The 86,721-nt window shown below is 66.0% G+C and carries 74 protein-coding genes and 1 tRNA gene (1 of these 75 only partly in view); 28 read left to right on the top strand and 47 right to left on the bottom strand.

Translation table 11 applies throughout. From position 1 onward, the window contains the following. The coding region (locus tag BM397_RS09465; RefSeq protein WP_143187059.1) for an IS5 family transposase at positions 1-328 on the top strand (328 nt) is incomplete at its 5' end. 502 nt (positions 329-830) lie between these two features. Here the strand turns inward: BM397_RS09465 and BM397_RS09460 are convergent. Next, positions 831-2,351: a M20 family peptidase gene (locus BM397_RS09460; protein ID WP_092423242.1), complete on the bottom strand. Its 1,521-nt coding sequence runs from the start codon at positions 2,349-2,351 to the stop codon at positions 831-833. A 105-nt stretch (positions 2,352-2,456) separates the two neighbouring features. Further along, on the bottom strand, positions 2,457-3,296 hold the full coding sequence (locus BM397_RS09455; protein WP_092423240.1) for a hypothetical protein: 840 nt from the start codon (positions 3,294-3,296) through the stop codon (positions 2,457-2,459). Between BM397_RS09455 and cls the strand changes: the two genes are divergently transcribed. Continuing rightward, positions 3,272-4,942, top strand: a complete 1,671-nt coding sequence (cls, locus tag BM397_RS09450; RefSeq protein ID WP_245696032.1) for a cardiolipin synthase — start codon at positions 3,272-3,274, stop codon at positions 4,940-4,942. The genes BM397_RS09455 and cls overlap by 25 nt on opposite strands. A 50-nt stretch (positions 4,943-4,992) precedes the next feature. Here the strand turns inward: cls and BM397_RS09445 are convergent, their stop codons facing one another. From BM397_RS09445 to BM397_RS09390, 12 genes are all read right to left on the bottom strand, one after another. After that, a complete protein-coding gene (locus BM397_RS09445; protein ID WP_092423236.1) occupies positions 4,993-6,048 on the bottom strand; it encodes an AI-2E family transporter in 1,056 nt (351 codons plus the stop codon). 80 nt (positions 6,049-6,128) lie between these two features. Beyond that, complete coding sequence (locus tag BM397_RS09440) at positions 6,129-6,479, bottom strand: potassium channel family protein (RefSeq protein WP_092423234.1); 351 nt, start codon at positions 6,477-6,479, stop codon at positions 6,129-6,131. A gap of 82 nt (positions 6,480-6,561) precedes the next feature. After that, entirely contained in the window at positions 6,562-7,905 is a 1,344-nt protein-coding gene (locus tag BM397_RS09435; RefSeq protein ID WP_176806574.1) for a metal-dependent hydrolase family protein, read from the bottom strand. Positions 7,906-7,949: 44 nt separating this feature from the next. Next, a complete protein-coding gene (locus tag BM397_RS09430) occupies positions 7,950-8,846 on the bottom strand; it encodes an efflux RND transporter periplasmic adaptor subunit (RefSeq protein ID WP_176806572.1) in 897 nt (298 codons plus the stop codon). A 72-nt stretch (positions 8,847-8,918) separates the two neighbouring features. Then, complete coding sequence (locus BM397_RS09425; protein ID WP_218124862.1) at positions 8,919-10,283, bottom strand: serine hydrolase domain-containing protein; 1,365 nt, start codon at positions 10,281-10,283, stop codon at positions 8,919-8,921. A 179-nt stretch (positions 10,284-10,462) separates the two neighbouring features. Continuing rightward, complete coding sequence (locus BM397_RS09420) at positions 10,463-12,136, bottom strand: amidohydrolase family protein (RefSeq protein WP_092423228.1); 1,674 nt, start codon at positions 12,134-12,136, stop codon at positions 10,463-10,465. 184 nt (positions 12,137-12,320) lie between these two features. Next, positions 12,321-13,622 carry a dipeptidase gene (locus tag BM397_RS09415; protein ID WP_218124861.1) on the bottom strand — a complete coding sequence of 434 codons (1,302 nt, stop codon included), beginning with the start codon at positions 13,620-13,622 and terminating at the stop codon, positions 12,321-12,323. A gap of 13 nt (positions 13,623-13,635) precedes the next feature. After that, positions 13,636-14,997 carry a metal-dependent hydrolase family protein gene (locus BM397_RS09410; protein WP_092423226.1) on the bottom strand — a complete coding sequence of 454 codons (1,362 nt, stop codon included), beginning with the start codon at positions 14,995-14,997 and terminating at the stop codon, positions 13,636-13,638. A gap of 114 nt (positions 14,998-15,111) precedes the next feature. Beyond that, the gene (locus tag BM397_RS09405) at positions 15,112-16,413 is read right to left on the bottom strand and encodes a serine hydrolase domain-containing protein (protein WP_092423224.1); all 1,302 of its coding nucleotides are present in this window, start codon (positions 16,411-16,413) and stop codon (positions 15,112-15,114) included. 543 nt (positions 16,414-16,956) lie between these two features. Further along, positions 16,957-17,850, bottom strand: a complete 894-nt coding sequence (locus BM397_RS09400) for a helix-turn-helix transcriptional regulator (RefSeq protein ID WP_176806571.1) — start codon at positions 17,848-17,850, stop codon at positions 16,957-16,959. 452 nt (positions 17,851-18,302) lie between these two features. Next, positions 18,303-19,283: a helix-turn-helix domain-containing protein gene (locus BM397_RS09395; protein WP_092423220.1), complete on the bottom strand. Its 981-nt coding sequence runs from the start codon at positions 19,281-19,283 to the stop codon at positions 18,303-18,305. Positions 19,284-19,339: 56 nt separating this feature from the next. Next, on the bottom strand, positions 19,340-20,680 hold the full coding sequence (locus BM397_RS09390; protein WP_092423218.1) for a metal-dependent hydrolase family protein: 1,341 nt from the start codon (positions 20,678-20,680) through the stop codon (positions 19,340-19,342). 541 nt (positions 20,681-21,221) lie between these two features. On the opposite strand from BM397_RS09390, the gene BM397_RS09385 reads away from it, so the two are divergent. Both BM397_RS09385 and BM397_RS09380 read left to right on the top strand, forming a co-directional pair. Continuing rightward, complete coding sequence (locus tag BM397_RS09385; RefSeq protein ID WP_092423216.1) at positions 21,222-21,641, top strand: hypothetical protein; 420 nt, start codon at positions 21,222-21,224, stop codon at positions 21,639-21,641. A 383-nt stretch (positions 21,642-22,024) separates the two neighbouring features. Then, entirely contained in the window at positions 22,025-22,372 is a 348-nt protein-coding gene (locus tag BM397_RS09380; protein WP_092423214.1) for a hypothetical protein, read from the top strand. Positions 22,373-23,249: 877 nt separating this feature from the next. On the opposite strand, the gene BM397_RS09375 is transcribed toward BM397_RS09380, so the two are convergent. Further along, positions 23,250-25,538: an adenosylcobalamin-dependent ribonucleoside-diphosphate reductase gene (locus BM397_RS09375; protein WP_092423212.1), complete on the bottom strand. Its 2,289-nt coding sequence runs from the start codon at positions 25,536-25,538 to the stop codon at positions 23,250-23,252. 222 nt (positions 25,539-25,760) lie between these two features. Here BM397_RS09375 and BM397_RS09370 point away from each other — a divergent pair, with 222 nt between their 5' ends. Then, positions 25,761-26,192, top strand: a complete 432-nt coding sequence (locus BM397_RS09370; protein ID WP_092423210.1) for a DUF1489 family protein — start codon at positions 25,761-25,763, stop codon at positions 26,190-26,192. Positions 26,193-26,213: 21 nt separating this feature from the next. On the opposite strand, the gene BM397_RS09365 is transcribed toward BM397_RS09370, so the two are convergent. From BM397_RS09365 to BM397_RS09325, 10 genes are all read right to left on the bottom strand, one after another. Continuing rightward, positions 26,214-26,717: a YdcF family protein gene (locus BM397_RS09365; protein WP_092423208.1), complete on the bottom strand. Its 504-nt coding sequence runs from the start codon at positions 26,715-26,717 to the stop codon at positions 26,214-26,216. A gap of 162 nt (positions 26,718-26,879) precedes the next feature. Next, the gene (locus BM397_RS09360; protein ID WP_092423206.1) at positions 26,880-27,953 is read right to left on the bottom strand and encodes a BMP family ABC transporter substrate-binding protein; all 1,074 of its coding nucleotides are present in this window, start codon (positions 27,951-27,953) and stop codon (positions 26,880-26,882) included. A gap of 93 nt (positions 27,954-28,046) precedes the next feature. Continuing rightward, complete coding sequence (locus BM397_RS09355; protein WP_092423205.1) at positions 28,047-28,955, bottom strand: ABC transporter permease; 909 nt, start codon at positions 28,953-28,955, stop codon at positions 28,047-28,049. Then, entirely contained in the window at positions 28,955-30,040 is a 1,086-nt protein-coding gene (locus tag BM397_RS09350; RefSeq protein WP_092423203.1) for an ABC transporter permease, read from the bottom strand. The genes BM397_RS09355 and BM397_RS09350 overlap by 1 nt, the downstream gene beginning before the upstream one ends. Beyond that, complete coding sequence (locus tag BM397_RS29280) at positions 30,037-30,204, bottom strand: hypothetical protein (RefSeq protein WP_176806570.1); 168 nt, start codon at positions 30,202-30,204, stop codon at positions 30,037-30,039. The genes BM397_RS09350 and BM397_RS29280 overlap by 4 nt, the downstream gene beginning before the upstream one ends. Then, complete coding sequence (locus BM397_RS09345) at positions 30,191-31,711, bottom strand: ABC transporter ATP-binding protein (RefSeq protein WP_092423201.1); 1,521 nt, start codon at positions 31,709-31,711, stop codon at positions 30,191-30,193. The genes BM397_RS29280 and BM397_RS09345 overlap by 14 nt, the downstream gene beginning before the upstream one ends. Beyond that, positions 31,681-32,628, bottom strand: coding sequence for a xanthine dehydrogenase accessory protein XdhC (gene xdhC, locus BM397_RS09340; protein ID WP_092423199.1), 948 nt, complete (start codon positions 32,626-32,628; stop codon positions 31,681-31,683). Before xdhC ends, BM397_RS09345 begins: the two co-directional genes overlap by 31 nt. Continuing rightward, positions 32,618-34,984 (bottom strand): xanthine dehydrogenase molybdopterin binding subunit, encoded by a 2,367-nt coding sequence (gene xdhB, locus BM397_RS09335; RefSeq protein WP_092423197.1) that lies wholly within the window; start codon positions 34,982-34,984, stop codon positions 32,618-32,620. The genes xdhC and xdhB overlap by 11 nt, the downstream gene beginning before the upstream one ends. Continuing rightward, positions 34,981-36,357 (bottom strand): xanthine dehydrogenase small subunit, encoded by a 1,377-nt coding sequence (xdhA, locus tag BM397_RS09330; protein WP_092423295.1) that lies wholly within the window; start codon positions 36,355-36,357, stop codon positions 34,981-34,983. The genes xdhB and xdhA overlap by 4 nt, the downstream gene beginning before the upstream one ends. A gap of 208 nt (positions 36,358-36,565) precedes the next feature. Continuing rightward, positions 36,566-37,411, bottom strand: coding sequence for an alpha/beta hydrolase (locus BM397_RS09325; RefSeq protein WP_176806569.1), 846 nt, complete (start codon positions 37,409-37,411; stop codon positions 36,566-36,568). 226 nt (positions 37,412-37,637) lie between these two features. Between BM397_RS09325 and dnaE the strand changes: the two genes are divergently transcribed. Together dnaE and BM397_RS09315 are read left to right on the top strand one after the other, a co-directional pair. Continuing rightward, positions 37,638-41,135 (top strand): DNA polymerase III subunit alpha, encoded by a 3,498-nt coding sequence (dnaE, locus tag BM397_RS09320; RefSeq protein ID WP_092423193.1) that lies wholly within the window; start codon positions 37,638-37,640, stop codon positions 41,133-41,135. Positions 41,136-41,280: 145 nt separating this feature from the next. Beyond that, positions 41,281-42,057: a hypothetical protein gene (locus BM397_RS09315; protein WP_143015359.1), complete on the top strand. Its 777-nt coding sequence runs from the start codon at positions 41,281-41,283 to the stop codon at positions 42,055-42,057. A gap of 40 nt (positions 42,058-42,097) precedes the next feature. Here BM397_RS09315 and BM397_RS09310 read toward each other — a convergent pair whose 3' ends face one another. From BM397_RS09310 to BM397_RS09300, 3 genes are all read right to left on the bottom strand, one after another. Next, complete coding sequence (locus BM397_RS09310; RefSeq protein ID WP_092423189.1) at positions 42,098-42,304, bottom strand: SlyX family protein; 207 nt, start codon at positions 42,302-42,304, stop codon at positions 42,098-42,100. A gap of 139 nt (positions 42,305-42,443) precedes the next feature. Next, positions 42,444-44,363, bottom strand: coding sequence for a GMC family oxidoreductase (locus tag BM397_RS09305; RefSeq protein ID WP_143015358.1), 1,920 nt, complete (start codon positions 44,361-44,363; stop codon positions 42,444-42,446). A gap of 61 nt (positions 44,364-44,424) precedes the next feature. After that, the gene (locus BM397_RS09300; RefSeq protein WP_092423185.1) at positions 44,425-44,877 is read right to left on the bottom strand and encodes an Lrp/AsnC family transcriptional regulator; all 453 of its coding nucleotides are present in this window, start codon (positions 44,875-44,877) and stop codon (positions 44,425-44,427) included. A gap of 72 nt (positions 44,878-44,949) precedes the next feature. Between BM397_RS09300 and BM397_RS09295 the strand changes: the two genes are divergently transcribed. Together BM397_RS09295 and BM397_RS09290 are read left to right on the top strand one after the other, a co-directional pair. Continuing rightward, positions 44,950-45,543 carry a LysE family translocator gene (locus BM397_RS09295; RefSeq protein ID WP_092423183.1) on the top strand — a complete coding sequence of 198 codons (594 nt, stop codon included), beginning with the start codon at positions 44,950-44,952 and terminating at the stop codon, positions 45,541-45,543. A gap of 110 nt (positions 45,544-45,653) precedes the next feature. Further along, positions 45,654-46,616 carry an acetyl-CoA carboxylase carboxyltransferase subunit alpha gene (locus BM397_RS09290; protein ID WP_092423181.1) on the top strand — a complete coding sequence of 321 codons (963 nt, stop codon included), beginning with the start codon at positions 45,654-45,656 and terminating at the stop codon, positions 46,614-46,616. Between the two features lie 893 nt (positions 46,617-47,509). Here the strand turns inward: BM397_RS09290 and BM397_RS09285 are convergent. The 3 genes from BM397_RS09285 to BM397_RS09275 form a co-directional block, all read right to left on the bottom strand. Next, positions 47,510-48,412, bottom strand: coding sequence for a DUF1206 domain-containing protein (locus BM397_RS09285; protein ID WP_092423179.1), 903 nt, complete (start codon positions 48,410-48,412; stop codon positions 47,510-47,512). Positions 48,413-48,486: 74 nt separating this feature from the next. Continuing rightward, positions 48,487-49,140 (bottom strand): GntR family transcriptional regulator, encoded by a 654-nt coding sequence (locus tag BM397_RS09280; protein ID WP_092423177.1) that lies wholly within the window; start codon positions 49,138-49,140, stop codon positions 48,487-48,489. Positions 49,141-49,174: 34 nt separating this feature from the next. Continuing rightward, on the bottom strand, positions 49,175-49,867 hold the full coding sequence (locus BM397_RS09275; protein WP_092423175.1) for a M48 family metallopeptidase: 693 nt from the start codon (positions 49,865-49,867) through the stop codon (positions 49,175-49,177). Positions 49,868-49,972: 105 nt separating this feature from the next. On the opposite strand from BM397_RS09275, the gene BM397_RS09270 reads away from it, so the two are divergent. The 3 genes from BM397_RS09270 to BM397_RS29675 all read left to right on the top strand — a co-directional run bounded on the left by BM397_RS09270 (position 49,973) and on the right by BM397_RS29675 (position 51,040). After that, the gene (locus BM397_RS09270; protein ID WP_092423173.1) at positions 49,973-50,290 is read left to right on the top strand and encodes a TIGR02300 family protein; all 318 of its coding nucleotides are present in this window, start codon (positions 49,973-49,975) and stop codon (positions 50,288-50,290) included. A 164-nt stretch (positions 50,291-50,454) separates the two neighbouring features. After that, positions 50,455-50,530 (top strand) — tRNA-Ala (locus BM397_RS09265). 162 nt (positions 50,531-50,692) lie between these two features. Continuing rightward, the gene (locus BM397_RS29675; protein WP_245696031.1) at positions 50,693-51,040 is read left to right on the top strand and encodes an AAA family ATPase; all 348 of its coding nucleotides are present in this window, start codon (positions 50,693-50,695) and stop codon (positions 51,038-51,040) included. 93 nt (positions 51,041-51,133) lie between these two features. Here the strand turns inward: BM397_RS29675 and BM397_RS09255 are convergent, their stop codons facing one another. Continuing rightward, positions 51,134-52,318: an MFS transporter gene (locus tag BM397_RS09255; RefSeq protein ID WP_092423171.1), complete on the bottom strand. Its 1,185-nt coding sequence runs from the start codon at positions 52,316-52,318 to the stop codon at positions 51,134-51,136. Positions 52,319-52,418: 100 nt separating this feature from the next. Between BM397_RS09255 and BM397_RS09250 the strand changes: the two genes are divergently transcribed. After that, the gene (locus BM397_RS09250) at positions 52,419-53,015 is read left to right on the top strand and encodes a TetR/AcrR family transcriptional regulator (RefSeq protein WP_092423169.1); all 597 of its coding nucleotides are present in this window, start codon (positions 52,419-52,421) and stop codon (positions 53,013-53,015) included. 207 nt (positions 53,016-53,222) lie between these two features. Here BM397_RS09250 and BM397_RS09245 read toward each other — a convergent pair whose 3' ends face one another. Continuing rightward, positions 53,223-54,494: an NAD(P)/FAD-dependent oxidoreductase gene (locus BM397_RS09245; protein WP_092423167.1), complete on the bottom strand. Its 1,272-nt coding sequence runs from the start codon at positions 54,492-54,494 to the stop codon at positions 53,223-53,225. A 277-nt stretch (positions 54,495-54,771) separates the two neighbouring features. Between BM397_RS09245 and BM397_RS09240 the strand changes: the two genes are divergently transcribed. The 10 genes from BM397_RS09240 (at position 54,772) to argE (ending at position 67,559) form a co-directional block, all read left to right on the top strand. Beyond that, positions 54,772-56,040 (top strand): flavin-containing monooxygenase, encoded by a 1,269-nt coding sequence (locus tag BM397_RS09240; RefSeq protein ID WP_092423165.1) that lies wholly within the window; start codon positions 54,772-54,774, stop codon positions 56,038-56,040. 111 nt (positions 56,041-56,151) lie between these two features. Continuing rightward, a complete protein-coding gene (locus tag BM397_RS09235) occupies positions 56,152-57,633 on the top strand; it encodes an aldehyde dehydrogenase (protein WP_092423163.1) in 1,482 nt (493 codons plus the stop codon). 66 nt (positions 57,634-57,699) lie between these two features. Then, positions 57,700-58,641, top strand: coding sequence for a LysR family transcriptional regulator (locus BM397_RS09230; RefSeq protein WP_092423161.1), 942 nt, complete (start codon positions 57,700-57,702; stop codon positions 58,639-58,641). 171 nt (positions 58,642-58,812) lie between these two features. Further along, entirely contained in the window at positions 58,813-60,876 is a 2,064-nt protein-coding gene (locus tag BM397_RS09225; RefSeq protein WP_092423159.1) for an oxidoreductase, read from the top strand. A 58-nt stretch (positions 60,877-60,934) separates the two neighbouring features. Further along, complete coding sequence (locus BM397_RS09220; RefSeq protein WP_092423157.1) at positions 60,935-62,008, top strand: ABC transporter ATP-binding protein; 1,074 nt, start codon at positions 60,935-60,937, stop codon at positions 62,006-62,008. Further along, a complete protein-coding gene (locus tag BM397_RS09215; RefSeq protein WP_092423155.1) occupies positions 62,005-62,868 on the top strand; it encodes an ABC transporter permease in 864 nt (287 codons plus the stop codon). Before BM397_RS09220 ends, BM397_RS09215 begins: the two co-directional genes overlap by 4 nt. Further along, positions 62,865-63,665, top strand: coding sequence for an ABC transporter permease (locus BM397_RS09210; RefSeq protein ID WP_092423153.1), 801 nt, complete (start codon positions 62,865-62,867; stop codon positions 63,663-63,665). Before BM397_RS09215 ends, BM397_RS09210 begins: the two co-directional genes overlap by 4 nt. A 35-nt stretch (positions 63,666-63,700) precedes the next feature. Then, positions 63,701-64,720: an extracellular solute-binding protein gene (locus BM397_RS09205; protein WP_245696030.1), complete on the top strand. Its 1,020-nt coding sequence runs from the start codon at positions 63,701-63,703 to the stop codon at positions 64,718-64,720. A 77-nt stretch (positions 64,721-64,797) separates the two neighbouring features. Beyond that, positions 64,798-66,456 carry an amidohydrolase gene (locus BM397_RS09200; protein ID WP_092423151.1) on the top strand — a complete coding sequence of 553 codons (1,659 nt, stop codon included), beginning with the start codon at positions 64,798-64,800 and terminating at the stop codon, positions 66,454-66,456. Further along, entirely contained in the window at positions 66,453-67,559 is a 1,107-nt protein-coding gene (gene argE, locus BM397_RS09195; protein ID WP_218124859.1) for an acetylornithine deacetylase, read from the top strand. The genes BM397_RS09200 and argE overlap by 4 nt, the downstream gene beginning before the upstream one ends. Before the next feature lie 117 nt (positions 67,560-67,676). Here the strand turns inward: argE and proS are convergent, their stop codons facing one another. Further along, positions 67,677-69,023, bottom strand: coding sequence for a proline--tRNA ligase (proS, locus tag BM397_RS09190; protein WP_092423148.1), 1,347 nt, complete (start codon positions 69,021-69,023; stop codon positions 67,677-67,679). Positions 69,024-69,200: 177 nt separating this feature from the next. Then, a complete protein-coding gene (locus BM397_RS29670; protein ID WP_256218748.1) occupies positions 69,201-69,323 on the bottom strand; it encodes a hypothetical protein in 123 nt (40 codons plus the stop codon). Between the two features lie 133 nt (positions 69,324-69,456). On the opposite strand from BM397_RS29670, the gene BM397_RS09185 reads away from it, so the two are divergent. From BM397_RS09185 to BM397_RS09175, 3 genes are all read left to right on the top strand, one after another. Beyond that, positions 69,457-70,572, top strand: coding sequence for an AI-2E family transporter (locus BM397_RS09185; RefSeq protein WP_092423146.1), 1,116 nt, complete (start codon positions 69,457-69,459; stop codon positions 70,570-70,572). A 2-nt stretch (positions 70,573-70,574) separates the two neighbouring features. Continuing rightward, complete coding sequence (locus BM397_RS09180; protein ID WP_092423291.1) at positions 70,575-71,255, top strand: AAA family ATPase; 681 nt, start codon at positions 70,575-70,577, stop codon at positions 71,253-71,255. An 80-nt stretch (positions 71,256-71,335) separates the two neighbouring features. Continuing rightward, entirely contained in the window at positions 71,336-73,510 is a 2,175-nt protein-coding gene (locus BM397_RS09175) for an RNA degradosome polyphosphate kinase (RefSeq protein ID WP_092423144.1), read from the top strand. A gap of 171 nt (positions 73,511-73,681) precedes the next feature. On the opposite strand, the gene aac(6') is transcribed toward BM397_RS09175, so the two are convergent. Continuing rightward, positions 73,682-74,128: an aminoglycoside 6'-N-acetyltransferase gene (gene aac(6') / locus BM397_RS09170; RefSeq protein WP_092423289.1), complete on the bottom strand. Its 447-nt coding sequence runs from the start codon at positions 74,126-74,128 to the stop codon at positions 73,682-73,684. Between the two features lie 324 nt (positions 74,129-74,452). Between aac(6') and BM397_RS09165 the strand changes: the two genes are divergently transcribed. Further along, positions 74,453-76,027, top strand: a complete 1,575-nt coding sequence (locus BM397_RS09165) for a Ppx/GppA family phosphatase (protein WP_092423287.1) — start codon at positions 74,453-74,455, stop codon at positions 76,025-76,027. 1 nt (position 76,028) lies between these two features. On the opposite strand, the gene BM397_RS09160 is transcribed toward BM397_RS09165, so the two are convergent. From BM397_RS09160 to scpA, 6 genes are all read right to left on the bottom strand, one after another. Continuing rightward, positions 76,029-76,478, bottom strand: coding sequence for a hypothetical protein (locus tag BM397_RS09160; protein ID WP_092423142.1), 450 nt, complete (start codon positions 76,476-76,478; stop codon positions 76,029-76,031). 55 nt (positions 76,479-76,533) lie between these two features. Beyond that, positions 76,534-77,535, bottom strand: a complete 1,002-nt coding sequence (locus BM397_RS09155; protein ID WP_092423140.1) for an endonuclease/exonuclease/phosphatase family protein — start codon at positions 77,533-77,535, stop codon at positions 76,534-76,536. A 4-nt stretch (positions 77,536-77,539) separates the two neighbouring features. After that, positions 77,540-78,223: a molecular chaperone DjiA gene (locus BM397_RS09150; protein ID WP_092423138.1), complete on the bottom strand. Its 684-nt coding sequence runs from the start codon at positions 78,221-78,223 to the stop codon at positions 77,540-77,542. 121 nt (positions 78,224-78,344) lie between these two features. Further along, positions 78,345-78,824 carry a GNAT family N-acetyltransferase gene (locus BM397_RS09145; RefSeq protein ID WP_092423136.1) on the bottom strand — a complete coding sequence of 160 codons (480 nt, stop codon included), beginning with the start codon at positions 78,822-78,824 and terminating at the stop codon, positions 78,345-78,347. After that, positions 78,821-79,435: a VOC family protein gene (locus tag BM397_RS09140; protein WP_092423134.1), complete on the bottom strand. Its 615-nt coding sequence runs from the start codon at positions 79,433-79,435 to the stop codon at positions 78,821-78,823. Before BM397_RS09140 ends, BM397_RS09145 begins: the two co-directional genes overlap by 4 nt. A 319-nt stretch (positions 79,436-79,754) precedes the next feature. Next, positions 79,755-81,887: a methylmalonyl-CoA mutase gene (gene scpA / locus BM397_RS09135; protein ID WP_092423132.1), complete on the bottom strand. Its 2,133-nt coding sequence runs from the start codon at positions 81,885-81,887 to the stop codon at positions 79,755-79,757. A gap of 386 nt (positions 81,888-82,273) precedes the next feature. On the opposite strand from scpA, the gene BM397_RS09130 reads away from it, so the two are divergent. Beyond that, positions 82,274-82,738, top strand: a complete 465-nt coding sequence (locus tag BM397_RS09130) for a DUF4174 domain-containing protein (protein WP_092423130.1) — start codon at positions 82,274-82,276, stop codon at positions 82,736-82,738. An 87-nt stretch (positions 82,739-82,825) separates the two neighbouring features. Here BM397_RS09130 and BM397_RS09125 read toward each other — a convergent pair whose 3' ends face one another. The 5 genes from BM397_RS09125 to BM397_RS09110 form a co-directional block, all read right to left on the bottom strand. Next, positions 82,826-84,826, bottom strand: a complete 2,001-nt coding sequence (locus tag BM397_RS09125) for an acetyl-CoA carboxylase biotin carboxylase subunit (RefSeq protein WP_092423128.1) — start codon at positions 84,824-84,826, stop codon at positions 82,826-82,828. 163 nt (positions 84,827-84,989) lie between these two features. Beyond that, positions 84,990-85,196 (bottom strand): hypothetical protein, encoded by a 207-nt coding sequence (locus tag BM397_RS09120; protein WP_092423126.1) that lies wholly within the window; start codon positions 85,194-85,196, stop codon positions 84,990-84,992. Between the two features lie 430 nt (positions 85,197-85,626). After that, positions 85,627-85,989, bottom strand: a complete 363-nt coding sequence (locus BM397_RS09115) for a hypothetical protein (RefSeq protein ID WP_092423124.1) — start codon at positions 85,987-85,989, stop codon at positions 85,627-85,629. Between the two features lie 102 nt (positions 85,990-86,091). Further along, positions 86,092-86,235, bottom strand: coding sequence for a hypothetical protein (locus tag BM397_RS29275; RefSeq protein ID WP_176806568.1), 144 nt, complete (start codon positions 86,233-86,235; stop codon positions 86,092-86,094). A gap of 214 nt (positions 86,236-86,449) precedes the next feature. Further along, on the bottom strand, positions 86,450-86,721 hold the 3' portion of the coding sequence (locus BM397_RS09110; RefSeq protein ID WP_245696028.1) for a DUF6497 family protein. Its footprint extends 145 nt past the window's final position; only the last 272 of its 417 coding nucleotides appear in the window; its start codon lies off the right edge, out of view; its stop codon occupies positions 86,450-86,452.

Genomic DNA, 86,721 nt, shown 5'->3' with positions numbered 1-86,721 from the left:
AGCAGGCCAGGTGAGCGACTACGTCGGCGCGCGGGCCCTTTGCGACAGTCTGCCGGATGTCGACTGGCTGCTTGGGGATCGCGGCTACGACGCCGACTGGTTTCGGGAAGCGTTGAAAGACAAAGGGATACGCGCCTGCATCCCCGGACGAAAACAGCGCAAGGCGCCGGTGAAGTATGACAAGCGCCGCTACAAACGCCGAAACCGGATCGAGATCATGTTCGGCAGGCTCAAGGACTGGCGTCGCGTTGCCACTCGCTATGATCGATGCCCGAAGGTCTTCCTGTCAGTCATCGCCCTCGCCGCTACTGTGATCTACTGGCTATGAGTCCTGAGCCTAAGCGACAATCTCCTCGCTTTGGAAATTCAGCGCGAGAAATTGCAACAGCTCGTGCGGATGACGCTCGCGGACCGCGGCCATACGTATTGGCCGGGATCAGGCGGTTCCCGTCCAGAGGTCGCGGACGAGATTGCACCGGCTCACTCGACGGGCTCGATGTCGGTCAACATCCTGCTTTGCTCGAAGAACGGGTCCTCGCCTCGGTCAGCCAGAGGTTTGCAAAGGCCACGATCCGGCCCGCGTGGCGCACAATGGCGTTCGGGGCCTGCGACAGGACGTCGGGGTCAACTGTCGCGCTGTTCAATCAGTCGCGCAGTGAAGGTGCCCTGTCGAAAGCGCCGGTGCAGTCGGCAGGGCCCACTTGAAGGGCGAGAGTTCCCATCTCGGACTTCAGACCGCGACTGTTGGTCTGAAACCCCGCGCTTCCGTCTCCCACGGGTGCCCAAGCGAGGGAGGTGGCGGACTATGCCGCCACCTCTTCTGAACCCCTCTACAGCCCGTCGAGATTGCTCATGATCTGATAGAAGAACGCGATTGTCTTGGCGTACTCATCCACCAGAAGGCGCTCGTTGACGCCATGGAAGCCTTCGAATTCCTTCATGTTCTCCAGCTGGATCGCGGTGAAGGTATAGACGTCCGGGGCGAACGACCGAGCTTGGAAATGCTTGGAGTCCGACCCGCCGATCACGAAGAACGGCGCGACGACCAGATCATTCCCCCAGATCTGGCGGATGGTCTTTTCCATCGCCTTGTAGCCCGGCCCCTCGGGGTCGGCGATCGCGGTCGCGGGGGTTGAGGCGGAGATGTCGCGCAGGGTGATGCGGTCATCCTGAATCGCGTCCTTGACGTGCTGGATGATCACATCGGGCGTGTCGCCGGGCATCGGGCGGAAGTTCACCACCGCCGTGGCCGAGGGCGGCAGCACGTTGTCCTTGATGCCCGCGTTGAACATGGTCACCGCGATGGTGGTGCGCATCATCGCCCGGGTGACCGGGTTTCCTGCCATGACCTCGATGAACTTCTTCTCGTCCTCCGTCATCTCGCCTTCCTTGCCGAAAGCGACCGCAGAGTAGAGCGGCTGAAGCTCCTCATCCAGCTCCGGCCCGAGGTAGCGGTACTGGGCCCGCAGCGCCGGGTGGATGCGGTAGGGGAACTGCGCGTCTTCGAGCTTGGTGATCGCTTCGGCGAGAATGCCGATGTTCGACTCTTCGGGCGGCTGCGAAGAGTGGCCCCCGACGGCGTTGATCGCCAGTTCGAGGCTGAGATAGCCCTTCTGCGCGATGCCGATCAGCGCGGTGTTGTCGGGAAGACCGGGGAAGATGCCGGGAATGAGCGGCGCGGATTCATCCATGACGAAGGCAAAGCGCTCGATCCCGCGGTCTTCCAGCACCTGGGCGATATGGGCAGCACCCTCCGGTCCGCCAACCTCTTCGTCCTGACCGAAGACGAAATAGAGCGTGCGCTCCGGCTGCCAGCCTTCGGCGAGCCGCATCTCGGCGGCCTCGAGGATGCCGTGGATCTGGTTCTTGTCGTCCATGGCACCGCGCCCCCAGAGGTAGCCATCGGCCACCGTGCCCGCGAAGGGTTCCTGCTCCCACTCGTCACGGGAATCCGGCGGCACCGGCACCACATCCTGATGCGCATAGAACAGCGCGGGCGGCAGATCAGGGTTCTTGCCCTCCCACGTGTAGAGCAAGCTGTAGGGGCGCGGATCGCCGAGGATTTCCCGCTTCAGCGTCTCGTGGACCAGCGGATAGGCCTGTTCGATAAAGGCGTGGTAATCATCGAAGGCCTGAGTGTCGAAATCCTCGCGATCCTGGTTCGAGATCGTGGGAAAGGTGATCGCCTTCGACAGGCGCTCGATGGCCCCGTCGAGATCGACGTCGATCGAAATCTGCTCGACATCCTGCATCTGCAGCGACGGAAAGTCGCCATCCTGCGCGATGGCCTGGGTCGATATCGCGGACAGGGCGAAGAGCGGGCCTGCAAAGGTCAAATATCTGAATTTCATTTCAATGTTCCTCACGGAAGTGACGCGGACACAAAACACATGGGACACAATCGTTGCGCTCGACGCCCCGCGGACTCGAGCCGATTGGAACTATAGACCTTCTCTTCAGAAATTCAGAACCTTGAAGCCGACCTGCACCGACCAGTCGGCGGGAGCATCGGCTCCGAAAAGCACCCCGGGCTTGATGAAGATCTGACTGTCACCACCAAACGCCCGCCCGGTCAGCATGCCGGCCGTCACCTGCAAGCTGCCGAAGGTTCGATCCGCTTCCCAATCGTGGATCACCGCCGGATCGAAGGTCAGATAGTATTTTGGGTTGGGGAGCTTCGGCACGTAATAGAAATCGACCGTGGTGGTATTCAGCTCTGCACCCGCATCGTTCCCACCCTCCAGGCCAAAGGTCTGAACCCAGGCGGGCGCGAAGATCGCCCCGCTGTCGAGGAACCAGGCGTAGAAGAGTGACGTCTCCATGGCATATTGCCCGTAGCCGGTATCCTCCCGCGAGGCGGTGTCGAGAAAGAATTCAGCCGTGAAAGCCGCGCCGGTCTTCTCGGTCAGGTGGAACACGTCGATATAGGTCACGCTGAAGTCGCCGAAGTCGTAGGCGGAGTCGAGCGGGCTGTTCGTATAGGGAAGCGTGAAGCGGAACGCCTTCGAGCCATCGCCGAAAGGCTGGGTGTAGAAGGCTTCCCACAGACCGGCGTCCAGGTCATCGGTGATCTGGCTGAACTGGTACTGGATGCCGGCCTGCGTTGTGAGCAGCGTCGGGTTGGTGCCGTTGTTAATCTCTTCAAACTCGCGCTGAACCTGATCGAGATAGCCACCGTCTTGCGCATGTGCTTGCGGCGCAGTGCAGACAAGCGCGGCGGTCAGAGCAATTGCCGTCATGCTGATCGTGCAGGCCTTTGCACGAATGCCCGGTGGCTGAATGTCTTCTGGGGTCATTTGGTGATCTCCTCGCAGACGTTCCGGTGAGCACGTCGCGTCCCTGCGCGCCTCGCCTGCAAGCAGCCTACACCGCGGATTTCGCGACAAAGGCGGATTTCGATATGCAGATCTTGCCAAGTTTCGGCAGGCCTCCTTTTCAGTCACGAGCCAAGAACCACGTGGCGTCATCGAAGGCCCTGCCGCTACACTTCGGGGCCAAAGCCGTAGCCGAGGGGCCACCGATGATCTGGATCCTGCTTCACTATGCGATCGTGTTGGCCTGCGTGATGCGCATCCTGCTGCGCCCCCATCGGGACCCGGCTGCTCGCGCGGCATGGGTGCTGACAACGCTGCCGGTCCCTGTCGTCGGTGTTCTCGCCTATCTGCTCTTCGGTGAGACGAGCATCGGCAGACGCCGCATCGAACGGCTCCGGCGGATCGAGGAGCTGCTCCCGGATGCCGCGCGCTTTCCCGCAGAGGAGGCTGGCGCTGGCGCGTCGCCGCGGGTTGATGCCCTGTTCCGCGTAGGCGCCTCGATCAGCGGCTTCGAGCCCTGCCCGGGGAACAGTGCCGAGCTCATGGCCGACAGTGATGCGGCGGTGGACGCGATCGTCGCCGACATTGATGCCGCGACCGACCACGTGCATCTCATGTTCTACATCTGGGTCGCGGACACCAACGGGCGCAAGGTCGCGGAGGCGCTCATGCGCGCCGCGCAACGAGGGGTGGCGTGCCGGGCGATGGCCGACGACATCGGATCGCGCCGCCTGATCCGGTCGGCGCTGTGGACCGAGATGAAGAGCGCTGGCGTGCATCTGGCCTCGGCCTATCGCGTCGGCAACCCGCTGCTGCGGATTTTCGATGGCCGGATCGATCTGAGGAACCACCGCAAGATCGTCGTCATAGACGGCCGGGTGACCTACTGCGGCAGCCAGAACTGCGCCGATCCGGCCTTTGTGCAGAAGGCGAAATATGCCCCCTGGGTCGATATCATGCTGCGCATCGAGGGCCCCGTCGTACAGCAGGCCCAGCGGGTCTTTGCCGCCGACTGGATGGAGGCCGTCGACGAGGACTTGTCAGGCGCTGTCGCCACCGAGACGGCGCCCATTCCGAACGGCTGGCCCGCGCAGGTGGTCGCGACCGGGCCGAGCGTTCGGGCCTCGGCGATGCCGGAAATGTTCACCAGCCTGATCTTTGCCGCCCGCGAAGAACTGGTGGTCACGACGCCCTACTACGTCCCCACCGAAGGGATACAGTCCGCGCTTTGCGCCGCGGCCTATCGGGGCGTGAAGGTGACGGTGGTCTTCCCGGCCCGCAACGACTCCCTCTTCGTCGGCGCAACCAGCCGCAGCTACTATGCGGGCCTGCTCGCATCGGGCGTCGAGATCCGGGAGTATCTGCCGGGACTGCTGCACAGCAAGACGCTCGTGGTAGACAGCAAGATCGCCCTGATCGGCTCGGCCAACATGGATCGGCGCAGCTTTGATCTGAACTACGAGAACAACATCCTTCTGGTGCACAGGCAGACCTGCAGGGATATCCGCCAGAGACAGGACACCTACATGGCAGAGACCCGCGTGGTCACGCCCGAAGAAGTGGCCTCCTGGTCCCTGCCGCGGCGCCTCTGGCAGAACGCGGTGGCGATGATCGGACCGATCCTCTGAAGGCAACGGGCCCGATGTCGGGGCGACCAACATAGGGGAACGTCGAAACCCTATTCGAGATGGTCGATCTGACCATCCTTCGAGAGCAGCACGGCCAGCCAGCGCAGGCTGGGCACCTCGGAGGCGACCACCATGACGATGACGGTGAGGGGCACGGCCAGAAACGCTCCGAGCCCGCCCCAGAGCAGGGACCAGAACACCAGCGACACGGTGATCATGAAGATGCTCATGTTCAGCGACTTGCCCTGCATCATGGGCGTTATCACGTTGCTGATCACCTGATCGGCGCCGCCATAGATGACGATCACCGCCACCAGCGGCCACAGGCTGTCGAACTGCGCCAGCGCCACGAACGAGGGCAGCAGGATGCCGATGAACGCCCCGATGTTCGGGATGAACCCCACGAAGAAGATCATGATCGCGAGAAACGACGCGAAATCGAGACCGATCAGACGGAAGACCACGTAGGCGACGGCCCCGCTCATGGCGCTGGTCACCGCGTTGACCCACATGAAGTTCTTGATGCCGATCGCCGCCCGCCGGACGATGACGGCAAAGTCCGCGCCATGCGGGTCGGGCGAGGACAGCATCGCGACCTTCTTCTGCCAGTCGGACCGCTCAAGGACGAGAAACACGAAGTAGATCGTAAGCAGCGAGACCTGCGCGATGCTGCCGACGAGACCTCCTGCGAGAAACACCACGAGATCGCCGACCTGCAAGCCATCAAGCGCCTGATGAAGGGCCTCGACGAGCCTCGGCCCCAAGAGGCTTTCGAGCTTGACCGCGATGCCACCCAGCCGCTCCTGATATCTCGGCAAGGCCTCCACGATCTCGCCTGCGGCGGTCGAGGAAATGGCGGCGAACACCCAGATGACCGAGATGAAGATGGCGAGGGCAAGCGCATGGGACTGCCATCCGGAAAATCGGTGCCCGAGAATGGAGACCCGGGAGAGCCTGTCAGTGAAGGCCGTCGCGAGAATGAAGATCAGGAAGGCGACGGCAAGCAGCTTGAAGAGGTCCTGACCCAGCCAGAGCAGCAGGATGACAAACGGCAGACCTACGATGATCTTGAACCAGTCAGGGGCAATAACCTGTGCCGACTTCATATCACTGCTCCTGCACGCCTTACCGCCGGTCAGTGACGGGCACCGTCCGTGCTAATGTTCACCCCGAATTGAGACCGGGGTCAGTCCTGCAAACTGTCACCCTCTTCGTCCTTGCCCTTCTGCAGAAGCGCACGCGCCAGTTGGGAGAAGAGCGTCACGAAGACGCCGACACCCACGAAGATATAGATGACCGTGAAAACCTTACCCAAATCCGTGGCCGGTGCGATGTCGCCAAGGCCGACGGTCGAGATCGTCGTCGCACTGAAATAGAACGCATCGACCCAGCTCCATCCCTCCACGCTTCGGTAAAACACCGTCCCAGAGATCAGAATGACGAGAGACAGGACGAAGGCGGCGCGGAATTCCGGCAATTCCCACGACCGGAAGATCGCCTTCACGAGCCGCAGAATGGTCAGCCAGAGGCTCAGCATTGCAATTTCCTCCACCCGCTTGCGGACACTGCCCTTTCAGCGACCGGCCCACCTGGCGCGCGCCCAAACAGGAGAGACGCTCTCACTCCATGTCATCCTTGTAGATCTTACCGGCTTTCATGATCAAATCCAGAGATCCCTCATAGTCCCGGAGGATCGAGATATCCTCGAGCGGATTGCCGTCGATGAGCAGCAGATCGGCGTGGGCCCCGGCCTCGATCACACCAATCTTCCCGGGATACGGGTTTCTGTCGCCCGAAAGCTGCAACAACTCTCCAGAAAGCGAGGTGGCCTGAGCCAAGACCTCGGCTGGCGTGAACCACTTTGTGCGCTCGACGAATTCGCGGTTCTGGTCGGCGCAGGCTTCGGGGTTCACCACCACATCGGTGCCAAAGGCAATCTTGAGATCGTATTTCTTGGCAAGCTCGAACATCGTGTCGAGCCCTTCGGAAACCATTCGGCCCTTTTCGAGACGGACCGGGCCGAGGTCCGGTGAGAAGGTGAGATAGACCACCACCTGCGGGCTCAGCCAGACGTCGTTTTCGGCCATCATCTGCGCGATTTCCTCATTGATGAGATTGCCGTGCTCGATGGCCTTCACACCATTTTCGATCGCCTGCTTGACCCCGTCCACGGTGTAGACATGCGCCGTGACATAGGTTCCGAAACCTTCGGCCACTTCGACCGCCGCGCGGATCTCGTCGGCGGTGAACTGGCGGCCGTCGATCGGGTCGAACTCGGTCCCGACACCGCCCGCGAGATGCATCTTGATCTGGCTGGCCCCGCGCTTGAGCTGTTCGCGGACGGCCGTCAGAACCTCGGCCCGGCCATTCACGATGCGGCTATAGCCCAGCCGTTCAAGGTTGTTTTCGGGTCCGCCGAATTCACGCGGATCCATGAAACGCGGATTGGCATCACCATGCCCCCCGAACTGCGAGATTGCGCGCAGCGACGGCCACACTCGGGGCCCAGCAATCTCATCCCGATCGGCGGCCAGCTTGGCGCCCCAGGATGCGCCCCCGACGTCGCGCAAGCTGGTGTAGCCGCGCATCAACGCTTCTTCGGCAGCCTGCGCCGCCTTGATCCCGATGTAATCGAGATTCGGCGCGTTGGACCCCGCCATATCGGCCACCGGCACGTTGCACAGGCTGAGATGGTAATGCACGTCGATGAAGCCGGGCGTCATCACCCGGCCCCCCGCGTCGATGACCACCGCGCCCTCCGGAGCAGACAGACCCGCCCCCACAGCCGCGATCATGCCATCCTGCACCAGCACATCCTGCCCCTCGACCAGCTCGGGACCGACCCCGTCGAAGATCTGCGCGCCGGCGATGAGGATGGGGGGCTCGGCACCGACCTGGGCAAGACCGGGCCCCGCGAAGGCAAGCAAGGCGAAAGCCGCCGCGAACCGGAAATCCTTGAACATGGAAGTCTCTCCCTGTGTTGACTGAAGTGGCCGCCCCCGGCGCGTCATGGCTTGACCCTCGACTGGATGGCCACCTTGAGCCCCGGGCGCAGAAGCAACTCCGGGTTGGGAAATTCCACCCAGACGGTCATCTTCTGACTCTCCGCCTCGAACTTGTACCCGCCGGAGACGAGCCTGCCTTCGTGGGGGTACACCTCTCCTCCGGGCAGGATCAGCGACAAGGCGATGCCGTCGATCAGCTCCTGATCCGAGCCGAACATCTTCTGCCGTGCGGCATAGACATCGTAGGGCACCTCGCCCACGACCTGGATCGGGTCCAGCTGGGTGATGATGGCCATGGTGATGTCGCCGTCACCGACGTCCTGCCAGCCGTTCTCACGGACCATCGGCGCGCTCATCATGCCAGCGAAGGGGGCCTTCTGGGTCATCTGCATGACCCCGAGCCCGGCCAGTCCGACATTGGCTTCGGCCGCGGCAAGGTTCGCGGCGGCGATATCTCGCAACGCTATGGTCTTCTCCAGCTCGACCTCCGAGACGACATCCCGGTCCTTGAGGAGCTCGGCCCGCTTCACCTCCGCGATGGCCTCCTGCAATTGCGCCTGCGCCGCATCTTGCTGCGCCTTTGCCAGGTCGAGGCGGTATTGCGCGGGGGGCATGGCGAACTCAAAGAGGACGTCGCCTTCATCAACGATCTGCCCCGGCACGAAGGCGATGTGCCGAAGCCACCCGCTGACGATCGGCGTGATGTCGGCCTCGCGCGCGGGAACGACGGTGCCTTCGAATTGGACCACCTCATAGGCCCTGTCCTGGGCCGCTGCCGGTGTCTGCGACAGCCCCAGCAGCAAGCCGAAAAGCGCGGCGGTGCAGGTCGAGCCAATGCGCCACGTCCCCCTCAGGAACCGGTCCGGTATCGATTTTGGCGTCTCTCTTGTGAAGGTCACGACATATCTCTCCGTTTTCGCAGGTCCGGCCGCACCGGCCGCATTCAGCTCCCCATTCCCATCGCGCCAGTGCTACTCTCCGCTCAGATACTTCGCGGCCTGCCGCAGGAAGCCCTGGGCCCGGTCTTCGCCGTAGGGCGGGATGTAGCCGTTGGTCGAGAAGTAGACGCCCACGAAATCCCGGGCCGGATCGACGTAGAGCCCCTGCCCCACATTGCCGTGCTTGTAGAGCGCGCCGTCCTCGAAGACCGCATCCCATTGCATGGAATTTGCCTTCGGTTCTTCGCCGAATTCGTCGGTCAGCCCTGCGAACTTCGACCCGCGCCGGAAGGCTTCCGGGTTGCCCGCGTTCTGCATCCGCTCGAGCGCTGCGTCGGAGACGATGTCCTCATGGGCGGTGGCGGCCCAGCTGGGGGTGAAGATCAGGCCGAAGCGGGCGAAGTCCTCCAGCGTGGTGGAGATCAGCCCATGGGTCACGGCGGTGCCATCCGGCATCAGGTGGAACATGATGTCCTCGCGCGCGCCGACCTTGCCCCAGACCCTTTCCTGGAACAGGTCGGCCCAGGTCTTGTCGTCGAGGTTCTCGGCCAGCAGCACGCTGACCTGCGTCACCGCCGAGGAGTAGCGGAAGACCTCGCCGGGTTCTTCGCCCTCGATCTTCTCGGCGGTCTTCAGGATGTCGAGCCAGTTCTCCATTTCCCCCGTCAGCGGGTTGGGCGAGCCGAACTCGGCCGAGAAGAAGCGCACGATGATGGAGGCAGGGTCGATGATGGCATCGAGGGTTTCCTCAAGCGCCAGCCCTGTCTCCATGTTGGCGGCATCGAGGACGGAGATGCCGTCCCAGTTCGAGCCCGCCAGTTCCGGGACGTAGTCGACCACGTCCTTCGACATGTCGAGTTTCCCCTCCTCCTCGAGCAGCGCGAGGATCAGCCCGACCGTCGCCTTGCCCGGCGACATCCAGGCGTGGCGGTCCATCTGGTTCATGCCCGGGTACTGCTCGTAGACGACCTTGCCCTTGTGGATCATCATCATGCCCTGCAGCCGGTGGTTCGGATGCACGATATACTCCGACAGCGGCATCTCACCCTCGGAGGTCGTCCAGCGCACCCTCTCGCCGATACTGTCGTCGATGGCGCGCTCCAGCGGGATGTACTCGGGATGCGGCGAGGAATAGGCCGTGGGGAGCATCTCGCTGAGGTTCTGATTGTAGTAGAGGGCGTGATCCCCACCCATCTGGTAGTGGAAGTTCTCGAAGGCCGCCCGGGCATCCCGCGAGAATTGCAGGGACCAGGGCTCCTTTGCGGCTTCGACCGGCAGCGTCGTCATGGCCCCCGGCACGTCGAGGTATTTCTGCAGCGGGTTGTCCTGCGCAAGCGCGGGCAGCGCGAGCGTTCCGAGGACAAGTACGGAGGTAAGGGGCAACTTGATCATCTGCATAAGTCGGTTTCCTTGGCCGGTGCATCCGAAGGATGCTTCTGAGAGACTGCACTGACCGGGGTACCGTGCTGGCAGTCCGGGGAGCACCTGCGTGCGATCGCCATATCGAGGCGCGCTCCCCCATTGCGATAGATGAGGAGGCACCGGTCAACCGGAACCGCCCGCTTTCGGTCAGTTTGTCAGTCGCAGCAATTGATGATGCGGTGATCATACTGCGGCTGGGTGCCGGGCACGCCGCCTCCGAAATCCTGCGGCACTTCGTAGAAGGTCTGCGTCCAGGTGCTGACCTCCAGCGGCTCCAGCTTGCTCTCCTGCGGCTCGAACCGGATCGGCTGGCCCGGGTTGACGTCCTTCAGCACCTCGGAGTCGTCCACCACCACCGTGCCGTTCACGATGACATAGGGGATCCCGGTCGAGGGCAGCGTGCCCTGCTCGTAGGTCGCGTTGTCGGTGACGGTCTCGGGATTGAAGACCGTGATGTCGGCGATCATGCCTTCCTGCATCCGGCCGCGTTCCTGCATCGCCTTGAGCCCCATTTCGCTGAACGGGCGGGCCGAGTTCCAGCTGGTCTGGGCCACCGATTGCATCAGCGAAATGCCGTTCTCGCGACCCAGCCGCAGGGCCTTTGCAAAGCTGCCGGCGCCGCGCGGGTGGCTGTTGGGCAGGTCCTCGTAGGGCGTGTCCCAGGGAATATCGCCGAGGATCGGCACGGTGTCCGAGGCGATCGCCACACCCGGCATCTTCAGCCAATCGACGATGGCTTCCGGGGGCATCTTGTAGACAAGGACAAGACGTGCGGGCTCCTTCGCGACCATCTCGGCCCGGCTTTCCGCGGTGTACCACTCGCCGGTCAGAACATCCTGGATCGTGTCCTCGTAGCGGTAGCCAAGCTGGTCGACCCAGACCTCCGGCTCCAGGAAAACCGCGTTCAGCGCCGTCGAGCCCGCGGCATAGGGGTAGAGCTCGCCCCAGACGTTCATCCCCTGCCCGCGCATCCGGGTCAGGAGCTCATGAACAAGGTTGTAGCCGGGGTTGTTGAAGTGGCAGGCGATGGCGGGTGCGCCAAGGGCCGCGGCATTCGCGAGCATCTCCTGGATACCGTTCGATTCCGTCGTGTCGGTGCCCGGCGTGTAGCGGAAGTGGAAGGCGGAGGGACGGCCATAGTTCCCGGCGGTCTTCTGCAGCTCGAACACCTCGCGCGCGCTTGCACCGTCGCGCATGTAGCCCAGCGTCGAGCCCATCGCGATCGCACCGGCCGCCAGACCTTCGTCGATGACGCGCAGGATTTCGTTGCCCTGATCGATGTCCGGACGGGTCAGGGCCCAGCCGGTCTTCTCCGACCCGCGGTGGTTCAGTGCCTCGGGGCAGTCGAGGGTGGTGATCCCATCAAGGACGTAGGCGCGGGCCATCTCATGCGAGGAGGAACAGCCATAGTTGATCTGGGTGGTCCCCTCCCGCATGGCGTACCAGTCGCCCACCAGCGTGCCGAGCGTGCCCATCTCGAGGTCCATCACCGTGGTGCGGCCATCGCGCAGCGCCAGCTTGTGGCCCATGGGTCGGACCCAGTGGAAATGGGTGTCGATAAAGCCCGGGGCGACCACGTGACCGGTGGCGTCGATCTGGCGGGTGCCTTCCAGCGCGTCGGCGGTGACGGCGGTGATCCGACCGTCCTTCACGCCCACGTTCGCGACCTCGTCGAACCCGGTTTCGGGGTCCATGACCCGGCCGTTCAGTATTACCAGATCGAAGGGGGCCGAGGCCTGGGCCATGGCCTTGCCGGCCAGGCTGGCGACGGCGACGGTGGCGGTTGCGCCGACATTGAAGTCGCGGCGGGAAATCGGGGTATCGGTCATTGGCTTGGTCTCCGGAGATTTGAGTGCTCGCCTATGTCTTGATCGTCAGATTGGTCTCGGCGCCGGGACGACGGTGAAAACGGAGCCTGCGCGGGCGCAGGGGGCCGGTTTCACCGCCGCGTTTACAAGGAAGGTCGTCCGCGCCGTCATCGCGCCGCGGGCAGGCCTCGACTTTTGGGGCGCGTTACCGCCAGACCTCCCCGATCACGCGGTACATGTTGCCGCCCAAGAACTTGCTGCAATCCTCGTCCGAGTAGCCGTGTTCGAGCATCTTATCGACCAGGGCTGCCGCGATCTGATACGGGGCCGGCGTCGGCACGCCCTTGGCCCCCATTTCCGCGCTGTACCCCCCGTCAGGGAAGACCGCCGCGCCCATGGGCGTCTGGATCAGCGACGCGGTGAAATTGATATTGGGGATGTAGTCGGAGCCGAAGCCAACATAATCGATGCCCACCAGTTCGGCCATGTAGTCGATGTGACGGAAGACGGCGTCGGCGGTGAGAATGTCCGGGTTGGACTTGTCGAGAAAGGCCCCGACCAGGTTCAGGCTGCAGACGCCGCCACTCTCCGCGACGGCCTTGATCACCGCGTCGGAGATGCTGCGCTGATAGTCCGCGATGGCCAGGGCACCGGAATGGGACGAAATCACCGGCTGGCTGCTGCGCTCGATGGCGTCGAGCGAGGTTTGTTCGCCGGTGTGGCTGACATCCACCAGCATCCCGTGGCGGTTGTAGGCATCGATCAGTTGCTTGCCATAGGCGGTCAGGCCGCCGTTGGCAGTCTCGAAGCAGCCGTCCCCGACGGAATTGCGCTGGTTGTAGGCCAGCAGGCAGTAGCCGTAGCCCAGTTGCCGCCACAGCCCGACCATATCCACATCGTTCTCGAACAATGCGGTCCCCTGGTGGGTGAAGTAGATGCCGAGCTTGTCCTCCTGGATCGCGGCATCGATGTCGCTGGCATTGCGGACGATCTTGTAGAGGTCAGGCCGCTCGCTGATCTTGTTGAGGTAGAAGATCAACGCGCCTGCGACACCGCGGATCGACGCGTCCAGTGAATCCGCCGAAGGACAGATCGCCAGCACCTTGAAGCCAGCCGCCTTGCACCGTGCCATTTCATCCGCAAATTCCGGCGCTTCGGGGCCGGACCACTGGTCAGGCCAGATAGCAGAGAAAAGCGTGTCCATGGTTTTTGAGCTCTGCACGATCGCTTCCGCCTCAGAGGAGGCGGGATAGACATGAGAGCGCTGCGGAATGTCCGAGTAGTCCTTGATCTCGAACTCCGGCATGCTGACCGACGCGTTCGTGGCGGGAATGTCCGCCGCCGAGGCCTTGCTGGGCCCGAGCGCCATGGCCGCCGCCGCGGCCCCGCCCATGGCGGTGAACGCCTCGATGAACTCGCGCCGGGTTGTGCCCGCCGGTGCCGCAAAGTCCACGACGTCCTGGAGTGCGGCGGCTTCGGTTGTCGTCTTGGGAGCGTTGCGTTTCATTGGTCAGTCCTCCTCAATTCTCGAGCGTATTCTTGTAGATGACGCCGTCCTTCATGATCACCACGAAGTTGGTCTCGGGATCGGCGATCAGGTTGATGTCTTCGAGCGGATTGCCGTCCACCAGCAGCATGTCGGCCAGAGCGCCCTCTTCGATCACGCCGTTCTTGCCGGGATAGGGATCGCGGGGGCCGACCTTCTTGAAGAGTTCGTAGTTCCGGCTGGTGGCCATGCGAAGCACTTCCCAGGGCTCGAACCAGCGGGCCAGTTTCGCCAGCTGTGCACCCTGACGGTCCTGCAGCTCGGGCCAGTTCTGAGTGTCGGTGCCGAAGCCGACGTTCAGCTCATACTCCTTGGCCAGCTCGTAGGCCGTCGGAACACCCGAGACCAACTGGAAGAACTTCTGCTGCTCGAAGGAGCCGTCCGGGAAGGGGATCGAGTCCTCATCGTCGAGGATCGGCTGCATGCAGATCCAGGCGTCTGCCTCCTTGACCATCTGCGCGGTTTCCTCATCCATCATTAGCCCGTGCTCGATGCTCAGGACGCCGGCGCGCAGGGCGTGCTGCATCGCCTTGGCCGAGTAGGCATGCACGGAGACGTAGGTGTTCCAGTTCTCGGCCACCTCGACGATGGCGTGCAGCTCTTCCTGCGTGAACTGCGCCACGTCGAGCGGGTCCGCTGGCGACGCCACGCCCCCGCCCGCCATGGCCTTGAGCTGTGTCGCGCCCTTCATCAGGTTCTCGCGCGCCCGCTGCATGACCTGCGCCTTGCCGTCGGCGATGATCAGCATGCCGCGCTGCTCCTGCGCGGTCAGGTCACGCGCGTAGTCCCGCGGCACGTCCAGCATCGACCGGAAATCGGCGTGTCCGGAGGTCTGCGAGATGTAGGAGCCCGACGGATAGATGCGCGGCCCCAGATAGGTGCCCTCGTCGATCAGCTTCTTCAGGCCGAAGACCGGCCCGCCCATGTCGCGCAGGGTGGTGAAGCCGCGCATCAGCACTTTTTCAGCGCCGACCGCGGCCTCGAGCGCGATGTAGTCGAGATCCTGGGTCAGGAAGAGCGCATTGGTCGTGTTGGCCTGCATCGTGTGCCAGTGGCAATCCGTCAGGCCCGGCATCAGTGTGTCGCCGCCTGCGTCGATCACGGTGGCCCCCTCCGGTGCGGCGATCTCTGCCGCGATGGTGCTGATCGTATTGCCCTCGATCAGCACGCTCATCGGGCCGGAGAGGTCAGGCGAGGTGCCGTTAAAGATCTGGGCGTTGGTGATCAGGATGGGCGCGGAGCCCTCCTGCGCTGTCACCGCGCTGCTGGCAACGGCAAGGGCGAGGGCAGTGGCGGCTGCGCCCTTGAGGTAGCGGCGTTGGGTTCTGGCCTTCATGATCTTGATCTCCCTGTTTGCTTTGTGCGCCCCCCCGTGGGGCGGGGGCTGCGCCGGGTGGGCCTGCCTCCGCGGAGACGCAGGACAGGCCGGGGTCCGGCGCAGCCTCTCGGGTCAGTCGAAATGCAGCGCGATGGCCCGGGCCATCGCCTCGTTCCATTCAGAGCCGTCGCCGGTGGTGAACCAGACCGCGACCAAGTCTTTGGACGGCGAGACATAGAGCCCCTGCCCACCGACACCGCCCTTGAAGAGGTCGCCATCGGGCAGGATCGCGTCCCACATGTAGGCGTTGGACAGCTGGCCCTCGGCATCCGCGAATTTCGGCGACATGACGTGGCCCACGTAGCCATCGGAATAGGCGTCTGGATTGCCCGAGGTCTGGATGCGTTCGAGCACAGCATCGCTGATCACCTTGGAGCCGGTGACCGTCTCAGCGCTCGGCGTGAACATCGCGCCGAAACGGGCGAAGTCGCGCAGGGTGACGCTCGTCATCCCGAAGGCCAATGCGTAGCCGTTGGGCGACATGATGAAGTCGCCGTCGTGGTCGGCGCCGATCTTGCTCCAGACCCGGTCGGTGAAGATCTCGGCGAAGGGCCGGTCCTCGACCTCCTCGGCGACGCGCGCCAGCAGCCAGGTGTTGATCGAGTTGTACTCGAAGACCTCGCCGCCGGGCATGTTGCGCTCCATCGCGCGCAGCACGGCGAAGGTGTCGCTCTCGCCCTGGTTCGGGAAGATGCCGAGCGTCGCCGCCCAGCGATACCAGATCTGCTGCGGATTGGTCCGGCTGTCGGGGTTCGGCTCGTCATGCTCGGTGCCGTTGAGACCTGTCTGCATATCGGCGACCTCGCGCAGGGTGACCGTGTCCCAGACCGAGCCCTTCAGCTGATCGACATACTCGGTCACCGGCTTCGACAGGTCGACCTTGCCCTCTTCCTCGAGCAGCGCAAGGATGGTGGAACTAAAGACCTTGCTCGCTGAGAAGGTGATGTGGGACATGTCCGGCCCCATGGTCTTGTAGCGCTCGTAGACGATCTTGCCGTCCTTCATCACCAGCATCGCGTCCAGCGGCATCGCCTCGAAATGCTCGGCAACGGTGCGAACCGCGCCGTCCTTGCCCGAAAAGGAGATGTCGCCGATCGCGTCGTCTGGGGCGGCCTCCAGCACCGTCGGCATGCCGGAACGCGTGAAGCGCGCGGTTGGGAAAATTTGCGACACGTGCTGCCAGATGTAGTGCGTTTCCGGGCTCGCGAACTGAAAGCTCACCGCGTTGGCGGGATCGGCGAAGTATTCCTGGATTTCCTTGACGCGCCCGAGCGGCGTGTCGGCGGTCGAGGTACCTTCCTGCGCCGGTGCGACCTGCGGCAGCGCCAGAGCGATCGCAGTGGGAATGGCGATCTTCAAGGACGTGTAGCGCATGAGACGTGCTCCATTGTTTGGCTGTTTTCGGCGGGATCGCCGCAAGCGGCGGGAGGTGCTACATGTCGAACTGTCCCAACCTCGCGATCGCGCGGGCGCAAAAATGCGCGGAGTGGTCGTCGCTGTTTAAGTGTCTTACGCTGCAGCATTCATTCACCTTCCGTCGGTTTCGGAGATCCTGAATTCCCGCCACGCCTAATCAACCGCGCGATCGCCGCGCTGTGCTCGACAAAGCTCTGAGGTCTCTGAGCGGGTGCGTTCCCGACATCCCGTTCCAAATCTTTCAACAATCACCACGAGCATTGTCATTGCCTTGATGTTGGCGCTGGAGCTGGAGTTGGACCTCTTATGGTCCGGTAATTCTGGAGTTTTGGCAGTGTCTTATAATCTTACTCGGACGATCTGGCTCTGCGTTTCGAGCGCCGGGGCGTCCTCATGCCTGCTGTTCTATCAGGTCGGCGCTTCAATACGGCACCGAGTTCGTATGCAGATATTCTCAAATTGCGCTTCCGGCGGATGATCCCGGCCCGTAAGCACCAACAACTATAGTCCTTTTGGCCGATTTCGGGGAGAGACATCCCTGAGGGTCGCTGATGGAGACTCTCCGAATAGTCGCCGATACTCGACGGAAAAGCGCCCCATTTCTGTAAAGCCAACTGAGAGGGCCGCATTGCGTACTGCGCCGCGTGCCGCCTCGGTGGCGACGAGGTATCGCCTTGCGTCCGTCAGGCGCCTCTTCTGGAAGTAGGCAAGCGGGGCCTCGCCGCACACCGAGTGAAACGCACGGTAGAGCGAGGATTGGCTGACCCCGGCGGCTGCGCAGATATCCGCCAGAGAAATCGGACCGGCTTCTGCCTCGAAAAAGCGCTCTTCGGCCTTTCGCACGATCCTCTCCGGCGCTTCGCGGCGAGCTTGTCGTGTGTTTTCAGGCGTTGCGAAGAGATAGGCGTCGAGCAGGAGACCGAAGAACGCGTCGCTCAGGTCGGTGTCCCGCGCGCCGCTCGCCAGCGGCGGACCAGCGCCTGCCGCCGCGCGCATCAGCACGGAGAAGTCCCTGCGGTAGTCTGTTGCAACAGCATCGGTCAGCTTGAGCGCAGATGGGTCGAGATGCACATCTTCAGGCCCAACCCCTCTGAGGGCTGCAAGCGCAGCGACAAGGTGGTCACGGCGCACAACGATGCCGCCCGTCCGGCGCGCTCCGCCTGCTGCATGGAACCCATCCTGTTTGCCCTGCGCGTAGAGCACCGACCGTTCAGCCGCGGTCCCATTGATCCGGTATTCTTCCGAGCCGTCCCACCACATGAAGCCGAAGCACTCCGGCTTGACGATGACAACGCCGACCGATGCCGTGTGATGGTTCACCCCAAGGACCGACACCTTGTCCGAGGCGAAGATCGCAAGGTGCGACGGTCCCGGTCCGGGCTTGAGATGGGTCACGGACGCCTCCGCGACAGGGAGCAGAGGTTCTGCCATGCCGCGATAATCGACGACCCTCTCGGCGAACACCGTGGCAACGCGACCCGATGGCCGGTTCCCCATGGCGTTGTTCGTGGCGTCCTCCTCCACCGCAGTCCCTCCCATTTCTCTGGATGATGACCCCGGACGGCTCCCCTCACCTGTTCCAGCGCCCTGCCCGCACATTTGCGGGTCACGCGATCTCGGCCCCGAGCATGCAATCTCCCGCCGGAACCTGTCGACCGGCTGTGACGCGTCCATGGTCCAACAGGCCGGAACACCCCTGCCGAGCGATACATTGGCCTAACGGTCGAAAAGACCCTGAGGCCATGACCGCGCTACGATCGGCCGACGTGAGGAAGGCTACATGCTAAAGCGACGGTCTCTGAAATTTTCCATATGCGAATTCTTCCAAAATAACGCCGCTATCCGCCCTATCTCCCATACATGGACAAGGTCGCAGAGGGGGACTTTCCGAAAAGACTGCGGTATTCGAGCGAAAAACGCCCCATCTCGGTCAGCCCGGCGGAAAGCGCAGCGTTCTTTACCGCGCCGCGATATCGCTCCGATGTCATCAGCACTCTTCGGGCTTCATTCAGGCGCCTCTTGTGAAAATAGGCCAGCGGCGCGTCATCGCAGACCGAGTGAAAGGCGCGGTAGAGCACGGATTGGCTGACCCCCGCCGCGGCGCAGAGGTCGGCAAGCGAGACCGGGCCTCCGTCGGCCTCGAAATAGCGCTCCTCTGCTCGTCGCACGATCTGCTCTGCAGGGCGCCTGGTCGAGCGGAGATTCTGCTCGGGAGTCGCGCCAAGATAGGCCTCCAGCAGTACTCCGAACAGCCCGTCCCCCAGATTGCCCGTCCGCGCGCCGTCTTCGAGGGCGGCCCCCATGAACGCCTTGATATCGCGCCGGTAGCGCTGAGCCGCAGCATCGCTGAGTCTCAGGGCCGAGCGACCGAGATGTACGTCCTCCGGGCCAACCCCTCTCAGAGCGGCAAGCGCGCTGATCAGATCGTCGCGACGCACCGTCAGGCCAGCGGTCCGGCGCTTGCCGCCCACGGCGTGAAAGCCGTCCTGCTCGCCCTGGGTATGGAGCAGAGAGCGCTCGGTGTGGACGCCGTTGATCCGACACTCCTCCGGCCCGTCCCACCACATGAAGCCGAAGCACTCAGGCTTGATGATCACCGTTCCCACCGAGGGCGCGTTGAAGTGAACTGCGAGGATGTTGACCTTGTCGGAAGCGAAGATGCCGACATTCGAAGGCGGCGGCCCCGGTGCAAGTTGCGTGGCGGAGACCTCGAGAACGGGGAGCAAGGGCTCGGCCGTTCCGCTGTAGTCTTCCACCTTTTCCGAATGCACCGCCGAATAGGTGCCTTCCGGTCGCCCGTCCTCCCGGTGTTCTGCGGAATCCTTCATGCGCGTTGCCTCCTCCCCTGCCTGAAATTCCTGCACGGACAGCGCCCGCGGCGCGATCAGTCGCCGAGCGTGTTCTTGAAGACCTTGCCATCCTTCATGATCAGGTCGAAATTCGCGTCCGGATCCGCCACGAGATCGATATTCTCGAGCGGGTTGCCATCGACAAGGATCAGGTCGGCATAGGCGCCTGGCTCCAGAACACCCAGCGGACCCTGCTGGTAGGGGTGGCGCGGGCCGGCCAGCTCAAGCAGTTCGGCATTGGTCGAGGTCGCCATCTTCAGGACCTCGTAAGGCGTGTACCAGCGGCTCATCTTAGCGAGGAACGCGCCCTGCTTCTCCGCCAGGTCCGCGTCGAAGAGCATATCGGTGCCGAAGGCCACCTTGACGCCGATCTCCTTCGCCATCTGGATCGAGTTCGAGGTGCCGTCGGTCACCTCGATGAATTTCTGCGTGCTGACCGGGTCGTTAAAGCTGAAGGCATCCTCGTCGTTCAGGATCGGCTGCACCGAGAGCCAGACGTCGTTGTCCTTCATCATCTGGATAGTCTCGCGACTCAGCAGATTGCCGTGCTCGATGGACTTCACACCGGCCTCGATGGCCATCTGCGCCGCCTCGTCGGTGAAGATGTGCGAGGCGACATAGGTGTTGTAGCTCTCGGCGACCTCAACGAAGGCCCTGAGTTCGGCCATGGTGTACTGGCTCACGTCCAGCGGGTCGTAGACCGAGGACACCCCGCCACCGCCCGAAATCTTCAGCTGGCTCGCGCCCATACGCATCACTTCGCGCGAGCGCAGAGTGACATCATCCACGCCATCGGCGATCAGCATCAGGCCGACGCGGTTCCAATACCAAAGGGAGTCGCCCGGGTTCGATGGCACGTCCTGATAGGCGCCATAGTCAAAGTGCCCGCCGGTCTGGCTCATCGGCGGCCCCGAGGGCAGGATGCGCGGGCCCGAAATCTCGCCAGCATCGATCATCTTCTTGGTGGCGAACGGGTTGCCGCCGACGTCGCGCACCGTGGTGAAGCCGCGCATCAGGGTGCGCTCCGAGCCCATGGCGCCGCGGATCGCAATCTCGAGGATGTCGCCGGTGACCACGGTGCTCTGCGAGGCGCAGCAATAGGAGGTGTGCCAGTGAACATCGATCAGACCGGGGATCATGGTGCGCCCGCCGCCGTCGATCACCGTGCCCCCTGCAACGGCGAGGTCTTCAGTCGAGATCTCCGAAATGAGATTGCCGGTCACCACGACATTGGCGTTCTCGATCAGCGCCTCGTTGACCCCATCGAAGACGTTGACGTTGGTGATGAGGATCGGAGACTGATCCTGAGCCAGGCCGGGCGACGAAGCAAAGGCAGCCAGCAGCGCCACCAAGGAAATGCGAATAGGCGACTTCATTTAAGCGCGTTCCTCCAGAAACATTCAATTCGCACATAGCAATAATTTCAGATTTCGATCTTGATGCAGGTCAACCTATCCAGGCAACCGAAAGTACAGACGCCGGTGCCCGGCGTTTTCCGAAATTGGCTGTATCCGGATGCCGATCCATCGGCGAAGCCGCCTTGCTGCAGGTAGCGCACGAGTGGTTGATGCGGAGAATTCTGCATGGCAGCGAACGGCTGAAAGGTCCCGCAGATCGGACCGACACGGTTTCCCAAACCCCAAGAATTTTCGCGTTCTCTACCACTTTTTTCTTCGTCTCCGGAGAAGTGACCAATCTTCTTTTCGAAGCCTACGAACAGTGACCCAGCGCTGGCTCAACGCGCCAACATGAACCAAGCAAGGAGCACTCACCTGATTGACTGGCCGCTCCCTGATCTGTTCTCCCGCGCACTCGGGCGAGCGCGGGTGGCCAGATCAAGAAGCAACCTAAGGAATGCCTTGGCGGACCGGCAAGCTTGATGCCGCACGAACGCGGCGCGCCAAGGAGAAGACTTTCATGAGGACTACACTTCGGACTGCGGCCCATTCCGGCGACCCGCAACTCACTGCGGCACAACTCCACCTCGCAGAGCATGGTGACGCTCTCATTTCCGCGGCAGAACTTGTTGGAGGAGCGGAGCGCGGACGGCGTGTGCTTCGCCTGATCGGCGACCTCCGTAAGGCCAGGCGCCTGACAAACGGAGCCAAGGTCGAGCTCGTGGCCCTTCACCGTCTCCTCTCTCTCGATCCCCTGGGAGCGGCCGAAGACGACGATCTCGATTTTGACTTCTCCCTCATGCTCGATCCCGACGGCGTTGAAGTCGAGGAAATCTGCCTGCAAACCGACGCCCTGTTCGACTTGCTCCAGGCACTGGCCTCTATGGAAGAAGACCGAGGCATCATGGCCGAAGTACTGGCCAGGCAGGACGCCGCCTGAGTTCCCCATACCGCTGGCCTTCAAGGCCAGCGGCTTGAAATCCCCAGCCTGTAACAAGCGTCAAGACGAAGACGATTTGCAGCTCCAGATACCGACCGACGCATCCGGAGCAACGTGCAACGTTATCCAACCCGGTAGTTCGAGAATTGAGCCGGCGACAACGCCGCAGGGCAGACCCTCGCCGAAAAAAATCGATTGAGCCGGAAGTTTTTCGTTCGTCTTCGCACTGCAAGACCAATGTTCACTTCACCAGCACCAACCGACGACGAAACTGCAAATACAGGGGGCCGAAACCACGCTCAAACACCTCCAGATGCTTCACTCATGACGCCGCAGAAAAGGCATTAACCAGCTGAGTTTTCGCATGAAACGGAGGTTCCATCATGTTCAACACCCTCACTCCCAACACAGGACAAGCCGCCCACGACAGGATCGCGGACACGGAAAGGCACCTTCGCCGTCATGGCCGCAGCTTGTGCGACCTTCTCGACGCTCTCGATATGCCGACCGCGTTCGACGCGTTCTGCGATCTTCATGGCGCCTTCGGGACCCAGCAACCGAATGCGCGGATGATCGAGGATGCGCTTGCCGAGATCGAACAGGGCCTGGCGCGTCAGACGGCGTCGGCTATCGACACCATTGCCCGCAAACGGAAGTTCGATACGGCGGCGATCCGTTGGCATGGAGCGAGGATCAGCGAGCTTCTCGAGAGGTTCCGTTCCGTCCATTGATAGAGAGCCGAGCAGCCGAATGCGGAACGCCCGAGAGGCAATTGGGCGTCCGCCTCGACCTCGCATTGCCCAGAGAATAGGGCCGCGACGTTGCTGTCTGGCGCGGCCCTATGGGATGCGCCGTCTCCGGAGGCATGTGTTGATCGCAATCTCATCCACTGCGCCTGCGCGGTTCCGGCAGTGAACGCCACCTTGTAGGGCAAGAGCATGCGTCCGCTCTGGCCTGGGACACACGCAGTCCTTCCTGATCTCGGCTAAGGGGTCGAGCGTGGTAGCGAGGATATCCGCACGTCACTCCTCAGTTGTGAGACATTCGCACCAGGCAAGCTCAAAGCTTCTGCTTACATCGCGAATGCAATCGGGAACTCAACCGCTACCCGGAAGAGCGTCATAAATTCGGAACTTGAAAGGGGCGACCAGCGGTCGCCCCTTTTTTCCGTGTTTTTGGCGCCCTGGGCCTGGGGAGCTGGCACCGGTAAGGGGAGCGTAGATGGCAGGCCGAGTTTTTCCAGAGACCGAGCAAGCCTTTGATGGGTTGCCCAACCCTACACGCAGTATCGAACCACCAACCGCACGACCTTCCGAACTCTTCAAGTGAGCGCCGCGCCGGGGACCTCTTGTGCCTACGCCACTATGGCTCGACACCATGGCTTTCACCGAAATAAGGAATCCGGATATCCATTTTGAATGTCGCTACCGGAGCGCCATATTCCCTGAAGAGGTTTCGAACCTCCAACCGCTTTAGTTCAACCCCAAATTTTCGGAAATCGGGCGTTTCCGCCCGATGCACTTATTATGATTGCACAATGGCCATTTCAGCCCCGCCGGTGGCCAATAATTGGTAGTAGGAACAAATACTGACAACTGGCTACTCACTTCACCCGCATTTCGAGTGACCGCAACTCGAGCAGGTCATGCAGCCCTCGACCATCATCATCGAGAACTGGCCGCAGGAGGGGCAGGCCTTGCCGCGGGGGGCGTCGAGGCCGACGACCTTGGCGGTCGGGTCCGCCTTCAGCCCCTTGCCTTCGCCCTCCAGGAATCCGGTCGCCACCAGATGCTTCTCGATCACGCCGCCGATCGCAGCCAGGATCGAGGGGATGTATTTGCCTTGCACCCAGGCGCCGCCGCGCGGATCGAAGACCGCCTTCAGTTCCTCCACCACGAAGGAGACGTCCCCGCCACGGCGGAAGACAGCCGAGATCATCCGCGTCAGCGCCACCGTCCAGGCGTAATGCTCCATGTTCTTGGAGTTGATGAACACCTCGAACGGACGGCGGTGCCCGCCGACGATGATGTCGTTGATCGTCAGGTAGATGGCGTGCTCGCTGTCCGGCCATTTGAGCTTGTAGGTGTGCCCTTCAAGCGACTGCGGCCGGTCGAGGGGCTCGGACATGTAGACCACCTCGGCGCCGCCATCGGCGGTTTCGGTGACCACTGCCGGGCTCTCGGCCGGGGTCTTCTCCTCCTTCTCCGAGACCGACAGGACCGAGCCCGTCACGTCGTTCGGACGGTAGGTGGTGCAGCCCTTGCAGCCGGTCTCGTAGGCTTCCATGTAGACGTCCTTGAAGCCTTCGAAGGAGATGTCCTCGGGGCAGTTGATCGTCTTGGAAATCGAGCTGTCGATCCACTTCTGCGCCGCCGCCTGCATGCGCACGTGCTCGAGCGGGGCGAGGGTCTGGGCGTTGACGAAATAATCGGGCAGCTCGGCATCGCCGAACTTGTCACGCCACATCTGCACAGCGTAATCGACCACCTCTTCCTCGGTCCGGGTGCCGTCCTTCTGCAGAACCTTGCGGGTGTAGGCATAGGCAAACACCGGCTCGATGCCCGACGACACGTTGCCCGCGTAGAGCGAGATGGTGCCGGTGGGCGCGATCGAGGTCAGCAGCGCGTTGCGGATGCCATGGGTGCGGATCGCCTCGCGCACGTCGTCGTCCATCTGCATCATGTTGCCCGAGGCGAGAAACTTCTCGGCGTCGAACAGCGGGAAGGCGCCCTTCTCCTTGGCCAGTTCGACCGAGGCGAGGTAGGAGGCGCGGGCGATGCGCTTGAGCCAGGTCTCGGTCTGCGCCGCCGCTTCTTCCGAGCCGTAGCGCAGGCCCATCATCAGCAGCGCATCGGCAAGACCGGTGACGCCGAGGCCGATGCGACGCTTGTTCTGCGCTTCCTCGGCCTGCTGCGGCAGCGGGAAGTTCGATGCATCCACCACGTTGTCCATCATGCGGATCGCCAGCGCGACCAGCTCGTCGAGCTTGGCCTCGGGGATATCCGCGCCCTTCTCGAAGGGCGTGTCCACCAGACGTGCAAGGTTGATCGAGCCCAGCAGGCAGGCGCCATAGGGCGGCAACGGCTGCTCACCGCAGGGGTTGGTCGCGGCGATCTGTTCGATGTAGCTGAGGTTGTTGGCCTTGTTGATGCGGTCGATGAAGATCACGCCCGGCTCGGCATAATCGTAGGTGGCCTTCATGATCTTGTTCCACAGGTCGCGCGCCTTGACCGTGTGGTAGACCTTGCCATCGAACTGCAGATCCCAGGAACCGTCCGCCTTCACCGCTTCCATGAAGGGGTCGGTGACCAGCACGCTGAGGTTGAACATGCGCAGCCGCGCGCTGTCCGCCTTGGCCGAGATGAACTGCTCCACGTCCGGGTGGTCGCAGCGCATGGTGGCCATCATCGCGCCACGGCGCGAGCCCGCCGACATGATGGTGCGGCACATGGCATCCCAGACGTCCATGAACGACAGCGGCCCCGAGGCGTCGGCGGCGACGCCCGCCACATGCGCGCCCTTGGGCCGGATGGTCGAGAAGTCATAGCCGATCCCCCCACCCTGCTGCATGGTCAGCGCGGCTTCCTTGAGCATGTCGAAGATGCCGGACATGCTGTCGGGGATGGTGCCCATGACGAAGCAGTTGAACAGGGTGACCGAGCGCGCGGTCCCGGCGCCGGCGGTGATCCGGCCGGCGGGCAGGTACTGGAAATCCTCGAGCGCGCCGTAGAATTTCTCTTCCCAGACCGCGGGCTTCTTCTCCACCGAGGCGAGCGCACGCGCGATGCGGCGCCAGCTGTCCTCGACACTCTGGTCGATCGGGGTGCCGTCCGCCTCCTTGAACCGGTATTTCATGTCCCAGATCTGTTCGGCGATGGGGGCGGCAAAGCGAGTCATGGCAGCAGACTTCCTTGTTGGCTCGTCAATTCGAGGGCGCGGCGGCAGTGTCGCGCGGTAGGTGGCAGGGCGGTGTCCCTACTCGCGACCGCTGCCCGATGCAAGAACGCGCGGTACGTAAGAGTACACGTTTTTGAGGCACAGGCCTACCACTGCTTGAAGCTCCTGACGCATAGCCTACAATATATATCTCTGCCTGTTGAGGACTCTGTGGAAGAATCCGTGGATAAATACACCCATCTGATCAAGCTCAGCGTCGGCACCGAGAGCGTCAAGACGCTGGCCGCCTGGCAAACAGGCCGCGCCGCGCAGACTGCTGACGGGCTGCCCTGCCACGTCACCCGGATGTGGCCGAAACGCGAGGCCGAGCTGCTCAACGGCGGATCGATCTACTGGGTTTTCAAGGGCATGATCCAGTGCCGCCAGCGGGTCCTCCGGCTCGACGAGGTCACCGGTCACGACGGCACGCGGCATTGCGCGCTGGTGCTCGACCCGGAGATCCACCGCGTCGCCGTCTCGCCGCGCCGTCCCTTTCAGGGCTGGCGCTACCTCTCGCCCGCGGATGCGCCCCCGGATCTTTCGGCCGCCCGCGAAGATGACGACGAGTTGCCGCCCGAGCTCGCAGGAGCGCTGGCCGAGATCGGGATTCTCTGACGCCGCACAGCGCACCGCGGCTCAGCCACGCAGCCGCAAGGCGTACCAGAGGTAGGCAGGCACCTCGCGCAGCCCCGCCTTCACACGGTTGACCGACAGCGGCACCCGGGGCGAGTCGCTGCGCACTGACCCCAGCGCGCCCACGAGCCCGAGTCGCCGCGCCACCAGACGCGCCCGCGGGGCGTGAAATCCGTCCGTGACAACCACCACCTCCCCGGCCCCGATCCGCCGCAGCAACGGCAGCGAGAGCCGCAGGTTCTCCTCGGTGCTGGTCGAGCGCTCCTCCAGCATGAGCGCCGCCTCCGGCACGCCCGCCTCACGGCAAAGCCCCGCGATCACCGCCGCCTCCGAGGGGCCGTGCCGCCCGACGCCCCCCGAGGCAAGGATGACCGAGACCTCCCCTGCCCGCCAGAGCGCCGCCGCGTGCAGCGCCCGGCGCCGCAGTGTCGGCGAGGGCCGCCCGCCGCTCCAGACCGCCGCCCCCAGCACCAGCGCCACTCGTGGTCCGCCTTGCTGCGCCACCATTCCGCCCCTTCTTCTCTTTCCAAATACGCCCGCCGGAGGCAGACACGTGCGCTGCGCCCGGCGAATTCGTGGAACACTGAAGACCCTAACGCGGGCAAGCACTAAGAAAACGCCGCCGGGAGCCGGTCCCGGCGGCGCCTCGTTCGATACCCCGAATGGGGATCAGTTCGGGATCTCTGCCGTCAGACCTTCGACATAGAAGTCCATACCCGCCAGCACGCCGTCGTCGGCCACCTCGCCCTCGGCGAGCCAGGCCGAGCCGTCCTGCTTGTTGATCGGGCCGGTGAACGGGTGATAGGCGCCCGAGGCGATGTCGGCCTTCATCTGCTCGGCGGTTGCTTTCACGTCCTCCGGCACCGGGCCGGTGATCTCACCGATCCCGACCATGCCGTCACCGATGCCCTGCCAGCTGTTGTGGCTCTCCCAGGTGCCGTCGATGACCGCCTGGACGCGGTCGATGTAATAGGGGGCCCATTCGTCGATGATCGACGACAGCCGCGGCTCGGGCGCGTAGTCGTACATGTCCGCCGCCTGGCCGAAGCCATAGGCGCCGGCCTTCTCCAGCACCGACAGCGGCGCGGTGGAGTCGGTGTGGGCCAGAACCACGTCGACGCCCTGATCAAGCAGCGCCTGAGTGGCGTCCGCCTCTTTCGCCGGGTCGAACCAGGTCGACAGCCAGACCACCGACATCTCGACGTCCGGATTGGCCTTCTTGGCGTGCAGGAAGGACGAGTTGATGCCGCGGATCACTTCCGGGATCGGGAAGGAGCCGATGTAGCCGATCTTGTTCGACTTGGTCATCGCGCCGGCGAGGTAGCCGGTGATCGCCCGGCCCTCGTAGAAGCGCGCCGAATAGGCCGAGACGTTCTCGGCGGTTTTGTAGCCGGTGGCGTGCTCGAACTTCACGTCCGGGAACTTGGCGGCGACGTTGATCGTCGGGTCCATGTAACCAAAGGAGGTGGTGAAGATGAGGTCGGCCCCCGACAGCGCCATCTGGGTCAGCACGCGCTCGGCGTCGGCGCCCTCGGGCACGCTCTCCTGCTCGATCATCTCGATGGCGTCGCCGAAGTGCTCCTTCATCTTCACCGCCGCCTCGTGGTGGTGTTGCGACCATCCGCCGTCGTTCACCGGGCCGACGTAGACGAAGCCGATCTTCGGCACGTCCTGGGCGAAAGCCGGCGCGCCGGCGAGCGCCAGGCCCAGTGCGGCGGAGGCGAGAAGCGTTCTGCGTTTCATTGTTTTAAGTCTCCCTGTCTTCAAACTGTAGTCATACTGTTTTCGAGAATGTCCGGCAGGCGCCGGATGCGGTCAGCGCCCGGCCCGCGCGTGTCAGGCCGAGGCGTGGAACGACCGGCCCAGCGATCCGGGCGCGCCATGCACCCCGCGGGCCGAGATGATCACCAGCACGAGGATGGTGATCAGGTAGGGCGACATCGACAGCAATTCGACCGGCACATTGGCCCCGGCCGCCTGCAGGTTCAGCTGCAGCACCGTCACGCCGCCGAAGAGATAGGCGCCAATCAACACGCCGAGCGGCCGCCAGCTGGCAAAGACGACGATGGCCAGCGCGATCCAGCCCGCGCCCGCGGTCATCCCCTCGGTCCATTGCGGCACCCTCACGAGGCTGACGTAGGCGCCGCCGAGCCCCGCGCAGGCCCCGCCGAAGAAGATCGCCGCCATGCGCACGCGCACCACCTTGTAACCGAGCGCATGGGCGCTCTCGTGGTCCTCTCCCACCGCGCGCAGGATCAGCCCGGCGCGGGTGTATTTCAGGAAGGCCCAGACCGCCGCGACCAGCAGCAGGCTCACGTAGACCATGAAGTCATGGCGGAAGAACATCGGCCCGATCATCGGGATCTCGGCGAGGCCAGGGATCCACAGCTTGCCCAGACCCGGTGCCCGCACCCCCTCGAAGGAGGCGCCGACAAGGGCCGAGAGGCCCAGCCCCACCAGCGTCAGGCCAAGGCCCGTCGCCACCTGGTTCGACAGCAGGTACTGGGTCAGAAAGCCGAAGCTGAGCGACAGCACCGCCGCCCCCAGCGCCGCGGCAAGGAATCCGATCACCGGCGAGCCGCTGCTCACCGCCGCGGCAAAGCCAATCACCGCGCCGGTGATCATCATGCCCTCGACCCCGAGGTTCAGCACCCCGGCCTTTTCCACCACCATCTCGCCGATGGCCGCCAGCAGGATCGGCGTCGCCGAGACCATGATCGAGGCGACAAGAAGTACGGGATCCATCAGGCCAGCTCCCCCTTGGCAAAGCGGATGCGGTAATTGGTGAAGACGTCGGTGGCCAGCAGGAAGAACAGCAGCATCCCCTGGAACAACTGGATCGACGCGCCCGGCAGGCCGAGCATCAGCTGCGCCAGCTCGCCGCCGATATAGGTCAGCGCCATGAGCAGCCCCGCCAGCAGGATACCCACGGGGTGCAGCCGCCCGAGGAAGGCGACGATGATCGCGGTGAACCCGTAGCCGGAGTTGAAGTCGATGGTGATCTGCCCGGCCGGGCCGGTGACTTCGAAAAGCCCCGCCATGCCCGCCAGCGCCCCCGAGATGCCGAGACAGAGGATCACGATCCGCGCCGGGCTGACACCCGAGAAGCGCGCCGCCCGCGGCGCCTCGCCGGTGAGCCGGATATTGAAGCCCTGGATGTGCCGCGCCATCAGCACGTAGGCAGCGATCACCGCGATGAAGGCCGCGACCACGCCCCAGTGCATGCCGGTGTTTGCGACCAGCTCGTCGTTGAACACCGCCGGCCATTGCTTGAAGTTGCGCGAGCCGGGAAAGCCCATGCCCTCGGGGTTGCGCAGCCAGCTCGAGGAGGCCGAAGCGAGGATGTTTTCGGCGACATAGACCAGCATCAGCGACACGAGGATCTCGTTGGTGCCGAGCCTTGTCTTCAGCACCGCGGGGATCATTGCCCAGGCCCAGCCGCCAAGCGCGCCGGCGACCACCATCAGCGGGAACAGCAGCACGCTGTCAGAGGGGTAGAAGGCCAGCCCCACCGCGGCGCCGGTGACGGCCCCCATGATGTACTGCCCCTCGGCCCCGATGTTCCAGATGCCCGCCTTGAAGCCGATAGACAGGCCGATGGCGATGAGGATCAGCGGCCCCGCCTTCACCAGCAGCTGCGGCCGTGAATAGCCAGCGAACTGCGGGTGGAACAACGGGTCCCAAAAGATCGTGCGGATCGCCTCCAGCGGCGGCTTGCCGAGCAGCGCGAACATGATGCCCCCCACAACCATGGTCAGCACCACGGCCAGAAGCGGTGTCACGATGGTCCAGAGCCGCGACGGCTGCGGACGTTTCTCGAGGCGGATCATGCGGGGCCTCCCACCAGCGCCGCGCGGCCTGCGCCGTCACGCTGTGCGTATTTGAAAAGAGAAGAAGCGCAGGCGAAGGAGAGGCCTGTCGGCTTCTTCTCTTCGAAAATACGCATATCCGACATCTGCCAGGCGGCGCCGCGCCGGGGGTCAGCCATCGACATGGGCCACCTCCATGTCGTGCGCGCCGCCCATCATCAGGCCGATCTTCTCGATGTCGAGCTCGGCGACGGCGCGGGCGGGCGAGAGCCGGCCCTCGTTCAGCGCCGCGAAGCGGTCCGAGATCTCCATCAACTCATCGAGGTCCTGGGAGATGACGATGATCGCCGCGCCCTTGGCAGCCAGATCAAGCAGGGCCTGCCGGATCGCCGCGGCGGCGGCGGCATCGACGCCCCAGGTCGGCTGGTTGACGATGAAGACGTCGGGGCTTTGCAGGATCTCCCGCCCGACGACGAATTTCTGCAGGTTGCCGCCCGAAAGCGCCCGCGCCGCCGTGCCCGGGCCGGGCGTGCGCACGTCGAAGCGTTCGATGACCTTCTCCGCAAAGCTCTTCGATTTGCCCCAGTCGATGAAACCGCCTTGCACCAGCCCCTCGCGGCGCGCGGCGGTCAGCACGGCGTTCTCGGTCAGGCTCATGTTCGGCGCGGCGGCATGGCCGAGCCGTTCCTCGGGACCCGAGAGCAGCCCGGCGTCCCGGCGGCCGATGGGACCGATGCGGCTGACGTCCTGTCCCTTGAAGAAGATGGTGCCCGCAGGGGCCAGCCGCTCGCCCGAGAGCGCCATGAGCAGCTCGTCCTGGCCGTTGCCCGCGACCCCGCCGATGCCCAGCACCTCGCCGGCGCGGACCTCGAGCGAGACCTCGCGCAGCGGCGTGCCGAAGGCGCCCGGCGCGGGCAGCGACAACGTGTCGGTGCGCAGCAGTACCTCGCCCTTCTCCCCGGCGCGCGCCTCGGGAGTGCTGAAGCTCGATCCGACCATCAGCTCGGCCATCTGCCGGGCGGTGACCTCGCGCGGGGTGCAGGTGCCGACGTTCTTGCCCAGCCGCAGGATCGTCGCCTCGTCGCAGAGCGTGCGGATCTCCTCGAGCTTGTGCGATATGTAGAGGATCGAGGTGCCCTCGGAGCGCAGCTTGTTCAGCGTCTGAAAGAGGATCTCCACCTCCTGCGGGGTCAGCACCGAGGTCGGCTCGTCCATGATCAGCAGCCGCGGGTTCTGCAGCAGGCAGCGGATGATCTCGACCCGCTGGCGCTCGCCCGCCGAGAGCGTGCCGACGGTGCGCGTGGGGTCGAGCGGCAGGCCGTAGGTTTCCGAGACCTCGCGGATCTGCCGGGCGAGGTCGCGGGGTTTCGGCGGGTTCTCCATGCCGAGCGCCACGTTCTCGGCGACGTCCAGCGCCTCGAAGAGCGAGAAGTGCTGGAACACCATGGCGACGCCGGAGCGGCGCGCGTCCGACGGCTTGCCGGGCGCATAGGCCGCGCCGTCCAGCACCATCTCGCCGGCGTCGGGCTTCACCAGCCCGAAGATCATCTTCACCAGCGTCGACTTGCCCGCGCCGTTCTCGCCGAGCAGCGCGTGGATCTCGCCCTTGCCGATGTCGAAGGAGACATCGTCATTGGCCACGACACCGGGATAGGCCTTTGTCAGGCCCCTGATGCTGAGGAGTGTATCCACGCCGTCCCGTCCCCTTTTTTTTGCCCCAATAGCTGCCCAGCCACGCCGATGGCAATCGCCTGAGGGTGCCGTCCGTATGTTTTTTGACCAATTGGACAAGAAATGCGAGATATTTGAGCATCCGCATGCCCCAACGTCCGCAACCGGCTGCGGAAGCGTGCCCATTTGGTGTCTGACCCGATCAGCCCGGCAAAGGCGAAGCCGTGGCGCAAAAGCGCGTGGCACAGCGCGAGGTCGATTTCGTGGCTGTAGGTGAGGATGAGGTGCTCGGCCTCCTGCGGCGCGTGCGGCACCGCCCGCGCCGGATCGGCGGCGGGCAGCACGGTGACGCCCGGTGGCACCTCGTCTGGGAACCGCTCGGGCGCGGTGTCGACCCAGGTGATCGCCAGATCGGGCAGCGGTGCCATGACCTGCACCATGGCGCGGCCGACGTGGCCCGCGCCCCAGATCCAAAGCTGTCGCGCGGGGCGCGCCAGCGGCTCGACCATCCAGCCCTGCACCAGCTGCGGCTCTGGCAGACGACCCTGCCCCCGCGCCCGGTCGATCAGCCGTTGCACGGCGAGCGGGCGCTCGCCGGACCCGCGCGCGACGATCTCCTGCCCCTCCAGCGCCGCAACGCCCGCGGCGTCGAAAACCTCGGTCCAGAGCACCACGGCGCCGCCGCAGCATTGCCCGAGCCCCGGCCCCAGCGGGTGGCGGGTAAGGCCGGGTGCACTCAGCGCCTGCTCCACGGCCATGAGCTCCAGCGCGCCGCCGCCGATGGTGCCGCTCTGGCGCAGCCTGCCCGCCTCTTCCCAGACCAGCATGGCGCAGCCGACCTCTCGCGGGGCCGAACCCGAGACCTCGGCGATCACCACGCGGGCGACCCGTCCCTGCGCCGCCACCGCGGCCTTCAGCCCGGCGAGGTCAAACCCCATGGCGCAGCCTCCGCACGGCGGCGAGCACATTCTCGGGCGTCGCGGGGGCGACGAGGTCGGGATAGGCGTCGCCGCAGGAGGCCACCGCATCCGACAGCGCGAGAAAGGCAGAGATGCCCAGCATGAAGGGCGGCTCGCCGACCGCCTTGGAGCGGTAGATGGTCTCCTCGACATTGCGCCCGTCCCAGAGCGCCACGTTGAACACCTCGGGCCGGTCCGAGCAGGCGGGGATCTTGTAGGTCGAGGGCGCATGGGTGCGCAAAGCGCCCTTGTCGTCCCAGACCAGTTCCTCGGTAGTCAGCCAGCCTGCGCCCTGCACGTAGCCGCCCTCGATCTGTCCGATGTCCAGCGCCGGGTTCAGCGAGGCGCCGCAGTCGTGCAGGATGTCGGTGCGCAGGATCCGGTACTCGCCGGTCAGCGTGTCGACGACGACCTCGCTGACCGAGGCACCGTAGGCAAAGTAGAAGAACGGCCGCCCCTGCCCGCGGATACGGTCCCAGTCGACCTTGGGCGTCTTGTAATAGCCCGTCGACGACAGCGACACGCGGCCCTGGTAGCAGAGCACCGCCGCCTCCTCGAAGGGAATGTCGGTGCCGCCCACATGCACCCTGCCGCCCTCGAAACGGACGCTCTCGGGCAGATCCTGGTGCAGCTCGGCGAGGTGCGCGGCCATACGGTCGCGGATGGTGTCGCAGGCGGCCTTGACCGCCATGCCGTTGAGGTCGGAGCCGGAGGAGGCCGCGGTGGCAGAGGTGTTGGGCACCTTGCCGGTGTCTGTGGCGGTGATCTTCACCATCTCCAGCGGCACGCCGAAGCGCGCGGCGGCCACCTGCGCCACCTTCTGGAACAGACCCTGCCCCATCTCCGTGCCGCCATGGTTGAGCTGGATCGAGCCGTCCTGGTAGACGTGCACCAGCGCCCCGGCCTGGTTGAGGTGGGTCAGCGTGAAGGAGATGCCGAACTTCACCGGCGAGATCGCGAGACCCTTCTTCAGCGCCGGGTTCCTCTCGTTCCACGCGTCCACCGCCTTGCGACGCGCCGCGTAGTCGCTGGTCTCTTCCAGCTTCGCGGTCATCGCACCGAGGATGAAATCCTCGACCGGCTGGCCGTAGTGGGTCATCTGCGGGGCAGTGCCGCCCTCGATCTCCGCCATCGCGCCGCGCGAGGCCTGATCCTCCGCGTCGTCCTGCGCAAGACGTGTCCCCGCGGGGACAAGATCGGCGTAGTAGTTGCGGCGGCGCAGCGCCAGCGGATCGACCTTCAGGTGATGCGCCACATGATCCATCACCCGCTCGATGCCGAAGAGGCCCTGCGGCCCGCCGAAGCCGCGGTAGGCGGTGGCGCTCTGCATGTTGGTCTTCAGCCGGTGGCTCTCGACCCGCAGCGCCGGGATGTCATAGGCGTTGTCGGCGTGCAGCATGGCGCGGTCAGCCACGGCCAGAGACAGGTCCTGCGCCCAACCACAGCGGGTGTACTGCCGAAAGTCCACCGCCAGAAGGCGACCGCCCTTATCGAAACCCACGGTGTAGTCGATCCGGAAGTCGTGCCGCTTGCCGGTGATCATCATGTCGTCGTCGCGGTCGTAGCGCATCTTTGCCGGACGCCCGGTCGCGCTCGCCGCAACGGCGCAGGCGATGGCCAGCGCATTGCCCTGGCTCTCCTTGCCACCAAAGCCGCCACCCATGCGCCGCGTCTCGACCCGCACCGCGTGCATCGGCAGGTGCAGCGCATGGGCCACCTTGTGCTGAATCTCGGTGGGGTGCTGGGTGGAGCTGGCGACCACCAGATCGCCGTTCTCCTGCGGCATCACCAATGCCGCCTGCCCCTCGAGGTAGAAATGCTCCTGCCCGCCCATCTCGAGACTGCCCTCGAGCGTCATCGGCGCAGCCTTCAGCGCCTCGGCGGCATCGCCCTTCTCCCAGATGCGGGGGCCTTCCTCGAAGCGGCTGTCCGCTGCCAGCGCCTGCTCGATGGTGAGGATCGGCTCACGCTGCTCGTAGGTGATCTTCGCCAGCCGCGCCGCCTTGCGCGCGGCGAGATGACTGGTCGCGGCAACAAGGAAAATCTGCTGGCCGAGGTAGTGGATGGTGCCGTCCGAAAGCAGCGGCTCGTCGTGCAGCGAGGCCGAGCAGTCGCAATCCGAGGGCAGGTCCTTGGCCTCCCAGACCTTCACCACGCCGGGCGCGGCACGAACGGCCGAGAGGTCGATCGCGGTGATCTTGCCGGCGGCGATGGTCGACAGGCCGAAGGCGAGGTGCAGGCAGTCCGCCGGCACGGGGATGTCGTCAATGTAGCGGGCCTTGCCCGAGACATGCAGCGGGGCCGCGTCATGCGGCAGGGGCTTGGAGACGCTCATGCGCGCACCCCGCGCACGTCGGTGGCCACGCCGAGGTCGGCGATCAGGTAGCGGATCAGCATGTTGCGCGCAGCCTCGAGCCGGTAGCCGGCGCTGGCACGCATGTCGCTCATCGGCTGATAGTCCTTGTCGAACTCCCCCGAGGCCGCCATCACCGTGTCCTCGATCCAGGGCTTGCCGATCAGCGCCTGCTCCACATGGGTGGCGCGCTTGGGTGTTCCGGCCATACCACCAAAGGCGATGCGGGCCTCGGTCACCCGGTTGTTCTGGGTCACGATCCAGAAGGCGCCGCAGGCGGCGGAGATGTCCTGATCGAAGCGCTTGGAGAGCTTGTAGACCCGCAACCGGTCCGCCTTGCGCGGAATGGTCACCGCCTCGACGAACTCGCCGGGCTGCCGGTCCTGCTTGCCGTATTCGAGGAAGAAGTCCTCGATCGGCATCTCGCGCCGCGTGTCGCCCTTGCGCAGGTGCAGCGTCGCGCCCAGCGCGATGAGCGCCGGCGGGTTGTCCCCGATGGGCGAGCCGTTGGCGATATTGCCGCCAATGGTGGCCGCCGCCCGCACCTGCGCCGAGCCGTAGCGGCGCAGCATCTCGGCGTAGCTGGGGTAGTGTTCCTTCATTTGCGTCAGAACGCGGTCCATCGTGACACCTGCACCGATGCGGAGCGCATCCTCGGTGACCTCGATTTCCTGCAGGTCGGCGCAGCGGTTGAGGAAAATCACCTTGTCCAGTTCGCGCAGCTGCTTGGTCACCCAGAGGCCGACGTCGGTGGCCCCCGCCACAAGCGTGGCCTCGGGGGTTTCCTCGAAGAGACGCGCCAGCTCGTCGGCGGTCTCGGGGGCCGCGAGCTTGCCTGCGTCCGCGGAGATCCGCGACAACAGATCCTTCTCGGCGCTCATCCACTTTGGCACGGGCGCGCCCGTCGCAGCCTCGGCGGCGCGGACGATGGGCGCGTAGCCGGTGCAACGGCAGAGGTTGCCCGCCAGCGCGTCGTCGTGGCCGGTGTCGCCGTTGAGATGGGCCGTGGCCATGGAGACCACGAAGCCCGGCGTGCAGAAGCCGCATTGCGATCCATGGTGATCGACCATCGCCTGCTGCACCGGATGCGGCGTGCCGTCCGGGCCGGCGATACCCTCGACCGTGCGCAGCGCCTTGCCGTGCAGCTGAGGCAGGAAGAGGATGCAGGCGTTGACCGCCCGGCTGCCGCGCGCATCGGTGACCATCACCGTGCAGGCGCCGCAGTCGCCCTCGTTGCAGCCTTCCTTGGTGCCCCTGAGCCCGCGCTCCTCGCGCAGCCAGTCGAGCGCCGTGCGCGTGGGAGACACGTCGCGCAGCACCACACTTTCCCCGTTCAGAAGAAAGGAGATGTCCATGTTGATGACCCGCCGCCTTACCATTGAAGTTTCCCCGCTGCGCGCCCTCGATGCGGCGTAGAAGGCGCGCGGATTCTTATCTCTTTGCCCCAAGGCTAGGCGGGGGCTTTCGGCCTTGGCAAGAAGAATTTGCCCGTTTGTCAGGCACGCGCTGCCGAAGCGGCGCGAATTTGCGCATCAAATCGCGGGTGGCAGGCGGCTCGCCGGGTCATCGTGCCGCGAGAAAGCGCGCGAGCGCCTGCATCGCCGGGGCGATGTTCAGAAGGCCATTGTGGTCGCCCTGCTCAACGATCTCGAGCCGGGCGCTCGGCATCGCCTCGGCAAGGGCGCGGGCATCTTCGACCGGCACGGCAAAATCGTGACGGGCATGCACCACCAGCGTGTCGCCATGCCGGGCCGTCGCCACCTCTCGCCAGGGCGCCTCCGGACCATAGGGCGCGCAGAGACGGATCACGGTGGCCTCGAAAACGCTGCGGCAGCGCCCGGAGAGTCCGTATTGCGTCGCCCCGAGCCGCAGCAGCTTTGGCAGATCGATCGGCGTGGAGATGAAGGCGAGGCGCGGACAATCGAAGCCCTCGGCCAGCGCAAAGAGCAATCCACTGGCAGAGACGCAGTGCGCCGCCACGGCGTCATAGGGGCCATGTTCCGCACCGCAACGGTGGATCGCGGGCACGATCTCGGCCAGCCCGCAGCGCATTCGGCGCCGGCTCAAATGTCCGGGCAGGATCAGCAGGTCGACCGCCGCGCCCAGCCGGCGCAGCTCGCGCACCAGTCGGGCGAACTGCCGGACGTGGCCGTCATGCCCCGGCACCAGCAGCACCCGCGGGGCATCTGCCTGCTGCCCCGGGTGGCGCAGCACCGCCATGCCCGGCGCCAGCGGCAGCAGTTCGGCACCGCCGCGGGTCGCCTGCGCCGGATCGAGATGCGAGGCGGGGCTGAGGTAGCGATGCGCCAGCAGCCGGCCGGTCGTGCCCGGCAGCAGCCGCGCGGCGAGATGCAGGATGCGGCGGCGCACACCCGGCGCGCCGCTTCCGGCCGACAAAACTTCTGCCATGCGCTCGCCCTGCCACTCGTTCCGCATCCACATCACCATCGTTCGTTCACGCACAGCCCCCTCGGGCGTGAGGTTTGCGTTATCAGTACTCCGACGACAAATCACATTCGGCCAGAATGCGCGCTTCTTCGCGGCACAACGGCAGCGAGGCCACACCCCGCGCAGCCCCAGGGCACGACCGACGCGGGGGCTTTCGCCCCCCGGCGCGCCGCAATACTCTGGCGCCATGAGCGATCCCCGATTCATCCACCTCCGCGTCCATACCGAATATTCCCTGCTCGAAGGCGCCGTGCGGCTGAAAAAGCTGCCCGGGCTCTGCGAGGCCATGGAAATGCCCGCCGTCGCGGTGACGGACACCAACAACCTCTTCGCGGCGCTGGAATTTTCGGTGTCCGCCAGCGGTGCCGGGGTACAGCCGATCATTGGCTGCCAAGTCGACCTGCTCTACGTCGAGCCGGTGCCGGGCGAAAAGCCCAAGGCGCCTGCCCCGATCGTGCTGCTGGCGCAGAACGAGCAGGGCTACGAGAACCTGATGAAGCTCAACTCCTGCCTCTACCTGCGCGGTGACGGGCAGGAGGCGCATGTTACGCTCGAGGAGCTCGAGACCTACGGCGCGGGGCTGATCTGCCTGTCGGGCGGTCCGGACGGGCCGGTGGGGCGGCACCTGCGCGAAAACCACCGCGCCGCGGCGCAGACCCTGCTGACCCGGCTGCACCAGATCTACGACGACCGGCTCTACGTCGAGCTGCAGCGCCACCCGGGCGAGAACGGGCTGCCGCCCGAGGAACGCATTGCCGAGCGCGGCCATGTGGAGATGGCCTATGAGATGGGCCTGCCGCTGGTCGCCACCAACGACGTCTATTTCCCCAAGGCCGAGATGTACGAGGCGCATGACGCGCTGATCTGTATTTCCGAGGGGGCCTATGTCGACCAGCAGGAGCCGCGCCGCCGGCTGACGGCGCAGCACTACCTCAAGAGCCCGCAGGAGATGGCGACGCTCTTCGCCGACCTGCCCGAGGCCATCGAGAACACCGTCGAGATCGCCCGGCGCTGCGCCTTCATGGCCTATCGCCGCGATCCGATCCTGCCAAAATTCGCCGACGACGAGGTCGAGGAACTACGGCGGCAGGCCAACGAGGGGCTTCAGGCGCGGCTTGCGGTGATCCCGCATGCGGTCTCGGTCGAGGAGTACCAGAAGCGGCTCGATTTCGAGCTTGGCATCATCGAGGGCATGGGCTTTCCCGGCTACTTCCTGATCGTTGCCGACTTCATCAAGTGGTCGAAGGACAACGACATTCCCATCGGTCCGGGCCGGGGCTCGGGCGCGGGCTCGCTGGTCGCCTATGCGCTGACCATCACCGACCTCGACCCCCTGCGCTACTCGCTGCTGTTTGAGCGCTTCCTCAACCCCGAACGTGTGTCGATGCCCGACTTCGACATCGACTTCTGCATGGACCGGCGCGAGGAAACGATCCGCTACGTGCAGGAGAAGTACGGGCGCGACAAGGTCGGCCAGATCATCACCTTCGGCGCGCTGCTGTCCAAGGCTGCCGTGCGCGACGTCGGCCGGGTGCTGCAGATGCCTTATGGCCAGGTCGACCGGCTGTCGAAGATGATCCCGGTCGAGGGGGTCAAACCCGTCTCCATCGAGAAGGCGCTTCAGGACGAGCCGCGGCTGCGCGAGGAAGCCCGCAATGAGGAGGTCGTCGACCGGCTGCTGACCTACGGACAGCAGGTCGAGGGGCTGCTGCGGAACGCCTCGACCCACGCCGCGGGCGTGGTGATCGGCGACCGGCCGCTGGATCAGCTGGTGCCGCTCTACCAGGATCCGCGCTCGGACATGCCCGCCACCCAGTTCAACATGAAATGGGTGGAGCAGGCGGGGCTGGTGAAGTTCGACTTCCTCGGCCTGAAGACGCTGACGGTGATCCAGAACGCGGTGAACCTGATCCTGAAGTCGGGCCGCCCGATCCATGTCGCCGCCGATGGCACCCAGCTCTATGACCCGCCGGAGGGCGCCGAGAACCAGATGAACCTCATCCCGCTGGATGACGGCAAGACCTACGAGCTCTACTCCGCTGCCAAGACGGTGGCGGTGTTCCAGGTGGAAAGCTCGGGCATGATGGATGCCCTGAAGCGAATGAAACCCACCTGCATCGAGGACATCGTGGCGCTGGTGGCGCTCTACCGTCCCGGCCCGATGGAGAACATCCCGGTCTATTGCGAGGTCAAGAACGGCCTGCGCGAGATCACCTCGGTGCACCCGTCGATCGACCACATCCTTGCCGAGACGCAGGGCATCATCGTCTACCAGGAACAGGTGATGCAGATCGCGCAGGAGATGGCGGGCTACTCGCTCGGCGGCGCCGACCTGCTGCGCCGCGCCATGGGCAAGAAGATCAAGGAGGCGATGGACGCCGAGCGTCCGAAGTTCGAGAAGGGCGCGGCCGAGAACGGCGTCGACAAGAAGAAGGCCACAGAGGTCTTCGACCTTCTGGAGAAATTCGCCAACTACGGCTTCAACAAATCGCACGCGGCGGCCTATGCGGTGGTGTCCTACCAGACCGCCTGGCTGAAGGCGAACCATCCGGTGGAGTTCATGGCGGGCGTCATGAACTGCGATATCCACCTCACCGACAAGCTCGCCGTCTATTTCGACGAGATGAAGAACGGGCTGAAGCTGCCCTATGTACCGCCCTGCATCAACCGCTCGCAGGCCACATTCGACGTGGTGGAGGGCGAGCTGGTCTACGCGCTTGGCGCCTTGAAGAACGTCGGTCTCGACGCCATGCGGCTGGTGGTCGAGGGGCGCGGCGACACGCCCTTCACCACGCTCTTCGACGTGGCGCGGCGGGTGGACCTCAAGCGCGTCGGCAAGCGCCCGATGGAGATGATGGCACGCGCGGGGGTCTTCGACCAGCTCGACAAGAACCGCCGCCGGGTGTTCGACAGCCTCGATGCGCTGGTCGCCTATTCCGCCGCGATCCACGAGCAGAAGGCCAGCGCTCAGGTCTCGCTCTTCGGCGAGGCCGGGGACGACCTGCCCGAGCCGCGCCTTTCGCCGGTGCCCGACTGGCTGCCCGCCGAACGGCTGTCGGAAGAGTTCAAGGCCATCGGCTTCTACCTCTCTGGCCACCCGCTCGACGATTACATGCCCGCGTTGAAGCGGCGCGACGTGATGACCCTCGAGGAAGCAACCAACAAGGCGCGCGGCGGCCCCTGCATCGCCAAGCTGGCAGGCGTCGTCGCCGGGCGGCAGGAGCGCAAGTCGGCCAAGGGCAACCGCTTTGCCTTCGCTCAGCTCTCGGACCCCACCGGCGCCTACGAGGTCACGCTCTTCTCCGAGACGCTGGAGAAAAGCCGCGAGTTCCTCGAGACCGGCTCGAAGGTGGTGATCACTGTCGAAGCCACCATGGAAAGCGACCAGCTCAAGCTGCTGGCGCGCTCGATGGGGCCGGTCGAGCAGGTGGTCGCGGGCGCCGGAGCGACCGGGCTGAAGATCTGGATCGAGGGGGCGAGCGCGATCAACCAGATCGCCTCGGTGCTCAGCCGCGCCGCCGAGCAGATGCCCAAGGCCGGGCGCGGGCCGGTGCGGCTCTGCCTTGCCGACCACGGGCTGCCCGGCGAGGTCGAGATGGACCTGCAGCAGGAATTCCCGGTGACGCCGGAGATCAAGGGCGCGGTGAAATCGCTGGGCGGGGTTCTGGCGGTCGAGGACTTCTGAGCGGCCCTCCGCCGGAAGTCCCCGCCCTGACAAGGGCTTGTGGATTCGGGTCGGGCAAAAGGTTACACGAAGATTACAGTTTTTGACCCGCGCGGGGGATCGCGCGGGCGCAGCCCCTCGACGGTCCCTTTCCCGGAGCGCCTTCGTGTCACGACCTCAGACCAGACGCCCGCCCGTGGCGCAGTCGTTGCTCATCTGCCTTGCCCTGCTGGCGCTTGCCGCCTGCGAGACACCGGGCGAGGTGCCGCGCCTGTCGGACGTCGATCTCGATGAAAGCGCCGGGCAGAGCGCGGCGCTGCCCTCCGAAACGGAGTTGTCCGACGCAGGTGGATTTCTCGACAGCCGCGAAACTCCGGCACCCCGTGCAAAGGTACAACCAAAAGGCGGGCTGCTGGGTTGGCTCGGCGGGCAGGCGGCAGCGGTCAAGGGCAACGGTCCCGACGCTCGCGAAGTTACCTTCGGCACCTCCCTTCCCTATGGCGAAATCGCCCGCGTCTGCGGCGTGTCGACGCGCAGGCTCGGCGCGCCCGTGGCGCAATATCCCGAGACCCGCCGGGGTTACGTGCTCTACGACAGCCACCCGGGCAGCAGCAGCGCGCGCGCACTCTACATCACCGGCTTCGACGATGGCTGCGCCCGGCAGGTGACCGGCGCATTGGCGCTCTTCGGCGACCCCGAGTTGCACGAGCAGCTGCGCTACGGGCTGGCCGGGCGCAGCCTGCCGAGGGGCCGGGTCGCAGGCGCCTACGAGGAGGTGAAGGCCGAGGTCTGCGGCGTCTCGGCGGGGCGCCCCTGCGGCCGGGCGATGACGCGGCTCGCCCGCGACACGGCTTTCGTCAGCGTCTACCCGGCCTTCGGCAGCACGTCCTACGTGAACATGCTGCTGCACGGCGGGCAGGTCATCGCCATCGAGCAGCACTGAGGCCGGCCGCCCCTTTCGGGACCCGCCCGACGCCGCCGGTTCAGTAGTGCGGCGGCCTCTCGTCGCCGAGGATCACCCCGCCGCCGCCATCGCTCTCGCGCGCGGCCTCGCGCTCCATCAACATCTGCACCCGGTGCTGCAGCAGGGCGATATCCCGGTCCTGCCTGGCAACGGTCTCGGAGAGATCGTCCACCGCACGCTGCAGATGGGCGATGCGTTCCTGCAGGTCTTCGAGCTGTTCGGGCATGCGGGACTCCTTGCCTCGGGACGAGGAATGGTGGCGAGGTCTGCCCTGCAGATAGGCGGCGCGGCGCGGCTTGTCCATGCCACGGGCCCGGGCCGCCGATCTGAACTGCGGGACATACCAGCGGAACGGAAAGAACAGATCAGCCGGCCCCGGCGGGTTTCACCTCGCGCTCTGGCTCTTCCTGCGGCAGCGCTGCGGGTCGGTCTTCCGTCCCGTCCTCCAGTTCGGTCTCTTCGGCGCCTTCGGGCAGCACGTCCTCGGCGGCCCCCGCCCCGGCGTCGTCAGCAGCCTCGCCGTCAGCAAGCTGCGCCTCATTGACCTCAGCCTGTTCCTCCGCCGCTGTTACTTCGTCTGCCGCTTCGCCTTGATCTGCCTCAGCGGCTTCTGCCGCCTCTGCCGCCTCTGCCGCTTCGATCTCCTCGTCGGTGCGACCGGCATCAGCGAGAATGAACTCCGCTGCACGCAGCGCCGCCGCCATCACCGGTGCCAGCGTGCCTCCGGCCGGCATCTCGGGAAAGATCGAAGCATCGCAGACCCTCAGTCGCTTCACCCCGCGCAGACGCAGCCGCGCGTCCAGCGGGTCAAGCTCGTCGGGGCCCATCGCGCAGGTGCCCACCGCGTGGCAGGCAGAGCGGCTGTAGCGGCGATAGAGGTCGAGGATGTCCTCGTCGCTCTTGGCCCAGGCCGAGATCACCGTCTCGCCTTCGATGAACTCGGCCAGCGCCGGCCGCCGGGCCAGCCCGCGCAGCTTGCGCAGGGTGGCAATGGCGCGCAGGCGGTCGCGCTCGGTGCAGAGGTAGTTGGCCTCGATCCGTGGCGGCATGTCGGGGTCCGGCCCCGCGGCGAAGACGTAGCCGGTGCTTTCGGGCCGCAGAACGTGGCCGGTCAGCCGCATGCCCGGTTCGGTTTCCGGCCGGCCCACGCCCTGTGCCACCTCCAGCGAATAGGCGGCGGCAGTGATCATGATGTCGGGCCGGGCGACGGTTTTCTGCGACTCGACAAAGCCGATCAGTTCCGCACCGCCCCGGCCCAGCGCGCCCTCGCCGGACAGCAGGTAGCGCAGCGCGTTCACCGCGAGCCGCGCGCCGCTGAAGGCCCGGTTGTCGCTGTCGCGCCAATGGCGCAGCCGCCAGTTGGTCGCCAGCATCAGGTGATCGCGCAGACCGCGGCCGATGTTGGGACTGTGATGCTTCGTCTCGATCCCGGCGCGGCGCAGGGCCATACCGTCGCCGATGCCCGAGAGCATCAGGATCTTGGGGGTGATCACCGCACCGGCGCAGAGGATCACCTCGCCGCGGGTACGGAACAGCAGCTGTGCGGTGCCGCGCCGTCCCTCGACGCCATAGGCGCGGCCCTCGTCGGTCAGCACCCGGTCGACGCGCACGCCGGTCTCGATCTGCAGGTTCGGCCGGGTCTTTGCCCCACGCACGAAGGCGGTCCAGGCGGTGACACGTCTGCCCTTGTCGTCGATGGTCCAGGCGGCGGGGCCGAGCCCGTCGGGATCGGCCTCGTTGGGATCGGCGCGCTGGCGCCAGCCGGATTCCGCCCCAGCCTTCATCACAGCCTGCATGAGCGGCCGCAGCGGCTCGGACAGACGCAGGGACACCGGCCCGCCACGGCCGCGCAGTTCGCTACCACCGAAGGCATGGTGTTCAAGTTCGCGCAGCGCGCGCGACATTTCCGGCCAATCCCATTCGGCGCTGCCGGTGGCGCGGGCCATGTGCGCCCAGTCCGCCTCGCCGCCGCGCAGCCAGAGCATCGCGCCGACGGCGCTGGTGCCGCCGGGCATGCGCCCGCGCAGCCAGCGCTCCGCCGGGCCGCGCGGCCCGGGTTCGACGTGGTAGCCATAGACGCGGGTCGGGTCTCGCAACAACCAGGATCGCGCCCCCGGCACGGCGCTCGCCCAATGCCCTCCGGCACCCTTGCCCTCTTCGAGCAGCAGCACCCGGGTGTCGGGATCCGCCGAGAGCCGTTCGGCCAGCACGCTGCCTGCCGCCCCTGCCCCGACGATGATGTAGTCGAACTCGTCCGCCTGCGCCTCGGTCATAATCCGGTCCAAGTCTTCCGTCTTTCCCGGTGCGCCCTGCGGGGCGACCGGTGCCTGCTCGAATCGAACCCGCTCAGGCTCTTTCGTCCTTGGGCGAGCCCATCACCACGTAGGAGGTTATGGCGCTTACCTGCGGCAAGGTGCCGAGAACCTCGGTGTGGAACTCCTTGTAGGCGGCCAGGTCGGTCACCTCTATCCGCAGAAGGTATTCCACGTTCCCGGTAATATTGTGGCACTCCCTGACCTCGGGGGCGCGGGTGATCACCCGCTCGAAGGCAAGCTGCGCCTCCTTGGTGTGCACGCCAAGCCCGACGGTGACATAGGCGACAAATCCGATGCCGGTCTTCTCGGGGCTGAGCACGGCGCGGTAGCCGCGGATCACCCCGGCCTTTTCCAAAGCCGCCACCCGTCGCAGGCAGGCCGAGGCAGACAGCCCCACCCGCTCGGCCAGCGCGAGGTTGCTGATACGCCCGTCCGTCGCAAGAACACGCAATATCCGGTCGTCGATGTAATCAAGGTCGCTCATAAATTGCGATGAGAGCCAAATTACGCCGCAGATTGCAATCTTTCTCCGCGCGAAACCGGCAAGTCTTGCGCCATGACACAGGACCTTCTCCTCGCGCTCGCGACCTTTGCCTTCGTCACGGTGATCTCGCCGGGGCCGAACAACCTCATGCTGCTCGCTTCGGGTGCCAATTTCGGCTTCGGTCGCAGCGTGCCGCATATGCTGGGCGTGGCACTGGGGTTTCCGGCGATGGTGCTGCTGGTAGGGCTCGGTGCCATGCGCGTCTTCGAGGCCTTCCCGATGGTGCGCGGCGCGCTGACGGTCCTGTCGGTGCTGTACATGCTGTGGCTCGCGTGGAAGATCGCCCATGCCGCCGCGCCGGGCGAGGCGAAGGCCGGCGCGCGGCCTATGAGCTTTTTGCAGGCGGCCGCCTTCCAATGGGTCAACCCCAAGGCCTGGTCGATGGCGCTGGGGGCGATCACCCTCTACGCGGTCAGCCGCGATCTGCCCGCGGTACTGCTGGTGGCGGGCACCTATGTCGCCATGGGCGCGATCTCGACCACCACCTGGACGGTGCTCGGCGGCAGCCTGCGGCGGGTGCTGACCAATCCAGCCCGGCTGCGCCTGTTCAACTGGAGCATGGCGGCCCTGCTGATCGCCTCGATGCTGCCGGTGCTGCTGGCCTGACGCCGCTTCCATCTCGCCAGAAGGCCCGCAGATGTGGCAATCGAGCTTGCTTTGTTGCATCCGCGCGCCTTCGAGGCCATATAGGCCGCGACCAACAAGAGTGCCCGAGCATGACGCATTATCTCGACTTTGAAAAACCCCTCGCCGAGATCGAAGGCAAGGCGGAAGAACTGCGCGCCATGGCGCGGAAGAACGAAGAGATGCATGTGGAGGACGAGGCGGCCGCGCTCGACCGCAAGGCCGACGATCTGCTCAAGGATCTGTACAAGAAGCTGACGCCCTGGCGGAAATGCCAGGTGGCGCGGCATCCCGACCGTCCCCATTGCAAAGACTACATCGACGCCCTGTTCACCGAGTACACGCCGCTCGCCGGCGACCGCGGCTTTGCCGATGACCACGCGGTGATGGGCGGGCTTGCCCGTTTCAACGACCGCCCGGTGGTGGTGATCGGCCACGAGAAGGGCAATGACACCCAGTCGCGCATCGAGCGCAACTTCGGCATGGCCCGCCCCGAGGGCTACCGCAAGGCGATCCGCCTGATGGAAATGGCCGACAAGTTCGGCCTGCCGGTGATCACCCTCGTCGACACCCCCGGCGCCTACCCGGGCAAGGGCGCCGAAGAGCGCGGCCAGTCCGAGGCGATCGCCCGCTCGACCGAGAAGTGCCTGCAGATCGGCGTGCCGCTGGTGACCGTGATCATCGGCGAAGGCGGCTCCGGCGGAGCCGTGGCCTTCGCCACCGCCAACCGCGTGGCGATGCTCGAGCATTCGGTCTACTCGGTGATCTCGCCCGAGGGCTGCGCCTCGATCCTGTGGAAGGACGCCGAGAAGATGCGCGAGGCCGCCGAGGCGCTGCGCCTGACCGCGCAGGACCTGCTCAAGCTGGGCGTCGCCGACAAGGTGATCCCCGAGCCGCTGGGCGGCGCGCACCGTGCGCCGCTGGATGCAATCGAGGCAGTTGGCAAGAATATCTCCGCCCTGCTCGAGGAGATGGACGGCATGAAACCGGCCGAGCTGGTCAAGGCACGCCGCCAGAAGTTCCTGTCGATGGGCTCGAAGGGGCTCGCCGCCTAAGACGCTCTTCCTTAGCCAACACTCGAAGCCTCGGAGCGCGGTTCCCGCCGCATTCCGGGGCTTCTTCATGTAAAGGCGGAAGTTGAAGGACGCGGCACAGGATTTTGGAATAGCTCGGATTACTCAGGCCTGCGCCGAACTGATTGAAGGTATTCTTCGAAAACCAAGGTATTTTCTTCTCGCCGCGTTATAGTCAAATTTCAACACCACCTCGATAGCGAACACCCGCCCGCACCCCGAATGTTTAACCTGCTCGTAATTCTTTGACCACCTCATGGCATATTCACAATGGCGGGTCCCCTGAATGAGGATCTTCTATCAATCCTGTATCGCCTACCCACCACACTACACGGAAAAATCTCGCCGAACTTCCTCGGCCGCCGCCTGATCTTCCCCCCATAAGAAACACGTAAATTCGCGCGAAACTTGGAGTTTTCCTAGATTTATCGCGCCTTTTCAAGAGATCAGGGGGACACTCTCCTCCGGCGTCTGCACTTGACGCTCTCATCGGAATATCCCGATATGGCCGAAATTTGACTTATATCCACGCTCAACCATCTCTCGACAACTGACTGATTGGCAAAAACCTTTGGCGCATATGGATATAAACAGCGCCCGAAATTTTCCATAAAGACCTCGATAGGCCCTAAAATCCTCACCCCCGCCCCCCAAACAAGCCAGATTTCAAATTTCCGACCCAAATTGCTTGGCGATCCCGTTCCGGAATTGCGCCATGCTGGCTTACCCGGGCCCGCAAAGGCACCGACTCTCGCCACATGAACTCCGACGCAACCTGCTGGCAGGGAGTCTTTTTTCGGCGCAGTTCATGCGATGCGTGACCGCATGAACGACCGGGGATCATCGCGGATGCGCGGGCGGGATGCGCCTTGCCCTCAGGACGCCGCATTCTCAGCCGCGGCGCGCAGACGCGCGCCGACCGACTCGATGCCACGGTCAGCAGCCTTCGGAATGATCCGGTAGCCCGCATTGACGAAGCAGAAGAGCGCGAAGCCCAGCAGGCCGAGGCACAGCAGCCCCACCAGAACCCGGCCGTAGACCTGACCCTGCAGCCAGTCGAAGGCACTCCCCAGTCCACCTGCCTCGGAGGCATTGGCTTGCAGCGCGGCATAGCAGATCAGCATACCGATGATGCCGATCACCACGCCCTGCGCCGCGAGACCGGCCTTCAGCGCCCCGTTCATATGGGTGGTGAAACGGTTGGCACGCAGATGGTTGCGATACTCTTCCTTATAGGCCTTATGCAGGTAATAGCCCCCTGCCCCGACGGTGAGCAGCCCCGCGACGCCCACAGCGAGTTGGCCGCCGGGGCTCTGGAGCACCGTGTCGAGCATCTGCCTCCCGCTGCTGCCGCCGCTACGCCCCACGAGCAGGGTCACCGCGAGGCCGCCGATGCCGAGATGCGCCGCGCCGGTGACCAGCATGCCCGCGCGGGCGATCAGTCCCTTGGCGCCGCGCCCGTAGGCCTCGAGGTCCCAGATGCAGTCGACCAGACGCCAGACCGCATAGGCGAACATGCCAAGCGCAATGAGCACGATCACCGCCGTGCCCCAGCCGCCCTGCAGGCTCTGCATCGCTTCCGAGGTGCCCTCGGCCTGCCCACCGTGCAGGATCGACCAGAGCGAGACACCCGCCACCACGAGGTAGACCAGCCCGCGCCCCGCGTAGCCGGCGCGCATCACCGGAATCGACCAGGCGAAATCCTCGGGGTTCACATCCTCGAGCCGGCGGGCGCGGCGCGAGTCAGGCTGCAGCGAAAGCGAGTCGGCGAGGGTCATGGCGGGCTCCGGGGCTGGCTGAGAGATATCCCCTCAATGCCCCTGCCCCCCTCCCGGTTCCCCGCCGGTCTGTGTCAGGTGGCAAGCATCCGCAGCCCCTGCGTGACGTCCGAGCGCACCGCCAGCCGCAGTCCCGGCTCGTCCCCGGCCTTCAGCGCCGCGATCATCAGCCTGTGATACTGCGGTGCCTCGGTGCGACGGAGACGGCCGTAGAGCTTGCGCATGGTGGGCCCGAGCTGCAGCCAGACGGTTTCGGTCATCGCCAGCATCGCGGGCGCCTGCGCGCGCAGATAGAGCGTGCGGTGGAACTCGAGGTTGGTGCGGATGTAGCCCACCGCGTCGCGCGCCTGGATCATCTCGGAGATCGTGCCGTTGATCGTCTGCAGCCGGTCGATCAGCGCCATATGCGCCCGCGGCAGCGCGCGCGAGGCCAGTTCGACCTCGATCAGCGCCCGCAGCGCCGCAAGCTCCTCGATCCGCTCGTTCGACAGTTCCGGCGTCGAGACCCGGCCGGAGGAGGACATCGACAGCGCGCCCTCGGCGACCAGCCGGTTGATCGCTTCGCGCGCGGGGGTCATCGAGACGTCGAACTCGCGGCCGATGCCGCGCAGGGTGAGCGACTCTCCCGGCGCGATCTGCCCCAGCATGATGCGCTGGCGCAGCCCGCGGTAGACGCGCTCGTGGGCGGAAAGGACGATGTCGGACGTACGGGGCTGGGGCTGGATCATGATCCGCGCAATCTCCGCTGTGGCGCGCGCCGCGTCAATCGCCGAAACGGTAGCGGTGCAGCGAAGCGCCCTCGTCGCGCAGCCAGCGCCGCGCCGGTCGCCAGTCACCGTAGAGCTGCTCCACCACCGCCCAGAAGGCCGGGGAGTGGTTCATCTGCGCCAGATGCGCCACCTCGTGCGCCGCCACGTAATCGAGCACCTCGGGCGGTGCCATGACCAGCCGCCACGAATACATCAGGCCGCCCTCGGCGGTGCAGGAGCCCCAACGCGAGCGCGTGTCGCGCAGCGTCAGCCGGCTGTAGGGTAGCCCCAGCGCGGCGGAATGGCGGTCCGAGGCCTCGGCCAGCCGATCGCGCGCCTCGGCGCGCAGCCAGCCCATGAGCCGTGCGGGCACCTGCTCGGCTGCTCCTGGCACTTCCAGCGCGTCACCGTGGCAGCGGACGCTGCGCCCCTGACCCGCGCGAATTTCATGCGCCCGTCCCTCGAAGGGCAACCGCGCGCCGAGCCCCACCGCCACATCCGCGCCGCGGCTTTCGAGGTGGCCGCGCAGCCAGCCTTCCTTCTCGCGCAGGAAGCCGATCGCCTCCGCCTCGGGCAGCCGCCGCGGCAGCGTCAGCGTCACCCTGCCGTCGAGCTGCGACAGCCGCAGCGACAACCGTCGCGCCTGCGCCGAGCGGCGCAGGGTGATCGAGATCGGCGGATTGCCTGGAAGGGTTATCTGCCCCATTTCTGCGCCTCTGGACTGCATTGGCCAAAAGTTTTGACACTGCCCCTGTGTTATGGCAGAGGCTGCAGATTGTCGACCGTACAAGCCAGCTGAAGGGGACCACCCATGCCCAAAGAAGAATGGGGCACGAAGCGCGTCTGCCCGACCACCGGGAAGCGTTTCTACGACCTGAACAAGGATCCGATCGTCTCGCCGTACACCGGTGAGGTGCTGACACTCGATACCGGCAAGCGCACCATGCTGTCGGCAGACCAGCCCGATGGCGCCCCGCGTCGTGCCCAGACCGAGGAGTCGGAAGACGTCGATCTGCTGGAAGATGATGTCGAAGTCGAACTCGACGACGATGATGTTCTCGACGACGACGAGGACGACAACGTGTCGCTCGACGAGATCACCGACGTCCCCGGGGATGACGACGAGTAAGCTTTCGAGTTTTTTCTGCGGGCGGTGATTTTTTCGCTTGAACCCGCCCGCAGCATCCCATAGATCACGCCGCACAGCGCCGGAGACGGCGCGGCGGACACCGCTCCGGACCAAAGCCGAAAGGCCCCGCAGGGCAGACGGACAAGGCGACGAGCACCGCGATTGGGGCCTTAGCTCAGCTGGGAGAGCGCCTGATTTGCATTCAGGAGGTCAGGAGTTCGATCCTCCTAGGCTCCACCAATCCTCCTTTGAAAAGCACCAGATAGTTCTGCCTTTTTGGTCACAGGACTTGCCTCTGCCGCGCAGACTGGTGCTGTTTTCCCTGTGAAAATCCATGCTGCTTTGATCCGCGCCTTTCGGAGCGTCGATCGCTGCGCAGCCCTTCCCCTGGCAAACCCAAGGATGGCCCATGAGCGACCATTTCTTCGTCCTGAGGGGCGGTCTTGGGTCGCGGGCAAGACCAGCCTGATCACCGAACTCGCCCGACGCGGCCTTCACACAATCCCCGAATCCGGCCGCGCGATCATTCGCGAGGGGACGCAGAGCGGCGGAGACGCCCTCCCCTCGGCGGGTCGCATGGCCAAGCCAACAAGGACCACACTGCGCAGGTGTCGTTTTCCGACGGCCGAAGCATGGGCCTCTCCTGAAATTGGAGGGACCGGAGCCCGGCGCCGGGCAAACGCCACATTTTCAGAGCCGTCGCCCTTTCGCCGCGCCAATCGGGATTTCTCTGCGCCCGGGGTCCGATAGCCAGAGCCGCCCCCCCGCCTGTCCCGGATGCGGGTCACAAAAAAAAGGCCGGAGCGGATGCCCCGGCCCTCGCTGTGCACACCTCTGCAACGCTCAGGCGCGGGCAAAGCCTCCGTTGCGCTCGCGGAAGATCGCCACAGCAAGCACCGCCCCCAGCAGCGCGGCCGCCGCGAAGACAAGGAAGGCCAGATGGAACCCGCCTGCGGCGATCAGCGGCTGTGTCAGGATCGGCGAGATGAACTGACCAATGAAGAGGCTGAAGGTCAGCGCGCCCGAGGCCATGCCGTGGTGCCGCATCGGCACCGCATCCAGCGTGGAGTTCAGCAGCGTCGGCACGATCAGACCCGGCCCCATGCCCACCAGGAGCGAGGCCGCGGCAATCATCGGCACCAGTTGCACGTAGCTGATCATCAAGAAGCCCGCAGCCAGCATGAAAAACCCCGCGCCCAGCACGCCGCCGCGGCCCAGCACCGCGCGCAGCCTGGGATAGACCATGGCGACTGCGCCCGCCGCGAAGGTCACGCAGACCATCATCATCGCGGCGGTGCTGGGGTCCGTGTGGCCAAGCTCTCGCAGGTAGAAGGCGATCTGCGTCGGCAGGATGTAGAAGGTGGCGAAGGTCAGCGCCAGCAGCGCGAGCGCGAGCGCCAGCACCGTCTGCCAGCCGTCCTGCCCCTGCGCGGTCGGGTGGCTGCCATCCTCATGGGAATGGCTCTTCGGCTCATCGAGGCAGAGGTAGAGGATCGGCAGGTAGATCAGCCCGGTGAGATAGAGCGCGAAGGGATAGAAGGACGAGTGGTTCGCCAACTGCCCGGCCGTGGCGATGAAGATCAGCCCGCCGAAGTTGATGAAGCTCATCTGCAGGCCCATGAACCTGCCGCGTTCGGGGCCATGGAAGTACTGCGCAACCAGTGCCGTCATCGCGGTCATCAGCATGGCAACGCTGACGCCCAGGATCAGGCGGGTTGCCAGCAGCACGGGCAGCGTCGGAGCCCAGAGCCCGGCGCTGCCGGCGAGCCCGAACAGCGCGGCACCGGCGATCAGCATCGCCTTGCGGCCGACGCGGTCGACAAGCAGCCCCGCGAAGGGCGCGATCACCGCGACGGTCAGCGAGGGGGCGGTGATCAGCAGGCGGGTGAGCAGCTCCGCATTGGGGGTCGCGGCGAAATAGGCCGCGATCCCCGGCAGGCCCGGACTGATGATTGCATTCGACATGACCGTCAGCGTGGCAGCAAGAAGCAACGCGACGGCACGGCGGTCCTTCAGAAGAGAACCCATGGGCGGTACCTGCGGATTTGGGGGAATTACAATTTACAAAATCTGTAACTTGTAAGATGAAGACATTCAAGCGGGCAAAGTGACGTTGGGGCCGATATCGATGCCGAGAACAGGACTGGCTCCGGAAGAGCTGAAGCGACGCGCGGTCGAGGTGGCCAATCAGCGCATCAAGACGGTGGGGTACAGCAAACTGCGCGTCACCGATGTCGCGGCCGAACTGGGGGTGAGCCATGCGGCGCTCTACGCGCATTTCTCGGGCAAGGCCGAGATCCTGGACGCGGTGGTCGGCCACTGGCTGGACATGGCGCAGGAGGAGTTGCGCGCCGCCGTCTCGGGTCCCGGCACCCCGGAGCAGCGGCTGGAAAACTGGCTGATCCAGCGGCTTCGCCTGAAACGCCAGGCGGCGCTGAAGGACCCCGAACTCTACGAGGCCTATTGCCAGGCCACCGACCGCTTGCGCGAGGTGGTGCTGCGGCACAAGGCGCTCTGGCGCGACCAGATCGCCATGCTGCTGACCCAGGCAATCCCCGACCTGAAGGACCCCGCCCATGCCGCGCGGCTGGTCCAGTCGGCGATGTACGGCTTCAACCATCCCCGGCTGGTGCTGGAATACCTCGATACCGAGGCCGAGATGATCGAAGACCGGTTGCGCGATGTCCTGCACACGCTGATCGCAGGACTGCGCAGCATATCCTGAAGCGCCCGAGCGCACCGCGCCAAGGTCAGGGATGGCCCCGGGTCCACCAAGCGGGGTCGGATGGCGGGTCGGTTTCACAGCGACCCAACCGCTCGGCCCCCGCCCAGCACTGCTCACCCTGACCCGCCGGCGGCACCCGAGCGGCGGAAAGCCGTCAAGGGCGCGCTCTAAGACCCACGGCAGCCGAAATCTGCGCAGCTTCCCGGTTCAGCGATCCAGCCTGTCGCGCAGCCGGTAGTAGTGGATCGCGATCCCGCCGTAGACCGGATGCAGCCCATGCAGGGGCAGCGACCGGATGCGTGTGTCGGCAGGTATCGGCAGCGGGGTGCCCCGCGCCAGATGTGCCGCCATCGCCTGGCCCAATGCCACCGAAAGCGCCACGCCCCGGCCATTGAAGCCGGTTGCCGCCAGTAGCCCCGGCGCCGGCGCGCAGAGGCGGATGCGGTGGTCAGGCGTCATCGCCACTCGGCCGAACCAGCGGTGCGAGACCTTGAACCCGGGACCATAGAGCGCCGCCAGCTCTGCCTCGAGTGCCGCGAAGTCCGACGCGCGGCGCGGTTCGGAGAAGCTGCCCCTGCCGCCGATCATCAGGCGGTTTTCGGGGCCGATGCGGAAATAGGTGCCGACCCGCCGGATCTCTGAGGCGCAGGCGCCGCCCGGCAGGACGCGCGAGAGCTGCTCGTCCGAAAGCGGCTCCGTCGCGATCTGGAAGCTGTGCGCCGGCACAACCGCGCGCGCCAGCGCCCTGTCGAGCGTGCCGGGTGTGTAGGCGTTGGTCGCCAGCACCACCCGGTCAGCCGTGACCTCGGGTCCTGCCGCGAGGCGCGCCCGCCAGCCGCCCTGTGCCCGCTCAAGCGTCTCGACGGGCGATCCGGCGTAAAGCCGCGCCCCGGCCCTGCGCGCTGCCTCTGCCAGCCCATAGGCGAGCTTCAGCGGATGCAGCTTGCCCGCCCGCCGGTCCAGCCAGCCGCCCTGGAAACCGCGCGCCCCGGTCGCCCGCGCCATGCCCGCCGCATCCAGCCAGTCCACATCCGCCCCCCGCGCCTGCCATTGCGTCATGCGCGCCCGCAGCCCCGCGAGGTGCACCCGCTTGTTGCCCGCCTGGATCCAACCGCCGCGCTCGGCATCGCAATCGATACCCAGCCGCTCCACCAGCGCAAAGAGCGTGTCCGCCGTGCGCCCCGCGAACTCGGTCGCCTGCGGACCCCAGAGCGCGTCGAGCACGTCGGGATCATCCTTCAGCCCGGGGATCACCTGCCCGCCGTTGCGGCCCGAGGCGCCGAAGCCGGCCTGCTCGGTCTCGAGCAGCATGACGTCCACCCCGGCTTCGGCGAGATGCAGCGCGGTCGAGAGCCCCTGGAAGCCGCCGCCGATCACCAGCACGTCGGCGCGGGCGCTCTCGCGCAGCGGCGGCAGGACGGGCGCAGCGGGCGCGGTCGCCGCCCAGATCGATTGCAGGTTCAGCGGGCTGGCGGTCATTCTCGGCTCCGTCGCACTTGGGTAGGGCGCGCAACGCGCCCCTAGGGCCGGATTTGCGCCGCCGTCACAGAAGCTTCCCAGACCGCCACCGGTCAAGAGCCGTCATGCGCCAGCGCTCTCCACGCCGGACAGCTTACGCCAAATCCGCCAGCGGAACACGCACCTTGCTTAGGCTAAAACTACGCCATGATGACGGAGGATATTCTTTTATCTCATCCAATGCCGGGTCACCTTCGCCACGGAATTGACGCAGCGCACCGTTGGAAAGGATGCTCCCATGCCCGTTGAAACGACCGAAGTCCTGGTGATCGGAGCCGGACAGGCCGGTATCGCCGCCAGCGAGCACCTGGGGGCCCACGGCATCCCTCATGTCGTGCTGGAGCGCAGCCGCATCGCCGAGCGCTGGCGCTCGGAACGCTGGGACTCGCTGGTCGCCAACGGCCCCGCCTGGCACGATCGCTTCCCGGGACTGGAATTCTCTGGCGATCCCGATGCCTTCGTGCCCAAGGAACAGGTCGCCGACTATTTCGAGGCCTACGCGAAGAAGATCGACGCCCCGGTGCGCTGCGGCGTCGAGGTAACCCGCGTGACCCGGCTTTCCGGTCGCCCCGGCTTCCGCGTCGAGACCAGCGCGGGGACAATCGAGGCGGGCAATGTGATCTCGGCCACCGGTGCCTTCCAAACCCCGTCGATACCGCCGCTGGTGCCGGAGACCACCGGGCTGACGCAGATGCATTCCAGCCAGTATCGAAATCCCGGCCAGCTGCCCGAGGGCGCGGTGCTGGTGGTCGGCGCGGGCTCCTCCGGCGTGCAGATCGCCGACGAGTTGCTCGCCGCCGGGCGCAAGGTCTACCTTTCGGTCGGCCCGCACGATCGCCCTCCGCGCGCTTACCGGGGCCGTGATTTCGTCTGGTGGCTGGGCGTGCTGAACAAATGGGACGCCGAGGCCAACCCTTCCTCCGAGCACACCACCATCGCCGTCAGCGGCGCCCATGGCGGCCACACGGTGGATTTCCGCAAGCTCGCCGCGCGCGGCATGACGCTCCTTGGCCGGACCGAGGCCCACGAGAACGGCACCATGCGCTTTGCCCCCGATCTGGCGGCGAATGTCGCCGCCGGTGATGCCAACTACATCTCGCTGCTCGACGAGGCCGATGCCTATGTCGCGGCCAACGGGCTCGACCTGCCCGAGGAACCGGCGGCCCGCGACATCGGCGCGGATCCGGCCTGCATGACCGACCCGATCCGCACGCTCGATCTGGCGGACGCGGGCATCACCACGATCCTCTGGGCCACGGGCTTCACCAGCGACTACGGCTGGCTGCAGGTGGACGCGCTGGACGCGGCGGGCAAGCCCCGCCACCAGCGCGGCGTCTCCTCGGCCCCGGGCGTCTACTTCCTCGGCCTGCCCTGGCAGACCCGGCGTGGATCGTCCTTTATCTGGGGCGTCTGGCACGACGCGAAATACGTCGCCGACCATATCGCCAAGCAGCGCGGCTACCTCGCCTATGCGCCGGCGGCACAGCCTGCGCCCGAGATGGCCTGAGCCCCGACCCCCGACATGACCCGCGCCCGGAAGGCCCCTGCCTTCCGGGCGAACTGCCGTCCGCCCAATGCCGCCCGACAGGGCCGAAAGACCGCCCCCTGGAGACCCAAGATGCAGACCCTCTCTCACTACACCTCCCGCGCCGCCGCGCTGAACTTCCGCACAGAGGCTTGGATCGACGGGCGCTACGTGCCCGCCGCCTCCGGTGCGCGCTTCGAGACCGTCAACCCCGCCACAGCCGAGGTTCTGACCGATGTCGCACGTGGCGGCGCCGAGGATATCGACCGCGCCGTGGCCGCCGCCCGGCGCGCCTTTGACGACCGCCGCTGGGCCGGCAAGACGCCGGGCGAGCGCAAGGAAGTGCTGCTGCGCCTCGCCACCCTGCTGCGCGAGAACCTCGAGGAATTCGCGCTTCTGGACACGCTCGACATGGGCAAACCGATCTGGGAGACGGTCAACGTCGATGCCCCCGGCTCGGCGCATTTCTTCCAGTGGCACGCCGAGGCGATCGACAAGCTCTATGACGAGGTCGCCCCGACCGGCGGGCGCGATCTGGCGCTGATCCGCCGCGTGCCGCTCGGCGTCGTCGGCGCGGTGGTGCCGTGGAATTTCCCGCTCGACATGGCGACATGGAAGCTCGCCCCGGCGCTCGCGGCGGGCAACTCGGTGGTGCTGAAACCCGCCGAGCAATCGCCGCTCTCGGCGCTGCGCCTCGCCGAGCTTGCCGCCGAGGCGGGGCTGCCCGATGGCGTGCTCAACGTGGTGCCGGGCTTCGGCGAGGACGCGGGCCAAGCGCTCGGCCGTCACCCGGACGTCGACTGCCTCGTTTTCACCGGCTCCACCGAGGTCGGCAAGATGTTCCAGCGCTATGCCGGCGAGAGCAACATGAAGCAGGTCTGGCTGGAGACCGGCGGCAAGAGCCCGAACCTGATCTTCGCCGATGCCGATCTCGAGGCCGCCGCCGACAAGGCCGCCTTCGGCATCTTCTTCAATCAGGGCGAGGTCTGCTCGGCCAACTCGCGGATGCTGGTGCATGAGAGCATCGCCGAGGAGATGATCGCGCGCATGAAGACCCGCGCCGAGGCCATCGTGCCGGGCAACCCGCTCGACCCCGAGACCAAGATGGGCGCCATGGTCGATGCCCGCCACGCCGAGCGCGTCGCCGGGTTCCTCGCCTCGGGCAAGCAGGACAGCCGCCTGATCGCGGGCGGCGAGCGGCTGACGCTGGGCGGCTCGGACGCCTTCATCCAGCCGACGGTCTTTGCCGATGTTCCGCGCGACGCGCGTATCGCCCGTGAGGAAATCTTCGGCCCGGTGCTGGCGATCCAGACCTTCAAGGACGACGCCGAAGCCATCGCCATCGCCAATGACAGCGTCTACGGCCTCGCCGCCTCGGTCTGGACCCGCGATCTCAGCCGCGCCATGGCGGTGTCGGACGCGCTGGTGGCGGGCACGGTCTCGGTCAATACCGTCGATGCACTCTCGGCCATGACCCCCTTCGGCGGGATGAAGCAGTCGGGCTTTGGCCGCGACCTGTCGATCCACTCCTTCGACAAGTATTCCGCGCTGAAGACCGTCTGGATCAGCTACTGAGGGTGCTGGCGCAACGGGACGGGGTGCATTAGGGAGAACCTTACGCACCCCATCCCGGAGAAAGCCATGCCCTTACGCTTTACCCTGCGCCAGATGGAATATTTCGTCGCCGTGGGCGAGTGCGGCTCGATCGCGCTCGCCGCCGAGAAGGTGAACGTGTCTTCGCCATCGATCTCAGCGGCGATTTCGCAACTGGAGGCCGAGTTCGGCCTGCAGCTCTTCATCCGCCGCCACGCCCACGGCCTGTCGCTGACCCAGGGTGGCGCACGCTTCATGACCGTGGCGAAGGAACTGCTCGACAAGGCAGCATCCCTCGGCGACCTGGCGAACGACATTTCCGGGCAGGTGCGCGGGCCGCTCAACGTCGGCTGCCTGCTGACCTTCGCCCAGATCGTCCTGCCGCAACTGCGCCGCAGCTTCGTCGACGCCTGGCCCGAGGTCGAGTTCCGCCAGTTCGAGCGCGACCAGCAGGAGCTCTTCGACGCGCTGCGCTCGGCGCGTATCGACGTGGCACTGACCTACGATCTGAACGTGCCCGCCGACCTCGAGTTCATCCCGCTGATCGAATTGCCGCCCTTCGCCCTCGTGCACGAGGCACACGAGCTGGCACATCTCGACAGCGTCACCCCCGCCGAGCTGGCCGACTACCCGATGGTGCTGCTCGACCTGCCGATGAGCGGCGACTATTTCCTGTCGTTCTTCACCAAACTCGGCATCACCCCAATGATCGCCGAACGCACCCGCGACATCGCGGTGATGCGCTCTCTGGTGGCCAATGGCTTCGGCTACGGCATGGGCAATACCCACCCGGCGACCGAGCTTGCACCCGATGGCCGCCGCCTGCGCTTCATCCCGATGACCGGCCCGGTCCGCAGCCTCAACCTCGGGCTGCTGATGAGCGAAGGCGCGCGGGGCTCGCGCACGGTGCGCGCCTTCATCGAGCATGCACAGGCCGAGATCACCGATGTCCGTGCTCCCGGTCTGCAGGTCCGGCCCAAGGGTGCATGAAACGGCATTTCACCCAGGTTTCGGAAACGCATATTTCCTTGGCATAAAGCCGCTTTAATCAGCTATTAGTCTGAGCCTAATTCAAGCTTCCGGAAGGTATAATTTACTCGAAGCCCGCACCAAACGATCAACACTCCAGCCCGGCAACCACGAGCCGCCAAGGAGAAGACGGTGCGCAATCCCAGCTACGACATCCTTTTCGAACCCGCCAAGATCGGCCCGCTGACCGCGAAGAACCGCTTCTACCAGGTGCCGCATTGCAACGGCGGCGGCTATCGCGATCCGTCGGCGGTTGCCGAGATGCGCGGCATCAAGGCCGAGGGCGGCTGGGGCGTGATCTTCACCGAGCAGACCGAGATGCACCACACCTCGGAAATCACCCCCTTCATCGAGCAGCGCCTCTGGGACGACGCCGACATCCCGGCGCTGCGCCGCATGTCCGACGCGATGAAATCCCAGGGCGCTCTGGCGGGCATCCAGCTGGCCTACTCGGGGATCAACGGCCCGAACCTCTACACCAAGGAGGTGCCGCTCGCCCCCTCGGCGCTGCCGATCCGCACCTTCACCAACGACCCGGTGCAGGCCCGCGCGATGGACAAGACCGACATACGCGATCTCCGCCGCTGGTTCGTCAATGCCGCCAAGCGCTCGAAGATCGCCGGCTTCGACCTGATCTGCCTCTATGGCGCGCATGGCTTCGGCATCTTCCAGCACTTCCTGTCGCGCGCCACCAACCAGCGCACCGACGAATACGGCGGCTCGCTGGAGAACCGCGCCCGCTTCGTCAACGAGGTGATCGCCGACATGCGCGACGCCGTCGGCGACACCATGGGCATCACCCTGCGCGTCAGCCTCGACGAGACCATCGGCCAGCTCGGTTTCTCCAACGCCGAGGTGCGCGAGTTCATCGAGATGAACGCAGACCTGCCCGACCTTTGGGATCTGGCGCAGGGCACGTGGGAGGATTGCTCGGGTCCGTCGCGCTTCAAGGAAGAGGCGGCGCAGGAGGTGCTGGTCAACGGCATCCGCGAGCTGACCTCGAAGCCGGTGGTCGGTGTCGGCCGCTTCACCTCGCCCGACGTCATGGCGCGACTGGTGAAGCAGGGCGTGCTCGACTTCATCGGCTGCGCCCGCCCGTCGATCGCCGACCCCTTCCTGCCAAAGAAGATCGAGGAAGGCCGCATCGAGGACATCCGCGAGTGCATTGGCTGCAACATCTGCATCACCGGCGACATGACCATGTCGATCAGCCGCTGCACGCAGAACCCGACCTTCATGGAAGAGTGGCGCAAGGGCTGGCACCCCGAGAAGATGAACACCAAGGGCGACAGCTCCAACGTGCTCATCGTCGGCGGCGGCCCCGCCGGTCTGGAAGCGGCGCGCGCGCTCAGCCTGCGCGGCTATGATGTGGCGCTGGCCGAGGCGGGCACCGAGCTGGGCGGCCGCGTCGCCCGCGAGCGGCTGCTGCCGGGGCTTTCCGCCTGGGGCCGCGTGGCCGACTACCGCACCTACCAGCTGTCGCAGCGCCCGAATGCCGAAACCTATTTCGACAGCCGCCTCACAGCGCAGGACATCCTCGAGTTCGGCTTCGAGAACGTCTGCATCGCCACCGGCGCGCATTGGCGTGCCGATGGCGTGTCGCGCCAGCACGTGGTGCCGATGCCCGCCGATCCGGCCATGCCCGTGTTCACGCCAGACGACATCATGGCCGGCAGGCTGCCCAATGGCGAGGTCGTGCTTTTCGACGACGACCACTACTACATGGGCGGCGTCATTGCCGAGCTGCTGGCCAAGGCCGGTTGCACAGTGACCTTCGTCACCCCCTCGGCCTACGTCTCGGACTGGACGCTGAACACGCTCGAACAGGCGGCGATCCACCGCCGTCTCGTCGAGGCGGGCATAAAGATCGTGCTCAACACCGGCATCGCCGAACTGAAGGCAGGCGAGGTGGTGACCGAATGCACCTACACCGGCCAGACCTCGGCCATCGGCTGCGAGGCCGTGGTGATGGTCGCCTCCCGCATCTCGGATGATGCGCTCTACCACGAGCTGAAGGCGCGCGAGGCCGATTGGGCCGACGCCGGCATCAAGTCGGTCAAGCTGATCGGCGATGCCGCCGCCCCCGGCCCGATCGCCTGGGCCACCTACGCCGGCCACCGCTACGCCCGCGAGCTCGACATGCCCGACATCGGCGACGCGCTTCCGTTCCGCCGCGAGGTCACACAGCTCGCCTAACCCCCGTCCGGCGCCGGAGGGGAGGCCGGCGCCGGGCCCCAGACACAGGGAACTCACCATGACACGCGGAAAGGCCGTAGAAGTCTTCAACGTCTCGAAGCGCTTCGGCGACTATCAGGCGCTCGACCACGTCGATTTCACCATCCACGAGAACGAGTTCTTCACCCTGCTCGGCCCCTCGGGCTGCGGCAAGACCACGCTGCTGCGGATGATCGCCGGCTTCGAGACCCCGAGCGAGGGCGGCATCGTGCTCTTCGGGCAGGAGATCGACCAGCTGCCCGCGCACAAGCGGCGGGTGAACACCGTGTTCCAGAGTTACGCGCTGTTTCCGCACATGACGCTGGCGCAGAACATCGCCTTCGGGTTGGAGAACCTCGGATGGGACAAGCCGCGCCGCGAGGCCCGCGTCGCCGAGATGCTCGAGCTGGTGCATATGACCCCCTTCGCCAGCCGACGTCCCGACCAGCTCTCGGGCGGCCAGCGCCAGCGGATCGCGCTGGCCCGCGCGCTCGCCCCCGAGCCCAAGGTGCTGCTGCTCGACGAACCGCTTTCGGCGCTCGACCTGAAGCTGCGCCAAGCCATGCGGGATGAGTTGCGCGAGCTTCAGCGCAAGACCGGCATCACCTTCATCTTCGTGACCCACGACCAGGAGGAGGCGCTCGACATGTCCGACCGCATCTGCGTGCTGGGCCAGGGCCGGGTGCAACAGATCGGCACCCCCGCCGAGATCTACGAGGAGCCAGAGAACCGCTTCGTCGCCGACTTCATCGGCGAGACCAACTTCCTCGACGCCGAGGTGATCTCGATCGACGGTGCCCGCGCCCGCATCCGCACGCCGCTGGGCCTGGAGTTTGACGCGGCGCAGAAGGGGCTGACCAGCCCCGGGCCGGCCACCCTGTCGCTGCGCCCCGAGAAGATCGGCCTGCAGGAGCAGGCCACGGGCAACGTGCTGACCGGAACCATCCGGTCGCGCAACTACATGGGCGGCTACACGCATTTCGTCGTCGAGACCGGCGGCGCCTCACTGCGCGTCTCGCGCCGCAACGCGGTCAGCCAGGCAGAAAGCTACGCCGTCGGGCAGGAAGTTCAGCTCGGCTTCCGCGACGAGTCGGTGCGGGTGCTGGCCCAATGAGGAGCGCACGCGTCTGGGGCCTGATGCCCGCCTGGGTGCTGATGCTGGGCACGCTGATGGTACCGCTGCTGATCGTCGCTGCCGTTTCGGTCGCCGAGCGCGGCTCCTACGGCGGCTTTGCCTGGGATTTCAATCCGCTCTCCTACCGGGAGATCCTGTTCAGCGAGGATTGGGACGGCAACCTCGTCTTCGATCCGAAGTACCTGTCGATCATCGGGCGCACGCTGCTGCTGGCCGGGGCCACCACGCTGATCTGTATGGCGCTGGCGCTGCCCGTGGCCTACGTCATCGCCACCCGCCCGCCGAAGACCAAAGCCCTGCTGATCTACCTCGTCACCCTGCCCTTCTGGGTGTCGATGATCGTCCGCGTCTACGCCTGGTTGATCATCCTCGGCAACGAGGGCTTCGTCGGCCGCTTCTGGCACTGGATCGGCGGCGAGGGCACATTGCTCTTCACCCCCGGCGCAATGCTGGTCGGCATGGTCTACAGCTACATCCCGCTGATGGTGCTGCCGGTCTTCGCCGCGATCGAGAAACTCGACCCGGCGCTGCTCGAGGCGGGCGCCGATCTCTACGGCAGCCGCTGGACAACGGCGCGCCGCGTGATCCTGCCGCTGACATGGCCCGGCCTCGCCGCCGGGGCGGTGCTGGTCTTCGTGCCGGCGCTCGGCACGGTGCTCGAGCCGATGCTGCTTGGCGGCGGCAAGCAGATGATGATGGGCACGCTGATCCAGACCCAGTTCGGCGGCGCGCGCAACTGGCCCTTCGGGGCGGCGGTGGCGCTGGTGCTGATGGCGATGGTGGTCATCGTGCTGGTGATCAACGCCCGCCGCTCGATGAGCCGGGAGGTCCGCGTATGAGCAACCCGCACAACGTCCGCCATTATCCCGGCGCGGGGCTGGTCACCTGGGTGTTCTTCCTCTGGCTCTACGCGCCAATTGCCGTGGTGATCTGGTTCTCGTTCAACGAGAACCGCCTCGTCTCGGTCTGGACCGGCTTTTCGATGAAGTGGTACGCGGCCGCGCTGACCAACCGCGCGCTCATGGATGCGCTGCGCGTCTCGCTGACCGTCGCCGTCGTCGCGACCAGCGTCGCCACGCTGGTCGCGCTCTCGGCCGCCATGGTGCTCAGCCGCAACGAGACCATGCGCTTCCGCCGCCTGTCGGAGACCGTGGTCAACCTGCCGCTGCTGCTGCCTGAGATCGTCGTCGCCGTGGCCTCGCTGATCCTCTTCTCGCAGATGGGCTTTTCCAATGGCATGGCCCGGCTGATCGTGGCGCATTCGGCCTTCTGCACACCGTTTGCCTTCCTGCCGATCCGCGCCCGGATGCAGGGCATGAGCCGCGACTACGAGGAGGCCGCCAAAGACCTCTACGCATCGCCCTTCACCGCCTTCCGGCGGGTGACGCTGCCGCTGATCCTGCCCGGCGTCTTTGCCGGGGCGATGCTGGCCTTCGTCATCTCGATGGACGATTTCATCACCTCGAACCTGCTCGCCACCGGCGGCACCACCACGCTGCCGGTCTACATCTTCGGCCTGATCAAGCAGGGCACCACGCCCGAACTCAACGCGATCTCAACGCTGCTGATCCTCGCCTCGCTCATCATCGCGACCTTCGCGCTGGTCCTCTCGGCCCGGTCGATGCGACGCGCGTGATACCTCCCAACGAAAAACCAACAGGAGAGACACCCATGAACCTCAAGACCATGCTTGGCGCTGCCACCGCCGTCGCGCTGGCGCTGCCCGCCTACGCAGAGGGCACGCTCAACCTCTACACCTGGTCCGACTCCATCGCCCCCGAGCTGATCGAGAAGTTCGAGGCGCAGACCGGCCTCACCGTCAACACCGATGGCTTCAACTCCAACGAGGACGCGCTGACCAAGCTGCAGGCGGGCTCTTCGGGCTATGACATCGTCACCCCCTCGCAGCACTTCGTGAAGATCATGATCGACGAGGGGCTGCTCGAGGACATCAACGCCAAGGAACTCGCCGCCTACGCGCAGGTGGACGACAAGTGGAAGGGCCAGTGGTGGGATCCCGAGAACGCCTACTCGATCCCCCTCGCCTATGGCACCGCCGGCTTTGCCGTGAACCGCGACGTCTATGAAGGCCCGATCGACAGCTGGGAGGTCTACTTCACCCCGCCCGCCGACCTGAAGGGCAAGGTCGCCTCGCTGTCCTACCCGGATGAGGTCGTGGGCGCGGCGCAGCTCTATCTCGGCGTGCCCTTCTGCTCGGAGGACAAGTCCGAGATGAAGAAGGTCTACGACCTGCTCATGGCGCAGAAGCCCGACGTGGCCGCCTACAGCTCGGACAACATCGAGAACCGCATCGGCACCGGCGAGGTTGGCGCGCACTTCTGGTGGGACGGCAATGTACTGAAGACCCGCAACGACGGTGCCAACATCGTCTACGCCGAGCCGAAGGAAGGCCTCGTCGGTTGGCTCGACAGCTTCGTCGTGCCGAAGGGCGCGGGCAATGTCGAAGGTGCGAAGCAGTTCATCGACTTCATGTCCGAGAAGGAAAACGCGACGATCCAGTACAACTACTACGCGCACTCGTCGCCCGTGGAGCTGGATCTCGAAAAGGCCAAGTACACCCCCGAGAACGCCCCCGAGCTGTTCCCGACGGTGCCGGTCGAGTTCTCCAAGGCCTGCTCGCCCGCCGCGCAGGACCTGGTGACCAAGGTCTGGACCGACCTGCTGCAGTAAGCGCAGCGCCTGCGACTACCGCGCCCGGCCGGACATGCTCCGGCCGGGCACCTTCCTTTGATCGAAAGACCCGATGCATGACCCGGACCAGCCCCCAGACGATCGAGATCCACAACGCCCGCGACATCTACAGCAAGCAGCCCGTCTCTATGCGGCTGAAGGACGGGCGGATCGACTGGATCGGCGCGCCCGGCGACATGCCCGAGGGCGCAGGCGATGCGCGCTGCATCGAGGCCGGCGGCCTCTGGGTCTCGCCCGGGCTCTGCGACAGTCACCTGCATCTCTTCACCGGTGGCATCACGCTGACCCAGCTGAACCTCTTCGGCATCGACACGCGCGAGGATTTCGCCGCCGCGCTTGGCGCCTACCGCAAGGGCCGCGAGGCCGAACCGCTGCTCTGCGCCATCTCGGCCAACTACGAGATCCTCGGCCCCGGCACCCGCCCAGACCGCCACGCGCTCGACGCGCTGCTGCCCGACCAGCCGCTGGTGATCTACGCGGTCGACCTGCACACCTCCTGGGCCAACACCGCCGCGCTCACCGCCGCCGGGCTGATGGACCACGTCCCCGAAGTGAAAAACGCCGAGATCGTGCTCGGGCTGGACGGCAAGCCCAATGGCGAGCTGCGCGAGGGCAACGCCATGCGCCTCGTCGGCAAGCTCTCGGCCAACGGCGGGCGCGACAATGCCGCCATGGCCGGTGACGAGCCTGGCCCGGTGACCGAGGCCGAGCGCGCCGCCGACAAGGCCGCGCTCGCCGCCGCCATGCAGGCCTGCGCCGCCTATGGCATCACCACCGGCGTCAACATGGACGGCAACCTCTACCAGGCAGAGCTGTTGCAGGAGATGGAGCGCGACGGCGCGCTGCCGATCCGCGTCTCGCTGGCCATGCGCCTGTCGCCCGCGCATGACGCGGCGCGCATCGCCGAGCTGATCGAGGCCGCCACCCGGCAGGGCTCGGACAAGCTGTCCTTTGGCCGCATCAAGATGTTCCTCGACGGCGTCTTCGACACATGGACCGCCTATCGCACCGACGACTACCCGGACCGCGCCGGCTTCCGCAGCGAGCCGCTTTTCGCCCCCGAGCGTTTCGAGGCGATTTGCAAGGCCGCCGATGCGAAGGGGCTCCAAATTCAGGTGCATTGCGTCGGCGATGCGGCGGTGAAGACCGCGCTCGACGGTTACGAGGCGGCGCGCGCCGCCAATGGCCCGCGAGATGCGCGCCACCGCGTCGAGCATATCGACATGCTGCATCCGGACGATCTCGCCCGCTTCGCCGCGCTCGACGTGGTCGCCTCGATGCAGCCGGTGCACCCGCCGGGCTCCAGCGGCCTGCCGCTCGAGCCGACCGTCTCGATCATGGGCCGAGATCGCTGGAAGGACACCTTCCCCTGGAAGACCCTGCAGGACGCTGGCGCCAGGCTCGCCTTCGGCACCGACTGGCCGACCGCGCCACTCTCGCCGTTCAACGCCATCCATTCGGCGCTGGCGCGCCAGCCCTGGGCCGAAGACGTGCCCGACCAGCGCATCCCTTTCGAGAAGGTGATCGACGCCTATACCTCGGGCGGCGCGCATGCGCTCTTTGCCGAGGCCTCGCGCGGAAAGCTGGAGGCGGGCATGGCCGCGGACGTGGTGCTGCTGCACGGCGACCCGCGTGACCTGCTCGGCAGCGACAGGGCCTGCCGCGCCCATACCACCATCTGCGACGGGCAGATCGTCTACGAGGCGGAGGCATGATGCAGCCCCGCGTCGAAGAGCTGCTCGCCCGACTGGTCGCCTTCCCGACGGTCTCGGCCAGTTCCAACCTCGCGCTGATCGACTGGGTGCAGGAGTTTTTGCAAGACGCGGGGTTCTGCGTCACCCGGATCGACGCGCAGGATGCACCCAAGGCCGGGCTGCTGGCGAAGTTCGGCGCAGGAGACGGCGGCACGCTGCTCTCGGCCCACAGCGACGTGGTGCCGACCGAGGGGCAGGACTGGTCCGTCGATCCCTTTGCCCTCACCCCGCGCGGCGACCGGCTGCACGGGCGCGGCACCACGGACATGAAGGGCTTCGTCGCCTGCGTGCTGGCATTGGCGGAGAGCTTCCGCGAGACTCCCCCGGCGCGCCCGGTCAGCATCGCGCTCAGCTGGGACGAGGAAGTGGGCTGCCGCGGCATCCCGCAGATGATCGACCACGTCATCCCGGTGCTCGGCAAACCCGACCTCTGCGTCGTCGGCGAACCGACCCTGATGCGCCTCGCCGTGGGTCACAAGGGAAAAGCCAGCTACCGCGCAACCTGTCACGGCGAGCCCGGCCATTCCGCCATGGCCCCGCGCTTCATCAATGCGCTGCACCTCGCCGCCGACCTGATCACCGCGCTGCGCCGGGAGCAGACGCGCCTGCTTGCGGAAGGGGCGCAGGACGGTGCCTATGACATCCCCTCGTCGACGGTGCATGCCGGGAAGATGCGGGGCGGCGTCGCTCTCAACATCGTGCCCGAGCTCGCCGAGGTCGACTTCGAAATCCGTCACCTCGCCGCGGAACAGCCGCAGGACATTCTGGAGCGCATCCGTTCGGTATTGCCCGAGGGCGTCGACATCGCACAGGTCAGCGCCTACCCCGGCCTCGACAGCGACCCGGCCCTGCCCGCGATCCGGCGCCTCGCCGCGTTGCTGCCCGATCCCACCCCGATCAAGGTCTCCTACGGCACCGAGGCGGGCTTCTTCGCCGCGCAGAAGATTCCCACGGTGGTCTGCGGCCCCGGCACCATGAACGATGGTCACCAGCCCGACGAGTCCATCGCGCGGGATCAGCTTGGGCTCTGCTCCGATGTGCTGAACCGGCTGGTCCGCGGCTGACACGCGTCGCCGCATGAAAAAGGGCCGGTCGCGCAGCTGCGCGACCGGCCCTTTCTTTCGGGCTCAAGGCTTCCGGACATGAGGGGGCCGCGCCCCCTCGGCCGGAGCCGCACCGGGTCAGACCTTGGCGGCCAAGCCGTAGATCTGCGCGATGCGCTCGATCGCGGCCTCGGGCGACAGTTCCTCGCTCTCGCCGGTGCGGCGCGAGGTCAGCTCGACAACGCCGTTCTTCAGACCGCGCGGACCGACGGTGATGCGCCAAGGCAGGCCGATCAGGTCCATGGTGGCGAACTTGCCACCCGCCCGCTCGTTGCGATCGTCGTAGAGCGGCTCCAGCCCCAGCGCGGTGAGCGACTTGTAGAGCGCCTCGCAGGCCGCATCCGCCTCGTCGTCGCCCTGCTTGAGGTTGACGATGCCGCAATGGAACGGGGTGACGCCCTCGGGCCAGATGATGCCCTTGTCGTCGTGGCTGGCCTCGATGATCGCGCCCAGCAGGCGCGACACGCCGATGCCGTGCGAACCCATGTGCACCGGCACCTTGTTGCCTTCATTGTCGACAACGGTGGCGCCCATAGGCTCCGAGTACTTGGTGCCGAAGTAGAAGATCTGGCCGACCTCGATGCCGCGCGCGGTGCGGCGGCGCTCCTCGGGGACCTCGGCAAAGACCGCCTCGTCGTGGGTCTCGTCGGTGCGGGCGTAGCGCGAGGTGAACTCCTCGAGCACCGCCTGGCACTGCTCGACCGAGTCGTAGTCGATCTCGCGGTCGCCGAACTTCAGCTCGGTGATCTGGCTGTCGTAGAACACCTCGGACTCGCCGGTCTCCGCCAGCACGAGGAACTCGTGGGTATCGTCGCCGCCGATCGGGCCGCTGTCCGCGCGCATCGGGATCGCCTGCAGGCCCATGCGCTCGTAGGTGCGCAGGTAGCTGACGAGGTGACGGTTGTAGGCGTGCAGCGCGTCTTCCTTCGTGAGGTCGAAGTTGTAGCCGTCCTTCATGTAGAACTCGCGGCCACGCATCACGCCGAAGCGCGGGCGGATCTCGTCGCGGAACTTCCACTGGATCTGGTAGAGCGTCAGCGGCAGGTCCTTGTAGCTGCCGACGTGGCTGCGGAAAATGTCGGTGATCAGCTCTTCGGCGGTCGGGGTGAACAGCATGTCGCGATCGTGGCGGTCACGGATGCGCAGCATCTCCTCGCCGTAATCGTCGTAGCGGCCGGACTCGCGCCACAGGTCCGCCGACTGGATGGTCGGCATCAGCATCGGGATATGGCCCGCGCGCTTCTGCTCCTCGTGGATGATGTCCTCGATCTTGCGCAGCACCTTGAAGCCGAGCGGCAGCCAGGAATAGATCCCGGCGCTCGATTGCTTGATCATGCCGGCGCGCAGCATGTAGCGGTGCGAGACGATCTGCGCCTCGGAGGGCGTTTCTTTCAGAACGGGCAGGAAATAACGGCTCAGACGCATGCGGGCCTCCCGGAAATTGGCGTTTCGCCCGGGTTAGGCGAAGGCCGCGCCAAGAGCAAGTGCCCTGCGCTCCGGGCGGCGGCACGGACGCCCCGGCACCCCCTCGAACCCGCGATGCATGACGCCGCCAAGGGCACCGCCGTCCGCGGCATGTCAGCTTGCGCCTCAGGCCGCGCTTCAGAAGGGGGCGGAATGGGCCTGTTCGGTGAGGATCAGAAACAGCGGCAGAAGAAGGAAAACCCAGATAACAAGACCGCGCAGCATGGCTGCTCCTTCGCAATAGGACTGAAAAATCGTCATTCAAATTCAACGTCTCCCAGACTGCCCCCATCCTGGCCCCTGATCCAGTGCGAAATCGTCGCAAGAGTGTCTCGGACTTGAAAACAAAGGAGGAAGCGGCGATGAAGGACAGACCGCAAGGAGAAGGATTCCCATGGCGCTGCCCGTGCGCGATCAGATGAAGTACTGGGGCGTCGCGGCCGTCGTCTTCGCCGTGGTGCTCTGGTATCTCGGCAACGTGCTGCTGCCGTTCATTCTCGGCGGTGCCATCGCCTATTTCCTCGACCCGGTCGCCGACCGGCTGGAACGCATGGGGCTGAGCCGCGCCATGGCCACCATGGTGATCACCCTCTGCGCCATTTTCATCTTCGTCGTGCTGGCCCTCGCAGTCGTGCCGACCCTGGTTCGACAGGCTGGCGACCTGATCGCCACCGCACCGCAGCTCTTCCGCGACCTGCGCGACTTCCTCGGCACGCATTTCCCCTCGCTGGTGGTCGAGGGCAGCCCGATGCGCGAGGCGCTCGCCTCGATCGGCCAGACCGTGCAGGAGCGCGGCGCCGAACTGCTGAACACCGCGCTCAGCTCGGCGATGTCGGTGATCAACATCCTGATGCTCTTCGTCATCGTGCCGGTGGTGGCGGTCTACCTGCTGCTCGACTGGGACCGCATGGTTGCGCGCATCGACGATCTGCTGCCGCGCGATCACGCGCCGGTCGTGCGCCAGGTCGCCCGGGACATCGACGCGACGCTTGCCGGCTTCGTGCGCGGCATGGGCTCGGTCTGCCTGATCCTCGGCTGCTACTATGCCGTCGCGCTGGCGCTGGTGGGGCTGAACTTCGGTCTCGTGGTCGGGGTGGTCGCCGGACTGCTGACCTTCATCCCCTATGTCGGCGCGATCATCGGCGGCGCGCTGGCCATCGGCCTCGCGCTGTTCCAGTTCTGGGGCGAATGGTACTGGATTGCCGCGGTGGCGGGGATCTTCTTCCTCGGCCAGTTCCTCGAAGGCAATTTCCTGACCCCCAAGCTGGTCGGCAGTTCGATCGGCCTGCACCCGGTGTGGCTGATCCTCGCGCTCTCGGTCTTCGGCACGCTCTTCGGCTTCGTCGGCATGCTGGTGGCGGTGCCGCTGGCCGCCGCACTGGGGGTGATCATGCGGTTCGTGATCGAGCAGTACAAGGAAAGCCGCCTCTACCGCGGGCTCGAGACCGACAGCTACCGGGAAAGCCGCGCGACCCCCGAGGACCTGGCGACGGGCTCGGAGGCCCCATGATCATGGCACGGCAGCTTCCCCTGCCCCTGCCGGTCCGCGCCGCGCTGGGGCGTGGGGACTATTTCGTCTCCTCCTCCAACAGCCTTGCCGTAGCGATGCTCGATGGCTGGCAGAGCTGGCCGGGGGGAAAGCTGCTACTGGTCGGCCCTCCCGGGTCGGGCAAGACCCATCTGGCCCACGTCTGGGCCGCCGAGAGCGGTGCGACGATCCTTCCCGCCACCGCCCTTCCGGACCTGCCGATCCCCGATCTGGCCGTCGGCCCGAGCTGTATCGAGAACGTGCCGCAGATCGCCGGGAACCGCCCCGCCGAGGAGGCGCTCTTCCACCTGCACAACCTCGCGCTGGCGCAGCGCCAGCCGCTTCTGCTCAGCGCCGAAACCGCGCCGCGCCACTGGCCGCTGCTGCTACCGGACCTCAAGTCGCGCATGGAGGGCACGCAGACCGCCACCCTGCGCGAACCCGACGACGCCCTGCTGGCCGCCGTGCTGGCCAAGCTGCTGGCCGACCGCCACTGCATCCCGGCCCCCGACGTGATCCCCTATCTGCTGCGCCAGATGCCCCGCAGCTTCGCCATGGCGCAGCGCGTCGCCGCCGAGCTCGACGCCCGCGCCCTCGGCCGCGCCAAGGGCATCACCCGCGCGCTGGCACGTGACGTCTTGCTCTCGCTCGACCGCCGCGGTTAGAGGACCTTGCGTCAGCCCGTCCGGTCGGCCATCCTTGCCCTTTCATCAAGTTGTTGCAATTCGTGACGCATATGCCCCCCATGACCATCGCCGATTTTCTCAAAGCCCCGATCCCCGAGCCCCAGGACCTTCCCGACACCGACCTGTCGGGCCCCGGCCGCTATTTCAACCGCGAGCTGAGCTGGCTCGGTTTCAACTGGCGCGTGCTGGAAGAGGCGGAGAACCCGAAGGTGCCGCTGCTCGAGCGCCTGCGCTTCCTGTCGATCTCGGCCACAAACCTCGACGAGTTCTACACCGTGCGCGTCGCCGGCCTGCGCGAGCTGGCCCATGCGGGCAACACCACACCCGCTGCCGACGGGCTCAGCCCTGCCGAGCAGCTGGTGCTGATCGACGAGGACGCGCGGCAGCTGATGGCACAGCAGCAGCGGGTGCTGGGGGCCCTGCAGCTGGAGCTGGAGGCGTCGGGCATCACGCTGGTGCAGCGCGACGACTTGCTGCCCGAGGACCTCGAGCATCTGCAGCGGCAGTTCCTCGAGCAGGTCTTCCCGGTGCTCTCGCCGCTGGCCATCGACCCGGCGCACCCCTTCCCGTTCATCGCCAACATGGGCTACTGCCTGGCGCTCGAACTCGAGCGCAAGCGCGACCGCCGCACCCGCCAGGCGCTGCTGCCGATCCCGCACCAGGTCGATCGCTTCATCGCCCTGCCCGCCGGCGAGGAGCAACAACGCTTCATTTTCCTCGAGGACGTGCTGCTGCTGCACATCGAGAGCCTGTTCCCGGGCTATCGGGTGAAGGACCACTTCGGCTTCCGGGTGCTGCGCGACAGTGACATCGAGGTCGAGGAAGAGGCAGAGGATCTGGTGCGCGAGTTCGAGGTGGCGCTGAAGCGCCGCCGCCGCGGCGAGGTGGTGCGGCTGACGATCACCGCCGGCGCGCCCAAACAGCTGCGCAGCATCGTCATGCGCGAGCTGCTCGTGGGCGAGGACGAGGTGATCGAGCTCGACGGCATGATCGGCATGGCCGACCTCAAGGAGCTGGTGCTCGACGACCGCCCCGACCTGCTCTGGCCCACCTTCACCCCGCGCGTACCCGAGCGCGTGCAGGACCACGAAGGCAACATGTTCGAGGCGATCAAGCAGAAGGACATGCTGCTGCACCACCCCTACGAGACCTTCGACATGGTGGTGCGCTTCCTGACCCAGGCGGCGCTTGATCCCAACGTGGTGGCGATCAAGCAGACGCTCTACCGCACCTCCCGGAACTCGCCCATCGTCGAGGCGCTCTGCGAGGCCGCGGAAGAAGGCAAGTCGGTCACCGCCCTGGTCGAGCTGAAGGCGCGCTTCGACGAGGCCGCCAACATCCGCCAGTCGCGGCGGCTGGAACGGTCCGGCGCCCACGTCGTCTACGGCTTCCTCGACTGGAAGACCCACGCCAAGATCTCGAGCGTGGTGCGCCGCGAGGGCGACAAGCTGGTGACCTACACCCACTGGGGGACCGGCAACTACCACCCGATCACCGCCAAGATCTACACCGACCTGAGCTTCTTCACCTGCGACGCCCAGCTCGGCCGCGACGCCTCGAAGATCTTCAACTACCTGTCGGGCTACGCCATGCCCGAGGGGCTGGAGAACCTCGTGATCTCGCCGCACACGCTGAAACCGCGGATGCTCGAGCTGATCGAGGCGGAGGCCGAGCACGCCCGCCAGGGCCGCCCGGCGCAAATCTGGCTGAAGATGAACTCTCTGATCGAGCCCGACATGATCGACGCGCTCTACGCCGCCAGCCAGGCCGGGGTGAAGATCGACTGCGTGATCCGCGGCATCTGCGGGCTGCGCCCCGGCATCCGGGGCCTTTCGGAGAACATCCGGGTGAAAAGCGTCGTCGGCCGCTTCCTAGAGCACTCGCGCATCGCCTGCTTCGGCAACGGCCACGGGCTGCCGCACAGCAAGGCGCGGGTGCTGATCTCCTCGGCGGACTGGATGGGACGCAACCTCAACCGCCGAATCGAGACCGGGGTCGAGATCATGAACCCGACGGTGAAGGCGCAGATCGTCAGCCAGATCATGGCCGCGAACCTCGCCGACACGGCGCAGAGCTGGGTGATGGAGCCCTCGGGCAAGTTCACCCGCCACGCGGTGCCGGAGGGCGAGTTCTCGTTCAACTGCCATAGGTTCTTCATGGAAAACCCTTCGCTCTCGGGCCGCGGCTCGGCCGGGGCCAAGGACGTGCCGAAGCTGACCCACGCCGGCGACTGAGCCGCCTCAGGCCAAAGCATTTTCGGAAAGATGTGAGCGGGGTGCGGCGGCAGCCCCTTGCGGTAGAGGGTGATCGGGAACTTCATGGGGGCTCGAAACGCAATCAGCACTTCGAGCCCTCCACGACGGTCGCCAAAGCCTCCGTAGCGGTGCAAATGCAAGCGACCCGGTCTAAAGCCGCATTCGGAAGAAAACGACACGCTCGGTCTCCTCAAAGCCCGCGGCCGCGTGGAAAGCGTGGCTTCTCGTGTTTGCGAGGGCGGCATCTGAGCCAAGCTCGGAACATCCGGCGTCGCGCGCCCAGGACCGGACATTTTGCAACAGGCGGGTGCCCAGGCCGCGCTGTCGATGCTCGGGGCGCACGAAGATTCCCTCGAGGAAAGCGACCGGCGTCGTATCGCAGCCGTTCACGTGATCCCAGCGCAGGGCGGCTTCCGCGAAGGCACAAAGCTCCGCCTCACCATCCACCCCCAAAAAGGCGGCCCATTCCGTTCTGGGCTTCGAAAGCATCGCAGCAATCTCGGTACGATGCTCGTCGAGTGACGTATCCTCCCAGAGCTGGGCGCGCAGCTTGGCCCATGCCTCGATATCCGCAGGTGTGGCAATCCGTATCTGCATTTCACCAGCTTGCCCGCAGCCAAGAGCCTCTGCAACCTCCGCGTCGCCGGCATCCATCGTGGCAGTTCCCCAAGATCTCGCCGCGAACTGCTGCATGACTGGAGGCGAGTCGGCAGGGCCCTGAGCCGGATCAGTCATCGCGAAGCGTTGCGTCGCGCGCGCCCTTCTTCTCTTTGAAAATACGCCCGGGGGAGCGGCACGCAGGTGCCGCGGGGGCGGAGCCCCCGGTTGACCGCTTGCCGCATCCCCGACCTGCCCTAAGCTCTTTTGCGCCCCGCGCTCTCCATGCTAGAGGAAGGGGCGAGACCAATGCCGGAGGAGCAGATGGACGGTAACGGCGACTCCAGCCAGGGTGACAGCGGACTTTTCGGACGGCCGCTCTTCGAGGATCCCCGCGCACGGCGCCTGTCCAAGGTCGGCGTGGTGGACATCGGGTCGAACTCGGTGCGCCTCGTGGTCTTCGACGGTGCGGCGCGCAGCCCGGCCTATTTCTACAACGAGAAGATCATGTGCGGCCTCGGTGCCGGCATGTCCGAGACCGGGCGGCTCAACCCCGAGGGCAAGGCACGCGCACTTGCGGCGCTGCAGCGTTTCCAGACGCTTGCGCAGGGCATGGAGCTGCCGCCGCTTACCGCCGTCGCCACCGCCGCCATGCGCGAGGCCGAGGACGGCCCCGCCTTCCGCGCCGAGATCGAAAAGCTCACCGGGCTGAAGATCTGGGTGATCGACGGCGACGAGGAGGCGCGGCTCTCGGCGCAGGGCGTGCTGCTCGGCTGGCCCGGCGCCAACGGGCTGGTCAGCGACATCGGCGGCTCGTCGATGGAGCTCGCGGAGATCCGCGGCGGGCAGATCGGCAAGCGCGCCACATCGGCGCTCGGGCCGCTGAAGTTCAAGGACATGGAGGGCGGCAGGAAGGCCCGCGAGAAATACATCGCCAAGGCGATCGAAGGGCTGGCAGAGCGCATGGGCACCGAGCCTGCGCCGCTGTTCCTCGTCGGCGGCTCCTGGCGCGCCATCGCGCGCATCGACATGGAGCGGCTCGGCTACCCGCTGCACGTGCTGCACGAATATCGGATGACCGTGGAGTCGGCGGAGGAGACGCTGAAGTTCATCCATGACGCCGACCTCGACGCGCTGCGCGCCGCCTGCGGCATCTCCTCGGCGCGGATGAGTCTCGTGCCCTATGCCGCCGAGGTGCTGGCCGAGCTGCTGAAGGTGTTCAAGCCGACCGGCATCGCCATCTCCAGCTACGGCATCCGCGAAGGGCTGCTCTACGAGCAGATGCCGCAGATGCTGCGCGACCGCGACCCGCTGATCGAGGCCTGCCGCTTCGCCGAGGCCAAGGACGCCCGCCTGCCGGGCTTCGGCAAGAAGCTCTTCCGCTTCGTGCTGCCGCTCTTTCCCGGCGCCACCGACGCCACGCTGCGCATCGTCAAGGCGGCCTGCCTGCTCCACGACGTGAGCTGGCGCGCGCACCCCGACTACCGGGCCGAGACCTGTTTCGACAATGCCACCCGCGCCAACCTCGGCGGGCTCGACCACCCCGAAAGGGTCTATCTCGGGCTCGCCCTGCTGCACCGCTACCGCAACAAGCGCGAGGGTACGCGGTTCGAGGACTTCTACACGCTGCTCGACAAGGAGCGCACGCAGGAAGCCGAGATCCTCGGCAAGGCGATGCGCTTCGGGTCCATGCTGTGGATGTCGGACATCTCCAAGGAAGATGGCGCGCAGTTCGACTGGGACCCCGAAGAGGGTCGCCTGCGACTGCACCTGACCGAAGAGGCCGCGCCGCTCTACGGCGAGGTTGCCGAGGCGCGGCTCATGTCGCTGGCCAAGGCGCTTTCGGCCAAGGCGCTGGTGGTCGACGTCGACGGCGAGGAGCCCCGCGCCCTGATCTGACTCAGAGCTCGATCTCGCCGCCCGGCCCCGGTTCCGGCAGATCCGGTTCCGTCTCCGGCGCCTCGGGATCGAGCTTCTCACGACGCCGGATCAGGATGTCGCCGTTGGGCAGCATCTCGGGGGCCTCGTAGAGCGTCCAGTCCTCTATCTGGTCGGAGAGCTGCGCCATGGCGGGCCCCATCTCGTCGACGAAGCTCTGCAGCGCCGGCCCCATGCGGTCCGCCAGGCCCCTGAGATCCTGCAGCGCGGGATCGATCTCGTCGCGCAGGCCGCGCAGGAACATGTCGGCGCCCCGCTCCATCAGGCTCGGCCCGCTGTCCGGCACCTCCGGCGTTTCTTCGGGCGTTTCTTCGGGCGCGCCTGCCTCCTGCGACAGCGCAGGCGTGCCGAGCGGCACGAGAGGCGCCGCGATGAGACATGCCGCTAGGGCAAAAGGATAAATCCGGATCATGGCGGCACTATAGGCGGCTTGCCCGAGTCGCGACAGGGAAACCCCGACACCCCTCTCAGACGGCAAGATCCAGCGTGACCGGGAAGTGGTCCGAGGCGGTCAGCAGCGCCGTGCAAAGCTCGGGCGTCTGCCAGCAATGGGCGTCCTCGAAGGGGTGCCAGATGCGCCACTCCCGCGCCACTTCGCGCAGGTCGCGCGAAACCATCATGTAGTCGAGCAGCGCCTGCAGGTAGCGTTTCTCGGGCGCGATGTAGAAGCGCGCCGTCGTCGGCTGCGGCGACAGCCGCCCGCGCAGCGCCTGCGCCGCATGCGGATCGTAGAGCGCCATGTCGCCCTTCCCAAGAATGAGCTCGACCGAGCTGTGCCCGAACAGGGCTTCGTATTCGTCCTGCCCGGGACCGTCGTTAAGATCGCCCATGACGATGACGCTTTCACCGTCCTCGAGCAGCGCATCGACGCGCCGCCGCACCCACATGGCCTCGGCCAGCTGCTTGCGCCGGTTGGCGATCGACGCGCGCTCTATCTGGTGCTTGCCCCGGGCCCCATGCGGTGCCTTGGATTTCAGGTGCGCCCCGATCAGCCGGAGCACTCGGCCCCCGGGCGTGGTCAGCTCGACCTCCAGCGGCGGCTTGGAAAAGGCCACCACGTCCTCGGTCCCGTCGACCCCCAGATCGATGTGAAACTCCTCATCGAAGCGCGGCGCACCATCGCTCTGCCCGGGCAAGTGCCGCACCTGCATCCTGTCAGGGTCGTAGAGCAGCGCGATCTCCTGATGTGTGTCGTTGACGAAGCCCACGAGCACCTCGCGGGTGCGCAGCTCGAAGGCACTGGCGAAGTTGCCGAGCGCGCGGCGCGTGTCGCGACGGGTGCCGGTGTCCGGCGCCTCGATGATCATCACCGCGTCGGCGTCCATGGCGGTAAAGACCATCCCCAGCGCCTCTGCCTGCTGCGCGCGGGTCACGTCGCGCCGCCCCGACCATTGGTCGTCGAACAGAAGCTCGCCCTGCTTGCTGAAGAGATCGTCGAACCATTCGACGTTGTAGGTGGCGAGCCGCATCGCCTCAGACCTGTTCGCGGGCCGAGATCTCTTCCCACGCCTGATTGATGGCGATCAGACGCTTCTCCGACAGCTTGATCGCCTCTTCCGGCAGGCCGCGCGCGCACATCACGTCTGGATGGCTCTCGCGCACCAGCTTGCGCCAGTGCCTACGGATGTCCTCCATCGGCATATCGGGGCTGACGCCCAGCACGGTGAAGGGGTCGGGAACCGCGTCGGGCACGAAGCGCGCGCGCAGCGCCCGGAAGACCGTATCCGGCATCTCGAAGATCTCGGCCACGCGCTCGAGGAAGGCATTCTCGGCCTCATGGTAATTCCCATCGGCCATGGCGATGTAGAACAACCCTTCCATAAGATCCGAGAGCTGCTCCGCGTTGCCGTCGAACATGCGGCGGATACGGCGGGCGTATTCCTCGAAGCCGGCGACGTCCTGACGGGCGAGGTTGAACACCCGCGCCGCCGCGCTCTCGTCCTCGGGCGCGATGGTGAAGATCTCGCGGAAAGCGGTGACCTCGTTGCGGGTCACCTGCCCGTCGGCCTTGGCCATCTTCGCCGAGAGCGCGATGACGGCGATGGTGAAGGCTACGCTGCGCTCGGGCGGCTGGCGAAGGCGCTCGAAAACGGCAGCAAGCCCCTCGCCCTTGGCAAGGGCGGCAAGCGCTTCGGAGATGCGGGACCAGATCGACATTGCCCCAGTTTACGCGGCAACGCGGCAACTGTCAGTGCGACAATGAGAAGTCACGAAAAATTCTGTCGGGCGTCAGGTGCCCGTGACCGCGCGGACGCCCCTGCAGCCCGTCCGCGCCCCGTCAGAGGAATTTCTGCATGAGCACGAGATCCATCCAGCGGCCGAACTTGAAGCCCACCTCGGGCAGGCGCGCAACCTCGGTAAAACCGAGCGCCGCGTGAAAGGCGATGCCCGCGGCGTTCTCGCCCGAAACCCCGGCAAAGAGGCTGTGCGCGCCCTGTCCCCGCGCCTCCTCCATCAGCGCATCCATCAACCTGCGCCCGACGCCACGGCCGCGGGCGGCGGGTCCGAGGATCACCGTGTGTTCGAGTGTCTTGGCGTAGCCCGGCCCGCCGCGGAACTGGAAGAAGGTTGCAAAGCCCAGCACCAGACCCGCTTCCTCGGCGACGAGAAAGGCCGGCCCGCGGGCGGCGAAATCGGCCTGCAGCCCCTCGGGGGTCTTGCGCAGGTTGGTGAAGGTGGCGGCGCTTTCGTCGATGATCGGGTTCCAGATCGCCGCCACGGCGGCCGCGTCCCCGGCGGTCGCGGGACGGATGATCATTGCAGCACCCGTCGGCCCGAAGCGGTGCCGAAGGTGGCGCGCAGCGCAGGCTTGGCCTCGACCGCGAAGTCGACCAGCGGCGTGTCGAGCGCGGGGCCGATCAGCGCCTCCAGCTCGTCCGCCTGCGGATGGGCGACGGTGAGCCGCTCCAGCCGCGTGCCCGCCCCGGCGAGCGAGACGCCCGGCGGCACGGGGCTGATCCATTCGATCAGCGCCGGAAACAGCCCGTCGTAGGGCAGCAACCCGTCGCGCGGCACCGAGATCTTCCAGCTCAGCGTCCCGCGGGTCACCGCGACCGCCTCTCCGGCCATGGGAAAGTGCTCAAGCGCCGCGTCGATGTCGGGCACCCGGCAGACCCACTTGTCGAGCCGCGCGGGTCCCGCGAAGCTGTCGAGGCCAAACCAGCGTGCCCGTCCCGGTGCCGGGGCCGAAAAGTCGACGGCAATGGCCTCAAGGTAGAGCGCGTCTTCCAGCCCGATCAGGAAGTTGTGCGTGCCGAAATCGGGATGCGCCCCGCCCGGTGCCAGCGGCTGACCGAGCGCGCTTTCGGCGTGGCTCACCGCCTCCGCCAGCGTCTCGCCAAGAACCGCCACGTGATCAAGCTCGAGCATCGTCCCTCCGACATCTGTGCATCGGATTACGATAGCTCCGGCGGGGGGGGGTGCAATGGCGAAAATGGCGCTGATTGCTGCAGAGCAGCAGGGTCAAGGGCGCCTTGCGATGGCCAAGGTCCCGCTGTGCGGCTAGGGTGCCGCCGAAGGCCGGCATCCACGACCGGCCACCGAGGCAAGGACAGACCTGATGAAGACCCGCACGCTGCTGCTGATGCTCGCCACAACCCTCGGACTCGCCGCCTGCGGCGTGCCCTTCGTGCCACTCATCTGAGGGAGGCCTGCCGGCCCACGCCACCGGGCGTGAGCCGTAACGCGATCATTCCGCCGCGCGCGCGCCGATGAGGCCGAGGATCTCCTTGGCCGCCGAGGGGATGTTGGTGCCCGGGCCGAAGATCGCCTTCACCCCGGCCTTGTAGAGGAAATCGTAATCCTGATGCGGGATCACTCCGCCGCAGATCACGATGATATCCTCGGCCCCCTGCTCTTTCAGCGCCTGCACCAGCTGCGGGGCGAGCGTCTTGTGGCCGGCGGCCTGCGAGGAGATGCCGACGATGTGCACGTCGTTGTCGATGGCGTCCTGCGCCGCCTCTTCGGGGGTCTGGAACAGCGGGCCAACGTCGACGTCAAAGCCGATGTCGGCAAAGGCGGTGGCGATCACCTTGGCGCCGCGGTCGTGGCCGTCCTGCCCCATCTTCACCACCAGCATGCGCGGGCGGCGGCCTTCGGCCTCGGCGAAGCTCTCGACGTCCTTCTGGATCTGGGCGAAGCCCTCGTCCCCCTCGTAGGCCGCGCCGTAGACCCCGGCGAGGGTCTTCACCTCGGCGCGGTGACGTCCGAATTCCTTTTCCATGGCCATGGAAATCTCTCCGACAGAGGCCCGCGCACGGGCGGCTTCGACCGCGGCTTCCAAAAGGTTGCCGCCCTCCTTCGCGCGCCGCTCCAGTTCGGCCAGCGCCGCGTCGCATTTCGCCTGATCGCGGGTCGCGCGGACATGCTCCAGCCGCGCCACCTGGCTCTCGCGCACCTTGGCATTGTCGATGTCGAGAATGTCGATCGGGTCTTCCTTGTCCTTGCGGTACTTGTTGACCCCGACGATCACCTCCTCACCGCGGTCGATCTGCGCCTGACGGCGCGCCGCGGTCTCCTCGATGCGCAGCTTGGGCATGCCAGAGGCGACGGCCTTGGTCATGCCGCCCATCTCTTCGACCTCCTCGATCAGCGCCCAGGCCTTCTCGATTAGCTCGTTGGTGAGGCTTTCCACGTAGTAGGAGCCCGCCAGCGGATCGACGACATTGGTCACCCCGGTCTCTTCCTGCAGGATGAGCTGGGTATTGCGCGCGATCCGGGCCGAGAACTCGGTGGGCAGCGCGATCGCCTCGTCGAGCGCGTTGGTGTGCAGCGACTGGGTGCCGCCGAGCACCGCGCTCATCGCCTCGTAGGCGGTGCGGATGACGTTGTTGTAGGGGTCCTGCTCCTGCAGGCTGACGCCCGAGGTCTGGCAGTGCGTGCGCAGCATCTTCGAGCGGTCGGACTTTGCGCCGAACTCGGTCATGATGCGATGCCAGAGCGTGCGCGCGGCGCGCAGCTTGGCCGCCTCCATGAAGAAGTTCATGCCGATGGCGAAGAAGAACGACAGCCGCCCGGCGAACTTGTCGACGTCCATCCCGGCATTGATCGCGGCGCGCACGTATTCGCGCCCGTCCGCCAGCGTGTAGGCCAACTCCTGCACGAGGTTCGCCCCTGCCTCCTGCATGTGGTAGCCGGAGATCGAGATCGAGTTGAACTTCGGCATCTCGTTCGAGGTGTACTCGATGATGTCCGAGATGATCCGCATCGAGGGCTCGGGCGGGTAGATGTACGTATTGCGGACCATGAACTCCTTGAGGATGTCGTTCTGGATGGTCCCCGAGAGCACGGCGCGGTCGTGGCCCTGCTCTTCGCCCACGACGATGAAGCTGGCGAGGATCGGGATCACCGCGCCGTTCATCGTCATGGAAACGGAAATCTTGTCGAGCGGGATGCCATCGAAGAGGATCTTCATGTCCTCGACGCTGTCGATCGCCACACCGGCCTTGCCCACGTCACCAACCACGCGCGCATGGTCGCTGTCGTAGCCGCGGTGAGTGGCGAGATCGAAGGCCACCGAGACCCCCTGCTGCCCCGCTGCCAGCGCCTTGCGGTAGAAGGCGTTGGACTCCTCGGCGGTGGAGAAGCCCGCGTATTGCCGGATGGTCCAGGGACGGCCCGCGTACATGGTCGCCTTCACCCCGCGGGTGAAGGGGCCGAAGCCCGGCAGCGTGCCCATGTGCGCCAGATCCGCCGTGTCCTCGGCGGTGTAGAGCGGCTGCACGTCGATGCCCTCGAGCGTGTGCCAGGTCAGATCGTCCAGCGGCCGTCCGCGCAGTTCCTTCTCCGCGAGCTGGCGCCAATCGTCCTTCTTCGCCGTCATCGTCTGGTCCTCTCTCCTCTGCGGGCCGGTCGCCGGGCGGTCCCGGTGCGCGCGCCCCTGTCGTGCGTCATCGCGCGCGCCGAAGGCGCGGGATGGTTGAAATCTGTCTGCCGCGCAGCTTGGTGGCGCCATCGCAGCCAGCGCCGGCTGGGCGCCTGTCCGCGGCGGGACGCCGCGACCTTTGAGAGCCGCGCTTTCTGCGGCCCAAGTCCGGGCGCCCGCCTTCCGGATCCCGAGGGAGCCGAAGCGCCGGCCCACAGGGATCGGCAGGCGCTCGCCCCGGCTCTGCGCCTTGCTTCCGGGCGGGATCAGGGCCCCGCGAAAAATTGGCGCAGCCGGGCATCAGGCCCTGTGCAGCCGCGCAAACCATGCCTATATCTGTAAGCATGATCCGCCGTACCGCCCTCGCCCTGATCGGTTTTTTCACGCTCACCGCCGGGATCGGAGCGGCGCAGGGTGCCGAGACGCCCAGCCTCGACGAGCCGATCCGCCCCGCCGGGGACACCACGCTCGACGAGTTTCTCTGGCTCAAGCGCCCGCTGCTGGTCTTTGCCGACAATCCCAGCGATCCGCGGTACGTGCAGCAGATGCAGCTGATCACCGAACGGATCGATGTGCTGGTCGATCGCGATGTCGTCGTGATCACCGACACCGACCCCGCGGCGCGCAGCCCGATCCGCCGCGCCATGCGGCCGCGCGGCTTCATGCTGATGCAGCTCGCCAAGGACGGCTCGGTGATCATCCGCAAGGCCAGCCCCTGGGACGTGCGCGAGATCACCCGCTCGATAGACAAGCAGCCGCTGCGCCAGCAGGAAGTCCGCGACCGCCGCGACGCGCTGCGCGAGCCGTAAGAACCGGAACGGCACACGGCAGCGCGCCGGCCGGGGCTCATTGCCCCCGCCGCACGTGCCGCCATGTATCCCTCCCGCCTCATGGGATCACTCGAACTCCATGATGACCTCGTCCACGGCGAGGCTGTCGCCGGGACCTGCGTTGATCTTGGAGACCTTGCCCTTGCGCTCGGCGCGCAGGATGTTCTCCATCTTCATCGCCTCGATGGTGCAGAGCGCCTGGCCTTCCTGCACCTCGTCCCCCTCCGAGACGTTCACCTTCACGATGAGCCCCGGCATCGGGCAAAGCAGCATCTTCGAGGTGTCCGGCGGCAGCTTCTCGGGCATGAGACGCGCCAGCTCGGCCTGCCGCGGGGTGCGGACGTTGACCTTGAGATCGGCACCGCGGGTGCGGATGCGGAAGCCGCCCGAGATCTTGCCGACCTTCAGCACCAGCGGCTTGCCGTTCACCTCCATGTGCGCCAGCGCATGGCCGGGGGTCCAGTCGCCAGTTACGCGAACCTCGCCGCCGTCCTCGAACTTCACCGTCGTTCCCTGCTTGTCGGCCGAGAGCACCACGTCGATGCTCTCGCCCTGCAACGAAACATTCCAGTGGTCCCCGACCTGCCGTTCGTGGTTGTCGAGCGTGCCCGAGATGCGGGTGCGGCGGATCTCGGCGACGCGGTTCATCGCGGCGCAGGCCGCGGCGACATCGCGCAGCGCACCCTCGCCCAGCGTCACCCCCTCGAAGCCCTCGGGATATTCCTCGGCGATGAAGGCGGTGGTGATATTGCCGGTGATGAAGCGCTCGTGATCCATCACCGCCGCAAGGAACGGCAGGTTGTGCCCGATGCCCTCGACCTCGAAGCTGTCGAGCGCGTTGCGCATGACCTCGATTGCCTCTTCGCGGGTCGGCGCCCAGGTGCAGAGCTTGGCGATCATCGGGTCGTAATACATCGAGATCTCGCCGCCCTCGTAGACGCCGGTGTCGTTGCGCACGATGCCGCCGTGCAGCTCGCCCTCGGCGGGCGGGCGGTAGCGGGTGAGACGGCCGATGGAGGGCAGGAAGCCGCGATAGGGATCCTCGGCATAGAGGCGGTTCTCGATGGCCCAGCCGTTGATCTTCACGTCGTCCTGGGTGATCGACAGCGGCTCGCCATTGGCGACGCGGATCATCTGCTCGACCAGATCGACGCCAGTGATAAGCTCGGTCACCGGATGCTCCACCTGCAGGCGGGTGTTCATCTCGAGGAAGTAGAAGTTCTTATCACCGTCGACGATGAACTCGACGGTGCCGGCGCTGGTGTAGCCCACCGCCTTGGCCAGCGCGACCGCCTGATCGCCCATCGCCTTGCGGGTCTCTGGATCGAGGAAAGGGCTCGGCGCCTCTTCGACGACCTTCTGGTTGCGGCGCTGGATCGAGCACTCCCGCTCGTTGAGATAGATGCCGCCCCCGTGCGCGTCGCAGAGCACCTGGATCTCGATGTGGCGCGGCTGGGTGACGAATTTCTCGATGAAGATGCGGTCGTCGCCGAAGGAGCTGGCCGCCTCGTTCTTCGACGACTGGAAGCCCTCGCGCGCCTCCTCGTCGGTCCAGGCGATGCGCATGCCCTTGCCGCCGCCGCCGGCCGAAGCCTTGATCATCACCGGGTAGCCGATCTCGCCCGAGATCTTCACCGCCTCGTCGGCATCCTCGATCAGCCCCATGTAGCCGGGAACCGTCGAAACGCCCGCCTCCTGGGCGATCTTCTTCGAGGTGATCTTGTCGCCCATCGCCTCGATCGCGCCCTTGGGCGGGCCGATGAAGGCGACGCCTGCGGCCTCGAGCGCCTCGGCGAACTTGGGGTTCTCCGACAGGAAGCCATAGCCCGGATGCACCGCCTGCGCGCCGGTGTCCTTGATCGCCTGCATGATCTTGTCGATCACGATGTAGGACTGGTTGGCCGGCGGCGGGCCGATGTGCACCGCCTCGTCGGCCATCTCGACATGCAGCGCGTGCTTGTCGGCATCCGAGTAGACCGCCACGGTCTTGATGCCCATCTTGCGCGCGGTCTTGATGACCCGGCAGGCGATCTCACCGCGGTTGGCGATCAGGATCTTGTCGAACATGTCTCTCCCTTTCGTTGCGTTTCTTGGCCGCCGGACAGGGCCGCGGCTTCGGCAGAATGCTGGCTACGGACAGCAAAAAGGGCCACCCGAGCGGCATGCTCGGGTGGCCCTGGAATATCTGTAAGTCTGCGTGCGACCGGTCAGGCCGCGACGCAGCGCCTTATCAGCGGCAGTACTGCGGCGTGACGTCGTCGCAAACCACGCCCGCGGTTGCGCCGACAGCTGCGCCGACCATGCCGTCGCCGCCGACTGCGCGGTCAATGAGATAGCCGCTGCCTGCGCCGATGCCGGCGCGGCCGAGGTCCGAGGTTTCACATGCGGCGACACCAAAGACACCGAGCACAGCGAGAATGCGGAAGACGTTTTGCATGAGGGAGGCTCCCCGTATTGTGTAAGTTGACGTTGCTCTCCAACGCCACGGATTGCCCAAAGGTTCCATACATCTTTCGGTTTTTTCGCCGCTTGAGCGCCGCTCCGCCGACGGCATGCGCCACAAGAGCGCACGCCCGCCGAAGACGCCGGGGCCTGACGCAGGGACAGGCTTGCGCGCCTGGCCATCCAGCGGGTGGCCTGCGGTGCAGCAAGGAGGTGTCGGATAAAAGAAGCGGGCGCGCGGTCAGGGGATGTGCCGCAACGCCCGCGAGGGGAAGGGTAACGGTGAGCAATGGGCGCAACCGAAGGCTGCGTCATTGCCCGCAACACCTTGATCGTGCACGACTCGCCGGCCACGTCCAAGCCATATCCAAAAGGACTGACCGGACCGGCCTCTTTCCGCGCACGGCGCGGGAAGTGGAGCGAGTTTACGCCCATTCGTCGGGCTCGTCGAAGGCTTCGGGGAAGGAGGCACGCGCCGCGGCCTCGTCGATGACAAGCATCGCGTCGTAGCTCTCGGGATCGAAGGGATCGTCGTAGGGCAGGACCTCGCGGCCGAAGAGCCAGGACAGGCGTCCGGCGTCGAGATTGCCGCGTTCGAAAGGTTCGGTGCCGAAGTGCGCCCAGAGCGAGGCCATGAAGGCCAGGTCGGCGCGCTTGTCCGCCGCCCGGCGGTCGCGGTAGCGATCGCGGCGGATGATGGCGGTCACCCCCTTGGGGTTCGCGCGGCGGATGGTGAATTGAAAGTCCGTGCCGGGAAGTCGGCTCGGAAAGCCGCGGTGCTTCAGCATACCGGGCCCCCCTCTATAAGGGCCCGTGGAAGCGGGCGGTGAGATACGGCCCGAAAGGGCCGGGAGTGCGGGACGGACCCGAAGGCCCGTCCCGGCGACAAGTTACTTGTACTTGCCGGTGTAGACGGGCTCCGCGGTAACGGGCTCCGGATCCACGACCACGTATTCTTCTTCCTGCTGGCCGCCGCAAGCGGAAAGGGTTGCGACGAAGCCAAGCATTGCAAGCAGTTGGATGCTCTTGGACATCTTTTTCTCCTGTCAGATTCTTCGGGCCCTGTGGAACCTTTCGGCCCAACCTGCCCTCGTTCGGGTGTTTCGACTGCGAATGTGCAATCACTCCCCAACATAGCGCAAGTTACGAAAAAGAAATACGTAACTCGCTTCGACGGTATTTTTTCCGCCGGGAACCCAGCAAAACAGGGGAAATATGAGCGGATTTCCGCGCGCGGCGAGAACATCATTAGAACGCCTCCCACACACAGGTGCCGCCCTGAGGGCTATAGGCCTCGAAGTATTGGCGGATTTCGGATGACGTAACGCCAACTTCGACCGGTTCGGCCATCAGGGAGATGACGATCAGGGAGGGAATCACCGCCTCTTCCCCGAGTCGCGGCAGCGCAAAGCTGTCGCAAAGATGCTGCATGTCCGGAGCAACTTCATCGTAGCTCAGCGGGCTGGACCCGCCGATCCGGGGCGCAAGAAAGCGAAAACGCTCCACAGCCGTGCCGGAAT

Origin of the sequence: Alloyangia pacifica (assembly GCF_900116195.1) — a bacterium.
Classification (GTDB): Bacteria; Pseudomonadota; Alphaproteobacteria; order Rhodobacterales; family Rhodobacteraceae; genus Salipiger; species Salipiger pacificus.
The sequence above is the reverse complement of the archived record's forward strand: the minus strand, read 5'-3'. Positions and strand labels throughout refer to the sequence as shown.

Bases quoted from the DNA above. Each gene is read 5' to 3' on its own strand.
- BM397_RS09230 (WP_092423161.1), top strand. From the start codon at position 57,700: ATGCCCTTACGCTTTACCCTGCGCCAGATGGAATATTTCGTCGCCGTG.
- BM397_RS29280 (WP_176806570.1), bottom strand. From the start codon at position 30,204: ATGTCGATGGCTGACCCCCGGCGCGGCGCCGCCTGGCAGATGTCGGAT.
- BM397_RS09410 (WP_092423226.1), bottom strand. From the start codon at position 14,997: ATGAAGGCCAGAACCCAACGCCGCTACCTCAAGGGCGCAGCCGCCACT.
- BM397_RS09280 (WP_092423177.1), bottom strand. From the start codon at position 49,140: ATGATCCAGCCCCAGCCCCGTACGTCCGACATCGTCCTTTCCGCCCAC.
- BM397_RS09445 (WP_092423236.1), bottom strand. From the start codon at position 6,048: ATGAAGTCGGCACAGGTTATTGCCCCTGACTGGTTCAAGATCATCGTA.
- BM397_RS09115 (WP_092423124.1), bottom strand. From the start codon at position 85,989: ATGCTGAAGCACCGCGGCTTTCCGAGCCGACTTCCCGGCACGGACTTT.
- BM397_RS09155 (WP_092423140.1), bottom strand. From the start codon at position 77,535: ATGCGGCTCGCCACCTACAACGTCGAATGGTTCGACGATCTCTTCAGC.
- proS (WP_092423148.1), bottom strand. From the start codon at position 69,023: ATGCGTCTGAGCCGTTATTTCCTGCCCGTTCTGAAAGAAACGCCCTCC.
- BM397_RS09275 (WP_092423175.1), bottom strand. From the start codon at position 49,867: ATGGGGCAGATAACCCTTCCAGGCAATCCGCCGATCTCGATCACCCTG.
- BM397_RS09205 (WP_245696030.1), top strand. From the start codon at position 63,701: ATGAACCTCAAGACCATGCTTGGCGCTGCCACCGCCGTCGCGCTGGCG.
- BM397_RS09310 (WP_092423189.1), bottom strand. From the start codon at position 42,304: ATGCCCGAACAGCTCGAAGACCTGCAGGAACGCATCGCCCATCTGCAG.
- scpA (WP_092423132.1), bottom strand. From the start codon at position 81,887: ATGACGGCGAAGAAGGACGATTGGCGCCAGCTCGCGGAGAAGGAACTG.
- BM397_RS09290 (WP_092423181.1), top strand. From the start codon at position 45,654: ATGACGCATTATCTCGACTTTGAAAAACCCCTCGCCGAGATCGAAGGC.
- xdhA (WP_092423295.1), bottom strand. From the start codon at position 36,357: ATGGACATCTCCTTTCTTCTGAACGGGGAAAGTGTGGTGCTGCGCGAC.
- BM397_RS09395 (WP_092423220.1), bottom strand. From the start codon at position 19,283: ATGAAGGATTCCGCAGAACACCGGGAGGACGGGCGACCGGAAGGCACC.
- BM397_RS09215 (WP_092423155.1), top strand. From the start codon at position 62,005: ATGAGGAGCGCACGCGTCTGGGGCCTGATGCCCGCCTGGGTGCTGATG.
- BM397_RS09300 (WP_092423185.1), bottom strand. From the start codon at position 44,877: ATGAGCGACCTTGATTACATCGACGACCGGATATTGCGTGTTCTTGCG.
- BM397_RS09250 (WP_092423169.1), top strand. From the start codon at position 52,419: ATGCCGAGAACAGGACTGGCTCCGGAAGAGCTGAAGCGACGCGCGGTC.
- BM397_RS09405 (WP_092423224.1), bottom strand. From the start codon at position 16,413: ATGCGCTACACGTCCTTGAAGATCGCCATTCCCACTGCGATCGCTCTG.
- xdhC (WP_092423199.1), bottom strand. From the start codon at position 32,628: ATGGGGTTTGACCTCGCCGGGCTGAAGGCCGCGGTGGCGGCGCAGGGA.
- BM397_RS09140 (WP_092423134.1), bottom strand. From the start codon at position 79,435: ATGCTCGAGCTTGATCACGTGGCGGTTCTTGGCGAGACGCTGGCGGAG.
- BM397_RS09245 (WP_092423167.1), bottom strand. From the start codon at position 54,494: ATGACCGCCAGCCCGCTGAACCTGCAATCGATCTGGGCGGCGACCGCG.
- BM397_RS09375 (WP_092423212.1), bottom strand. From the start codon at position 25,538: ATGACTCGCTTTGCCGCCCCCATCGCCGAACAGATCTGGGACATGAAA.
- BM397_RS09455 (WP_092423240.1), bottom strand. From the start codon at position 3,296: ATGACCCCAGAAGACATTCAGCCACCGGGCATTCGTGCAAAGGCCTGC.
- BM397_RS09180 (WP_092423291.1), top strand. From the start codon at position 70,575: ATGGCACGGCAGCTTCCCCTGCCCCTGCCGGTCCGCGCCGCGCTGGGG.
- BM397_RS09150 (WP_092423138.1), bottom strand. From the start codon at position 78,223: ATGTCGATCTGGTCCCGCATCTCCGAAGCGCTTGCCGCCCTTGCCAAG.
- BM397_RS09235 (WP_092423163.1), top strand. From the start codon at position 56,152: ATGCAGACCCTCTCTCACTACACCTCCCGCGCCGCCGCGCTGAACTTC.
- BM397_RS29675 (WP_245696031.1), top strand. From the start codon at position 50,693: ATGGCCCATGAGCGACCATTTCTTCGTCCTGAGGGGCGGTCTTGGGTC.
- BM397_RS09160 (WP_092423142.1), bottom strand. From the start codon at position 76,478: ATGATCCGGATTTATCCTTTTGCCCTAGCGGCATGTCTCATCGCGGCG.
- BM397_RS09385 (WP_092423216.1), top strand. From the start codon at position 21,222: ATGAGGACTACACTTCGGACTGCGGCCCATTCCGGCGACCCGCAACTC.
- BM397_RS09355 (WP_092423205.1), bottom strand. From the start codon at position 28,955: ATGGATCCCGTACTTCTTGTCGCCTCGATCATGGTCTCGGCGACGCCG.
- BM397_RS09390 (WP_092423218.1), bottom strand. From the start codon at position 20,680: ATGAAGTCGCCTATTCGCATTTCCTTGGTGGCGCTGCTGGCTGCCTTT.
- BM397_RS09365 (WP_092423208.1), bottom strand. From the start codon at position 26,717: ATGGTGGCGCAGCAAGGCGGACCACGAGTGGCGCTGGTGCTGGGGGCG.
- BM397_RS29670 (WP_256218748.1), bottom strand. From the start codon at position 69,323: ATGACGATTTTTCAGTCCTATTGCGAAGGAGCAGCCATGCTGCGCGGT.
- BM397_RS09125 (WP_092423128.1), bottom strand. From the start codon at position 84,826: ATGTTCGACAAGATCCTGATCGCCAACCGCGGTGAGATCGCCTGCCGG.
- BM397_RS09425 (WP_218124862.1), bottom strand. From the start codon at position 10,283: ATGCAGATGATCAAGTTGCCCCTTACCTCCGTACTTGTCCTCGGAACG.
- BM397_RS09360 (WP_092423206.1), bottom strand. From the start codon at position 27,953: ATGAAACGCAGAACGCTTCTCGCCTCCGCCGCACTGGGCCTGGCGCTC.
- BM397_RS09165 (WP_092423287.1), top strand. From the start codon at position 74,453: ATGGACGGTAACGGCGACTCCAGCCAGGGTGACAGCGGACTTTTCGGA.
- BM397_RS09175 (WP_092423144.1), top strand. From the start codon at position 71,336: ATGACCATCGCCGATTTTCTCAAAGCCCCGATCCCCGAGCCCCAGGAC.
- BM397_RS09285 (WP_092423179.1), bottom strand. From the start codon at position 48,412: ATGACCCTCGCCGACTCGCTTTCGCTGCAGCCTGACTCGCGCCGCGCC.
- BM397_RS09440 (WP_092423234.1), bottom strand. From the start codon at position 6,479: ATGCTGAGCCTCTGGCTGACCATTCTGCGGCTCGTGAAGGCGATCTTC.
- BM397_RS09145 (WP_092423136.1), bottom strand. From the start codon at position 78,824: ATGATCATCCGTCCCGCGACCGCCGGGGACGCGGCCGCCGTGGCGGCG.
- BM397_RS09420 (WP_092423228.1), bottom strand. From the start codon at position 12,136: ATGACCGATACCCCGATTTCCCGCCGCGACTTCAATGTCGGCGCAACC.
- BM397_RS09130 (WP_092423130.1), top strand. From the start codon at position 82,274: ATGATCCGCCGTACCGCCCTCGCCCTGATCGGTTTTTTCACGCTCACC.
- BM397_RS09210 (WP_092423153.1), top strand. From the start codon at position 62,865: ATGAGCAACCCGCACAACGTCCGCCATTATCCCGGCGCGGGGCTGGTC.
- BM397_RS09325 (WP_176806569.1), bottom strand. From the start codon at position 37,411: ATGGCAGAAGTTTTGTCGGCCGGAAGCGGCGCGCCGGGTGTGCGCCGC.
- xdhB (WP_092423197.1), bottom strand. From the start codon at position 34,984: ATGAGCGTCTCCAAGCCCCTGCCGCATGACGCGGCCCCGCTGCATGTC.
- BM397_RS09460 (WP_092423242.1), bottom strand. From the start codon at position 2,351: ATGAAATTCAGATATTTGACCTTTGCAGGCCCGCTCTTCGCCCTGTCC.
- BM397_RS09415 (WP_218124861.1), bottom strand. From the start codon at position 13,622: ATGAAACGCAACGCTCCCAAGACGACAACCGAAGCCGCCGCACTCCAG.
- BM397_RS29275 (WP_176806568.1), bottom strand. From the start codon at position 86,235: ATGTCCAAGAGCATCCAACTGCTTGCAATGCTTGGCTTCGTCGCAACC.
- BM397_RS09350 (WP_092423203.1), bottom strand. From the start codon at position 30,040: ATGATCCGCCTCGAGAAACGTCCGCAGCCGTCGCGGCTCTGGACCATC.
- BM397_RS09255 (WP_092423171.1), bottom strand. From the start codon at position 52,318: ATGGGTTCTCTTCTGAAGGACCGCCGTGCCGTCGCGTTGCTTCTTGCT.
- BM397_RS09240 (WP_092423165.1), top strand. From the start codon at position 54,772: ATGCCCGTTGAAACGACCGAAGTCCTGGTGATCGGAGCCGGACAGGCC.
- BM397_RS09295 (WP_092423183.1), top strand. From the start codon at position 44,950: ATGACACAGGACCTTCTCCTCGCGCTCGCGACCTTTGCCTTCGTCACG.
- dnaE (WP_092423193.1), top strand. From the start codon at position 37,638: ATGAGCGATCCCCGATTCATCCACCTCCGCGTCCATACCGAATATTCC.
- BM397_RS09435 (WP_176806574.1), bottom strand. From the start codon at position 7,905: ATGTTCAAGGATTTCCGGTTCGCGGCGGCTTTCGCCTTGCTTGCCTTC.
- BM397_RS09185 (WP_092423146.1), top strand. From the start codon at position 69,457: ATGGCGCTGCCCGTGCGCGATCAGATGAAGTACTGGGGCGTCGCGGCC.
- BM397_RS09380 (WP_092423214.1), top strand. From the start codon at position 22,025: ATGTTCAACACCCTCACTCCCAACACAGGACAAGCCGCCCACGACAGG.
- BM397_RS09120 (WP_092423126.1), bottom strand. From the start codon at position 85,196: ATGCAAAACGTCTTCCGCATTCTCGCTGTGCTCGGTGTCTTTGGTGTC.
- BM397_RS09220 (WP_092423157.1), top strand. From the start codon at position 60,935: ATGACACGCGGAAAGGCCGTAGAAGTCTTCAACGTCTCGAAGCGCTTC.
- argE (WP_218124859.1), top strand. From the start codon at position 66,453: ATGATGCAGCCCCGCGTCGAAGAGCTGCTCGCCCGACTGGTCGCCTTC.
- BM397_RS09200 (WP_092423151.1), top strand. From the start codon at position 64,798: ATGACCCGGACCAGCCCCCAGACGATCGAGATCCACAACGCCCGCGAC.
- BM397_RS09270 (WP_092423173.1), top strand. From the start codon at position 49,973: ATGCCCAAAGAAGAATGGGGCACGAAGCGCGTCTGCCCGACCACCGGG.